General features: G+C 68.5%; 94 protein-coding genes, 1 tRNA gene and 6 pseudogenes (1 of these 101 running past the window's edge). 48 read left to right on the forward strand and 53 right to left on the reverse strand.

What is annotated here, in order from left to right; all coding sequences use genetic code 11:
* Positions 1 to 193 precede the first annotated feature (193 nt).
* Both ACFVAV_RS20150 and ACFVAV_RS20155 read right to left on the reverse strand, forming a co-directional pair.
* A complete protein-coding gene (locus ACFVAV_RS20150) occupies positions 194 to 1,702 on the reverse strand; it encodes a hypothetical protein (protein WP_379036502.1) in 1,509 nt (502 codons plus the stop codon).
* On the reverse strand, positions 1,699 to 2,202 hold the full coding sequence (locus ACFVAV_RS20155) for a VOC family protein (protein WP_379036504.1): 504 nt from the start codon (positions 2,200 to 2,202) through the stop codon (positions 1,699 to 1,701). The genes ACFVAV_RS20150 and ACFVAV_RS20155 overlap by 4 nt, the downstream gene beginning before the upstream one ends.
* A 71-nt stretch (positions 2,203 to 2,273) precedes the next feature.
* Here ACFVAV_RS20155 and ACFVAV_RS20160 point away from each other — a divergent pair, with 71 nt between their 5' ends.
* On the forward strand, positions 2,274 to 2,951 hold the full coding sequence (locus ACFVAV_RS20160) for a TetR/AcrR family transcriptional regulator (RefSeq protein ID WP_379036505.1): 678 nt from the start codon (positions 2,274 to 2,276) through the stop codon (positions 2,949 to 2,951).
* 353 nt (positions 2,952 to 3,304) lie between these two features.
* Here the strand turns inward: ACFVAV_RS20160 and ACFVAV_RS20165 are convergent, their stop codons facing one another.
* Positions 3,305 to 3,454: a hypothetical protein gene (locus ACFVAV_RS20165; RefSeq protein ID WP_379036506.1), complete on the reverse strand. Its 150-nt coding sequence runs from the start codon at positions 3,452 to 3,454 to the stop codon at positions 3,305 to 3,307.
* A 241-nt stretch (positions 3,455 to 3,695) separates the two neighbouring features.
* Here ACFVAV_RS20165 and ACFVAV_RS20170 point away from each other — a divergent pair, with 241 nt between their 5' ends.
* The 4 genes from ACFVAV_RS20170 to ACFVAV_RS20185 all read left to right on the forward strand — a co-directional run bounded on the left by ACFVAV_RS20170 (position 3,696) and on the right by ACFVAV_RS20185 (position 9,515).
* A complete protein-coding gene (locus tag ACFVAV_RS20170; RefSeq protein WP_379036507.1) occupies positions 3,696 to 3,968 on the forward strand; it encodes a hypothetical protein in 273 nt (90 codons plus the stop codon).
* Between the two features lie 1,096 nt (positions 3,969 to 5,064).
* Entirely contained in the window at positions 5,065 to 5,643 is a 579-nt protein-coding gene (locus ACFVAV_RS20175; RefSeq protein WP_379036508.1) for a hypothetical protein, read from the forward strand.
* Positions 5,644 to 5,993: 350 nt separating this feature from the next.
* Entirely contained in the window at positions 5,994 to 6,776 is a 783-nt protein-coding gene (locus ACFVAV_RS20180; RefSeq protein WP_379036509.1) for a thermonuclease family protein, read from the forward strand.
* Between the two features lie 1,065 nt (positions 6,777 to 7,841).
* On the forward strand, positions 7,842 to 9,515 hold the full coding sequence (locus ACFVAV_RS20185) for a recombinase family protein (RefSeq protein WP_379036510.1): 1,674 nt from the start codon (positions 7,842 to 7,844) through the stop codon (positions 9,513 to 9,515).
* Between the two features lie 273 nt (positions 9,516 to 9,788).
* On the opposite strand, the gene ACFVAV_RS20190 is transcribed toward ACFVAV_RS20185, so the two are convergent.
* Positions 9,789 to 13,424 carry a P-loop NTPase fold protein gene (locus tag ACFVAV_RS20190; RefSeq protein ID WP_379036511.1) on the reverse strand — a complete coding sequence of 1,212 codons (3,636 nt, stop codon included), beginning with the start codon at positions 13,422 to 13,424 and terminating at the stop codon, positions 9,789 to 9,791.
* An 884-nt stretch (positions 13,425 to 14,308) separates the two neighbouring features.
* On the opposite strand from ACFVAV_RS20190, the gene ACFVAV_RS20195 reads away from it, so the two are divergent.
* Positions 14,309 to 16,054: a recombinase family protein gene (locus ACFVAV_RS20195; RefSeq protein WP_379036512.1), complete on the forward strand. Its 1,746-nt coding sequence runs from the start codon at positions 14,309 to 14,311 to the stop codon at positions 16,052 to 16,054.
* Between the two features lie 804 nt (positions 16,055 to 16,858).
* On the opposite strand, the gene ACFVAV_RS20200 is transcribed toward ACFVAV_RS20195, so the two are convergent.
* On the reverse strand, positions 16,859 to 17,038 hold the full coding sequence (locus ACFVAV_RS20200) for a hypothetical protein (RefSeq protein ID WP_379036513.1): 180 nt from the start codon (positions 17,036 to 17,038) through the stop codon (positions 16,859 to 16,861).
* Between the two features lie 252 nt (positions 17,039 to 17,290).
* Here ACFVAV_RS20200 and ACFVAV_RS20205 point away from each other — a divergent pair, with 252 nt between their 5' ends.
* Positions 17,291 to 17,668 (forward strand): hypothetical protein, encoded by a 378-nt coding sequence (locus tag ACFVAV_RS20205; protein WP_379036743.1) that lies wholly within the window; start codon positions 17,291 to 17,293, stop codon positions 17,666 to 17,668.
* Between the two features lie 146 nt (positions 17,669 to 17,814).
* On the opposite strand, the pseudogene ACFVAV_RS20210 reads toward ACFVAV_RS20205, so the two are convergent.
* Positions 17,815 to 18,081 (reverse strand): annotated as a pseudogene (locus tag ACFVAV_RS20210) (hypothetical protein); the annotation flags it as partial.
* 348 nt (positions 18,082 to 18,429) lie between these two features.
* Here ACFVAV_RS20210 and ACFVAV_RS20215 point away from each other — a divergent pair.
* Positions 18,430 to 19,521 (forward strand): CSLREA domain-containing protein, encoded by a 1,092-nt coding sequence (locus tag ACFVAV_RS20215; RefSeq protein WP_379036514.1) that lies wholly within the window; start codon positions 18,430 to 18,432, stop codon positions 19,519 to 19,521.
* Positions 19,522 to 19,535: 14 nt separating this feature from the next.
* Here the strand turns inward: ACFVAV_RS20215 and ACFVAV_RS20220 are convergent.
* Positions 19,536 to 19,853: pseudogene (locus ACFVAV_RS20220) on the reverse strand (helix-turn-helix domain-containing protein); the annotation flags it as partial.
* 168 nt (positions 19,854 to 20,021) lie between these two features.
* Here ACFVAV_RS20220 and ACFVAV_RS20225 point away from each other — a divergent pair.
* Positions 20,022 to 20,785: pseudogene (locus ACFVAV_RS20225) on the forward strand (transposase).
* 53 nt (positions 20,786 to 20,838) lie between these two features.
* Here ACFVAV_RS20225 and ACFVAV_RS20230 read toward each other — a convergent pair.
* Entirely contained in the window at positions 20,839 to 21,510 is a 672-nt protein-coding gene (locus tag ACFVAV_RS20230; protein WP_379036515.1) for a TetR/AcrR family transcriptional regulator, read from the reverse strand.
* 487 nt (positions 21,511 to 21,997) lie between these two features.
* On the reverse strand, positions 21,998 to 22,360 hold the full coding sequence (locus ACFVAV_RS20235; protein ID WP_379036516.1) for a DoxX family protein: 363 nt from the start codon (positions 22,358 to 22,360) through the stop codon (positions 21,998 to 22,000).
* Between the two features lie 185 nt (positions 22,361 to 22,545).
* Between ACFVAV_RS20235 and ACFVAV_RS20240 the strand changes: the two are divergent.
* A pseudogene (locus ACFVAV_RS20240) lies at positions 22,546 to 22,668 on the forward strand (hypothetical protein); the annotation flags it as partial.
* A 105-nt stretch (positions 22,669 to 22,773) separates the two neighbouring features.
* On the opposite strand, the pseudogene ACFVAV_RS20245 reads toward ACFVAV_RS20240, so the two are convergent.
* Together ACFVAV_RS20245 and ACFVAV_RS20250 are read right to left on the reverse strand one after the other, a co-directional pair.
* Positions 22,774 to 23,073, reverse strand: a pseudogene (locus ACFVAV_RS20245) (cytochrome P450); the annotation flags it as partial.
* Between the two features lie 80 nt (positions 23,074 to 23,153).
* On the reverse strand, positions 23,154 to 23,588 hold the full coding sequence (locus ACFVAV_RS20250; protein WP_379036517.1) for an IS630 family transposase: 435 nt from the start codon (positions 23,586 to 23,588) through the stop codon (positions 23,154 to 23,156).
* A gap of 13 nt (positions 23,589 to 23,601) precedes the next feature.
* Here ACFVAV_RS20250 and ACFVAV_RS20255 point away from each other — a divergent pair.
* Positions 23,602 to 23,788: pseudogene (locus tag ACFVAV_RS20255) on the forward strand (DUF1269 domain-containing protein); the annotation flags it as partial.
* A gap of 680 nt (positions 23,789 to 24,468) precedes the next feature.
* On the opposite strand, the gene ACFVAV_RS20260 reads toward ACFVAV_RS20255, so the two are convergent.
* Positions 24,469 to 27,546, reverse strand: coding sequence for a toll/interleukin-1 receptor domain-containing protein (locus ACFVAV_RS20260; protein WP_379036519.1), 3,078 nt, complete (start codon positions 27,544 to 27,546; stop codon positions 24,469 to 24,471).
* Between ACFVAV_RS20260 and ACFVAV_RS20265 the strand changes: the two genes are divergently transcribed.
* Positions 27,540 to 27,782, forward strand: coding sequence for a hypothetical protein (locus ACFVAV_RS20265; RefSeq protein WP_379036520.1), 243 nt, complete (start codon positions 27,540 to 27,542; stop codon positions 27,780 to 27,782). The genes ACFVAV_RS20260 and ACFVAV_RS20265 overlap by 7 nt on opposite strands.
* Before the next feature lie 357 nt (positions 27,783 to 28,139).
* Here ACFVAV_RS20265 and ACFVAV_RS20270 read toward each other — a convergent pair whose 3' ends face one another.
* A complete protein-coding gene (locus ACFVAV_RS20270) occupies positions 28,140 to 28,631 on the reverse strand; it encodes a DNA-directed RNA polymerase subunit beta (RefSeq protein ID WP_379036521.1) in 492 nt (163 codons plus the stop codon).
* Positions 28,632 to 29,306: 675 nt separating this feature from the next.
* On the opposite strand from ACFVAV_RS20270, the gene ACFVAV_RS20275 reads away from it, so the two are divergent.
* On the forward strand, positions 29,307 to 30,680 hold the full coding sequence (locus tag ACFVAV_RS20275) for a hypothetical protein (RefSeq protein WP_379036523.1): 1,374 nt from the start codon (positions 29,307 to 29,309) through the stop codon (positions 30,678 to 30,680).
* On the opposite strand, the gene ACFVAV_RS20280 is transcribed toward ACFVAV_RS20275, so the two are convergent.
* The gene (locus ACFVAV_RS20280) at positions 30,674 to 31,399 is read right to left on the reverse strand and encodes an HAD family hydrolase (RefSeq protein WP_379036524.1); all 726 of its coding nucleotides are present in this window, start codon (positions 31,397 to 31,399) and stop codon (positions 30,674 to 30,676) included. The genes ACFVAV_RS20275 and ACFVAV_RS20280 overlap by 7 nt on opposite strands.
* A gap of 253 nt (positions 31,400 to 31,652) precedes the next feature.
* On the opposite strand from ACFVAV_RS20280, the gene ACFVAV_RS20285 reads away from it, so the two are divergent.
* Positions 31,653 to 33,422, forward strand: a complete 1,770-nt coding sequence (locus tag ACFVAV_RS20285) for a recombinase family protein (RefSeq protein WP_379036736.1) — start codon at positions 31,653 to 31,655, stop codon at positions 33,420 to 33,422.
* Here ACFVAV_RS20285 and ACFVAV_RS20290 read toward each other — a convergent pair.
* The 3 genes from ACFVAV_RS20290 to ACFVAV_RS20300 all read right to left on the reverse strand — a co-directional run bounded on the left by ACFVAV_RS20290 (position 33,404) and on the right by ACFVAV_RS20300 (position 35,792).
* Positions 33,404 to 33,488: transfer RNA gene (locus tag ACFVAV_RS20290), tRNA-Leu, on the reverse strand. The two genes, ACFVAV_RS20285 and ACFVAV_RS20290, sit on opposite strands and share 19 nt — an antisense overlap.
* A 453-nt stretch (positions 33,489 to 33,941) precedes the next feature.
* A complete protein-coding gene (locus ACFVAV_RS20295; RefSeq protein ID WP_379036525.1) occupies positions 33,942 to 35,216 on the reverse strand; it encodes a glycosyltransferase 87 family protein in 1,275 nt (424 codons plus the stop codon).
* Between the two features lie 144 nt (positions 35,217 to 35,360).
* Entirely contained in the window at positions 35,361 to 35,792 is a 432-nt protein-coding gene (locus ACFVAV_RS20300) for a MarR family winged helix-turn-helix transcriptional regulator (RefSeq protein ID WP_379036527.1), read from the reverse strand.
* A gap of 57 nt (positions 35,793 to 35,849) precedes the next feature.
* On the opposite strand from ACFVAV_RS20300, the gene ACFVAV_RS20305 reads away from it, so the two are divergent.
* Both ACFVAV_RS20305 and ACFVAV_RS20310 read left to right on the forward strand, forming a co-directional pair.
* Positions 35,850 to 36,869 carry a hypothetical protein gene (locus ACFVAV_RS20305; protein WP_379036528.1) on the forward strand — a complete coding sequence of 340 codons (1,020 nt, stop codon included), beginning with the start codon at positions 35,850 to 35,852 and terminating at the stop codon, positions 36,867 to 36,869.
* A 210-nt stretch (positions 36,870 to 37,079) separates the two neighbouring features.
* A complete protein-coding gene (locus ACFVAV_RS20310) occupies positions 37,080 to 38,360 on the forward strand; it encodes a hypothetical protein (RefSeq protein WP_379036529.1) in 1,281 nt (426 codons plus the stop codon).
* On the opposite strand, the gene thpD is transcribed toward ACFVAV_RS20310, so the two are convergent.
* The 5 genes from thpD to ACFVAV_RS20335 all read right to left on the reverse strand — a co-directional run bounded on the left by thpD (position 38,357) and on the right by ACFVAV_RS20335 (position 42,263).
* A complete protein-coding gene (thpD, locus tag ACFVAV_RS20315; RefSeq protein ID WP_379036530.1) occupies positions 38,357 to 39,268 on the reverse strand; it encodes an ectoine hydroxylase in 912 nt (303 codons plus the stop codon). The genes ACFVAV_RS20310 and thpD overlap by 4 nt on opposite strands.
* Positions 39,261 to 39,665 (reverse strand): ectoine synthase, encoded by a 405-nt coding sequence (locus ACFVAV_RS20320; RefSeq protein ID WP_379036531.1) that lies wholly within the window; start codon positions 39,663 to 39,665, stop codon positions 39,261 to 39,263. Before ACFVAV_RS20320 ends, thpD begins: the two co-directional genes overlap by 8 nt.
* The gene (gene ectB, locus ACFVAV_RS20325) at positions 39,662 to 40,933 is read right to left on the reverse strand and encodes a diaminobutyrate--2-oxoglutarate transaminase (protein WP_379036532.1); all 1,272 of its coding nucleotides are present in this window, start codon (positions 40,931 to 40,933) and stop codon (positions 39,662 to 39,664) included. The genes ACFVAV_RS20320 and ectB overlap by 4 nt, the downstream gene beginning before the upstream one ends.
* Positions 40,930 to 41,481, reverse strand: a complete 552-nt coding sequence (gene ectA / locus ACFVAV_RS20330) for a diaminobutyrate acetyltransferase (RefSeq protein ID WP_379036533.1) — start codon at positions 41,479 to 41,481, stop codon at positions 40,930 to 40,932. Before ectA ends, ectB begins: the two co-directional genes overlap by 4 nt.
* 68 nt (positions 41,482 to 41,549) lie before the next feature.
* Positions 41,550 to 42,263: a response regulator transcription factor gene (locus tag ACFVAV_RS20335; RefSeq protein ID WP_379036534.1), complete on the reverse strand. Its 714-nt coding sequence runs from the start codon at positions 42,261 to 42,263 to the stop codon at positions 41,550 to 41,552.
* Positions 42,264 to 42,549: 286 nt separating this feature from the next.
* Here ACFVAV_RS20335 and ACFVAV_RS20340 point away from each other — a divergent pair, with 286 nt between their 5' ends.
* Positions 42,550 to 43,497, forward strand: coding sequence for a threonine/serine dehydratase (locus tag ACFVAV_RS20340; RefSeq protein ID WP_379036535.1), 948 nt, complete (start codon positions 42,550 to 42,552; stop codon positions 43,495 to 43,497).
* 24 nt (positions 43,498 to 43,521) lie between these two features.
* Here the strand turns inward: ACFVAV_RS20340 and ACFVAV_RS20345 are convergent, their stop codons facing one another.
* The 9 genes from ACFVAV_RS20345 to ACFVAV_RS20385 all read right to left on the reverse strand — a co-directional run bounded on the left by ACFVAV_RS20345 (position 43,522) and on the right by ACFVAV_RS20385 (position 54,892).
* Complete coding sequence (locus tag ACFVAV_RS20345; protein WP_379036536.1) at positions 43,522 to 44,376, reverse strand: SDR family oxidoreductase; 855 nt, start codon at positions 44,374 to 44,376, stop codon at positions 43,522 to 43,524.
* A 34-nt stretch (positions 44,377 to 44,410) separates the two neighbouring features.
* A complete protein-coding gene (locus tag ACFVAV_RS20350; RefSeq protein ID WP_379036537.1) occupies positions 44,411 to 45,109 on the reverse strand; it encodes an FHA domain-containing protein in 699 nt (232 codons plus the stop codon).
* 1 nt (position 45,110) lies between these two features.
* The gene (locus tag ACFVAV_RS20355) at positions 45,111 to 46,400 is read right to left on the reverse strand and encodes a VWA domain-containing protein (protein ID WP_379036538.1); all 1,290 of its coding nucleotides are present in this window, start codon (positions 46,398 to 46,400) and stop codon (positions 45,111 to 45,113) included.
* Complete coding sequence (locus tag ACFVAV_RS20360) at positions 46,397 to 47,413, reverse strand: PP2C family protein-serine/threonine phosphatase (protein WP_379036539.1); 1,017 nt, start codon at positions 47,411 to 47,413, stop codon at positions 46,397 to 46,399. The genes ACFVAV_RS20355 and ACFVAV_RS20360 overlap by 4 nt, the downstream gene beginning before the upstream one ends.
* On the reverse strand, positions 47,410 to 49,803 hold the full coding sequence (locus ACFVAV_RS20365; RefSeq protein WP_379036540.1) for a tetratricopeptide repeat protein: 2,394 nt from the start codon (positions 49,801 to 49,803) through the stop codon (positions 47,410 to 47,412). Before ACFVAV_RS20365 ends, ACFVAV_RS20360 begins: the two co-directional genes overlap by 4 nt.
* Positions 49,800 to 50,972, reverse strand: coding sequence for a hypothetical protein (locus ACFVAV_RS20370; protein WP_379036541.1), 1,173 nt, complete (start codon positions 50,970 to 50,972; stop codon positions 49,800 to 49,802). The genes ACFVAV_RS20365 and ACFVAV_RS20370 overlap by 4 nt, the downstream gene beginning before the upstream one ends.
* Positions 50,969 to 51,943, reverse strand: a complete 975-nt coding sequence (locus tag ACFVAV_RS20375) for a glutamate ABC transporter substrate-binding protein (protein WP_379036543.1) — start codon at positions 51,941 to 51,943, stop codon at positions 50,969 to 50,971. Before ACFVAV_RS20375 ends, ACFVAV_RS20370 begins: the two co-directional genes overlap by 4 nt.
* Complete coding sequence (locus tag ACFVAV_RS20380; protein ID WP_379036544.1) at positions 51,940 to 53,211, reverse strand: hypothetical protein; 1,272 nt, start codon at positions 53,209 to 53,211, stop codon at positions 51,940 to 51,942. Before ACFVAV_RS20380 ends, ACFVAV_RS20375 begins: the two co-directional genes overlap by 4 nt.
* Positions 53,212 to 53,392: 181 nt before the next feature.
* On the reverse strand, positions 53,393 to 54,892 hold the full coding sequence (locus tag ACFVAV_RS20385; protein WP_379036546.1) for a flavin-containing monooxygenase: 1,500 nt from the start codon (positions 54,890 to 54,892) through the stop codon (positions 53,393 to 53,395).
* Positions 54,893 to 55,106: 214 nt separating this feature from the next.
* On the opposite strand from ACFVAV_RS20385, the gene ACFVAV_RS20390 reads away from it, so the two are divergent.
* From ACFVAV_RS20390 to ACFVAV_RS20400, 3 genes are all read left to right on the forward strand, one after another.
* On the forward strand, positions 55,107 to 56,261 hold the full coding sequence (locus tag ACFVAV_RS20390) for an LLM class flavin-dependent oxidoreductase (RefSeq protein ID WP_379036548.1): 1,155 nt from the start codon (positions 55,107 to 55,109) through the stop codon (positions 56,259 to 56,261).
* Between the two features lie 261 nt (positions 56,262 to 56,522).
* A complete protein-coding gene (locus tag ACFVAV_RS20395; RefSeq protein ID WP_379036550.1) occupies positions 56,523 to 57,137 on the forward strand; it encodes an HAD family hydrolase in 615 nt (204 codons plus the stop codon).
* A gap of 72 nt (positions 57,138 to 57,209) precedes the next feature.
* On the forward strand, positions 57,210 to 57,800 hold the full coding sequence (locus tag ACFVAV_RS20400) for a class I SAM-dependent methyltransferase (RefSeq protein WP_379036551.1): 591 nt from the start codon (positions 57,210 to 57,212) through the stop codon (positions 57,798 to 57,800).
* Here the strand turns inward: ACFVAV_RS20400 and ACFVAV_RS20405 are convergent.
* Genes ACFVAV_RS20405 through ACFVAV_RS20415 form a run of 3 tightly spaced genes read right to left on the reverse strand, consistent with a single transcriptional unit; the run spans position 57,788 to position 59,723 of the window.
* Entirely contained in the window at positions 57,788 to 58,531 is a 744-nt protein-coding gene (locus ACFVAV_RS20405; RefSeq protein WP_379036552.1) for an SDR family NAD(P)-dependent oxidoreductase, read from the reverse strand. The genes ACFVAV_RS20400 and ACFVAV_RS20405 overlap by 13 nt on opposite strands.
* Positions 58,528 to 59,496 (reverse strand): alpha/beta hydrolase, encoded by a 969-nt coding sequence (locus tag ACFVAV_RS20410; RefSeq protein WP_379036553.1) that lies wholly within the window; start codon positions 59,494 to 59,496, stop codon positions 58,528 to 58,530. Before ACFVAV_RS20410 ends, ACFVAV_RS20405 begins: the two co-directional genes overlap by 4 nt.
* On the reverse strand, positions 59,493 to 59,723 hold the full coding sequence (locus ACFVAV_RS20415; protein WP_379036554.1) for a hypothetical protein: 231 nt from the start codon (positions 59,721 to 59,723) through the stop codon (positions 59,493 to 59,495). The genes ACFVAV_RS20410 and ACFVAV_RS20415 overlap by 4 nt, the downstream gene beginning before the upstream one ends.
* Positions 59,724 to 59,835: 112 nt before the next feature.
* On the opposite strand from ACFVAV_RS20415, the gene ACFVAV_RS20420 reads away from it, so the two are divergent.
* The 4 genes from ACFVAV_RS20420 (at position 59,836) to ACFVAV_RS20435 (ending at position 63,324) form a co-directional block, all read left to right on the forward strand.
* Positions 59,836 to 60,759, forward strand: coding sequence for a LysR family transcriptional regulator (locus ACFVAV_RS20420; RefSeq protein WP_379036555.1), 924 nt, complete (start codon positions 59,836 to 59,838; stop codon positions 60,757 to 60,759).
* 130 nt (positions 60,760 to 60,889) lie between these two features.
* A complete protein-coding gene (locus ACFVAV_RS20425; RefSeq protein ID WP_379036556.1) occupies positions 60,890 to 61,327 on the forward strand; it encodes a DUF4247 domain-containing protein in 438 nt (145 codons plus the stop codon).
* A 42-nt stretch (positions 61,328 to 61,369) separates the two neighbouring features.
* Positions 61,370 to 61,795, forward strand: coding sequence for a DUF350 domain-containing protein (locus ACFVAV_RS20430; RefSeq protein WP_379036557.1), 426 nt, complete (start codon positions 61,370 to 61,372; stop codon positions 61,793 to 61,795).
* Entirely contained in the window at positions 61,795 to 63,324 is a 1,530-nt protein-coding gene (locus ACFVAV_RS20435; RefSeq protein ID WP_379036558.1) for a polyamine aminopropyltransferase, read from the forward strand. The genes ACFVAV_RS20430 and ACFVAV_RS20435 overlap by 1 nt, the downstream gene beginning before the upstream one ends.
* A gap of 18 nt (positions 63,325 to 63,342) precedes the next feature.
* Here ACFVAV_RS20435 and ACFVAV_RS20440 read toward each other — a convergent pair whose 3' ends face one another.
* Positions 63,343 to 64,407 carry an NAD-dependent epimerase/dehydratase family protein gene (locus tag ACFVAV_RS20440; RefSeq protein WP_379036559.1) on the reverse strand — a complete coding sequence of 355 codons (1,065 nt, stop codon included), beginning with the start codon at positions 64,405 to 64,407 and terminating at the stop codon, positions 63,343 to 63,345.
* 121 nt (positions 64,408 to 64,528) lie between these two features.
* Here ACFVAV_RS20440 and ACFVAV_RS20445 point away from each other — a divergent pair, with 121 nt between their 5' ends.
* The 13 genes from ACFVAV_RS20445 (at position 64,529) to katG (ending at position 77,238) form a co-directional block, all read left to right on the forward strand.
* On the forward strand, positions 64,529 to 65,152 hold the full coding sequence (locus ACFVAV_RS20445) for a TetR/AcrR family transcriptional regulator (RefSeq protein WP_379036561.1): 624 nt from the start codon (positions 64,529 to 64,531) through the stop codon (positions 65,150 to 65,152).
* 95 nt (positions 65,153 to 65,247) lie between these two features.
* Positions 65,248 to 65,565: a nuclear transport factor 2 family protein gene (locus ACFVAV_RS20450; RefSeq protein ID WP_379036562.1), complete on the forward strand. Its 318-nt coding sequence runs from the start codon at positions 65,248 to 65,250 to the stop codon at positions 65,563 to 65,565.
* Positions 65,562 to 66,722, forward strand: coding sequence for an alkaline phosphatase family protein (locus tag ACFVAV_RS20455; protein WP_379036563.1), 1,161 nt, complete (start codon positions 65,562 to 65,564; stop codon positions 66,720 to 66,722). Before ACFVAV_RS20450 ends, ACFVAV_RS20455 begins: the two co-directional genes overlap by 4 nt.
* A 67-nt stretch (positions 66,723 to 66,789) precedes the next feature.
* A complete protein-coding gene (locus ACFVAV_RS20460; RefSeq protein WP_379036565.1) occupies positions 66,790 to 67,110 on the forward strand; it encodes a hypothetical protein in 321 nt (106 codons plus the stop codon).
* A 128-nt stretch (positions 67,111 to 67,238) separates the two neighbouring features.
* Positions 67,239 to 68,486 (forward strand): transcriptional regulator, encoded by a 1,248-nt coding sequence (locus ACFVAV_RS20465; protein WP_379036566.1) that lies wholly within the window; start codon positions 67,239 to 67,241, stop codon positions 68,484 to 68,486.
* 87 nt (positions 68,487 to 68,573) lie between these two features.
* The gene (locus ACFVAV_RS20470) at positions 68,574 to 70,091 is read left to right on the forward strand and encodes an aldehyde dehydrogenase family protein (RefSeq protein WP_379036567.1); all 1,518 of its coding nucleotides are present in this window, start codon (positions 68,574 to 68,576) and stop codon (positions 70,089 to 70,091) included.
* Entirely contained in the window at positions 70,091 to 70,498 is a 408-nt protein-coding gene (locus tag ACFVAV_RS20475) for a DUF779 domain-containing protein (protein ID WP_379036568.1), read from the forward strand. Before ACFVAV_RS20470 ends, ACFVAV_RS20475 begins: the two co-directional genes overlap by 1 nt.
* A 214-nt stretch (positions 70,499 to 70,712) precedes the next feature.
* Positions 70,713 to 73,058, forward strand: a complete 2,346-nt coding sequence (locus ACFVAV_RS20480; protein WP_379036569.1) for a nitrate- and nitrite sensing domain-containing protein — start codon at positions 70,713 to 70,715, stop codon at positions 73,056 to 73,058.
* 1 nt (position 73,059) lies between these two features.
* Complete coding sequence (locus ACFVAV_RS20485; RefSeq protein WP_379036571.1) at positions 73,060 to 73,467, forward strand: roadblock/LC7 domain-containing protein; 408 nt, start codon at positions 73,060 to 73,062, stop codon at positions 73,465 to 73,467.
* A 10-nt stretch (positions 73,468 to 73,477) separates the two neighbouring features.
* Positions 73,478 to 73,852: a DUF742 domain-containing protein gene (locus ACFVAV_RS20490; RefSeq protein WP_379036573.1), complete on the forward strand. Its 375-nt coding sequence runs from the start codon at positions 73,478 to 73,480 to the stop codon at positions 73,850 to 73,852.
* The gene (locus tag ACFVAV_RS20495) at positions 73,833 to 74,438 is read left to right on the forward strand and encodes an ATP/GTP-binding protein (protein WP_379036574.1); all 606 of its coding nucleotides are present in this window, start codon (positions 73,833 to 73,835) and stop codon (positions 74,436 to 74,438) included. The genes ACFVAV_RS20490 and ACFVAV_RS20495 overlap by 20 nt, the downstream gene beginning before the upstream one ends.
* Before the next feature lie 155 nt (positions 74,439 to 74,593).
* Complete coding sequence (locus ACFVAV_RS20500) at positions 74,594 to 74,998, forward strand: Fur family transcriptional regulator (protein ID WP_379036737.1); 405 nt, start codon at positions 74,594 to 74,596, stop codon at positions 74,996 to 74,998.
* An 11-nt stretch (positions 74,999 to 75,009) separates the two neighbouring features.
* A complete protein-coding gene (gene katG / locus ACFVAV_RS20505) occupies positions 75,010 to 77,238 on the forward strand; it encodes a catalase/peroxidase HPI (RefSeq protein WP_379036575.1) in 2,229 nt (742 codons plus the stop codon).
* Between the two features lie 65 nt (positions 77,239 to 77,303).
* Here the strand turns inward: katG and ACFVAV_RS20510 are convergent, their stop codons facing one another.
* Positions 77,304 to 77,771 carry an SRPBCC family protein gene (locus tag ACFVAV_RS20510; RefSeq protein ID WP_379036576.1) on the reverse strand — a complete coding sequence of 156 codons (468 nt, stop codon included), beginning with the start codon at positions 77,769 to 77,771 and terminating at the stop codon, positions 77,304 to 77,306.
* Between the two features lie 57 nt (positions 77,772 to 77,828).
* Positions 77,829 to 78,239: a nitroreductase family deazaflavin-dependent oxidoreductase gene (locus tag ACFVAV_RS20515; protein WP_379036577.1), complete on the reverse strand. Its 411-nt coding sequence runs from the start codon at positions 78,237 to 78,239 to the stop codon at positions 77,829 to 77,831.
* Positions 78,240 to 78,359: 120 nt separating this feature from the next.
* On the opposite strand from ACFVAV_RS20515, the gene ACFVAV_RS20520 reads away from it, so the two are divergent.
* From ACFVAV_RS20520 to ACFVAV_RS20530, 3 genes are all read left to right on the forward strand, one after another.
* A complete protein-coding gene (locus ACFVAV_RS20520; RefSeq protein ID WP_379036578.1) occupies positions 78,360 to 79,076 on the forward strand; it encodes a metal-dependent hydrolase in 717 nt (238 codons plus the stop codon).
* Positions 79,077 to 79,290: 214 nt separating this feature from the next.
* Positions 79,291 to 80,547 (forward strand): lipase family alpha/beta hydrolase, encoded by a 1,257-nt coding sequence (locus tag ACFVAV_RS20525; protein ID WP_379036579.1) that lies wholly within the window; start codon positions 79,291 to 79,293, stop codon positions 80,545 to 80,547.
* Positions 80,544 to 81,344 (forward strand): HugZ family protein, encoded by an 801-nt coding sequence (locus tag ACFVAV_RS20530; RefSeq protein ID WP_379036580.1) that lies wholly within the window; start codon positions 80,544 to 80,546, stop codon positions 81,342 to 81,344. Before ACFVAV_RS20525 ends, ACFVAV_RS20530 begins: the two co-directional genes overlap by 4 nt.
* A 30-nt stretch (positions 81,345 to 81,374) precedes the next feature.
* Here ACFVAV_RS20530 and ACFVAV_RS20535 read toward each other — a convergent pair whose 3' ends face one another.
* Together ACFVAV_RS20535 and ACFVAV_RS20540 are read right to left on the reverse strand one after the other, a co-directional pair.
* Complete coding sequence (locus tag ACFVAV_RS20535; RefSeq protein ID WP_379036581.1) at positions 81,375 to 81,725, reverse strand: hypothetical protein; 351 nt, start codon at positions 81,723 to 81,725, stop codon at positions 81,375 to 81,377.
* Positions 81,726 to 81,803: 78 nt separating this feature from the next.
* A complete protein-coding gene (locus ACFVAV_RS20540) occupies positions 81,804 to 82,388 on the reverse strand; it encodes an HdeD family acid-resistance protein (protein ID WP_379036582.1) in 585 nt (194 codons plus the stop codon).
* Positions 82,389 to 82,532: 144 nt separating this feature from the next.
* Between ACFVAV_RS20540 and ACFVAV_RS20545 the strand changes: the two genes are divergently transcribed.
* On the forward strand, positions 82,533 to 83,513 hold the full coding sequence (locus ACFVAV_RS20545) for a glycosyltransferase family 9 protein (protein ID WP_379036583.1): 981 nt from the start codon (positions 82,533 to 82,535) through the stop codon (positions 83,511 to 83,513).
* On the opposite strand, the gene ACFVAV_RS20550 is transcribed toward ACFVAV_RS20545, so the two are convergent.
* Entirely contained in the window at positions 83,495 to 83,827 is a 333-nt protein-coding gene (locus ACFVAV_RS20550) for an ArsR/SmtB family transcription factor (RefSeq protein WP_379036584.1), read from the reverse strand. The genes ACFVAV_RS20545 and ACFVAV_RS20550 overlap by 19 nt on opposite strands.
* 184 nt (positions 83,828 to 84,011) lie before the next feature.
* Here ACFVAV_RS20550 and ACFVAV_RS20555 point away from each other — a divergent pair, with 184 nt between their 5' ends.
* Entirely contained in the window at positions 84,012 to 84,785 is a 774-nt protein-coding gene (locus ACFVAV_RS20555; protein WP_379036585.1) for a M23 family metallopeptidase, read from the forward strand.
* Between the two features lie 6 nt (positions 84,786 to 84,791).
* On the opposite strand, the gene ACFVAV_RS20560 is transcribed toward ACFVAV_RS20555, so the two are convergent.
* Positions 84,792 to 85,694, reverse strand: coding sequence for a LysR family transcriptional regulator (locus tag ACFVAV_RS20560; protein WP_379036586.1), 903 nt, complete (start codon positions 85,692 to 85,694; stop codon positions 84,792 to 84,794).
* 90 nt (positions 85,695 to 85,784) lie between these two features.
* Here ACFVAV_RS20560 and mqo point away from each other — a divergent pair, with 90 nt between their 5' ends.
* Positions 85,785 to 87,230, forward strand: a complete 1,446-nt coding sequence (gene mqo, locus ACFVAV_RS20565; RefSeq protein WP_379036587.1) for a malate dehydrogenase (quinone) — start codon at positions 85,785 to 85,787, stop codon at positions 87,228 to 87,230.
* On the opposite strand, the gene ACFVAV_RS20570 is transcribed toward mqo, so the two are convergent.
* Complete coding sequence (locus ACFVAV_RS20570; protein ID WP_379036588.1) at positions 87,214 to 87,816, reverse strand: TetR/AcrR family transcriptional regulator; 603 nt, start codon at positions 87,814 to 87,816, stop codon at positions 87,214 to 87,216. The genes mqo and ACFVAV_RS20570 overlap by 17 nt on opposite strands.
* A 108-nt stretch (positions 87,817 to 87,924) precedes the next feature.
* Here ACFVAV_RS20570 and ACFVAV_RS20575 point away from each other — a divergent pair, with 108 nt between their 5' ends.
* Both ACFVAV_RS20575 and ACFVAV_RS20580 read left to right on the forward strand, forming a co-directional pair.
* Positions 87,925 to 88,776 carry an SDR family oxidoreductase gene (locus ACFVAV_RS20575; RefSeq protein WP_379036589.1) on the forward strand — a complete coding sequence of 284 codons (852 nt, stop codon included), beginning with the start codon at positions 87,925 to 87,927 and terminating at the stop codon, positions 88,774 to 88,776.
* A 111-nt stretch (positions 88,777 to 88,887) separates the two neighbouring features.
* Positions 88,888 to 89,952 carry a hypothetical protein gene (locus tag ACFVAV_RS20580; RefSeq protein ID WP_379036590.1) on the forward strand — a complete coding sequence of 355 codons (1,065 nt, stop codon included), beginning with the start codon at positions 88,888 to 88,890 and terminating at the stop codon, positions 89,950 to 89,952.
* 35 nt (positions 89,953 to 89,987) lie between these two features.
* On the opposite strand, the gene ACFVAV_RS20585 is transcribed toward ACFVAV_RS20580, so the two are convergent.
* Positions 89,988 to 90,314: a hypothetical protein gene (locus ACFVAV_RS20585; protein WP_189022754.1), complete on the reverse strand. Its 327-nt coding sequence runs from the start codon at positions 90,312 to 90,314 to the stop codon at positions 89,988 to 89,990.
* Positions 90,315 to 90,567: 253 nt separating this feature from the next.
* Between ACFVAV_RS20585 and ACFVAV_RS20590 the strand changes: the two genes are divergently transcribed.
* A complete protein-coding gene (locus tag ACFVAV_RS20590) occupies positions 90,568 to 90,903 on the forward strand; it encodes an RNA polymerase-binding protein RbpA (RefSeq protein ID WP_188827104.1) in 336 nt (111 codons plus the stop codon).
* 75 nt (positions 90,904 to 90,978) lie between these two features.
* Here ACFVAV_RS20590 and ACFVAV_RS20595 read toward each other — a convergent pair whose 3' ends face one another.
* The 9 genes from ACFVAV_RS20595 to ACFVAV_RS20635 all read right to left on the reverse strand — a co-directional run bounded on the left by ACFVAV_RS20595 (position 90,979) and on the right by ACFVAV_RS20635 (position 112,718).
* Positions 90,979 to 91,779 (reverse strand): ABC transporter permease, encoded by an 801-nt coding sequence (locus ACFVAV_RS20595; RefSeq protein ID WP_379036738.1) that lies wholly within the window; start codon positions 91,777 to 91,779, stop codon positions 90,979 to 90,981.
* An 86-nt stretch (positions 91,780 to 91,865) separates the two neighbouring features.
* A complete protein-coding gene (locus ACFVAV_RS20600) occupies positions 91,866 to 92,858 on the reverse strand; it encodes an ATP-binding cassette domain-containing protein (RefSeq protein WP_379036592.1) in 993 nt (330 codons plus the stop codon).
* On the reverse strand, positions 92,855 to 106,522 hold the full coding sequence (locus ACFVAV_RS20605) for an amino acid adenylation domain-containing protein (protein ID WP_379036593.1): 13,668 nt from the start codon (positions 106,520 to 106,522) through the stop codon (positions 92,855 to 92,857). Before ACFVAV_RS20605 ends, ACFVAV_RS20600 begins: the two co-directional genes overlap by 4 nt.
* Before the next feature lie 204 nt (positions 106,523 to 106,726).
* Positions 106,727 to 108,283 carry an apolipoprotein N-acyltransferase gene (gene lnt / locus ACFVAV_RS20610; RefSeq protein WP_379036739.1) on the reverse strand — a complete coding sequence of 519 codons (1,557 nt, stop codon included), beginning with the start codon at positions 108,281 to 108,283 and terminating at the stop codon, positions 106,727 to 106,729.
* Between the two features lie 155 nt (positions 108,284 to 108,438).
* Entirely contained in the window at positions 108,439 to 110,031 is a 1,593-nt protein-coding gene (locus tag ACFVAV_RS20615) for an amidohydrolase (protein ID WP_379036594.1), read from the reverse strand.
* 30 nt (positions 110,032 to 110,061) lie between these two features.
* Positions 110,062 to 110,265: a hypothetical protein gene (locus ACFVAV_RS20620; protein WP_379036595.1), complete on the reverse strand. Its 204-nt coding sequence runs from the start codon at positions 110,263 to 110,265 to the stop codon at positions 110,062 to 110,064.
* A gap of 18 nt (positions 110,266 to 110,283) precedes the next feature.
* The gene (locus ACFVAV_RS20625) at positions 110,284 to 110,805 is read right to left on the reverse strand and encodes an FxsA family protein (RefSeq protein ID WP_379036596.1); all 522 of its coding nucleotides are present in this window, start codon (positions 110,803 to 110,805) and stop codon (positions 110,284 to 110,286) included.
* A 65-nt stretch (positions 110,806 to 110,870) separates the two neighbouring features.
* Positions 110,871 to 111,530 (reverse strand): response regulator, encoded by a 660-nt coding sequence (locus ACFVAV_RS20630; protein WP_379036597.1) that lies wholly within the window; start codon positions 111,528 to 111,530, stop codon positions 110,871 to 110,873.
* Positions 111,531 to 111,551: 21 nt separating this feature from the next.
* Positions 111,552 to 112,718: a sensor histidine kinase gene (locus tag ACFVAV_RS20635; protein ID WP_379036598.1), complete on the reverse strand. Its 1,167-nt coding sequence runs from the start codon at positions 112,716 to 112,718 to the stop codon at positions 111,552 to 111,554.
* A gap of 90 nt (positions 112,719 to 112,808) precedes the next feature.
* On the opposite strand from ACFVAV_RS20635, the gene ACFVAV_RS20640 reads away from it, so the two are divergent.
* Positions 112,809 to 113,576, forward strand: a complete 768-nt coding sequence (locus tag ACFVAV_RS20640) for a TSUP family transporter (protein ID WP_379036599.1) — start codon at positions 112,809 to 112,811, stop codon at positions 113,574 to 113,576.
* Here the strand turns inward: ACFVAV_RS20640 and ACFVAV_RS20645 are convergent.
* On the reverse strand, positions 113,573 to 114,223 hold the full coding sequence (locus ACFVAV_RS20645; RefSeq protein WP_379036601.1) for a helix-turn-helix domain-containing protein: 651 nt from the start codon (positions 114,221 to 114,223) through the stop codon (positions 113,573 to 113,575). The two genes, ACFVAV_RS20640 and ACFVAV_RS20645, sit on opposite strands and share 4 nt — an antisense overlap.
* 145 nt (positions 114,224 to 114,368) lie before the next feature.
* On the opposite strand from ACFVAV_RS20645, the gene ACFVAV_RS20650 reads away from it, so the two are divergent.
* Positions 114,369 to 115,343, forward strand: partial view of a TldD/PmbA family protein gene (locus ACFVAV_RS20650; protein WP_379036602.1) — the 5' portion only. It continues 555 nt past the right edge of the window; only the first 975 of its 1,530 coding nucleotides appear in the window; it begins with the start codon at positions 114,369 to 114,371; its stop codon lies beyond the right edge, outside the window.

Genomic DNA, 115,343 nt, shown 5'->3' on the forward strand with positions numbered 1-115,343 from the left:
CCACGATTCCGAGGAATCTTGAGGCACCGGCCCTGAAGGCGTGGGTGCCGAAGAAGCGCACCTGTCGCCCACAAACTAGGCGTCGTCGTCTGGCACGTGCGTGCCACCGGCAAACCCCTTCACAGACCTCGGTGCCGACTATCTCGACCGTCGAGGGGTTTGCCGGATTGGCGTTGCTGAGTAGGGGCGGGTGCTACTTCACGACCGGAGGGGGCCCGTCCGGGAACATGGTGTAGGTGACGCGCAGGCTGACGTTGGACACCTGCGAGATACAGGCGGTGTTGTCGTTGCCATCGAGCTGGTCGATGTGGATCGCGCCGGCCATCAGGAACCCGAAGCCGCTTGGGGCGTCCGGCGCCCCGGGGGGCATAAGCGGCCGGTTGCGCGGGTTGAGCTGCCAGCTGAATGGCTCGGTCACGTCCCATGCGCGGGGATCCAGACGTTTCGTTGCCGGTTTCGGATTGGTCGAGTACGGGATCAGGCCAGGCGGCGGGCTATTGACCCAGTCCACCGTCGGGAGCTTGATCTCGACGCAGCCGTTCGGCTTGTGCTCTACCCGGCCGCTGCCACTGCTCCAGCAGGGCGTGACCTGGCCTACCACCAGCGGGCACGACGCGCCCTGCGACTCCTCGTAGGTCAGCGTGGCCATGTCGATCCTGGCGTTACGGATCTGCCGCAGCAAGCCGTCGTCGAAGTCCAGCGCCACCTGGAGGTTGATGGCGCCGCAGCGCGAGCCGTCGGGCAGCTCGGTGTTCGCGAACCCGACATGGCCGCGCATCGGCCCGGGGAATGTCCTGTAGCTGCCGCAGCCACCCCAGAAGTCACTGAATATATTGTGCTGGGCGGCGAAGCGGGACGTGCGCACGCCCACTGTGAGGGTGTGCTGACCCGGTGACTTGAAGTCTGGGCCGGCCGGCTCTAGCGCCGGCCCTGTCCTGGGCACTGTGATCGGGATCGAGAACGGGGCGAGATTCGGGACCGGCCGGGGCCGATCGGCCGGTGCGCCGGGCTTCGACTCGAGCGGGGTCATACCCGCGTTGGTGTTGCCGCCGGCCGGGCAGAGCTCGCGCTCGACGGTGTTGTTGGCCAGGTTCGTCTCTGGCGTTCCGTCGTACGCCTTCGCTGTCTCGAGCGTCGCCCGGACCTTGACCCCGGGCTGGCAGGCGGCTTTCAGGCTGTAGACGACGTCGTCGACCTCGTCGTAATACTGGTCGTTCTTGTTGTAGTCCGGACTCCCGGGCACGTTGAGGTTGTTGACTGGCAGCGTCACCGGCGCGCCGGCCTCCGGTGGGATCGCCTCGACCTTGACCGACGTGTTCTGGGACCACGAGGGGCCGACATTGGTCGCACGGAGGATGACCTTGCTCTTGTCGTTCGGGTCCAGCCCGACAATCTCGATCTTGACGTCTGGCGCGGGCGTCGCTGCCAGCGCCGGCGCTGGCAGGGGCGCCAGCAGCGCCAGCAGCGCAAGCGCGGCGAATCGGGCTCGACGCGCCCGTCGTCCAAGCCTCTCGCTCTCCCTTGTCACTGTTGCGTTTGCAGCCATCGTCATGGCCTCCGAGGTCGAATAGCGGTGGGCTGAGACCCGCGCTCTACAGTCATCGACGGCCTGTGTCTGGCCGGGGACAGCGGCGAACAGCCTCCCGCCGAGAAGCGCCACGCTGATGCGAGCGGCGACTGTCCTGTGGGTCGATGAGATCATGGCTTCATCCGCCGAGTTTCGGCCGCTGAAGTGCGAACGGCCGGTGCAGGATCGCTGTGGGCGGTTTCGCGGGGGTCGGTGATGACCAGGCGCTGGTCTCCGAGTTCGGTGTGGGATTCCATGGTGTAGAAGCGGATTTCGTGGCCGTCGGGGTCGTGTAGCTCGGGCAGGATCCAGCCGATCGTGGCGAAATGCACCCCGGCGTGGGATTCCCCGAGATCTGCCAGGTCCGCCGCGAGCGCTTCCAGCGCCGTCTTGTCCGGCACGCCGATGGAGAAGTAGTCGAATCCCGCTGCCGCCGCGGCCTTTTCCGGGTCGTACCGAAGAGCGAGCATCGGGCCGCCGGCCGGGTGGTGCAGGGCCACGCCCATCAGGGTGTCCTGCTCGTGGAATTCGATGCCGACGCTATAGCCCAACCGGGTGCGGTACCAGTCGATGGACCGCGTCAGATCGGAGACGGGGAGCTTGAGGTGATGTACCCCGGCGAGTGTGGGAACCATCGCTGCTATCCTTTTGCAGAGGCTATGTAATGATGCAGTGCTACTGTAGCGATGCAGTAAGGATGCGGTAGATGAGTGAGGGTGTCAAGGGTCCGGCGGGCAAGAAGACCTCGCCGTTATGGGATGCGCGCAAGGCCGAGACCGAACAGAAGATCATCGACGCGGCCACCCGGCTGTTCATCGCTGATGGCTATGCCACGACCTCCCTAGCGGCGGTCGCCGACGCCGCCAAGGTGGGATCGCGCACGGTCTACCTGCGGTTCGGGTCCAAAGCAGAGCTGCTCAAACGCGCCATCGACGTGGCGATCGTCGGCGATGCCCACCACATCGATCTGGCCCATCGCGACTGGTATCTGCGCGCCGGGACTGCCCCCACCCTGCATGATCGCATCGCTGCCTACGCGCCCGGAACACGGGCTCTGATGGAGCGCGTCGCCCCGCTCATCGCGGTCGCCGTCCAGGCCGAAGCCAGCGAACCACTGATCGCGCAGGCCGCCCACGCCGGACGAACCGCCACCCAGGACAACATCGCCGGAATCTGGCGGCAGATGCACGCCGATGGCCTGCTACATCCCGATGCCGACCTGGATTGGATCATCGCCACCGTCGGCGTGCTCGGGCAAGCCGAAACCTACATCCTGCTCACACGCACCCTCGGCTGGAACCCCGCCACCTACCAGCAGTGGCTGCACGACACCTGGCTGCACTTCGCAACCACCCCATCACACCCAGCCGAGCCGCAGCCATGACCTGCCCACCCCGCTCGTGGATCTCCACGACTTGCTTCATGCCGCACACCGCAGGCAGTGGGTGAAAACGATCATGTTCGACCCAGAACCATTCTGCCGCACTGTCGTTCGTGAAACCATAGGTCGCCCGAACCCTCGATCGGGTCAGAACCCGTGTACAGAAGCTACGGGACCGCTCCGACCAGGCCGTGCCGACCACTTCGGTCATCCGTGCAAACGACTTCGACCATTGACAACCGAAGGCCCAGGACAACATCGCCGATGAGTTGTCGAGAAAACGTGACGTACGGCCCGAGTGTCCAACAACTCGTGTCAGATCTTTCTCATGCACTCTGGGCCATGGTCGCCGAATCTCACGCGCTCGATATCCCGGATCCGCTTGTCCTCGACGGGGATGCGCTCGATCCGATCGGCAGCGGCGCATCCTCGTCGCGGGCCAACGCATCAAACTCGGACCCCGCCACCGCGGCAAACTCGTCACAGTCGTCATCGAAGACACCCACCTACGGATCCTGCACGGTGAAGAAGACATCGCCGTCCGACCGCGCCGAAGCACGAAGCCGATCACCCGTCTCTACGTCACTGGCAAAGGAGCGACCCCGACCAGGGGTCAAGCATCTGATGATGACGTTCGGTCAAGTAACTCCTGAGCCCTCACATTGACAACACGCGGGTCAAATCAATGAGAACAATGCCAGCGAGCTGCTGAAGTCCTGCACAAGCTGCTGATGGAGGAAAAGCACCGTGAGGACAGAACCAGAGTCTTTATCGGCGGCGCAGCTTCGCCGCCGGTTCGAAACCTCATTGGATGCCGCGGTTCGTGGTCTCCGGGTTTCGTCTGAGCCGTTCGATATCGAGGTCAGCCGCGCCCTGAACTTGATAGCTGCCGGAGCCCCTGATCCGCCGGCCGACGTGGTCGAGCAGGCACGATCGGAGTTCGAGGCCCAACTCGACGGTAGTCGCGCGGCCGCGGCGCGTGAGCAGCTTCGTGCACTCGTGGTGAGCCGACAGCCGTAGCTACAGCTTCGTAGGCTGGTCGCGTGGTTGGCAGCATCCCAAATTTCGTTTCGGAGGTTCAGATTCATGGACGACAGCGCACAGCACCGCGACTTGTCCTGGGGCGGCGACCCGAAAGCACACTGGACACCGGAGCAGCATCAGGACTAAGCCGAGGCCGAGCTGTACGCGCAGGACTACCGGCCCGCGCAACCTGTGTACGAGTTGACCGCCACGGTGCACCGTTCGACAGCGCAGCCCGGGCACCATCGGCACGACACAGACAAGAGTTCCCGCCTCCATGCCACTGTGCCCAGTACTCATCGATGCGAATGTCGATGAGATGGCCGTGTCGAACCGCTGTTGTCTGGCGTTTCTGCTTGCAGGGGTCACCGTCGACCGGCACTTCTGGGCCAGGCTGGGTGAGCCGACTGCAGGTCGGTGCGGGAGACGGGCAATCTCAAGCGGCCCGGAGCTTGTGCATCTCCGCTCAACCAAGTGCGAAATCCACCTCGACAACCAGTCGACCAGAGCAGATCTTCAGGTCCTCACGTTCCCATCTTCGACATGCCCCGCCGCGGGCACATCGAAGATAGGACCCAGAAACCTATCCGTACCGGCAGACCGCGATCGTCAGATCGGATAGGAACCCACGATGACCAGGCGTTTTCCAGTTGCCCATGTTGTACGTGTCCTGCCGGGGGCGCCAACCTGCGACCCGGGCTCACCCAAGTCAACAGAACGCTCAGATCGGCGGTGGAGGCGCGGAGACCAGGGTCTTCATCAGGCAAGGGCTTGCAGTTCTCCTCCTGCGAACCTCCGCCTGGCCGGCATCATCACCTCTTCGCCGACACCGGGAGTCGTTGGGATCTTTCTGCATGGCGAGAATCGGCCCCCGCCCTCGCGACACCGGACGATCTGGCCTCCGTACGGGTCGAGGGTCATTCGGCTGCGTCGGCGCATCAGCACGGCTACACCGCGTCCAGGGGCCGGATCCGGGAGGATGTAGTGAAGACGTACCGGTCTCAGACACGTAGCTGACCAAAGGGGTTTCGGTGGCTATGACCGCCACCGAAATTCTGATGCCGATCACCGCCAGCTTCGGCACACTGATGCAGTGGGATATACCGACGATCCGGAGGGATACAAGCGGGCAGTCGAAGCCAAGCTGCAGCCAGAGAACATCCGGTTCGCCTTGATGTTCGCCAGCCTGCTCCAGATGATCCATGAGCGGCTGAAACTGGTTGTGCTTGACGAGGTTCGAGAATTCTACAGCGTGGGCTGCGATGACTCCGGCCGCGGCATCGTCAACGAGGACGCCTACCAGCGCAACGTGCTGGCTCTGGCGCCGAAGAACAAGTTTCGGGCCTCGCTGCTCTGGCTGGTCAAGTCCGAAGCCATCACCATGGCGCAGGCGGATCGGCTGAACGATATCTACGACCATCGGCACGCGGTCACCCACGAACTCATCAAGTACATCGTCGATCCGGACGAGCGGCTCGACACCGATCTGTTCGTCGAGGCAGTGGAGATCCTGAAGGCCATCAAGCGGTTTTGGGCAGGCATCGTGGTGTACACGACGATCGACAACCCGGCGGAAGTCGATCTAGATGAGGTTTTCACGCTCGACATGATGGTGCTGCAGCACTGCGTGGACGCAGTGATCGAGGGGACGCGGGAACGCGTCAGCGAGTAGCGGCGACGGAATTGACTGCGCACGCGTCGAGTCTGGGTTCAAGTCCCAGAGGGGGCAATTCATCTGGGCTGGTAGATGAGCTGCAGTGTCGGGGCCAGCCAGAAGTTTCTCCCGGTGTTCCCCGCAAGGTCGCCGAACAACTGACCTGGTGGTGGCACGCACACCTACGATGTGCTGGCGTGGAAGTTGTTCTGCGCGTGACGCCGAGGAGGCGCGTGAGCATGGTTGATCCGATCGAGGTGTTGTGGTCACCAGTCGGGGTCACCGTGCCCTCGCGCGGAGCCAAACCACTGGTGGAGTCCGACACCAGCGACGGTGATTCCCCGAAGCTGGCGTTGGCGATCCGGATGTTGTCGATCGACACCCCCGAAACCACCGCCCGCACGGTCGAGGGCGCAGAAAAGGTCGATCAACAGTTCGCTCAGCTCGCCGAATGGTTGGGCCAACGCGACGACCTGCCGATCACCGGCCGCTACGCGGAGTACCTGCGATCGAAGATCGGCACCGGTAACGCGGGCACCCTGCACTTTGAGCAGGGCAAGAAGGCCTCGGCCTTCTCCAAAAAGAACATGGCCGACCGCCTGCACCGCCCCGGGAAGGCGGATCGCAGCGTGTTCGTCCGGACCGCGGACGCACCCTTCGACAACTACGGCCGGCTGCTGGCCTACCTCGCCCCCAACTACAGCGCCGAGGAACGCGCGGGAATGACCCGCGCCCAGCGGGCCACGTTCAACCTGGACCTGGTGCGCGAGGGATGGGCGGCACCGTTCATCATCTACCCCTCCATCCCCGGCGAGGCGGACCTGCCGATGTTCCTCGACGCCGCCGCCCGCGCGGTCACCGCAGGCAAGGGTATCTGGGGCGAGTCGTTGACGATGCCGGCCTATGAGTACCGGGCAGTGGAAAAGCTCTACGACATCGCCGCAACGATCGTGGCTGGGAAAACACCCAAGGACCGTTACAGCTGGCGGCAACGCTACTGCGTCGACATGCGCACCCGCCGACTCCACGGCCCCGAGGACTACATCGACATCGACCCGGTCTACCGGCTCTGGATCTGGCCCGGCGATGTCCGCGCCGCCATCGCTGATCTCAACCTGATCCCGGCCCCACGCCTCGTCGACGCCGACTGATCAAACAAGACGCGCAGCGGCCGGAGTCCCGTTCTCCCGGCCTGACGCCAGGATTCCGGCAATGCACAAAGGCCGGACACAAGCGCACCATTGACCTCGTCGAGCAACCATCCAGATCCCACACGACGCGCCCGCTAGGCGCGTGATTCTGCGATTTACATCCGGGAACGCGCGGGAACTCAAGGGAACTCAAGGGAAGTAACAAGCGGCTTCGGGGCCACTAACTAGCCGCCTACCTGTGAAAACAGGGAAATCTTGGGAACTGTCGGGCATCACTGGGAACCTGCGGAAACGCTGTGCCGGATTCATGACCTGCAAGGGCTGCTGTATCCAGGGACGCCCAGACCACAACCGACTCCCTGCTGGCCGCCAGCAAGAAGTACTTACCGGCGGCCAAGGCCTCGATGCCCGAACCTCGACCGGCTCGTAGACGGCCGATGGTCAGGCCACGCCCGATAGGCCAATGCCGAACGCCCCTCGCTCAGATGAGTTCGGGGCGTTCGCGATTGGGTAATCGGCCGCACACAGGCTTGATACAAGCTAAATGACTGGCGATTCAAAGTGTACGCGTAACGGGGCTAGCGCCGCGAACCCACCCGAGCTGCTGCGAGGAAGAACCCGGCAGCGTTCGCACCAGGCCGTCGCCGCAAGGTACACACCTGTCTATGCCCACTCCACGAAGTCACGGGTTCGGCAGTAGACATGAGACAGGACTGATGGCATGCAGCTCCGGCGGGCCCACGACGCGTGGGCCCGAAGTCCGGCGGAACAGTTTGCCGAGGTATACGTCCAGATGTGGCGCAGCAATAGAGGTTCCGGTTTAATAGAGCTGGAAGAGCCACTGATCGGGGACCTGGAGGTCCTCGTCATGTCGTGCACCAACTCATGCATACCGTCAGACTCGCCGAACGAATCCGGCAAGCCCACACCGGGCCAACCTGACGATGTCGTAGTTCAAGCCCCCGCAACCCAGACTGAGCTCAGTTCAGCTGCGGCACCAGCGCTTCTACTTCTCATCCAAAACACAGCCTGCGCTTGGCCGGACTCCGGTCAGGAGCAACAGTGATGTCCCCCAAGAGCTTCGCCTTCGTAGGCCGTGTCTCGACAGAGGACCAACAAGACCCCGAAACCTCCCGGAACTGGCAACTCGCCCGCGCCGGAGCACTCATCGAAGGACACGGCCGGATCGTCGCCGAGTTCTTCGACATCGGCCAATCACGATCCATCCCCTGGAAACGACGCCCCGAAGCCAACAAACTGCTCCAACTACTACGCGACCCCAACCGCGGGTTCAACGCCGTCGTCATCGGCGAACCCCAACGAGCCTTCTACGGCAACCAATTCGGACTCACCTACCCCGTCTTCGTCCACTACGGAGTGGAGCTCTGGGTCCCCGAAGTCGGCGGACCGATCGACCCCGACTCCGAAGCCCACGACCTCATCATGTCCGTCTTCGGCGGCATGTCCAAAGGAGAACGCAACCGCATCAAGATCCGCGTCCGCGCCGCCATGGCAGCCCAAACCAAAATCGAAGGACGCTACCTCGGCGGCCGACCACCCTACGGCTACCAACTCGCCGACGCCGGCCCACACCCACACCCAGGCAAAGCAGCCGACGGCAAACGCTTGCACCGCCTCGAACCCGACCCCGTCGCAGCTCCCGTCGTTCAACGAATCTTTCGCACCTATCTGACCGGCGCCGGTGTCTTTGCCATCGCTCAGAGACTCACCGCCGACAGTATCCCCAGCCCATCAGCACACGACCGAGCGCGAAACCCGCACCGCTCGGGAACCGCGTGGTCCAAGAGCGCGGTGCGAGCGATCCTGACCAACCCGCGCTACACCGGCTACGAGGTCTGGAACAAACAACGAAAGCAGGAAACACTCATCGACGTCGACGACGTCGCACTCGGACACCAAACCCGCCTCGCCTGGAACGCCAAGGAACAGTGGGTGTTCTCCGACCACCTTGCCCACGAACCACTCATCACCCGTGAATTGTTCGACGCTGTGCAACGCGAGCTGGGAGGGCGTAGCCCGAAGACATCTGGACGTGTCACCCCGCGACGTAAACACACCTACATCTACAAAGGCATGATCATCCACGAAGCCTGTGGGCGACGGATGCAAGGCAACTGGAACCACGACAAACCGCACTACCGCTGCCGCTACCCCTCCGAGTACGCGACGGCCAACAAGATCGACCACTCCCCCACCGTGTACCTGCGTGAGGAACAGATCGACGGCCCACTGGACGTTTGGCTGGCCCAGGTCTTCGCACCGGAGCAGATCGAGCGTTCACTAGCACTACTCGAGAGCACTCAAACACAGCGCAATCCCGAAGCCGAAGCCGCACGCAGACTACTCACCGAGCACAACCGCAAACTGGCAACCTATCGTGAGGCGCTCGAAGCAGGTACCGACCCGCAACTCGTAGCAGGCTGGACAAGCCAGGTACTCGCCGAGAAGCAAGCGACCGAGAACCGCCTCGCCGACATGGAACGCCAACCGGTCGAACATTCGCCGATGACCAGACAGCAGATCCGCAGCCTCGTCGATTCCCTTGGCGGACTGCTAAACATCCTGCGCCGGGCCGACCCCACCGACAAACATCACGTGTATCGAGAGCTCGGGCTGAAACTGTACTTCAACGAGAACACACGGACGGTGATCGCCGAAGCACCTGCATCCATGGAAAGAAAGGACTTGCCCGGAGCGTCCCGCGCTCCCCACCGGTGAACCTACCTGGTGAACCAGGTCTCAAAGCGCGATCAACGGTGCCCCGATCCTTGGCCGTGCCTGTAGGCCAGGTCAGGGAATACCTTGTTGGTCGCGCACCGACTCCAGTCATATCTGATGCGCGAAGCCCCCAGCCGGCCAATCAGGTGGCGAACCAACTATGCTGAGAAGCTGTGCCTCACCGCGAGCACAGCGCCGACAGTCCAGCGTGGGCTCCCGCTCCCCGCACGTCGAGATCTGCGGCGACACCGCGGTGGCCAGACTGCTGGTTGTTCAGAGCAGTCGGGCAGCCAACGTCCCGATCCGGGGGCCTGCCGCCAGGAAATTCCGGAGATCCGTGCACCACATCGGCAGATCGGTTTCGGCAGGAAGAGCTATCAGCCCCGCGACGGCGAGTACCTGGCCCCATGACCGTGTGTCGTCACGACTCGCCTGCTCGAGCACCTCCAGCGGATGTTCCACGTCGTTCGACGATGGCCCGAGCAGCGAAACCAGGTGCGGCCAACGGATAGCCAGCGCAGCAAGTTTCGCTATCTGCTCAGCCGACGGTGCCATACGCCCGTCAAGACGCTGGCGTTGCGCGACGAATGTGTAGAAGCGGAACAGATTGATGTACCGCTTGATCTCGCGCGGGGTCGTCGCGGCAAGACTCGGCAGCGCTGCCGCGATGGCGTCCGCCGCATCGGCGTCGCGATAAAGGTCCTTGAGAACAGCCTCCACAGCGGCAATGGTTTCCGGACGCAGAGGATCAGTTGGAGCGTTCGGAATCAGCAGCTGTTGAGTGGCGCGAGCCGCTTCCGGCAGAGTTGTGGGTGAAGGCGTGCGGCGCCGGATCTCGGCAGTCATCCGTCGCACAAGATCCAGGTCGAGCATGCCAGGGCGGTCTCGCTCTGCGGCATCGGCCGACGGCTCCCGCGACTGCTGCGCATGGATCCGCGCGTTCGCTCCGACGTCAGCATCCTCACGGCGCCGTGGCTCTGGCTGATGGTCCGAAGCGAACGCCGCAGCGGCAGTCGGTGGGCTGGGCCTGTTGGCTTGCAGCAGGCCTCGGGCGTAGTTTCCGATGCCGCCCGAACCTTGGGGAGCAGGCAGGCTCAGAGGCAGTTGGATGATCTTTTCCAGGAAGCGCCAGCCGAGGGAGGCCCAGTCGCCCCGTGCGTGGCCGACTTGGAGGGCCGTGTTGAGATCGCTGTATGCCACCTCGATGTGAGCCGCCACGACTCGTGGTTCCATCGCGATGACGAAGACGCAGTTCGGAAACTCACCGGCGAGAAAGAGATTGACCGCTTCGATGACCTGGACGACGGTGCCGGGTGTGCATCTGTCGAGGTCGTCGACGAAAACGACTAGTGGACGATCCCCTGTCGCGACCAGGTCGAGGACTCGTTTCATGTCCATATGAACGAGGTAGAGCAGCCCCGACTTCGGTCCGTAGCCGGGTTCTGGAAACAGGTCTAGTGTCCCCTTCAGTTCCTCCCCAGCGATGCGGCCGACCCCTCCGGCTGCGGGGCCCTGGACAAGCCCGCCCAGTGGCCCAGCTGCAGCTTGGCCGAAGAAGCCATAGGTGCGAATGACCGAGCCGACGACCCCGACTGAGGTTGCAATCGCGACGATCCCGCTCGTCGTGGGGCCCAGTGGAATGCTCGATCCGGATATCTTGGCCAGTAGCACGGCGACGCAGGCGACAACGATTCCTGCGGCCACGCCCAACGCGACCGGCAGCAGCCGTTCTAGGATCGTCCGGTATACGCGGCGCCGGACGGCGCCGCGGTCCATCCGGGCGAGGTTGAGTTTCAACCAGAATCGTTCGCGGTCTCCGACCGGCAGGCGCGCGGTGATCTGAGTGATGATTTCGTGGGCGAGTCCAGACCAGATCTGTTCGCCGCTCTGATACATCCAGGGGTTGAACCAGACTGTCGCACGCCAATCCTTGGGATCGAGGCCGCTGGTTTGGCCACGTTGTTCGGCGCGCAGCAGGGGAATCCGCTCTGCGGCGCCGAGGGGTTCCTCAGCCTGCAACAGCGCCTCACGAACGCTCACCGGTTCAGTCTGCGCCGCCGTTTCTCTTCTCCAGGGGCGAAACCAGGACCGCTGTCGATCAGGGAACGGCCTTTCCATCAGAACCGCTCGTGACGTTGGGTCGAGTTGTATGGGGCGCGGAGTGCGGGCGCCCGGTGGCGACGTACCGAAGGGGTCCTCCCCCACGCCTGGATCGAGCCGTTTCTGCACCATCCGCATGAGCGAGGTCTTGCCAGCGCCCCACGGGGCCTTGACCCCGATGGTCAGGGGCGGCTGAGTCGATTCGTGCTGGATGAACGATGCGATCGCGTTGGCATAGGGTGCGTGCTCGAGCTCGTCCTCGGTAGTCCAGAAATCACGCGCCAACCTCGGCTCCGGAAGATGATCGCGCCCGGATAACCAACGATGTACTTCCTGCTGGAGCGCAAGCCGCGCTTCCTCCTCCTCTCTGTTCGCCAACTCTGTTGCCGCGAACCGCTGTACGGGCTCGTCCGTGAAGTACACGCGGCCGTCAGGTCGCTCGACCATCAAGCCCTGACCGGCCAGTAGATCGAGCATGCGCGACGCTTCGGTGCGGTCGGAGTCGGTCAACCGCGCAGCGATCCCCGCATCCAGTCCCTCTGTGTCGATCAGCGCTGCCCGGCGAAACAGCTGCGCGGTTTGCGGATCCAGTTCGCTGTACCGATTCGCGACCAGGTCGATCATGCGGTTCTGCACGCTGTCAGCGTCACGGAAGTCTTCGGGACGGTGTTGCGCCTCTTCGATGAGCTGACCGACCAATGGATTGCTGTCGGCGAGCGCGGCAAACCAATCGCCGGCCGCGTGCGGGGACGGTGCCGGTGCTGTCACGCCACCGGAATCGGTCGCACTGCTCAACTCCGACAGCAGCACCCGAGCGGACTCGGGTAGTGACGGTGTGATCGTGTCGAGCCAGGACACGATGGCGTCGGCTCGGATCCCTTCGCAGGCAACCCAGTCGATCTGGTCGTCATCATCGCCCTCCCGCCACGGTGTGCCATCGCGCCGCAGAACATGGCCGGCCTCGTCACGTCTCGGCACACCGGCGTGATGCAGCGCCACCATTTCCCACTGGTCGTTGAATATCGGGGAACCGGAGTTGGCCACGCCTTGATCGGTGTAGTACTGCACAAACTGATCGAGTACGAATACCAAACGGTTTCCCCGGGTCCACAGCTCTTTGAGGCGACCGTACGGGTGCCCGATCAGGTTCAGATTCTCCCCGACCAGGACCGAACCGCGGATCGGGACCAGCAGCTGGCGCCCGAACCTGTCACCGGGAAATTCTCCTTCATTGTCCGGATGCAAGAGGACCAAGGAGGTGTCCAAGTGCCGATCACTCACCATGAACGAGTCAGGATTCAACAGGAATCGCCTCGTCGGTTTCGGCACGCTGTCGGGGCCTTCCTCGGCATCGAACTCGACGACCACGTCGCGAGCTGTGTCCTTGTCGGGAAGGACATGCCAGTTTGTCAGCAGAAGCTGACGGGTGACCAGGATCCCCGTCCCTATGGGCACTTCCCTGCCCATGCGGCGAAGTGAAAGACGGGCGACGCATTGCGCGGCCCGTGCGGCGCGCGACACCCACGCAGCGGAGGTGTTATCCGAGGCTGCGATTACTCGCTCGAGTGACGGCAACGTCGAGGCAACATCCGACGCGGCGAGTTGGATGACCACACTGGCAGGGACAGCACCACTGGACAGGAGCCGGTCTGCCCGGGCTTCGATGTCATCCCGGTCGCCCACGATGCCCGTCTCGCTGTCGGATCGCGACCGTTCGATCTCGTCACGGAACGGCCCGCTCTCTTCGAACCGGCGCGCCGCGTCGTCCGCACCGTCCCAGCGAGCAGCCTCGGAACCGCTGGATGCCATGATCTCGCCTCCTCCTGGTACCGCAATTATCTGCTCCGCAGGAGATCGGTCGACAACTCTTGGTACGTGTCCGCGATACAAACGGTACGTCGACGAGAGCTAATAGAATCATCCCATCAATACTAAGATGACTGGATTCAACCCACCGATCTCAAGTCAACATGCTGAAAGTAGGGTGACAGCGTTAACCGCACCGCCGGAACACTGGCATAGCCATCACCCGAGCTCTCCTGGGCGGGCAGGATTCAGCCCGACGAATACCCACGAGCATCCCCTCACATGGGTCCGTTCCCGACACACAGCGATTGCCGCAGTCGGACACTCGACGGTCCACCATGAGGACACGTCGACGACGGGGTCACGTCCCGTCACCGGGCCGACCGCCAACCGATCCAGGACCCCGCCCGCGCCTGAACCAACCATCGACGACATCACTTGAGGGTCGGCCCGACGGACTGCCCATAGGCGGCCGCCGCGACATTCGGCCGCAGCCACCGACAGCTGCGAAACGCGGTGGCTGCTGGCGTCGGATCCTCCGAGCACGGAGGGTAACCGACCAGATCATTGGCATCAGCCGACCCGCCTCTAGCTAGACCGCTCGCGGAGTCCCGATCGGTCCCTGAGCACGCCGAGTACGGGCCGCTGCCAGATATGGCGCGCCAGAAACACTTCCGGTTTCATCGACGTAGGAAGAGCCAAAAACCGCATCCAGCTGATCGGACTCGCTGTTCAGGTCGGACGAGCCTTCTCCGGGCGAACGCAACCCTGTAGGTTCGAGCTCCCACCAAGCTGCCTGTCCTGAATTTTGGTGCCGCAAGAACACTTCTGTGTCTTCTACGACACGCTGCATGCCACCACTAAGATCCCGGAAACTTGGAGCGCTGATGACTCTCGCAAGCTTTCCCTTCTTAGGCCGTGTCTCCACCGAGGACCAACAAGACCCAGAGACTTCGCGGAGCTGGCAGCTTGCTCGTGCTGAAGCGTTGATCGAGGGGCACGGAAGGATCGTCGCCGAGTTCTTCGACATCGGCCAGTCGCGATCGATCCCGTGGAAGCGCCGCCCGGAAGCCAACAAACTGCTGCAACTGCTGCGCGACCCCCACCGCGGGTTCGACGCCATCGTGATAGGTGAGCCACAACGCGCGTTCTACGGCAACCAGTTCGGACTCACCTTCCCCGTCTTCGTCCACTACGGAGTGCAGCTGTGGGTGCCCGAAGTCGGCGGACCGATCGACCCCGACTCCGAAGCCCACGACCTGATCATGTCCGTCTTTGGCGGCATGTCGAAGGGCGAACGCAGCCGTATCAAGATCCGCGTCCGCGCCGCCATGGCAGCACAAGCCCGGATCGAAGGACGCTATCTTGGCGGCCGGCCACCCTACGGGTACCAGCTGGCCGATGCCGGCCCACACCCGCACCCTGGCAAGGCAGCGGAGGGTAAGCGACTCCATCGGCTCGAACCCGATCCTGTTGCCGCGCCCGTGGTTCAACGAATCTTCCGAAGCTACCTGTCCGGTGTGGGCGCCTTCGCCATCGCCCAGCAGCTCACGTCCGACGATATCGCCAGCCCCTCCGCCCACGACCCCGCCCGCAACCGGCACCGATCGGGTATCGCGTGGTCCAAGAGCGCGGTACGAGCGATCCTGACCAACCCGCGCTACACCGGCTACGAGGCCTGGAACAAACAGCGAAAGCAGGAATCACTCATCGACGTCGACGACGTCGCACTCGGACACCAAACCCGGCTGGCCTGGAATGCCAAAGACCGGTGGATCTTCTCCGACCAGCCTGCACACGAAGCACTCGTCGACTGGCCGACATTCGAACAAGCCCAGCTCCTGCTGACATCACGCGGACAGACCTCTACCCGGGTGACCTCACAAAGCAGGCACAGCTACGTGTTCAAGGGACTCATCTTCCACGAAACCTGCGGCCGCCGGATGCAAGGCAACTGGAACCACGACAAACCCCATTACCGTTGCCGCTACCCCTCCGAATACGCGATCGCCAACAAGATCGACCACTCCCCTACCGTCTACCTCCGCGAAGACCAGATCGTCGGACCCCTCGACCACTGGCTAGCGCAAACCTTCGCACCAGAACACATCGAACACTCACTGGCAAGCCTTGCTGATGCGCAACCACCGAACCATCCCGAGGTCGAGGCGACCCGACGCCTCCTCACCGAGCAGAACCGAAAACTTGCGACCTACCGACAGGCACTCGAGGCCGGGACCGATCCGCAGCTCGTAGCATCCTGGACCGGACAGGTCCTCAGTGAGAAGCAAGCTACCGAGAGCCGCCTCGCCGCATTGGAGAAGCAGGTGATCGGGCACTCGCCGATGAACCGGGAGGAGATCCGAAGCCTCGTCGACTCCCTGCGCGGACTACTCAACGCCCTCCGCCGAGCCGATCCTGCCGACAAATATCAGTTGTATCGGGAACTCGGCCTGAAACCGACCTACAACGAAAACACACGGATGGTGATCGCCGAAGCGATACCATCCGTGTGCGTAAAGAACGTGTCCGGAGGGGGACACTCTCGCTATCCACAGACGTCGAGCTACGAAGACGACGGTGACTCAAGTAGCCGGTGCCTCGCCTTGGATAGACGATCGCGGCACCTCTAAGCTGAGCCCGCAAATTGATTCTGCGAGATCGGCAACTCCATCGGTACCGGCAGGCAGCACTACTCACCCAGAAGAGCACGCCACACGCATGCCGAGGCGCAGTCGTGTTGATGGTGTCCCCGGGTTGACCTGACCGTCAGAAACCCCCGCGCGTTTCCCCCCGGTAGAGAAGCCGGGAGTCCCCTCCTGCACACAGATCCGTGCCCAACATGCCAATTCCAGGAACTATGCGTGTTCGAGCGCACTCAAGCACGTGGCGCACACAGCCAAGCTTGAAGTCTCCCACCTCATCTCCGTGCCAACCCGCGCGCCAGCCACGATGATCGCCTGTCTCCCGACGTGGTGGGTGTGCCGCAAGCTGGAATCGGATGCGACTCGCCTATGGGCTATTCGGCAGAACCCCCAAACACATCGTTTCACCCGCTGGCACACGTCAGCCATGCGAACCCGCTGAGATCCGGGATAGAGCAATGGACTCGACGTTCGTGGACGACGTGCTCGTCTCGACCGGTCGACCGGTCGAGCGAGCCTTCCCCGTTCGCCCACGCGCCACCGCCACGTCGCGGGGCGATGCCCACCCTATGTCGATCAACGCCTGAACGCGCCCCCACAGAAACCCCACAGTTTTGACCGGAACTGTGAGAACTGGTGAGCGCAGCAGCATCCCGAAAGATATTGGTGCTAGGTAGTACTGAGAAATCTTGAGCATGCTCCAGGACACTGGAATTGTCGCCAGGTGGTCGCAGGTTCAAATCCTGTCAGCCCGACAGTGAAAACCCTCTCTGACCTGGGTCGGAGGGGGTTTCACTTTTCGGAGAATTGACGTTTTTCGGCCAATTCCCACACAAACCCCACGTTTTTGACCTCCGCGGCCTGCCGAGAATGCGGCGTGGCCAGCCTCACGGCGCCCATCGGCGAGTTCAGCTGAACCCGTTTCACCTGCACGGAAGGTTCGTTGGTCTCGACGCGAAGCTGCTTGCGCAACGTCGGCTCATGCGCCGCAGCCGGGTGATCAGCCGAGCGAACGTGCGTGGCCGCAGCCCGGAGAACAACTCCACCATCACCGGGTCAGCTGCTGGGAACAGCGCTTCCTGGTGACTCGGCGTCGGTCGCGGACAGGGTCCGCTGGCGGCGAACTCCCGCTTCGGGTACGACTGGAGGCGAGCAGAGGGGGAAGCTGTGCGGGAATCGAAGAGCGCGACATCAGCGATCGGTGAACGGGTGGGTGAGCGAAGGGTGCGTTCCACCGAGGAATGGCTCGCCTACTTTCAGCAGAATGCGCTCCGGCAGCGCGAGATTCCGTGGCAATCGAACGGGGTCGGGGCATCTCCCGCCGAGATGGCACCCCTTCGCCGGTCGCTCCAGGCCTGGCAGCTCGGCGAAACATCGGATGGACGGCATCTGGCGGCGTCCGCTGACCGATTCGCCGCCGCCACCGACGATCCCGCGTATCGCGATGTCATCGACCTGTTCATCCGTGAGGAGCAACGCCACGGCGCGCTGTTGGGTCGAATCCTCGACGATGCGGGAATCCCACGGCGACAAGCCGATTGGGGCGACACGCCTGCGTCGGTGAACCCGAGGTGCGCCGCACCAGGGACAGTGAGCCGGTAGCTGGGTTCGGCAGCGGTGGCCAGCACCCGCCCGAGCGCATCCGCATAGCGCTCATCCCCATCAGTGCTGCCGGTTCCCTGCCCCGACACGAGGGCAAGGACGGGGGACCGCCCTTGGAAAGCTACGCGAGGAAGGCCGTCCACGTTGATCGCGGCGTCGAATCGGTTGTCCTGCGCGGCGGCGAGTAGCGCGGCGGCACCACCCAGCGAGTGACCGGCCACCGCCGCGCGATCCACATCGAGCCGACCGGCAAGTAACCCTGCAGCGCCGACGTCGGATAGCTGACCACAGTCGATGTTCTCCAGTGCGTCGAGCACGAACCGGAGGTCCGCTGCGCGTACCTCCGTCCACACCGCTGCCCTCCGCTCGTCTTCGGAATCGTCGCCCGTCGCGGTCACGGTGCTGCGTACCACTGAGTGACTTCCTGCCGGTTACGACCGCTGCGAGCGCCGTACTGCTGGCCGTGGCCGCGTGGACACCCCGCCCGGTCCGTGCCGCGTGGACTACGGCTTGGTGTGCAAGTCCATTCATCAGCTCCTGAGCGGTGTACGGCCTCGGTGGTCTGCACGATCCTTCCAGCGCATCGCACGGTCGATCTTGGATCAGCGCCGGGCCGAGCGAGGCGAATCCGTAACTCCGAAACGGATTTCCGGAAACACGCCCGAGGAGCACCACTCTGCGACATAGTGGTAGACGCTCGCGTACCCCACTCATACGCGGGCGTACCTCACTCGATGTTCGTGAATTGGATCAGTAACTTTATGAGGACGAGCACATCCCCCGCGGCGGCCCGCGCCGTCGCCATCACAGCCCTGATCGTTGGTTCCGCAGGCGGATTTCCCGGGGCGGCCTACGCCGACAACACACCCGGTTCTCCCACGGTGATCACGGTCGACACCACAGCAGACGGCGTCGCGGCCGATCCACAAAGCGGGTTATGCCGTACTGCCTCCGGCACCTGCACACTGCGAGCGGCGGTTCAGACGGCCAATGCCCGGCCGGGGAGCACAGTCGTGGTGCCTGAGGGGCGCTACATCTTGACGATCCCGCCCGACCCACAGAAAGTGCAGGGCCGCAACCCGGATCCGACCACGGGAGACCTGAACCTCACCGCGCCGACGACACTGCGTGGCGCGGGCCGCGACCGGACAGTGTTGGATGCCAATGGGATCGACAGGGTGCTCAGTATCTCCGCGCCCGTGACGTTGACGGGATCGACCGTGACCGGCGGAGTCACCGCGCAGCATGAGATCCCGTACTACGACACCGGCGGCGGCGGAATTTCCAATTCGTCGAATCTCGTACTCGACGATGTCGTGGTCCGGGGTAACAGCGCCGGGTACGGCGGCGGGATCTTCAACGTGCCGGGGTCGGACCTGCAGACGAGAAACACGACCATCACCGGCAACACATCCGGCGAGGCGGGCGGCGTGCGATGCGATAACACCTGCACCTTCACCGACTCGACGATCTCCGACAACCGCGTGGTCAATCCCGAAGTGTGGTACCGCCCGGGTGGATTCGCCGGACGCGGCGGCGGCGTAGACGTCCGGGGCCGGGGCGTGGTGACTTTCGATCGTGCGACCGTCACCGGAAACAGCGCCTCGGACGCGGGTGGTGGCATCAACGTGGCGCCCGCCTACCTCGACACCCTTCCACAGCAGGTGACGGACGTGGTGAATTTTCCAGTGGGCACCGTGATATTGCGGAACTCCACCATCCGGGGAAACACCTCCGACACCGTTCGGGCCAACTGCGCGAAGGTGTTCGCGAGGATTGTTTCCGAAGGCGGCAACACCAGCGACGACAATTCCTGCGACCTCACCGGGCCGGGCGACAAAGTCGTGCCCTAGCTGTATGAGGCCATGACGGTCCTGACCGCGATATCGGCACTGTCGCAACGTAGTTCGTGCGTGATTCGTCTGGCCGACCATTTCTTGTTCCGGCGCATCTTCTCGATCCGGTTGGTCACCTCGGCTGATGTGGCCCTGGGTTGGTGATGAGGCGTGCTGGAGCGGTCGGCCAGGCCCAACTCGCCGAATCGGCGGTGCCGGTTGACCCATTTCGAGGCGCATTGACGTGAAATGCCCATCTCGGCGGCGACGTGAGCGATCGGGCGGGTCTGGCAGCGCTGCACCAGGCGGCGACGGCCTTCGATGGACAGCGGGGCATTACGGTGGGTCACGGACGGGTCTTTCCGGTCGAGCGGACGGAGGATGTGGTGTTTTCCATCCTGCCGCCGGGAGACCCGTCCCCTCAGCTCACCCCTGCCCGGGCGTCAACAACCTCATGACCCACAACACCTAAGGGATGTCCCGTAAGTCGTTGAGCGGCAACGGGTATCGTGTCGCCGGTGGTGATCTCGGCGTCTGACCCGGGTGATGGTGGAGTTGTTCTCCGGGCTGCGGCCACGCACGTTCACTCGCCTGATCACCCGGTTGCGGCGCGAAGGCGCCGACCGGCCGTTACGGGGCCGGCCCTGGAGGTTGTGTTTCGAAGAACGGGTGTTGCTGGTGGCCACCTACTGGCGAACCAACCTCACGATGCGCCAACTCGCGGCGGTGTTCGGTGTCTCGAAGTCGGCCGCGGCCCGGGTGATCGAGGACCTTGGACCGGCGTTGGCGCTACGGCCCCGGGCCCGGTTCCCGCGTGGTGCGGTGCTGATAGTGGACGGAACCCTGGTCCCGACCCGTGACCACAAGGTCGCCGCCCAGAGTAAGAACTACCGGTACTCGACCAACCATCAGGTCGTGATCGGACGCCGACACCGAACTCGTCGTCGCGCTCGGGCGACCGTTGCCGGGCAACCGCAACGACTGCCGAGCCTGGACCGAGTCCGGTGCGGCCGATGCCTGCCGCAACGCAGTGGTGATCGCTGATGGCGGCTACCAGGGGACCGGCTTGATCATCCCGCACCGCCGGTCACCTGGTGTCGAGCTGCCGGAATGGAAACAGGCACACAACAAGTCCCATCGCAGGGTCCGTGCTCGCGTCGAGCATGCTTTCGCTCGGATGAAGACCTGGAAGATCTTGCGCGACTGCCGGTTGCGCGGTGACGGGGTGGGTGTCGCGATGGCCGGGGTGGCGACTCTGGCCAACCTCGCCCACGCCTGCTGACTCGTGGCCGGTGGCCCCGTCACCGTCTCCGAGTCAGACTTACGGGACATCGCTTAGCCGGCAGGGATTTCCAGCCCGAGCAGCGTGCGGTGGATGTACAACACCATGTCCTCGAGCTCGAGCAAGTCGCCTCCGGCGCGCAGGGTCCTGCGGACGGCCTCGTTGGTCGCATCGGTCACCGCCAGATACGCGTCGTCCGGCACCGATGGATCAACGGGGCCTGCCGCTGCACGCCATGATCGGATGAACCCGGCAAACCAGTGCTGGCATCGCTCGAACGACTCGATCGCGCGCGGCCCGGCCGGGGCGGTCTCCAGATAGAACGAGCGGGCGAACGACGGTTCGTCACGCAACAGGGTGAGGTATTCGCGAATTCCCAGCCGCAGTGCCTCGAACGGCTCCACCGGTCCGGCGAATACCTCCCTCATCACGTGCTCGAGATGCTCGATCATCAGATCCCGGCCCGTCTCGGCCGCGGCGAGGAAGCACGCTTCCTTGTCCGGGAAGTGCTGGTAGAACGTCCGGCGCGAAACCTTCGCCGCCGCAGCGATATCCGCGATCGTCACAGTGAGATAGCCGCGATCCGCGACGACGACCGTCACCCCGTACAAAAGCCGCTGCCGCTGCGACCCGGTAACCAGCTCACGAGCAAGGCCATGCGGCCCGTGCGGCAACTCCGCCAGGGTCGGCTCCAGCAACTTCTTACGTCCCACCTGCACCTTCATATCAGGCGCGCGCCTGGCGTGAAGAGCCGGTTCGGCAGACCAAAGGAGACTCCGGTCCGCACGGATCGGGGTCTGCCGCCTCAGCGCCACGATCACCGTGGACCAGGTGCGCACCGTGATCGGCAACCTGATCGAGCCCGGCTGGGCAGCGGCCTCGGTATCTGACGCCGAGGGCCTGCGCCGAGTCCAGGATCAGCGGCACACCCGCGCGGCGGGCCAGCTGTCGAGCCCCGCTACCGCGCAGGCTCTGACATGGATAGGACTGATACCGCGGCGGTCGCGATGTGGGTCGGCGCGGTCCACGTCGGCGGCGTCGGCGGCCTCCACTACCGCGGCCACCGCGCGGCGCCGTCGAAGCCCTCGTCGCCGGGCAGCAACACCCGGCCACGGACCGCGTTGCGCAGAGCATCGAAAGACGTTGTTTCTTCCTAACTTTCAGTCGTACACAAATGTAGGGCGCGGTCGCCTTCGTCCGCGCCCACCGGAACTACGCGCGACGGAACTTCAGCGCGCGGGGCAACGGCTTCGGGTCGCGCTGGGCCGGGGCGCGCAGCGCCCAGGAGGCCAGCGTCAGCCCCGCGAAGACCAGCGGGGACACCGTGTTGGCGGTCGGATCGTCGACCGCGAGATGGGAGGCGGCCGCGCCGGCGTAGACGAAGAACAGTCCGGCGTAAGCCCATTCCTTCAGTCGCGGGAATCCCGGCACCACCAGGGCGGCGACCGCGGCCACCTTGGCCACGCCGAGGATCGTCGCGAAGTACATCGGGTAGCGCAGCCCGGCGAAGGTCTCCTCGACGTACGGGATGCGGGCCAGATCCCAGTACGCGCCCACCACCGACTCGGTCAGCACAATGCCGGTGGTCGCGGCGAAGACGGCGAACTTGGTTCGACGAGGTGTTGCGGCAATTGGCCGCCCGGCACGTCGAGGAGGTCCGCACACTGTTCGATCGGCTACCCGATGTTGCTGTTCCGCAACGGATTACGCGGCTAGCCGAGTAGGTCACCGGCACTCTGGCCAGCGACCGCGAGTCCAGCATCGCTCGCTGTGAATCCTTCCTCGAAGTCGCGCGCCGCCCCCACCTGCGGGCCCGCCTCGACGAATGGGGAGCCATGCAGCGAGCGGCCTTCGCCGTCGAGCTCCGCGGCGCCGGATCCCCGATGCCCGAAGCCGACGCCGCGGACCTGCTCACCCTCGTCAACGGCCTGATCCTCGAGCACTCGCGCGGGTGGGAGGTCGGCGAGAACCTCGACATAGATGCCTGCCTGCAGCCTGGTGAACGCGGCACCGAGGCAGGCGTGCGGACCGGCGCCGAAACTCAGATGCGGGGCGGACGCGGGGCGGTCCAGCCGGAACTCGCTGGGGTCGGGCCAGCGTGCCCGATTTCCGTTGAGACGCCGCGCCAGGGCCCACTGCTGGTCGGCGTCAGGGAACACCGCCCGCTCGGTGGCGCTGATTCGAATCCGGACGGCGAGGTCGTGGGCGCGCGCGTCTGACCGACCATCGAACGAAGATGCGTATGTCGTAGCGTCTGCAGGCTCCGTCCGCGAGCCAGCTGTCGACATCGCTTTGCCTGCATGTGGCGAGCGTTGTTCCGTGGCTGCGCAACCACTTCAACCATTTGATGATGGTTTGGACTTCGCTTCTAGTGTCCTGCGCCGGGAATTCGTTGTAAGTATGAAGCGAGGCGTTCCAGGATGTCGTCGGCGGTCTTGGTCCAGACGAACGGCTTGGGGTTGTCGTTCCATGCGTCGACCCAGTCGCGGATCGATTTCTCCAGTGCGGCAACGCTTTTGTGGCCGCCGCGGCGGAGTTGCCGGTCGGTGAGCAGGCCGAACCAGCGTTCTACCTCGTTGAGCCAGGAGGAGTAGGTCGGGGTAAAGTGCATGTGGAAGCGGGGATGTGCCGCAAGCCATTTCATGATGATCGGCGCTTTGTGGGTGCCGTAGTTGTCGCAGATCAAGTGCACGTCCAACTCGGCGGGCACTTGCTTGTCGAGCCTGGTCAGGAACTTCTTGAACTCGATGGCGCGATGGCGGCGGTGGATCTGGCCGATCACCTCACCGGTGGCGACGTTCAAGGCGGCGAACAGGGTGGTGATCCCGTGCGACTATCTCGTGATCGAATCCCCCCCCCCCCGCCCGGCCGCCGGACGGTTCCGCGCTGCCTCTCTTGCGCGACCTCGTCGAGCGCGGCATCGTCCGGGTGCTCGATCTGGCGTTCATCCGGAAAGACCTCGACGGATCGCTGACCGGAATCGATATCGCCGACCTCCATCTGGTGAGACGACGGCACCGTGTTCAAGCATTCGATCGCGTCGAGGATCTCCGATCCTGCGGGCAGGTGCAGCGGGCCGGGCCTCGGCCGCGATGCCCAGCGGGAGCCGAAGCCGGAGTCCGACATGGGGAGCAGTATCCGTCGCCCAGCTCTGCGGGGGACGACTCCGAGGTCGGCGAATCGCGGAGCGCTCGACGGCATCACCGGCTCGATCAGAAAGGTCCACTGTGTATCTCGCTGATCGCCGATAACGGGCGGACAGGTATCGGCGAGTAGCGCAAGGACTCGACGTCCGAGTGCGGATGGGAGGTCGAGCGCGCCGATTCGCGGTCCGCACACCACGGTCGCGCGGTCGGCGGTGAGCTCGACCGGCAGACCGTATCTGTGCCGTAGCAGGTGTGCGATATCGACTGGCGTGTAACAAGATTCGAACATCAGATGGTGTTCTTCTGCACGACGTGATCTCCCCATCGGTGGCGCGGATCGCCCGGATCGGGCGACGGTGCAACCTCATCACCGCCGTGTTGCTGCGCAATGGCCGTTCTGTTCCTGTGGCGTTGCCAGCAGCGCGCGGCGAGAAACGGCCCGGATTTGGTTGTGAGGGAATAGGATTCAACCGAGAGACGCCGCGTCGACCTGATGGTGACGGACGAAGGGCGAGCCTACGTTCGTGGCGTCTCCAGTCAGTTGGTTGTCTCGTCGGCGGCAATCGGAAGGCCGGGACAGACTGCTACGTAGTCGATGTCCGGGGAAACCTTTGCGTCCCACTGGCTTCGGCTCATGTTTTCGGGGATCTTGGCACACAGTTCGTCCTTCCACGCCGCAGGGGCGGGCCACAGACGCACGGTACCCTCGCCCCCATCGGAGACGATGTGGCGACCGTCGGGGCTGAATGCCAGGCTGTCTACGGTGCCGCGGTGCCCCGCCATGGGCTGGCCGATCGCCATACCGGTAGTCGCGTCCCACAGACGCACGGTGGTGTCGATGGTGTACGACGAACCCGAGCCGGACACGATGTAGCGACCGTCGGGGCTGAACGCTAAGCCCCACACTGCGTCCTGATGTCCGGAGATGGGCTCGCCGATCGGCTGGCCGGTGTCCGCGTCCCACAGCCGGATGGTTTTGTCGTGACTACCGGAGACGATCCACTTGCCGTCGGGGCTGAATACCATGCGATGCACGATGTCCCAGGATCCGGTCGGTACGGAATGGCTGATCTGTCGAGTCGTGATGCCGTCCCACAAGCGCACGTCAGCACCGCCGGTGGCGATCCGCTTGCCGTCCGGGCTGATTGTGATGGCTTGAGCCGGACCGGTCGTCATCGGTTGGCCGATCTGTTCGCTGGTGGTCGTGGCCCATAGCCGCATGTCATGGCCGTCGTGGGTGATGATTCTCTGCCCATCGGGGCTGAACGACACAGTTTTCACCATCTCTTGATGGCCGGTGAGGGGCTGGCCGATCGGCTGGCCGGTGGTCGCGTCCCACAGCAGCGTTGTGCCATCGTCGCCCCCGGTGGCGATCCGCAGCCCGTTCGGGCTGAAGGCTACGGTCCGCACCGGGCCCTTGTGCCCGGTGATGGGCTCGCCGATCGGTTGGCCGGTGCCAGCACGCCATCGACGCATGCCGCTTTCCTCGCCGGTGACGATCTGCTGCCCGTCCGGACTCAACGCGACCGCATTCACGGCTTCCCGAGACGCGATGAGGTGCTGCCCGATCGGTTGGCCGGTGTTCGTATCCCACACCTGCATCGTGCTGCCGGACCGGGTGACGATGTACCGGCCATCCGCGCTGAACGCAGCGACATCCGCTCGCTCAGAGGGGTTGACCAGGGGTCGGCCGATCGATCTGTCGGGGTCCGCGTGCCACACCCGTACGGTGCCGTCATAGCCGCCGGAGACGATGCGTCGCCCGTCCGGGCTGAACGCCACGCTCCAGACCTCGTCGTCATAGTCGGTCGTTTTGCCAGGACCGGTCATCGGCTGGCCGATCGGTTGGTGGGTGTCCAAGTCCCACACTCGTACGGTGCCTTCAGTGCGTCCGCTGCCGACGACGATGCGGTGTCCGTCGGGGCTGAACGCGACGCATTCCACCGGACCCTCGAAGCCGGTGATCGGCTCGCCGATCTGTTCGCCGGTGTTCGCATTCCACACATGCACGATGTCATTGGAAGCGGAAGCGATCCACTGTCCGTCCGGGCTGACCGCCACATTCAGCCAACCGCCGGTGAGCGGAGGGCCGATCGGTTGGCCGGTGGCCGCGTCCCACTGCCGCACGGTGGGGTCCCCACCAACGGAAACGACTCGCTGTCCGTCTGGGCTGAATGTCAGCTCGTACACCGGACCCTCGTGCCCGATCAGAGGTTGAGCTGTTGATCGGCCGGTGGCTGCGTCCCACAGGCGCACAGTACCGTCGTCGCCGCTGGAGGCGACGCGTTGCAAGTCGGGACTGAACGCCACATCGTGGACATCGCCCTCATGTCCGATCACCGTGTGGCTGACCGGCTTTCCTGTGTTCGCGTTCCATACCTGCGCAGTGTGACCGTCGCTTGCGGCGATCCGCTGACCGTCCGCGCTGAACGCCGCGTTGCGCACCGGACCGGTGGCCTCGATGACTGTGAATACGTCGCGCCGCGCGATCAGGGCGTCGAGTAGGGCGCCCTCATCCGGTTTCGACGCGATCTCGTGCGCGGCCAGAACCTGCTGTAGCGCGCGCACGTCGCCGCCGGGCCGGGTGCCAGCGAGCATCGACTGGGCCTCGACGACCAGTCGTCGAGCTACCGACTCGTTTCGTTGGTGGACAGCCTCTTGCCGTTGAACGAGCGCGAGGACCGCCGCGGCGACCGCGAAGGTCGTCAGCAGGATCAGGCCTGCGAAGGCGGCACGCCGCAACCTCCGGAAGCGGCGCTGCTCGCGCACATCCTCACTGGCCAGTTCGTACTTGGGTTTGCCGTGGATCGGGGCAGCGAGGTCGGTGACCTTCTCTCGGAACATCGGTGCGGCGGGATCCCACGGCGCATCGTCGCTGACATCGACGTAGAACGGCTCCGTGGCGAGGACACCCGGCTCTGTCAGCACGGGCAGCGCCACATCGGATCGGTCCGGATCGAATCGCCCGGCAGCCTCGTCCCAGACCAGATGTCCACCAGCGACGACGAACAGCAGCCGGTCCGGGCCACGCTTCCGCAGCCAGTCGGCGACCTCCTTGTTCACCCAGCCGGAGGTCACCGCGTCGGGGGACAGCACCACGACCAGGTATCGGGCCCGGTCCATCGCATCGGTGACCCTGGCCCACAGGTCCGGGCTGGCAGTCAGGTCGGTGGCGTCGCGGAACACCCGCAGTGCGTGCAAGCGGCCCACCCGCCTGCCGATCCGGTGCATGGCCTTCTGGATGCCCGCCGCGACCGGTCGATCACGGTGGGTATAGGAGATGAAGGCGTCGTAGTCGAACGACTGCCTGTGTTCCCGAGACGGCGACTTCGGAGCTTCCGCAGCGCGAGCACACATGGTCTTCTCCCGGTTCGTGAGGTGGCATCGAACCGCATGAGCGGTATGATCCCAGCCTTCAGCACGAGAGTGCGTAGATCGTGAGTAGTGCACTACCCGGCTTTCGCAAAAATGCATCCTCACGAGTGCGAACTGCAACTCGGACTCGGTGTTGTTCTGATGATGGATGTGGCACTTTCGAGGGATGGTCGGGGCGCCGCGGAGTTCGTCGATTCCGGAAATTCGGTGCGCGCCGGTGCGAGGATCAGGCGATGACACGGTGGTCTTTTCTCCATTTCGAGGACTGGGCGCTGTATCTCGACGAGCACCCCGACATCACCACGCGGGTGTGCGCGCACCTCGGTACCGACGAGCCGGTGCAGGTGGTCACACCCAGCTCCGGGGTCGACTTCAACGTCAACACGATCATCGACTGGATCAGCGAGCGCGTACATCACCCTCGATGCCACGCCCGCCCGGATCGTGATCCTGCCCGAACGCAGACAACTAGCTAGCGCACCATAGTTCGGGATAGCGCTGAAGTCTGAAGACCCGTACGTTCTCCCCTACCGCAGGACTTGGCCGCTGTATAGGTGGCGCCGATCCCACCGGGAATCACTGCGGCAGGCCAAGGACGCCGCTCGCCGATGCCACCCGATTACCGTAGCGACGGGTCGACGGAACTGATGAATGGCCCAGTCTCCGAGATCGTGACTGCGGGTATCCCCCGGAGTTCGCAGCGGGGACTGAGGCCTCCGGGGGAACCTCCCCACCCTCGAGGCCGGTCGGCCTCAGCGCTGGGATCGCTGACAGCCTCGAGGTATTCGGGTGGTTTCGGTGGCGGGGGTGTTGTCGGAATGAGACGGGAGGAGTCAGTGGGCGCTGCGGTCTCGGGGCTTGTCTGCGTCCAACAGTTCGCGCACGCAGGCCAGGACGGTCGTACCGGAGGGACGGAACGGGGTGGTGGCGGCCACGACCCAGGTTCGGGCAACCTGGTGGCCTGGCCCCGGCGACGGCAACGCGATGTCGCCGTCGCGGACCACGACCACGCGGGCACGCCACAGTTGAGCCACCACTGCGGGGTCGCCGATCGGGTGCATGTCGGCCCGGATGAGGTAGGACCATGTTCCGGCGCGGGGGTGGCCGATGATCGGGCACGGTCCTACGTTGCGTCGGTGCAATTCGACCTTGACCCGCTGGGCGAGGTCGGCGGGCATCATGACCGCGCCAGTTGATCCGGCCGACATCATGATCCGCCCCGTTGCCGGGTCGACGAAGGTCGGCAGGCCACAGATCCTGCGGTAGAACAGGCTTCGCGACTGCGGCGAGTCCTGCGTGGCGGCTACCGTGTGCGCGTGCGTCACGACCTCACTCCTGCGATGAGGTGTGGCCGGGGATCGAGGATACCGAGGTCGCTGACCTGTTGTTCGATGCTGAACACGGTCATGACAACTCCTGACTGAGTTCGACGAATCGGTACAAGAGGCTTGCTCGGGTCGGGTCGTCCGGCCGGCACGCGGGGTCCGCACCAGCCGGTACAGGCGGTTGGGCACCGAATGTTGTGGTGGTACAACGGACGGAGGCCACACCGCGGGGCATTGGTTCGTCGAACCTGCCGTGGTGGTCACCGGTGCCGGGAGGTGATTCATCCCGGCACCGGGACGGATGTGTGGCCCATTCGCGGACGGCAGCGGCAACACGGGACAACTCCTTCGCCGAGGCACCGATGTATCCGGATGGGACGGGGCCGAAACCCGCGAGGTGGCGACCGGGGTCGCGCTGCGGCAGCAGGTCTGAGTGGATCAGTCCGAGGCTCTCGAGGTTCGCGAGCGCCGAAGCAAGCTCGCATACGGCCTTGGATCCGGCTGATTTGTCGGAACTTCTCATCTGCGTTGGCCTCCTGGTGACGCACGTTCCAGCGGTGGGGGCACCGATCGACGGAGTGCGACGGATTCCCCCGTGACGGGCTCTGATTCACATCGTCGCCGTCCACCGGCCCCGCTAAGAACCGCACAGCGGTGGGGTACCGTGGGCGTATCGTGTGCATTTCCCAGGTCAGAGGTGCTGAGAAGCAGGAAGCGGCGATGATACGAGGGCGGGGCTGGACCGGATTCGAAGCGGCTGCGCTTCAAGAGGCGATGCGCCTGTCGATACGGGATTTCGCCGGATTGCTGGGTGTCGAGACAACCACTGTTACCAATTGGCGCGCGGGCCTCAGCAGCGTGAGACCCAGGTCCGCGGCACAGTCGATCTTGGATACGGCCTACCTGCACAAGGCAACCCCGGAAGACAGGGCCCGATTCGATCAGATCGTGGCTGAAGGAGAAGCCGCTTGGAGAAACCGGCATCTCCTGGCACCGCGTCCGACTCCGGAACCACCGCTGGACTCACACGCCGGCCGCACCGATGGTCGGATTCTGTCCGGGATCGGGAACGACGCGGACCGATTGCCGGAGCTCGATTCCGGGCCGGCCACATCGCTGATGCGCTCGCGAGCGTCGTCGAAAAGGTCCATTGCCGGTTTCGCGGCTGTCACGGACCTGTTGGCCGGCCAGCGTCAAAGCATCGCTCCCGATGCGCTGATCGGACCGATCGAAGCTCATCGAGATGCAGTAGCGGCCCTGTTCCGTGCAGCATCGGATGAGCGCAGCAAGCAACATGCGGGAGCACTCCTAGGCGAAACATCCGTCGTGGCGAGCCGGGTTTGGAGCGCGATCGGTGACAGGTCGATGGCACTCACCCACTGTGCATTCGCCCGAAAGCTTGCAGATCAGTTGCAGGACAAGACGATGGGTGGAATCGCGCGCATATTCGAAAGCAACTTGCGATCCGATGCCGCAACGTTGATCAGTTCGGATGGCGATGTCGTAATCGGGCTCCGCATACTCAAGGAAGCTGCCGACGTCGCCAGCTTCCTGCCACCCGCCGCGCGAGCGCGCATCGGAGCTGAGCAAGCGCAAGCCTACGCGGTGCTGGAACTGCGGGAGGAATGCGAGGAAGCGCTGGTTCGTGCGCAGCGCGCTGCCGAGGAGATCGATGACAATGCTCGCTCGGGATTGTTCAGCGACTGGAACACTTCCCGCATTCAGGTCTATGTCGGCACGTGCCAACTCCTTCTCGGCCAGCCCAAGCGCGCGATCGCGACACTCACACAGGCACTGAAGGCCTCGGACAGTGACAGTCCCAACGTCGCCCTCGCCGCGCGAGTCGATCTCGCCAGCGCCTACGCGCTGTCCGGCGAGTTGGAAGAGGGATGTCGAATCCTCGGTGACACCTACGATGCGCTGGCAGCTATGGGGAATCATCGCGGAATCGAACGCGCACAACGAGCCATCGAAAGGATGGCTCCCTGGCAGCATGAACGTCCCGTCCTCGCGATGCGGGAACGGGTCGGCAGCATCGAGGGCTATTGATCGGCTCTAGACCTCATGGTTGTGTGGATCGCCTTCAATACAGTGTCCGGGTCGAGTCGATCGACAATCGCATCGGGTGAATGCTCCGCCAGCTCTTCGGATGTCAGTCGGTGTGCTACAGCGATTACCCCGAAGTCCGCATGGCGAGCGGTTGCGATGTCGTTCGGTGCATCGCCGATGATGACGGTTCGTGCCGGGTCGAGCGGGTACCCGAATCTCGCTTCGTATCGGTCTGCCACGAACGCGGGCAGATCGAACCTGTCTCGCGCGTCCGAGCCGAAAGCGCCGATCTCCAGGTCGAGCTGTGCATCGAGACCTGTGACAGCAAGTTTGAACGCAGCCGAAACCTTCAGATTGCCGGTGAGCGCGGTCTGAACGTACCCGTGTTCCGCCATCGCCGCGATAGTACGAGCGGCACCTGGGTAGGCGGCTTGGTCGCGGGCAAGCTCTGCCTCACCGCGTGACATGACGTCCATCAGCACGTCCGGGTAGCGGTTGAGTCCTTCTTCTGCTGCCTCTTCGGTGACGCCGGAGGCGATGGCGGTGTCAATCACGATGGATTCGTCGGTGTAGCCGTGTACGCGCGAGGTGGGGAAGACGACGGCGGACTCGTCGAGCTGGTATGTCCCGGCCACCGCCCTCCGTAACCAGCGCAAGTCCGCGGGGATCAGTGTGCCGTCGACATCCCAGACAACGAGGCCTGCATGCGTCTCACCCATGCTGTCGGATTCTTGCAGACGGTGTTGCCGTCCGCACTGCGCGTGCCGACGTCGACAGCCTTCTCGAAGGACATGGCATCGAGGCCCACCGCGCAGTCATCGGAGGTCGGTCGAGAGACTGCGGCCGTCGCCGAGTACCCCCTTCACCCAATTCGATCCCCATTTGCGAGTGATCCTTCGCGGCGCCCTTCCGGGACATTCAAAACCCTTTGGAGACAACGTGACTCAACTCAAGTTCGCATTCGCCGGCCGCGTGTCGACCGAAGACCACCAAGATCCCGAGGCCTCGCGCAACTGGCAACTCGCACGTGCCAGAACCCTGATCGAACGCGAAGGTGAGATCGTCACCGAATTCTTCGATATCGGCCAGTCACGGTCGATCCCCTGGAAACGACGCCCCGAAGCGAGCCGATTGCTCGCCCAGCTCGCCGACCCCGACCGCGGATTCGACGCCGTCGTCATCGGCGAACCCCAACGCGCCTTCTACGGCAATCAGTTCGGACTCACCTTCCCGGTCTTCGTCCACTACGGCGTCCAGCTGTGGGTTCCCGAAGTCGGCGGACCGGTCGACCCCGACTCCGAAGCTCACGACCTCATCATGTCGGTGTTCGGCGGGATGTCCAAAGGCGAACGCAATCGCATCAAGATCCGCGTCCGCGCATCGATGGCAGCCCAAGCCCAGGTCGAAGGCCGCTACCTCGGAGGCCGTCCGCCCTACGGCTACCGGCTCGCCGACGCCGGACCGCACCCGCACCCCGGCAAAGCCGCCGACGGAAAACGACTCCGCCGCCTCGAACCCGACCCCGTCGCGGCACCGGTCGTGCAGCGCATTTTCGACGGATATCTCTCCGGCGTAGGCATCTTCGCCCTCGCCCAGCAACTCACCGCCGACGGAATCGCCTGCCCGTCCGCGCACGATCGCGCGCGGAACAGCCACCGGGAAGGACTCGCTTGGTCGAAGAGCGCCATCCGGACGATCCTCACCAATCCTCGGTACACCGGATACGCCGTCTGGAACAGGCAACGCAAGCAGGAATCACTGATCGACGTTGAGGACGTCGCCCTCGGACACCAGACGCGCCTGACGTGGAACCCCAAATCCGAGTGGGTGTTCTCCGATCAACCCGCCCATGAACCGCTCATCGACCGCTCCGACTTCGACCGAGTTCAACTTCGTTTGGCATCTCGCGGACCCGGATCCAGCGGCCGCGCAGTCCGCAAGCGCAAACACCCCTACGCCTATTCGGGCCTGATCACCCACGAAGGATGCGGCCGACTTATGCAAGGAACCTGGAACCACGACAGAGCCCACTATCGCTGCCGCTATCCGTCCGAGTACGCCATCACAAACCAGATCGACCATCCACCCTCGGTCTACTTGCGCGAAGATCATCTCGCCGAACCGATCGACCAATGGTTATCCGAGGCCTTCAGGCCGGACCAGATCGAGGAGGCGATCACCGCGCCCGCGGCGACGCGCACCGATTGGTCGGCTGAACTCGTTGCCGCCGAGGAGTCGATCGGCGAACTCGATCGACAACTGGCACGCTACCGCGAAGCCCTCGACGCTGGTGCGGATCCGTCGACGGTCGCCGGCTGGACTCAGCAGACGCGGAAGGAGCGCGATCTGGCCGTGAGTCACCTGCAAGATCTGGAGGAACGAGCGGAAGGGCTGGACTCCCCGCCGACTCGCGACGAGATAGATGAAATCGTCGAGGCGGCCGGAGAAATTCTAGCGGCTCTGCGTGGAGCCGGCCCGGAAGAGAAGAACCGGCTATACCGGCAGCTCGGCCTCACAGTGATCTACAGAGATCGGACCCGGGAGATCGCCGCCGAAGCCACCATCGCTCGCGCGCGTACTGTTCGGGTCCGGACCACTCGTCGCCTCCCGGTGGCCGACCGACCGGTGATTTCGTGCCGCGAACCCCCGGCACCGGACCGAGCTATTAGAAGAAAACGGGTGGTGATCGCTATTGCGATCACCACCCGTGGACCTACTGTTTGTGTCCGGAGGGGGACTTGAACCCCCACGCCCTAATACGGGCACTAGCACCTCAAGCTAGCGCGTCTGCCATTCCGCCACCCGGACTTGCTGGTGTGCCAAAAGATTATCCGACGCGGTGACGGAAACCAAATCGCCTAGGTGACCTGCTGTTTTGTCGGAGGGATCGCGAGGGGTCGATGCGGGTCGCATGTCCACGGAGGGGCCGTTTCAGTCTGCTCGATAGGTGACTTGGGACCCGAGGAGCCGGCGAGTGGCCTCGGGATCGGCGATTGGTCGTCAAATTTGGTCGCGAGAGCGGGCGGAGCTGAATGTGATCTTGGTCGCGAATGCCAGGTCGGCGAGCTCGGTTGTCCCGCAAGGCTTCTCCTGAAACGCGCGGTAGGTTGCCGGTGCGACGGTGTTCGCGCCTCGCTGCGGACAGCCGAGAGTTCGGCGGGCGAGGCACAGAGGCGGGCTACACGCGGGTGCCAGGGCTTCTCGGTCGTGCCCGCCGCGGGCGTGCCGCCCCGGCTACACCGCTCCGTACGCCCCCCCCCGCTAGGCAGCGCGGGCGGGCTCCTCGATCTTGGCCGGCTCCTTCGTCGTGCTTACCGCCGGCCGCCGGCCGGTGAGGAGGAAGAGGGCGACGAGGGCTACGGCGAGCCAGACGTAGGTGTCACCGACGAGGTGTTGCCACCACGACCAGGAGGTCTCGCGGTGCTCGCCGTCGGGGAGGAAGCTGTGCGGCGCGATCACGAATACCGCGGCCACCACGACCGCCGTGGCGTACCAGCCGCGGGCGCTGCTCGCGGGGAGGGTGCGGGCGTGGCAGACGATGGCGAGCAGGGCGGGGGCGATCCAGACCCAGTGGTGTGACCACGAGATGGGCGACAGCAGGAGGGTGAAGACCGCGTTGAGGGCCAGGGCGATCGCGGGGGCGTCGGAGGCCTTGCGCATGGCGGCGACGACGAGGATCAGCAGCAGGGCGCCGAAGACGAGCCAGAGGGCGTCGAACGGGAGTCCGGTGACGTGCAGACGGGCCAGGACGGCCTGGATGGACTGGTTGGTGTGGAAGGCCGAGCCGCTCAGGCCCGAGACGTTGCCGAGGCCGCCGAACCAGTAGCGAGTGGATTCGCCAGGGAGCAACGCGAACGAGGCGATCGTGGCGATCGCGCCGGTGGCGGCGGCGGTGGCGGCGGCCTTGTAGTCCTTGCGGACCAGGAAGAACAGGACGAACGCGGCGGGGGTCAGTTTGATCGCGGCGGCGAGGCCGATGAGCATGCCGCGCGGGTAGCGGGTCTTGAGGAGCAGGCAGTCGGTCGCGACGAGCACCATCAGCAGCAGGTTGACCTGGCCGAAGTCGATGGTCGATCGCACCGGTTCCAGCAGCATCGCCGCGGGCAGCGCGCACGCGGTCACCAGCAGCGCGGCCTGGCGGCTGTCGCGGTGGTAGCGCCGGGCGACAAGGAACAGCGTCCAGCCGAGCGCGGCGATGGAGGCCACTACATAGAGGACTTTCGCCGCACCCCAGGACAGCAGCGCGAACGGCGCGAGCGCGAGCGCGGCGAACGGCGGATAGATGAACGGCAGGCCGATCCCGGCGGAGGTCTTGGGCAGCTGGCCGTACATGTCGGCGCCGTCGCGCATGGCCTCGATGCCGAGGCGATACACCTGCAGGTCGATGAAACCGCCGGAATACTGCTCGAACGGCCAGAGCGGGATGCGCACGCACGCGATCGATACAACGGTGAGCAACACCGGCACCAGCCACCATGCTCGATTGATCGGGCGTGGGGAATGCTGCTGCACAGGGTGGGTGGTGTCACTACTCATCCGCGGCGACTATACCGACTCGCATGCTTCGCCGCGCCATCGCCCGGCGGCGGCGTCGATGGCGTGCGCAATAGCCGGCCGGATGCCCGATCGGGCGTGGTCGCGGCGTTGCCGGGGCCGAGGGTGAGGTCTGCGGGATGCCGGTCAGTCGCCGCGGTTGTAGCGGATGAGATAGGACGCCATCGCCTCGACATCGGCGTCGGTCCAGTCGGCGAATCGGGCGGTGAACGCCTCCCGGCGGCGGCGTTCGGCCTCCTTGGCGACCATGCGACCCGCTTCGGTGGCGTGCAGGATGTGGTTGCGCCGGTTGCCGGGATCGACCTCGCGATGGAGGTAGCCGAGCTTCTCCAGGGCGCCGACCTGTCTGCTGACCGTCGATTTGTCGAGCAGGAACTGTTCGGCCAGGTCGGTGGCCTGACACCCGCCGCGCTCCAGGATCAGGTCGAGGATGCTGTACGCGACCAGGCTCAGCTCGGGGTGCAGTTCGGCGGCGCGGCCGCGGGCGCGCCGGGCGAAGGCGGTGAGTTCCCGCTGGATGGCGTCGACGGCGTCGGCTCTTGTGTCTCGCGCGATCATAGTTGTATGCTACAACAATTATAGTTGCATTTACCAACCGTTTGGAGATCCTCGTCGATGACTCGCTCCCAGCTCCGGCACGTCGCCGGACATCTGCTGACTCCGTTGCTGATGTGTCTCGGCATGGCCTTCGCGTATCTCGGCGCGTTCCACCAGCCGACGCCGAATCATCTCGAACTGGCTGTCGTCGGCGACTCCCCGCAGTCGATGGTGCTGGCGCAGACGATGAAGGACAGGGCTGGTGCCGGCGTCGACATCAGTACGGTGCCCACCCGCGAGGCGGCGATCGACGCGCTGGACAACCGCGATCTCGTTGCCGCGTACGTGCCTGACGCGCAGCGTCCCGAGCTACTGGTCGCCACGGCGGGGTCCGACACCAGCGCCATGGCCGCGGAGGTGGTCTTCCGGCAGGTGTCCGATCATCAGGGTGTGCCGCTGGTCGTCACCGATGTGACCACGAAGGCGGGTGGTGATCCGACCGGCCAGGGGCTGTTCTTCCTGTTGGTCGCGTTGAGCGTCGGCGCCTACGGCAGTGTCGCGGTGATCGGCGCCGCGGGCGCGACACTGCGGATGCGGGTGCGCGCGGCGGTCGGCGTGGTCACCGCGCTGGTGGTGAGCCTCATCGGTGTCCTCGTCGCCGGACCGGTGTTCGACGTCATCGACCACGACTACGCCGCCGTGTTCGGTATCGCCTGGCTCTACAGTGCGGGCATCATCCTGATCGGCATCGGGTTGCACACCTTCCTCGCGCGCTGGACCACACTCGCGCTCATCACGCTGTTCGTGATGCTGAACTTCACCACCTCGGGCGGTGTCTACGGACCGCAGTTGCAGAACGGGTTCTTCGGTGCGCTGCACTCCTTCTGGAACGGCGCCGACTTCGTCGAGGGGCTGCGCAGTCTGCTGTACTTCGACTCCGCTGCCGGTTTCGGCGTGCGCCTGCTGGGTCTGTTCGCCTGGCTCGCCGTCGGTGTGGTGCTGGTCGTGGTCGCCGGCCGGTACGAAGCCCGCAACGTGCCCTCGCCGGTCGCGCCAGCCGCGGTCGAGGAGGAGATCGGCGAATCGGTCGCTGTGTGAGCTGCCGTCCTATTTGTCCGGCCGCGCCCCGGCGAATCCCGTTGCCGACCACCCGGATACGATGTCCGGGGCTCGGTCAGCGGGTTCGCCGGGGCGTTGCGTCGAAACAGTCGCGGTATCGCGTAGACGCGAGTACGGTGTAGCGCGCAACCGCGGCCAGCGCCAGGCGCCGCATGGGGGGTCGAATCGCGGAAAGGGTGAGCTGCACCGATGAATGATCCCGGCGCGCAACCTTCTGGCGACCCGGTCCCGCTCGAGCAGCGCTATACCAGCGCCGACCCGATCGACTGGTGTGGCGCCGCCGTCTATCCGATGTACGCCGAGGCACTACCCGAGGGCACCACCGTGGTGCGATTGCGGGCGGTGTCGGTGCTGCCGCCCGCCGAGGTGTCCGGGCTCGGTCTCGGGCTCACCGTGCAGGAGGCACATGTCCATCTGAACGGGAAATCGTTGCGGGGCGTCGATATCTGGTACGACGCGCTCGCAGACGGGGTCGACATCCCGGTGACCGCGGACGGCCCCGAGGCGCTGTTCACCCTTACCCCGGTCTGGGTGGCCGGGTCCGGGACACAGCAGTCCTGGACCGGCAACTACGGAATGATCGTCGACCTGCTGCCCGACCGTACGGCGACGCTGTGGTGCAGTACCGGGCCGGGCACACCGGATTTCAACGAGCTCGTCGTGGAACTGACCACGGTTCCGGCGCCGGATACCGCGCCGTTCGTGCCGCCACCCGTGTCTTCCGCGACGCCGTCGATCCAGGCCGCCACGCCACACACCCCTTTCGCGCCGGTCACGATGCCGCCCACACCGGCGATCACGGCCGCCATGCTCGCCAGTCCCCCGGATTCGGCCGCCACGCTTGCCAGTCCCCCGGATTCGGCCGCCACGCCACCGGCGGCCCCGGCACCAGTGGCCGTGCCGCCCGCTGCTCCGCTTCAGACCCCGGTGCCGCCTGCTCCCCCGGCACCGGCCGCCATGCAGCCGGTTCCGCCGGCACCCGGCGCACCGCCCCCGATCTCGGCACCGGACATCACGCAGGGCCGTCCCTCGGCGCCGGCAGTCATGCCACCTGAGCCCAGCGCACCGACCGGCCTGCCGTCCGATCTCCAGGCACCCGCCCCGCTCGATCTCCGGGCAGCGAGCCACGCACCGCTTGCTCACCCGCCCCCGGTCATCCCGCCCGATCCTCCTGTCGAGACCACCCCCGGCACCACACCGCCGACCCTGCGCGCGCCGCAGACGTCCGGCGGGCAGGGATTCGGGCGTGCGCTCTACGACCTGGGGACCGCGATGAACGAACGCGGTGAACACGATTCGGCGCGCACCTTGCTGACCCAGGCCGCCGAGGCAGGACATAGCGGCGCCGCCTACGACCTCGGCGTGCTGCTGTTGCGTGCGGGTGACCGCGCGGGCGCCGAACATTGGTGGAAGGCCGCAGCCCACGATGATCCGCGGGCTGCGGCCTCCCTCACCGAACTTGCGCGCTAGCGCGCCTGATCCGCCAGCGCCGCCACCGGCTGCGGCTCGCGCACCGGGGCGACCTCGCGGGCCGCGATGTGCGCAGGCCTGCGCCGGGGTGCCGCGTACGGCTCGACCAGCGCGTTCTCGACGCTGTTGAACACCAGGAAGATGTTCGACCGCGGGAACGGCGTGATGTTGTTCGAGGAACCGTGCATCAGGTTCGAGTCGAACAGCAGCGCCGAACCGGCCCGGCCGGTGAACTGGGTGATGCCGAAGCGAGCGGCCAGGAACGTGATGTCGTCGTTGGTCGGCACCCCGAACCGCTGCTCCTGCAACGACTCCCGGTAGTGCGCCTCGGGCGTCTCACCCAGGCACGGCACGAAGGTGTGGTGCGAGCCGGGCATCAGCATCAGACTGCCGTTGAACGGGAAGTTGTCGGTCAGCGCGATCGACAGACTCACCGCCCGTGGCGCCGGCATTCCGTCCTCGGCGTGCCAGGTCTCGAAATCCGAGTGCCAGGCGAATCCGCTCCCGCCGAAACCGGGCATGTAGTTCACCCGGCTCTGGTGCAGGTACACCGCGGAACCGAGGATCTGCTCGGCGAGGCCGACGATCCGCGATTCGGTCAGCAGCTCCGCGATCGGCTTGCTGAGCTGGTGCACCTGGAACACCGAACGCACCTGCCCGGCAACCGGTTCCACCACGACCCGCTCGTCGCCGTAGAGCACGGGATCGGCGGCGAGATGACCGATCTCCGCACCGAACGCCGCCACCTCGTCGGGGCTGAGCAGGTCGGGGATCATCGCGTAGCCGTTGGTGTCGAACCCGGACAGCTCGGGCGAGGTGATCCGGCCCCACACGGTGGGGTCGGTGCGCTCGAGATGCGGCGCAGGCTCGGTCAGCCGGGTCGGGTAGCGGTCGGACCGATCAGACACTTGCTGCCTCCTCCTCGACGACGAGCGGATACACCCCGTTCTCATCGTGTATTTCGCGGCCGGTGACCGGCGGATTGAACACACACAGCATCCGCAACCGGGTGCGCGCGTTCACCTGATGACGTTCGTGGCCGTCGAGCAGGTACATCGACCCGGGGCCGAGCTGGTGGACGGTCTGATTGTCGAGATCCAGCAGACTGCCCTCGCCCTCGATCAGCCAGACCGCTTCGACGTGGTTCTGGTAGTGGAACTCGTGGATGGTGCCCGCTTCGATCGTGGTCTCGTGGAAGGAGAACCCGACGCGGTCGCCGGCGAGCACGATGCGCTTGCTGCGCCAGCCGGGGCCTGCCACATCACGTTCGGTGCCGGTGATCTCGGCAGTGGTGCGCACGATCATGCGGCACCGCCACAGACGGCATCGATCGACGCGGACAGCACGGACAGGCCGCGGTCGAGCTCGTCGCTGCCGAGTGTCAACGGCGGCAACAGCTTCACCACCTCGTCCATCGACCCGGAGGTTTCCACCAGCAGGCCCTGTTCGAACGCGGTGCGGCACACCTTGCCCGCCTGTGACGGGTCGTCGAAGACGATGCCGTGCACCATGCCGCGGCCGCGAGTGGTGACGCCCTCGTAGCGATCGGCGACCGCGGACAGCGTCCGGCCGACGTATTCGCCGTTGGCGGCGGTGTGCTGAGCGAGGCGGTCGTCGGACCAGTACTCGCGCAGGGCGGCCGTCGCGGTCACGAAGGCGGGGTTGTTGCCGCGGAAGGTGCCGTTGTGCTCGCCCGGCGCCCACTGGTCGTGCTCGGGCTTGAGCAGCACCAGCGCCATCGGCAGGCCGTAGCCGCCGATCGACTTGGACAGCGTGACGATGTCGGGGGTGATGCCGGCGATCTCGAAGGAGAAGAACGGGCCGGTGCGGCCGCAGCCCATTTGCACGTCGTCGACGATGAGCAGAATGTCGCGCGCGGCACACAGTCCGGCCAGGTGCCGCAGCCATTCGGCGCGGGCCAGGTTGACGCCGCCCTCGCCCTGCACGGTCTCCACGATGACCGCGGCGGGCCGGTCGAAGCCGGAGGAGCTGTCGTCGAGGACGCGCTGCATCCAGCCGAAGTCCTCGATGGTGTTGTCGAAGTAGCCGTCGAACGGCATCGGGGTGGCGTGCTCGAGCGGCACACCCGCACCCGCCCGCTTGGCGGCGTTGCCGGTGACCGACAGCGCGCCCAGGGTCATGCCGTGGAAGGCGTTGGTGAAACTCAGCACCGTCTTGCGGCCGGTGACCTTGCGGGCCAGCTTGAGCGCGGCTTCGACGGCATTGGCGCCGGTGGGGCCGGGGAACTGCACCTTGTAGTCGAGGCCACGCGGCGAGAGGATCGTGTCGCGAATGGTCTCCAGCAGTTCACGTTTGGCGACGGTCGACATGTCCAGGCCGTGGGTGATGCCGTTGCTCGCCACGTAGTCGAGCAGTGCCCGCTTGAGGACCGGGTTGTTGTGACCGTAGTTCAGCGCGCCCGCGCCGGCGAAGAAGTCGAGGTACTCGCGTCCCTCCTCGTCGCGTAGCCAGGCACCCTCGGCAGTGGTGAAGACGGCAGGCCAGTCGCGGCAGTATCCACGCACATTCGATTCCATCGCCTCGAAAATGCTGGTGTCGGTGGTCGTGATCATCGTCGTTCCTCCTGGCGCTGAGCGGGTGCGATGACATACAGCAGCTCGGCCTCGTGTGAATCGGGGAAATCGTGCGTTTCGAACAAAGAGACGGTGCGCAAACCCGCGCCGCGCTCTCGGGCCACCGCGGCGAACAGCGCCTGGGAGGCGGTGTTGCCGGGTGAGATCGTGGTTTCCAGCGTGGTGATGCCCGCGGGCGCCACGGAATCCAGCAGCGCGTGCAGGATCGTGGCGGCCAGGCCGCGGCCGCGGAACTCGGCGTCGACGGCGATCTGCCAGACGAACACGGTGTCCGGCGCTTCCGGGCGGACATAGCCGATGACGAATCCCACGGCGCGGCCGTCGCATTCGGCGACGATCGACGTGGCGGCGAAATCGCGACACCACAGCAGGTAGGCGTAGCTGGAATTGACGTCGAGCACCTGCGAGTCGCGGGCGATCCGCCACAGCTGGGCTCCGTCACCCAGACGTGGTGGACGCAGTGTCGGTTCCGCACCGAGAACCGCAGGGGCGGTGACGGATTCGCTGAACATGGTGGACGAAGGCATACATCCACAGTGTCGAACCGACTTTGCGGTCTGTGTGTCGAGCTCTTTGCAGTTGTATGACGAGTCTTTTACTGCGTGGGCAGATCGAGCCGATAGCCGAGACCACGCACGGTGACCACGATGCGCGGGTCGGACGGGTCGCGCTCGATCTTGGTGCGCAGCCGGCGCACGTGCACGTCGACGATCCGCTCGTCACCGAAAAAGCCCTGGTCCCATACTCTTTCGAGCAGCACGGCGCGACTGAGCACCCGGCCGGGGGTCTCGGCGAGTTCACACAGCAACCGGAACTCGGTGACCGTGAGGTGGATCTCCTCGGCGCCGCGGCGCACCGCGCCCGCGTCGGCGGCCAAGATCAGGGGAGCGTCCGGATCCGCGTCGAGCACCGCTTCCGGGGTGGTGTCGCGATCGGCGGTGATCCGGGCCCGACGGCGCAACGCGCGCATCCGTGCGGTGATCTCCTTGATCTCGAACGGCTTGCTGACGAAGTCGTCGGCGCCCGCTTCGAGGGCGGCGACGACATCGTGGGTGTCGTACCGGGTGCTGATCACGATGATCGGCACGTCGTGGTCGCGGCGGATCTCTCTGATGCAGTCGAAGCCGTCGGTCTCGCCCCGCATCAGGTCCACGATCATCAGATCGGGTGGGCCGTCGATCCGCAGCCGATCCAGGGCGTCCTCGGGGACACCCGCTTCGGCGACGGCATACCCTTCGTCTTCCATCGCTCGCCGCAGATCGCCGCGCATCTGGACGTCGTCGTCCACGATCATCAGGTTCGCACTCATGCCCGCACCTCGCTGTAGCTCGGCTCGGGTATGACCGCGGTGGCTGTGTTGTTCCACCGCTCGTTGCGCTCGCTCATGTGCACATCCTTTGTTGACACGCCGGGGCGTGCGCCGGATCACCTGGGGTTCGCGTCCCCAGACCGACACGACATCCCGTCTTCGAGCTTGTTACCGATCCGTTATGTACCCAGGCGCAGGGCCGCGTAAACCCGCCGTAACACTTCGCCCGGTCAGCGCCCGATCCGAAGCGCGGGCCGGGGGCCGGTGGCGGTGGCATAGTCGAGTGGTGGCACCCACCTATGACGACATCGAAGCGGCCGCCGCGCGAATCGACGGACTGGTCCGTCCGGTCACCGTCGCACCGGCCGGTCCCGGCACCGATCCGCTGTGGTTCGCGCTGGAATTCCTGCAGTTCACGGGCACGTTCAAGGCGCGCGGCGCGCAGAATTTCATCCGCGCGCACGCGGCGGCGGGCACCCTGCCCGCGGCCGGTGTGACGATCGCCTCAGGTGGCAACGCGGGGCTGGCGTGCGCATGGGCCGCGCGCGAGGCCGGGGTGCCTGCGACGGTGTTCCTGCCCGACACCGCTCCCCCGGTGAAGATCCGTCGATTGCGTGACTACGGCGCCGAGGTACGACTGATCGGACCGGAGTACAAGCAGGCGCTGGCGGCATGCCAGGAGTTCGCCGCCACCAGTGGCGCGCTCTCCTCGCACGCCTTCGACCATCCGCTGATCGCCGCGGGCGCGGGCACACTGATGCGCGAGATCCACGCGCGGGTGCCCGATCTCGACACGGTGCTGGTCGCGGTCGGCGGTGGCGGCCTGTTCACCGGAACGGCGATCGCGGCGCAGCACGCGGGAATTCGCACGGTGGCGGTCGAGCCCGAGAACTGCCGCTCGCTCCATGCGGCACTCGAGGCGGGCAAACCCGTGGACGTCACGGTCGACTCGATCGCGGCCGATTCCCTCGGCGCGCCGCATGTCTCGGCGATGGCGCTGGCCGCCGCACAGCACGAGAGCGTGCGCTCGGTGCTGGTCGATGACGACACGATCCGCCGCGCCCGCCGACAGCTCTGGGACGAGCACCGCATCGCGGTCGAATACGGTGCGGCCACCGCGATGGCGGCCCTGCTCGACACCGGCTCGGGCGCGGCGTATCGGCCCGAACCCGGCGAGCGGGTCTGCGTCATCCTGTGCGGAGCCAATACCGACCCGTCCGACCTGGTCCGGTAGGCCGCTCAGCGCGGTCTCGGCCCGTCAGCGGACCATTTCGTTCTTGGTGGCGTAGTTGGTCATCGCCGAGTTGAGGCCGCGCATGGCCAGGGTGTAGCCGAAGGGGAAATAGCGCTGGCCCCAGTGGGCGAGGTGGATGTCGCGGGAGGTGTAGACCCAGTAGCGGTTGCCCTCGACGCCCTTGACGACAGCGGCGGCGGCCTGCTCGGGGGTGACGGCGTGGCGCAGGAACAGGCCCATCGCCTTCTGCAGGGCGGCGCTGTCGCGGTCGACGCCGGCGATGTCGAGGCTGTCGACCATCGGGGTCGCCATCGCGCCGGGGCAGACCAGGCTGACGCCGATCTTGTGGCGGCGCAGGTCGAAGCGCAGGACCTCCGAGACGCCACGCAGGCCGAATTTGGTGGCGCTGTAGGGGGCGTGCCACGGGAGACCGAACAGGCCCGCCGCGGAGGACACGTTCACCAGATGGCCGCCGCGCTTGGCCGCGATCATCGGCGGGACGAACTCCTCGATGACGTGGATCGGGCCCATCAGGTTGATGTCGATGGTGCGGCGCCACTGCTGGTGGGTGAGCTTGTCGACGGTGCCCCAGGTGGCGATGCCGGCGACGTTCATGACGATGTCGACGTGGCGCACCGCTTCGAAGGTGTGCGCGGCCAGGCCGACGACGGCGGAATGGTCGCTGACGTCGGCGGCGTGGGCGAGATGCACCGTCGCGCCGGTGGCGCGCAGTTCGGCGGCAGTCTCGTCGAGCGCGTCCGCGGTGATGTCGGTGAGCACGAGGGCTGCGCCCTTGGCGGCAGCCGCGAACGCGGTGGCGCGACCGAGGCCGCTGGCGGCGCCCGTGATCAGGCAGGTCTTCCCGTCGAACTTCGTCATGGTCCCGACCCTACGGTTTCGTGAACAGATTCGTCTATGGCCCGGTGCCGATCGCGATGGTGGTCCAGCCGCCGACATGGATCCGGCTGCCGTCGCGCAGCGCGACCGCGACCTGGGGTGCGATCGACGCGTCGGCGCCGTCCAGGCTGGTCCCGTTGGTGGAACCGAGGTCGGTGATGGTGAGCCCGCCGCCCGGATCCACCTGGATCATCGCATGCGCGCGCGACACCCCGATGTCGACCGGCGCGATCCCGAGGTCGATCTCGGGCACGATGCCCTGCGACGCCGACCGCTTCCCGATCAGGAACTGGTTGCCGTGCAACATGATCCGGCGCTCCGGATAGAAGTCGGGGAAACCGACCCGCTCGGCATCGGGACCCTTGCGCGCCTGGACCCGGACGTAGAAGTCGCGGTCGGCGAAGACGCGCGCGACCCAGACCGGTGCCGCGCCGTCGGTCGACGGGACTTCGTCCGGGCCGGGGGTTCGGAGAACGGTCGGGTCCACCCTGCGGTGCTCGACGGGCGCAGGACCGGATCGCGCTGCCGACGGGGCCGCGGGCAGGGCCGAGTCGTGGCCGCAGACCTCGCAGAACCGTCCGCTGGTCGGTGTGGCACAGGACGGGCACAGCCGCAGTCCGGCCGGATCCGGCACGGGGGCACCGTCCAGGGCCGACCCGCACACATCGCAGTAGTCGATCGACTGCGACAGATGTCCGTCCGCGCAGACCGGCATGTCAGGCACCCTCCGGGCGAACCCGCGCCGTCTTGGTCGAGCGGATGTCGAGTGCGAGTTCGTCGGCGGCGGCGACCTCGCCGCGCAGCTTGACCGTGCCGTCGCGGTCGTCGACCTCCACCACGCCGCGCAGCAGCTTGGCGGTGGATTCGTGGCCGGACGCGGCAGCCAGTTCCACCGCGCGCCGCAGCTTGGCGGTGGCGGTGGTCAGATCGCCGCTGCGGCGGGCCGCCAGACCCTCCTGCACGGCCTGGGCCAGTTCGACCTGCCCGGTGTAGTGGGCGACGCGGGTGCTGATCCGGGTGGACAGTGTGGTGTCGGTGGTCCACACCGCGCGCACGAGACCCTGGCCGAGCACGTCGTCGCCGGCCAGCACGCTGAGCCGGGCGGCCAGCTTCTCGCGGCCGGGCGCGGCCGGTTCCAGTTCGATCTGCACGTGGTATTCGCGTTCCTCGGCCGCCCAGGACGAGAGCGGGTACTCCCCCACCTGCGGGCCGGTGTCGGCGCGGCGGGCGGTGAGGTCTTCCAGTACCGGCGCGACCTGCTTGACCATCCGGACCCGCGCGCCAGCCGGGGTCCACACCTTCAAGGTCAGCTCGGGGATGACGCGGGCGACCGAGGAGCGCATCATCTCGGCGAAGTCGGCGGCCAGATCCTGGGGATCGGCCACCATGTCGGCGTCGCCGGACAGCTTCGAGGAGATCTTGTGCAGGTCGGCGGCCATCCAGTCGTCGCCGACACCGCGGCAGTCGCAGACGAAAAGGCCTTCGGCACGGTCGAGTTCGGTGGTCAGCTGCTCCGGTGACTCGTGCTCGTTCTTGCCGTCGGTGAGCAGGATGGCGTGGGCCTGCGCGCCGGGGTGCGCGGCGGCGACCTGGCGGGCCAGCGCGAGCCAGGAACCCATGGCGGTGCCGCCGTCGGGACGCAGCCGGTCCAGTGCCCGGCGCGCCGCGCTGCGGTTGCCGCGGTCGGCGGGGGCCGACATGCCCTTGGTGGGGTAGATCATCCGGGCCTGCTCGGTGCCCTCGATGATCGCGAACGCGGTGCCGTCGGGGATCTCGTCGAGCGCGGTGCGGGTGGCGTTGCGCGCGTTCTCGAACTTGCGCTTGTTGCCCATCGAGCCCGAGCAGTCGATGATCAGGATCTCCAGCCGCGGTGGCGGGGTCGCGACGACGGCGAGCTCGGGGCCGGTGGTCACCGTGAGTACCGCGTCCACCACGCTCGCCCCTTCGGCGAGGAACTCGTTCTGGTCGACGGCGATCGAAATACCTGCGGTCCCTGCAGAACTCATGACACTCCTGGATCGTGCGATACGGCGCCGGGCGCGGGCACCGGGGCCAGCGCGACCGTGATGTTGTCGCTGCCGCCGCTGTTCAAGGCGAAGTCGGCGAGCGCGCGGGCCGCGGCCTGCGGTGAGGTCTCGACGGTGAAGCCGGCGAGGGCGACGGCGTCGGGCAGGTAGTTCCAGAGTCCGTCGCTGCACAGCAGCAGGGTTCCCGGTTCGGTGGCGACCATGCGCTGCAAGCAGTGTGCCGACCACGGCGCTTCCCCGCCGTCGGCGCCGAGCCAGCGCAGCAGGGTGTGCGCGCGGGGGTCGTGCATGGCGGCTTCCTCGTCGAGGGCGCCCGCGTCGACGAGCGCCTGGGCCCACGAGTCGTCGACGCTGAGCCTGCGCGAGGCGGTGGGGACGCCGGCCGCGAGCCAGAAGGCGCGGCTGTCACCGACATTGGCGACGGTGATCTCGGTGCCCTCGGGGGTCTCGCGCACGATCGCCGACACATAGGTGCACGAGGGTGCGTATTCGCTCGAGCGTGACATCCCGCGCACGGCCGCGGTCGCGGTCGCCAGGCCGGCCATCGCGCTGTCCTGCGTGGACCGGCCGTCGGCGAGCGCGGCCAGTGCCGCGTCGACTCCGGCCCGAGCCGCGGTGCCGGAGGCGGCCTGCGGGTCCTGGGAGGTGGAGACGCCGTCGCTGACCACGATGACGCGCGTGCCGTCGCCGTCCCGGACGGCCGCGGCGACGGCGTCCTCGTTGCGGGAGTGACTGATTCCGCGGTCGGTGAGGATGTACACCGTGCCGAGATCGTCCTCGAATCGGTCGGGAACCGGTTTCGGGCTGCCGCACTGCACGCAGCGGCCGCCCTCGTAGCGTCGTTCCCCACAGGTCGAGCACTGCGGCATCGTGGCCGGATCATGGATCGGCAGCGCGACTTTGCGCACGCCGAGTTCACGACCGCACCCCTCGCAGAAGCGGTGACCCGCCCTGGCCGAGCCCGCGCAGTCCGGGCACCCGGGCGCGCTCACAGCGTGGTCCTCGGCCGCACCGCGTTCGCCTGATCCACCAGCACGAATCGGGTCCACATGTCGTCGGCTTCCCGCGCCAATGTCCGCAAGCATCGTTCCAACCCCGTCCGCACTCCCTGCTCGGTGAATTCCACGTCCAACAGCTTGCCTGCCGCGCTCGGTCGCTGCCCCGACCGGATCCAGTTCAGCGCCGCCTCCAGCACATGCATGCGCACCTGGGCGGTCCGGGCGCGCGAGTCCAGGCTCAGCCGTTCGACCCGCTCACCCGCCGCGCGCAGCAGTCTCTCGTCCAGGTCGGCCGGGTCTCGGCGCGCCAGCAGGGTTTCGACGGCGGAGACCCTGGCCTCGGTGAACATCGACGAGGTGCGGTCCACCTGGTCGAGCACCGTCACCGCGCCGGTCCGGTCGTCCGCGGCACGGCGCAGACGGGCGGCGCCGAAAGCGGCGGAGAGATAGGTGTGGTCGGTGCGCCACACGAGTTCGTAGAGCGCGAGCGCGCGGTGCAGATCGGCCTCGTCGCCCTCGGCGCCGAGTTCCAGCGCGGCCGCCAACGCGAGTTTGGGGGCGGGCTCGCCGGGCAGTGCGGCATAGACGGCCTCGAAATCGGCTGCGGCGGTGGCGTGGTCGCCGGTCAGCAAGGCCGCTTGGGCGCGGTACCAGACCCGGCGCCAGTCGTACTCCAACTCCTCGGCCAGTGTGTCCAGGCGGGCAAGGGCTGCCTCCGGTTCGCCTGCCTCCAGCTCGGCGCGGACCAGGCGCAGCGGAATCTCCACCGATTCACCGGATCCGGTGACCACCGCGCGCAGACCGGCGGTCAGCGCCGCCTCCAGTTCCGCGGGGGTCGCCGCGTCGGTCGTGGCCAGCAATGCGGCGCCGCTGTCGCCCGGATCGACCAGCGGGGCGGGCAGGCCGGTGATGAGCGCGACGGGTTCCGGGGTGGTGCTGTCGATGCCGAAGACCGCGCGGGCCGGGCCGAACGAGCTCGACATGCCGGGACGCGGGATGCCGTCGCCGGTGGCCAGCACCTCCCGCAGCACGCCGGTGAGCTGGTCGGCCATCTCCGACATCGAGCCGAAGCGGGCCAGCGGCTCGTCGTCGGTGGCCCGCAGCAGGAACCGGTGCAGCGAATCATGCTGGGCCAGCAGCGGTTCGGTGTCGGGGGTCGGCAGCGGGCCGAGCTTGCCGTCGGCCGAGGCCACTCGCATCATCAGCACGGCCAGGGTGCGGCCCGCGGTGTAGACCTCGGTGGCCACGGTGGGGCCGGTCTCGGCGATCTCGGGCGCCTGATAGCCCAGGGTGCCGTAGATCGGGCTGGTGCGATCGTCCATCGAGATGACGGCGCCGAGGTCGATCAGCTCGAGCCGTTCCTCGGTCTGCATCACGTTGTCCGGCTTGAAATCGCAGTACGCCCAGCCGCGGGTGTGCAGATAGCCCAGCGCGGGCAGCATTTCGAGCACGTAGGCGATGGCCTGGGCGGGCGGCAGGTAGCTGTCGGTCTCGGCGCGGTGCTTGCGCAGGATCTGCTTGAGCGAGGTGCCACCGACGTAGGCCATGACGATGTAGCCGACCGGCTCGCCGTCGGTGTCGGCGTGTTCGGTGAAGTTGTGGATCTTGACGATGTTCGGGTGGTCGACCTCGGCCAGGAACCGCCGCTCGGCCAGTGCCGCCACCAGCGCGTCGCTGTCGCCGGTGTCGATGAGGCCCTTGAGCACCACCCAGCGCTTGTTGACCCGGTGATCGACGGCCAGGTAGATCCAGCCGAGACCGCCGTGCGCGAGCGCGCCTGCCACCTCGTACTGCCCGCCCACCAGATCGCCTGCGCGCAGCCGGGGCACGAACGAGTAGCGGGTGCCGCAGTGCGGGCAGAACCCGGAGGTGCGGCCGGGCACGCCGTCGTGGCTGCGGCCGACCGGCTTGTCGCACTTGCCGCAGAAGCGATCGGATTCGGGAACCTGGGGGTCGGTCAGCACTGCCGTAGCGGGGTCAACGCGCGGCACCGGCGGCACCTCGACCAGGCCCGCGCCGAGCCTGCCGCGCGCGGCCGAGCGGGCCGAACCGGAGCGGTGGGTGCGCACCGAGCGGCTCGACGTGCGGCCGGTGGCGCTCACTGTCGGCGCGGACGGGCTGTACACGGCGGTGGCGGTCGGGGCGGTGCCGCAGGTTTCGCAGTAGCCGTCGGCGATCGTTCCGCCGCAACCGGGTTCGGCGCACACGCCGGGTGCCGGTGCAGGGGTGCCGTTGCGCGGCTGTGCGGTGGTGCGCGAGGACCGGCCGCCGTTGGCCGCGGGCGCCGGGCTCGGCGGTGGCGCGCTCGCCACGGGGGCGGTGCCGCAGACGGCGCAGTAGCCGTCCTCGACGGCGCCGCCGCACCCCGGTTCACTACATGTCATGCTGTCCGCCCCGCTTTCTCCCCGATGATCGAACGATAGTCCGCGACCGCCCGGGTGACAGCGGCCAGATCGCATGGTGTCCGGCTGAGCAGTCCCGCGGCGATGCGGTCGGCGGCGAGCACGTCACGGTCCTCGCTGACGCCCAGACGTGCCGCCTTGGCGCGGTAGGCGGTGAGCCTGCCGCGGAGTTCGGCCCGCCGGTCCAGCAGGCCGCGCGCCAATTCCTCACGTCGCATCGCGGTTTCGCTCGCCTGGGTGGTGCGTGCGCGCAAGGCCAGCAGGTACTCCACCGTCGGGCGGGTGGGTTGCGGGCCGAGCGTGTCGAGCTCGGCGCGCAGTCGCGCCGCGGGTTCGCCGCCGCCGGGCAGTTCGCCCGTGGCGACTGTGTGCTCGGCCTGCGCGACGGTGTCGTCGGCACGGCGCTGCAGCTCGTCGAGTCCGGTCAGTTGACGGCGCAGCGTCTCGACCGCGCCGGGCAGATCGGCCGCGACCGCGAGATGTTCGGCATGCCGGGCCGATTCGGTCTCGATCAGTGCGGTGAGCGCGGTGAGCGCGGCGGTGACCTCGCCTGGCGCGAAACCGAGCGGGTCTGTTCCCGCCCGGCGCAGCAGCGTCGCCAGCGGTTCGGCGGCCGCGGCCAGCGCGCCGTGGGCCTGCTCGACGCGATGCTGGAGCGGGGCGAGCGCGCCGATGACCCGCCGGTCGACCGCCTCGACCTCCTCGGCGAACGGCGCGACGAAGGCGAACGCGGCGCGCATCCGCTCCAGCAAGTCCGCGATGCCGACGGTCACGATCGTTTCGGCGGGACCGGTGAGTCCACGCTGCGCCAACGGAATCGGGATGCGGGCGATCTCGTGCGTGCGGCCGCGCAGCAGTTCGGTGAGGCGCGCGCGGGCGCGATCGTCGACCCGGCCGCGCCCGCCGCGGACCTTCTCGGCCTCGGACACGATGGCGCGCACCCGGCCCAGGTCATCCCAGAGTTCGCCGAGCGCCTTCTCCACCGACGCCCAGCGGCGCGCGGTCTCCCCCGCAGGCGGATACCGGCGGACCAGGGCCAGACCCGGGTGGCGGTCCAGTTCCAGCAGCGTCGTCGTCACTGTCGCCAATTCCGCGGTGCGCGCTGTCAGTTCACGATCGATCTCGACGATGCCGAGCAGCGGCCAGGTCATCCCACGTACCGGGGCACCGGCGGGCCCGGCGACGGGCCGAGTACCGCCAGATGCTGCTGGTAGATCCGCTGCCAGGTGCCGTCGGTGCGGGCGCGATCGAGCACGCCGTTGACGAACCGGACCAGGTCGTCGCTGCCCTTCGGCACGCCGACCGCGTAGGCGCCGGTGCCGATCTGGTCGCCGACCAGCTCCAGATTGCGATCCTGGGCGACCAGTCCCGCGAGGATCGGCTCGTCACCGCTGATCGCGTCGACCGTGCCCTGCTGCAGGGCGACCAGGCAGTCGGTCCAGTTGGTCACGCCCAGCACACTGGGCGGCGTCGGCAGCGAGAACAGCGGCGCGGCCGCCGTGGTGCCCTTGGTGACACACACTCGCTTGCCCGCCAGGCCGGCGGCGTTCGTGATCCCCGCACCCTTCGGGGCCGCGATGCGTTGCGCCGCACGGTAATAGACGCTGGAGAAGTCGACGTCGCGTCGTCGTTCGCAGGTTGCCGAGAAGGTGCGCACGATCATGTCGACCTTCTTCTCCTGCAGCAGCGGGATCCGGTCGGCGGCGGCGACGGAGCGCAGTTCGATCTTGTCGGGATCACCGAAGAGATCGCGCGCGATCTCCCGCGCCAGGTCGATGTCGAAGCCCTCGAGCCGTCCGGTGGACGGATTGCGGAAGCCGAACATGTAGGTGTTCTGATCGACGCCGACCCGCAGCCTGCCGTTCGCGACGATCGCGGCCATCGACGACCCGGCAGGCATCGCGCCGGGCAGCGGCCTGCCCGCGGGCGCCAAGGTGGCCTCGGTATCGCAGCCACCGGTGCCTTCCGCGGCCGGCGCCGAGGTGATGGCCTCCGCACCGGGCAGCGGCGGCGCGACGGCGGTGGCCGGAATCGTCGACGGCTCCGGTGCGCCACCGCAACCGGCGACCGACACGACCGCCGCGGCCAGCGCCGCCGCCAGCAGAGGACGCCGGGTGCTCATAGGAACTCCTTGATCCGTGGCCACAGGCCGGTGATCACGGCACCCGCGGCGGCCAGCAGGAGGATCAGGGTGCCGAAGGGGCTGAGAGTGAAGGTGGTTCCGGCGGCGTCGACGCCGTCGCGCAGGTCCGTGCGTGCCTGGGCGAGGGCGGCGCGCAGTTCGTGGTCGAGGCGGGCGAAGCTGGTGGCCGAGCTGTCGGGGCCGGTGCCGATCGCCTGGGTGACGGCGCCGGTGTAGTCGGCCTTCTCGTAGGCGGTGCGCTGGGCGTTGTGGCCAGCGGTCCAATTCGTCAGTGCGCGGCCCGCTTCGGAATCCGCCGCGCCCGCAGCGGTGAGACGCTGTTCCAGGCCGGTGGTGTGGGTGTGGAAGGCCGCTTCGGGCGCGGTGATGTCGCCGCGCGTGATCAGAGCCAGCGTTTCGTCGGTGCGGGCCTGCTGGGCCAGGATGCGGGCGCCGGCCAGGTTCTCCACGCGCGCACCGGCACCCGAGTCGCCGGTGTCCAGCAGGTGCGCGGCCGTCAGCGTGGCGCCCACCGACCACAGCACCGCCAGCAGCGCGGCCGCCGCGGCGAGGGCGACACCGGCATTCACCAGCCGGTTGGTGCGGCGCAGCAGCACCACCGAACCGACGGCACAGGCGGCCAGGACGAGCAGCAGGAGCACGATCGTGGTCCACGGAAGTGCGCCGATGCGGTGCTGGTCTTCCCGCACCGCGGCGAAGCGGGCCTTGTTGAGCTGTTCGGCGTTGGGCAGCAACGAGGTCTGCATCAGGTCCGAGGCCTGCCGCAGATAGGCGGAGCCGACAGGGAAGCCCTGCCGGTTGTTGGCGCGCGCGGTCTCCACCAGACCGGTGTAGGTCGGCAGGTCGGCGGCGATCCGGGCGACGATCGCCCTGGTCTGCGCGTCGGTCGCGCCCGCGGTCGCTTCCGCCAGTGCCGCAGCGGCTTCGGCGAGCGACTGCTCGTAGGTATCCCGTACCTGCGGTGATTCGATGCCACCGGACAGGAACGCCGTCGCCGCACCGGCATCGGCCGCCGACAGCGAGACGTACAGACTTTGCGCGGCGAACGCCAGCGGCTCGGTTCGGTCCAGCACCTGTTCGGTCCGCCCGGCCTTCGCGTCGAGCTGTTGCCCCGCAGTCAGTCCGGCGAGCACGCAGGCCACCGTGATCACCACGAGCACCACACCGAGCACACCCGGTGTCGTCGCGGCGAAACGCCGCAGCCACATCCCCGCGTCACGGATGGTCGCCGGTAGGCGAGATCCCACACCGTCCTCCTTCATCTCCCCGGGCGGTGTCTTCGATCGCGATAGTACGGGAGGCGCCGACAATGCGCCCGGGCGACCGAAATCGGCTCCGCACAAGCGGATCGGGCCACCGGAGAGACGAAACGGGGTCCGTCACACCGTGGTGTGACGGACCCCGTCAGGTTCGACGTAGCGGACCAGATCAGGCGCCGGCGACCTTCTCGCCCGGCTTGACGGCCGTGCCGACCTTGCTGAACCGCAGGACGCCGTCCTCGATCGGCGCCTTGTGCATCAGCGTGCGGTCGCGGTAGTAGTTGTTGACCAGCTTCCAGGCGCCACGGGCACCCTGACGCGGCATCGCGTCGTTGCCGCGCTGGATGTAGCCCGAGGTGAGCGCGCCGCCCATCAGCGACTCGTCGGCGATGTCCTCAGGGTTGGCGTGCACCTCGAAGGTGGTGTAGCCACGGTCGCGCATGATGTTCAGGACGCGGCACAGGTAGGCGGCGGCGAGGTCGGCCTTCAGCGTCCAGGACGCGTTGGTGTAGCCGATGATCATCAGGAAGTTCGGGATGTCGGAGTACAGGACGCTCTTGTAGGCGACGGTCTCGTTGAACTTCAGCGGCTTGTCGTCGATGCTCATGGTGATGCCGCCGAGCATCTGCACGTTCAGGCCGGTGGCGGTGACGATGATGTCGGCCTCGAGCTCCCGGCCCGACTCGGTCAGGATGCCCCGCTCCGTGAACTTCGCGATGCGGTCGGTGACGATGTCGGCCTTGCCGCTCTTGAGCACCTTGAACAGATCGCCGTTGGGCACCACGCACAGGCGCTGGTCCCACGGGTTGTAGCTCGGGGTGAAGTGACTCAGGTCCACGTTCTTGCCGACCTGCAGGCGCACCTGGGCCAGCATCAGCTTCTTGGCCAGCTCCGGGTTGGTGCGCGAGAGCTGGAAACTGGCGCGCTGCAGGGCGATGTTGCGGGCACGGCCGATCTTGTAGGCGATCTGGTCGGGTACGCGGGACTTCTTGAAACCGACCGCGACCGGGTCCTCGGAGGGCAGCGCCTGGATCCAGGTGGGCGAGCGCTGCAGCATGGTGACGTGCGCGGCGTCGTCGGCCATCGACGGGATCAGCGTGATCGCGGTGGCGCCGGAGCCGATGACGACGACCTTCTTGCCCTGGTAGTCCAGATCCTCGGGCCAGTGCTGCGGGTGCACGATCCGGCCCTGGAAGTCGTCCTGACCGGGGAAGGTGGGCTGGTAGCCCTCGTCGTAGTTGTAGTAGCCGCTGGCGCCGACCAGGAAGTTCGCGGTCCAGGTCTCGGTCTCGCCGGTCGCCTCGATCACGGCGGTCACGGTCCACAGGGCCGAGGCGCGGTCGAAGTCGGCGGTGACGACCTTGCGGCCGAAGGTGATGTGGTCGGTGACGCCGTATTCCTTGGCGGTGTCCTCCACGTACTGACGGATGCTGGCGCCGTCGGCGAGCACCTTGGTGCCGATCCAGGGACGGAACCCGAAGCCGAAGGTGAGCATGTCCGAGTCGGACCGGATGCCGGGGTACTTGAACAGGTCCCAGGTGCCACCGATGTTCTCGCGGCGCTCCAGGATCGCGTAGCTGCGTCCGGTCTGCTCGCGGGTGAGGTGACAAGCCGTGCCGATTCCGGACAGGCCAGCGCCGATGATCAGTACGTCGACATGCCGCGTCATTGAGGAAACTCGTTTCGTAGGGTCCGTCGCCGCTCGAGCATCGTCGCCCGAGCCTGCGGCAAGATTACGTGTTTCGCATAGTTACGTCTAGTTCGATCGGGGCGCGCCGCGGCGTGTCGGCGGTTGCACGCACGGTGATCCGAATCCGTGACGTCGCCGCATTCGCCGGTCAGAGTCGATGACTGACTCCCCTCACTGCGACGAAAAGGCGGACATGACCGAGCGCGGACTGTCGTTCCACTGGTTCCTGCCCACATATGGCGATTCGCGCGGGCTGGTCGCCGGCGGGCACGGCAGCTTCATGTCCGGCGATCGCCCGGCCACGCTGCGCTATCTGAACCAGCTCACCGCCGCGGCCGAGGACAACGGCTTCGAGGGCGTGCTGACCCCGACCGGCGCGTGGTGCGAGGACGCCTGGCTGACCACCGCCATGCTGGTACAGACCAGTGAGACGCTGAAGTTCCTGGTGGCGTTACGTCCCGGCCTGGTCAGCCCCACCCTGGCTGCCCAGATGGCGGCGACCTTCCAGCGGCATTCCGGCGGCAGGCTGCTGCTCAACGTCGTCACCGGCGGCGAGCCGCGCGAGCAGCAGGCCTACGGCGACTTCCTGGACAAGGCGCAGCGCTACGCCCGCACCGGGGAGTTCCTGCACATCGTGCGCGAGCTGTGGGCGTCGACCGAGCCGATCAGTTTCACCGGCGCGCACCTGCGGGTGCGGGACGCTCTGCTCAGCGCCCGGCCCGACCCGGTTCCGCCGGTCTTCTTCGGCGGCTCCTCCGGACCGGCGGGACCGGTGGCCGCCCGCTACGCCGACACGTATCTGACCTGGGGCGAGCCGCTCGACGCGGTGGCGAAGAAGCTCGACTGGATCCGGGGACTGGCCGCGATCGAGGGCCGCACCGTCGACTTCGGCCTGCGCATCCACGTGATCAGCCGCGACACCGCCGCCGAGGCGTGGGCCGAGGCCGACCGGCTGCTGGCAGGCATCGCGCCGGGCGCGATCGCGCGGGTGCAGGCCAGCCTCGCCGACAGCGAGTCCGAGGGACAGCGCCGGATGGCCCAGCTGCACAACGGGCGCACCGACGGACTCGAAATCGCCCCCAATCTGTGGGCCGGCGTCGGTCTGGTCCGCGGCGGCGCGGGCACGGCGCTGGTCGGCTCGCACGCGGAGGTGGCCGAGCGGCTGCTCGAGTACGCCGCGCTCGGGATCGACCACTTCATCCTGTCCGGATACCCGCATCTGGAGGAGGCGTACTGGTTCGGGGAGGGTGTGCTGCCGATACTGGAACGCAAGGGCGTGTGGCGGCATCCGTCCCGGCCCGCCGCGGTGCCGGTGGTCGCACCGTTCACCGCGGCGGCCGGTAGCTGAGCAGGATGGCAGTCGATGCACAGTGGCAGTCACTGCTGGTGACCGTGAATTCCTCCCTGTCGAACCGGCGAACGGGCCGGTGACCTGGCCTCGCCGCGCTCGCCCCGAAATCGCCATACTTCCGGCCGGCTGTGCCGTGATGCACGCCGTGCATCACACAACCGCACTCCCCCAAGCGTTTTCGGCATCGAGTGCATCCTGCGTTCCACGTGAATCAGCCCGTAACCAGGGTCGGGCGGCGTCGCCGATACGCTCGGCCTCGTGACCCTCACCGTCGGCTTCGACCTCGACATGACCCTCATCGACTCGCGTCCCGGCGTCGCCGTCGCGATCGATACCCTGGCGCGGGAGTTCGATCTGCCGATGGTGGGCAGCCACTTCGCCGACCACCTCGGGCCGCCGCTGGCCACCCTGCTCGGTGACGCGGGCGCCCCCGACGACCTGATCCCCCACCTGGTCACCCGGTTCCGCGAGCTCTATCCCGAGGTCGTCCCCCGTATCCCCGCCCTGCCCGGCGCGACCGCCGCGCTCGACGCGGTGCGCGCGCGTGGCGGACGCACGCTGGTGATCACCGGCAAGTTCGAGCCGAACGCGCGACTGCACATCGAGCATCTCGGCTGGGCGATCGACCGGCTGGCCGGTGACCTGTGGTCCACCGGCAAGGCCGACGTCCTGCGGGCCGAATCCGCCGATGTCTTCGTCGGCGACCACGCCGGGGACATGCGCGGCGCCAAGGCCGCCGAGGTGCTGGCGGTCGGTGTGACGACCGGCCCCTACGACGCCGACGGATTGCGGGCCGCGGGCGCCGATGTCGTCCTCGACGACCTCACCCAGTTCCCCGACTGGCTGACCGGCTACGCGGCCGGACGCGGGTAGGACACCGGAACCGCCTGTGCGCGGAGGGGTTTACGCCCGGAACCGCACCGTGGTCCCGGGCGTTGTCGTGACATGCCGACGGACCCCTACTGGAATCACAACACGCACTACCACCCGTGGATCCTCGAGCAGGTTCCGGCCGACGCCCGCACCGCTCTCGACATCGGTTGCGGCGACGGCCTGCTCGCCCGCAAGCTCGCCACCCGCTGTGACGCCGTCCTCGGCGTCGACATCGACGACAAGGTCATCGCCGCCGCACCGGCCGCCCCCAACGTGCACCTCGAACAGGCCGACTTCCGCGACCTCGACGACACCTTCGACATGGTCACTGCCGTCGCGACCCTGCACCACGTCCCCGTCCGCGACGGCATCGCGGCCCTGCGCCACCTGGTCGCGCCCGGCGGCACCCTCGCGGTGGTCGGCCTCTGGAAGATGCACCCCCGCGCCGACTTCCACTACCTACCGTTGCTACCCGCGATCCGCGGCCTGGACTGGTGGCGCCGCCGCGAACTGGGCGGGCCCGGCGCCGCCGTGCGCGACCCGCAGGAAACCCTGTCCGAGATCCGTTCGGTGACCGGTGAATTGCTCCCCGGCGCGCAGATCCGCCGCCGGCTCATGTGGCGGTACACGCTGGTGTGGCACCGCCCGCGTCAGCTCGGGTAGGCCGCCACCAGCCCGCCGTCGACGACGATGTCCTGGCCGTTGACATAGGACGCGTCGGCGGAACCGAGGAAGGCGACGAGGGCGGCGACCTCCTCGGCCGTACCGAAGCGGCCCGTCACCACCCGGCCCGCCGCCGTCGCCGCGAACTCCTCGCTCATCGCGCCCGCCGACATGGGGGTGTCGATGTAGCCGGGGCTGATCGAGTTCACCCTGATTCCGCGCGGGCCGAGTTCGGTGGCCAGGGTGCGGGCCAGGTTGTGCACGGCGGCCTTGGTGGCGGCGTAGAGGGTGAGTGCGCTGTCGGCGCGGTGCAGGGTCCACGACGCGTTGAGTACGACGGACGCGCCCGCCGTGAGCAGCGGCAGGGTCTTCTGGACGGTGAAGAACACACCTTTGAAGTTGACGTCGACGGCGTGGTCGAAGACGTCCTCGGTGATGTCGGGGAACGGCGCGAAGGTGCCGGTCCCCGCATTGGCGAAGACCAGATCGAGGCGGCCGAAGCGGGTCGCGATGCTGTCGGCCAGCGCGTCGAGTGCGGTGAGATCGGCGGTGTCGGCGGCGATTCCGGTCGCCTGCGGACCCAGATCTGTCGCGGCGGCGCGCACCCGGTCGTGGGTGCGGCCGGTGACGACGACCCGGGCGCCTTCCTCGATCAGGCGGCGGGCGGTGGCCAGGCCCATGCCGCTGGTGCCGCCGGTGACGAGGGCGATCCTGCCGGTGTAGCGGTTCATGCGAATCCTTGGGTGAGATGGTCGGCGAGGGCGGGGAGCCAGGCCTGCTGGTTGTTGCCGACGAGGTGATCGCCGCCGGGGACGCGGAGATAGCGGCCGTTCGGCGCGTACTGGGCCAGTGCCGCGGCGTCGGTGACGCCGGGAATGAGGTCGTCGCCGCCGTCGACGACCAGGAGCGGGCACGCCAGTCGCGGCGCACGCTCGGTGAGGTCGACGGTGGCGGCGAAAGCTGCGGCGGCCGCGGGTGATCCGGCGCGACGGGTCATCACGTCGCGGACGGGGTCGGGCAGGGCCGCCCAGTCCAGTCGGTACGGCCCGCTCACAATGGCGGCCACGGTGATACGCGGATCCCGCGCCGCGGCTGCCGCGGCGTAGTACCCGCCGAGACTCAGCCCGACGACGCCGACGTGCACGACACCGAGCGCGTCGATCGCGGCGCTGACGACCGCCGGATAGTCGCTGGTGAGCGTCGAGGTCGCGACCCGCGCGCCTTGTCCGGGGCCGTCCATGGCGAAGACCGATGCTCCCCGAGCGAGGAGTGCATCGGCTAGGACGTGGAATTCGTCTTTGCTGGAGTCGAGGCCGGGCACCACGATCACCGTGCCCGCCGGGTCGGCGGGGCCGCGCAGGATGCCGGTGAAATCGGGACCGGTGATCCGTCGCGCTGTCGGTTCCAGCAGGGAAAGGCCTTGTTCGGCAGCGAAGTCCGCCGCTTGTGCATGGGCCACGTGGTTCTCGTCGGGGACCAGCGTCGCCAGGTGCGACCAGCGGGCCGCCATCAGCAGATGGTGACCGCGGGTGATCGCCGAACCCGGCGCTGTCCGGTACCTGGCCGCGGCCGCCGCACACACGGGTGCCCAGTCGGCGGGCGTGGCGATCTCGGCGCAGGTCCGCCGGTAGTCGTGTGGATCGATACCCGCGCCGGTGGCCCGGCTGAACAGGGCCTCGACCAGTTCGGCGCTCATCGCGCGGCACCAGTGGTCAGCACGGCTTCGCCGCGCACCCGGCGTTCCCGCAGGTCGACGAGCACCCGCGCGGTCTCGGACCAGTCGGCGACCAGCCCGACCTCCGGATGCAACCGGCCGTCGGCCACCCACCGCACCAGCGCCTCGTCGGAGCGCGGCACCGGTTCGGCCGCCTCGGTGAACGCGACCGGTCGCTCCGGATCGCCGGTCGGAATCGAACGCTGCATGCCTCGAGGTAACCGCCGCGCGGGCCCGGCCGGCCAACAACCTGGCGACCATACCGACAACGATCGGTTGTCGCCGCTGGCTACGACCACCGCCCGGCTAGGGTGGGCGACCGTGGATCTGGATCTGGCGACCGTGCGCGCATTCGTGTTCGTCGCCGAAGAACGGCATTTCGGCCATGCCGCCGATGCCCTCGGACTCAGCCAGCAAGCGCTGTCCAAACGGGTGGCGCGGCTGGAATCGACCCTCGGAGTCCGGCTCCTCGACCGCGACCATCACGGGGTGCGGCTCACCGACGACGGTGCCCGCTTCCTGCCGGGCGCACAGGAAACGCTCGAAGCGAACGACCGTGCCGTCGCCGCGCTGCGGGCGGAGCAGCGTCCCCTGCGCGTCGACGTCTGGGGACATCTCTACGCGCCCCTGCGCACCCTCGCCGGGATCGCGGCCGCACCGGACGCGCCGCCACTGGAACCCGGCCACGGCCGTGACCTGCCCGCCGTCGCCGCCGCCCTCACCCACGGCGACATCGACGCCGGGTTCGGCCGGGTCCACCCGCCCCTGCCCGCGGGCCTCACCCATCGCCTGATCCGCCTCGAACCCGTCGACGTGCTCGTCAGCGCCGGCCATCCGCTGGCCGCGGCCACCGAACTACGCCCCGACCAGCTGCGCGGCAGCGTCCTGCACACCCCGGCAGCCCTGGACCGGCTCGATTTCCTGGCCCGTTTCGCCGACAGATTCGGCATCGACGACCATCGCGCCACCCCGAATCTCGGCCTGGCGCCGATGCTTTCCGCGCTGGCGGACGATCCGCGCGGCTTCGTGCTGCTGCCTGCCGACGTGCCGGCACCGGAGATCCCCGGCGTCCGCGCGATCCCCCTTGTCGATCCGACGCCGCTCTACGCGTGGTCGCTGATCTGGCGCTCCCGCCCCGAACCGCCGCAGCTCGAAGCCCTGGTCACCGCCCTGGTCCGGACGGCGGGCGAACGGCGGTGGCTCGACTACGATCCGGCCCGCGACTGGCTGCCCGCCGAGGCGTAGCAACCCCCACAGTTTTCGATGCGCGCACACCGGGTGATACAGTCCGGCCAGTTTTTCACGGGGAGGGTTTTCTCATCAGCGCATCGCCGACAGTCGTGCGGCGCACCGGTTCCGGGGCGCCGTCGTGACGATGAATCGCACCCGATGGATCGTGGCGGGCATCGTCGCCGTGGTCGTTGCCATCGTCGCCGTGATCGTGGTGGTCGTGGTGACCCGCGACGAGGATCCGCGGGAGTTCGTGGCCGAGCGCTATCAGCGCGCTCGCCAGCTCGACCAGGTCAACGACGGGCTCGCGTTCACCGCGGCCGCCGCACCGGCCGCCGTCGCCGCCGCCATCGCCAAGGCCACCGACCCGCGCGACCGCCGCAACACCGGCGACAACCACTACCTGCGCTTCGACAAGGACCTGATCGCGGTGTCGCCGCATGCGGGCGGATCGCTGGTCCTGGTCGACAGTCTCGCCAACGGCACCCGCCGCCACCACTCGCACACCAGCACCTACGGCTGGAACAGCGGCTCCGCGGCGGGCGATTTCCGCGGCGGCGGCAGCGACACCGGCGGCAAGTAGTTCATCGAGGCAGCTCGCCTCACACAGCACAGGAGGACACTCATGCTCGCCGACCTGGCGGCGGACGCGGGCGCCGCGCTCGCCTATTCCGCGGTGGGAATCGTGTTGATGGCTGTCGGATTCGGCCTCGTCGACCTGCTCACGCCCGGCGATCTGCGCGCCCAGATCTGGCTGGAACGCAACCGCAACGCCGCGATCCTGCTCGCCTCGAACCTGTTCGGCGTCGGCATCATCGTGGCCACCGCCATCTGGACCTCCGAGGGCAAGATCGCGCAGGCACTGCTGGCCAGCGCGATCTACGGCGTGATCGGGCTCGCCGCGATGGCGCTGGCGTTCGTGCTGCTCGACGCGCTCACCCCCGGTGATTTCCGGGCCGTCGTCGCCGACCCGGAACCGCATCCCGCGGTGTGGGTCACGGCGTCGGCGCACGTCGCGGTCGCGCTGGTGGTGGCCGCGGGCCTCACCTGATGCCCGTGCCCCGCCTGGCCAGGGCGGCGCTGCTGGCGACCGTGTTCGTCTGCGCCGCCTGCGGTCTGGTGTACGAACTGTCGCTGGTCACCCTCGGCAGCTACCTGATCGGTGACACCGCGGCACAGGCCTCGATCACGCTGAGCGTGATGGTGTGCGCGATGGGTGTCGGCGCGCTCGCCGCGAAACCGTTGCGCCGCCACGCGGCCGCCGCGTTCGTCGCGGTCGAGCTGGCGCTGGCCGTGATCGGCGGGCTGTCGGTGGCGGCGCTGTACGCCAGCTACGCCTGGCTCAACGTCTACACCGGCACACTGGTGCTGGCCGCGGCCGTGATCGGGATGCTGATCGGGGCCGAGATCCCGCTGCTGATGGAGTTGCTCCAGCAGGTCCGTAGGCAGGAGGCCAGCGGCGCGGTCGCCGATCTGTTCGCCGCCGACTACGTCGGTGCGCTGCTGGGCGGACTGGCGTTCCCGTTCCTGCTGCTGCCGGTGTTCGGGCAGATCCGCGGCAGTCTCGTGGTCGGCGTGGTCAACGCCGTCGCCGGACTGGCGTTGGCGTTCTTCTTCTTTCGCGCCCAGATGACACGTGCCGCCCGGCACGTGCTGGTCGCCGCGACCGTGGTGGTGGCCTGCGGGCTCACCGGCACCTACCTCTACGCCGACCGGTTCGAGGCGACCGCCCAGCAGGCGCTGTTCGCGCATCCGATCGTGTGGCAGACCCGCACGCCGTACCAGCAGATCGTGCTCACCGAATCGTTCTCCCCCTTCGGCACCACCGACACCCGCCTGTATCTGAACGGCGGGCTGCAATTCTCCTCGGTCGACGAGTACCGGTATCACGAGGCGCTCGTGCATCCGGTACTCGCCGGCACGCGTCGCTCGGTGCTGGTCCTCGGCGGCGGCGACGGCCTGGCTCTGCGCGAGATCCTGCGCTACCCGGACGTCGGCGAAGTGACGCTGGTCGAGCTCGATCCGGCGATGATCGAGCTCGCCCGCACCGACGAACGCCTCATCGCGCTCAACCAGCGCGCCTTCGACGACCCGCGCGTGCGGGTGGTCACCGCCGATGCCTTCACCTGGTTACGCGGCGCCCCAGGACTCTTCGACGCGGTGATCCTCGACCTGCCCGACCCGGACCAGACCTCCATCGCCAAGCTGTACTCGCAGGAGTTCTACGCGATGACCGCCAACGTGCTGGCGCCCGGCGCCCGCCTGGTGGTGCAGTCCGGTTCGCCGTTCTTCGCACCGCGCTCCTTCTGGACCATCGACGCCACCCTGCGCGCGGCCGGACTGCACACGACCCCCTACCACGTGGACGTCCCGAGCTTCGGCGACTGGGGGTTCATCCTCGCCGCGACCGGGGAGAGCCCGGCACCGGCGCTGCGCTCCCCCGGCCCACTGCGTTCCCTCGACGATCGCACTCTCACCGCGGCCACCGTGTTCCCGCCGGATCGCCGCGCGGTCGAGCCCGAGGTGTCGACCCTCATGCGCCCGGTGATCCAGGACCTGCAACGCCAGGAATGGCGTTGACGCTCAGGCTGATCCCGCTCACCGGGCTCCGGCCTGCGCCGCGGCGGGTGCCGCCCGCCGCGCACCGGGCGCGGTGACGAGGCCGAAGGCGATCAGGCTGTCGGCGGTGTCGCGGATCGTGTCCTCGACCGGGCGCATCGTCCAGCCCAGTTCCCGCCGCGCCTTCTCGGCGCTGACGTATTCGGTGCGGCCGAGCACCGGCACCGTCAGCCGGACACTCTTGTCGAAGACCGCCACCAGGCGGACCAGCCAGTTCGGCAGCACCCGGGTCGGTACCCGGAAGCCCTGCGGGTCGAAGTCACGTGCCAGCAGCCGGGCGAGCTCACCCATCCACAGCGGTTCGGCCGCGCAGATGTACCGATTGCCCGCCGCCGCGGGCACTTCCATCGCCAGCCGGTGCGCGACGGCCAGGTCCCGGACGTCGACCGGCGTCCATCCGGTGTGCACCGACCCCGGCACATCGCGGTTGAGCAGACGGCGGATCGGCTCGTGCGAGGTACTGATCGTCGCGTCGAGCAGCGGCCCGAGCACGATTCCCGGATTCACCGCGACGAGTTCGAGTCCGCCGTCGAGTGATTCGACATACTCCCAGGCGGCGCGCTCGGCCAGGGTCTTGCTCTTCTGATACGCGGGGATACGGTCGACGACCGACCAGTCGGCTTCGGTCCGCGCCTTGTCGACATCGTGGCCGTAGGCGACCGCGGCCACCGACGAGGTGAGCACGACGCGCCGCACCCCGGCCGCTGCGGCGGCGCGCAGCACCCGCAGAGTGCCGTCGACGGCGGGGCCGATCAGGGCCTGTTCGTCGTCCGGCGGCGCGGACGGGAACGGCGAGGCGACGTGCAGCACGGTGTCGCAGCCCGCCACCGCCTCGGCCCAGCCCGCGTCGTCGTCGAGCGTGGCGGCGACGAAGTCGAGGTCGCCGCCGAGGCGGCGGGCGAGATCGATCAGGTGCGCGCGCTTGGCGTGCGCGTCGAGGTCACGCACGGTGCCACGGACGGCGTAGCCGTGCTCGAGCAGTTCGGCGATGCAGTGGCCGGCCACGAAACCTGTCGCGCCGGTGACGAGTACCCGTGTGGTCATGGTTCAACCCTTCGTCCTACGGTGGAGACCGCACATCTGAGCGGTGCTCAGTTAATCTAAACACTGCATAGATTTTCTGTCCAGTGCGGATTCTCGCCGGGTGCTCGCATACGCTCGGAGGGTGAAGCGCACCAGATACCACCACGGCGACCTGCGGGCGACGTTGATGGACGCCTGCCTGCGCCTGATCGAGAGCGAAGGCCTCGCGGCCGTGAGCCTGCGCCGCGTCGCCCGCGAGGCCGGGGTCAGCAGCGGCGCGCCCTATCACCACTTCGCCGACCGCGGCGCGCTGTTGTCGGCGCTGTCGGTCGACGGTTTCCAGCAGCTCGCCGCCGACCTCGCCGCGGCCACGGCCGCGGCCACCACACCGCTGGGCGCGCTGACCGATCTCGCCGACGCCTACGTGCGGTTCTCCCGCGAGCATCCGGCGCAGTTCCGGCTGATGTTCCGGCCCGAGCTGTCCGAGCCCGACAAGCACCCCGACGCGCACACCGCCGCCGACGCCGCGTTCCAGATACTCGACGACACCGTCACCCAGGCGGTCGCGGCCGGCGTGCTCCCCGCCGACCGCGCCGAAACCCTCGCGGTCGCCTGGTGGGGGCTGGCGCACGGCCTGGCCTCACTGTGGCTGGACGGGCAACTCGAAAAGCGCTGCGAACAGATGGGAACGCAGGCGCCCGAGCTGGTCGACGCGATCATGCGCGCGTTCACCGACCTCATCGCCCCGCCCCGCCCCGGCGCCTGACGCGCCGTCACCTATTCGCCCAGCCGGGCCCGCGCGCTCACCTACAGTGGGTAGCATCACATTTCCCTCGTGTGCCCACCCGAGCAGGAGACCCGATGTCTGCCACCGCGAAACTCGATCCCGTGGTCGAAGTGTTCGTCGACGCGCTCAACGCCCAGGACACCGACCGCTTCTACGGTGTACTGACCGAGGACGCGACCATGTCCGACGACGGGGTCGAACGCAATCTCGCCCAGTGGACCGAGGCCGAGATCTTCAGCAGCAACGGGCATCTGGAGGTCGAGTCGGTCGATGCGGACGGCCTGGAGCTGACCGCCGGCTACACCAACACCCGTTGGGGCTCGATGCGTACCACCTGGCGGTTCGTCGTGCGTGACGGGCTGATCAGCCGATTCGAAACCGGACAGGCGTGAACGACAATCACTTGCTGACCCCGCGGTACGGCGAGGGCTCCCTCGCCGATCTGCTCCCCTCCGTCCTCGCCTGTCTCGGCGTCGACGGCGAAACCGACCGGCTCGGCCTCGGTCTCGATGTCGATGTCGACCGGGTGTGCGTCCTGCTGATCGACGGACTGGGCGCGCAGGCACTGGCCGCCAACGCCGATGCCGCGCCGTTCCTGTCGAGCCTGCCACCGGCGACCATGACCGCGGGCTTCCCGAGCACCACCGCCACCAGTCTCACCACCCTCGGCACCGGGCTGCCGCCGGGCGAGCACGGCGTCGTCGGCTACCTGCTGCGCCTGCCGGGCGAGGACCGCCTGTTCAACACGCTGCGCTGGTCCCTCACCGGCGACGGCCCGAAGGTCGACGCGCTGGCGGAGTTCCCGCCCGAGCGAATCCAGCCGCAGCCCACCGTCTTCCAGCGCGCCACCGCGGCCGGGGTCGCCGCGATCCAGGTCGCGCCCGGCTACCAGGACGGCTCCGGTTTGACGAGGGCGGGCTGGCGCGGCGGCGGTTTCCGGCCGTCCTTCTCGGTCGGCGATCTCGTCGACGGCGTGCTCCAGGCGATCACCTCGGCACCGAAAACCCTGGTCTACACCTATCATGCGGATCTCGACACCACCGGTCACGCCCGCGGCCCTGCCTCGCGGGCCTGGCGGTTCGAGCTCGCCAACGCCGACCGGATCGCCGCCGAACTCGCCGCGCGACTGCCCGCGCGCACCGCGCTGATCGTCACCGCCGATCACGGCATGGTCGAGCTCGTCGACCGGATCGATTTCGACACCCACCCGTACCTGTCCGAGGGTGTGGTGACGCTCGGCGGCGAACCGCGTGCCCGCCACGTCTATACCGCCGAGGGCGCGAGCGCCACCGTCGAAGACACCTGGATCGGGTCGCTCGGGAGTGACTTCCTGGTCAAGACTCGCGCCGAGGCCGTCGAAGCGGGCTGGTTCGGGCCGCGGGTCACCGACGACGCCGCGGCCCGCATCGGCGATCTCGTCGTCATCGCACGCGGTGACGGTGGCGTGGTGCGCACGGGAGCCGAACCGTTGCAGTCGATGATGGTCGGCCACCACGGCTCGCTGACCGCCGCCGAACAGCTCGTTCCGCTGCGGATCCACCGCGCCTGACCCGTACCGCCTAGTCTGTAGGCCATTCGACGCGCAACCGCGCTCAGCGAACACTCCAGGAGGAATCATGCACGCCACCACCCGAACCGGCGCGCTCGCCGTCGGCGTCGCGGTCCTGGCGGTCCTGGCGAGTGGCTGCGCCGAGATCGAGCGGGTGCTCAACCAGGGTGGCGACACGCCCTGCCGCGAGTACGTCAACCAGGATCCCGACACCAAGCGGATCACCATCACCAAGGCGATCAAGGAGCGCAACGGCACCGACAACGAACCGGCGGGTACCCTGGTCGACTCGATGATCGTGCAGGTCGACCTGCTGTGCGCGGGCCAGCGCAATATCGACACCCCGATCAAGAACGCCGACATCGCCGGCCTGTTCCTGAACAAGTAGCCGACCGCGGCGTCAAGCCGCCACGACAGGGCATGCGCCGGTGACCTGGCCATCCTCCGGCAATCGGTGCACAGACCGGTGGCGCAGCTGATAGACAGGAAAGCGCCACCGACGAGCAGGGAGGGAACGTGGGCGCACACGACGATCCGATCGCCGGATCGCCCAGGCCGGATCGGCTCGCGGACTATCGTGGCGCGCTCGAGCAGCAGTGGAATCGGCTCGCGGCACCGTCGCGTCCCCTGCAGTTGCCGCGCGACACCGGTCCGGTGCGCGAGGATGTGGCCAAGTCGTGGCAGCGGTCCCTGCAGACGGTCGACCCGGCCCAGACCGTGGCCCCCGGTTTCGACGACATCAGCGACCGCTGGTCGGAGTCGCCACTGCGCAGGCCCGTCACCGAACTCGCGGGTCAGCTGCGCGGAATCGCCGAGGATTCCGGCTATCTCGCTGTCGTCAGTGACGAATCGGGCACCATCTTGTGGACCGCGGGCGATCGCACCCTGCGCCGCCAAGGTGAGCAGGTGAACTTCGCGCCGGGCGGAGTGTGGGACGAAAGCCATATGGGCACCAATGGTTTGTCGCTCGCGCTGCACGACGACAAGGCCGTCACCGTGTTCTCCGCCGAACATCTGGTCGCCGCCCTGCACGGCTGGGTCTGCTATTCCGCTCCCATCCACGGCCCCGACGGCAGGCAGGTGGGCGTGCTCGACCTGTCCTCGAGCTGGGAACGGTCGCACCCGATGGTGATGACGTCGGTCCGCGCGCTGGTGACCGCGGTGGAGACGATGCTGCGCGCCGAAGCGCCTACCCCCGCGCCGGGTGTGCGGCTCGAATGCCTCGGCGCCGCACGGCTGTTGCGCGACGGCAGGCCGGTCCCGCTGCCACCGCGGCAGCTCGAGATCCTGGCCCTGCTGGCGCTGGAACCCGAGGGCTATACCCCCGAACAGCTCCATGCCGCGGTCTACGGTGACCGGGCGGTGTCGCTGAACACGCTCAAAGCCGATGTCTCGCACCTGCGCCGGGCAACCCGCGGCGAGATCGCCAACCGGCGCTACATGCTCACCGGACCCATCTCCTGCGACGCGGTGGACCTGCTCGCCGCCATCGAGGGCGGCGACCTCACCTCGGCACTGTGGCTGTATCGCGGTCCATTGCTCCCCGGTTCGGCCCTGCCCGGCGTCGAACAGTGGCGGGCCCACCTCGATGTCGGCATCCGCAACGCGGTGCTGGGCAGCGACCGCGCCGAACACGCGGTCGCGTTCGGCCAGCGCTGCCCCGGCGATGTCGCCGTGCACGAGCACGCCCTGCGCCTGCTCCCCCGCGACGACGTCCGCCGTGCCGTCGTCACCGCCCGTCTCTACACCGCACGCCAGGGCTGACCTGCGCAAACGCGCTAACCAACCTCGTACCAACCTTCTCCGACCATAGTGTGTCCCACCACGCAAGGGTCGCGAGGAGCGAGGCGCATGATCTACGGCAAACCCGGATCGGACACCGGCATCGTCAGCTATGCCGCCCGGTACGACAACTTCATCGGAGGTGACTGGGCCGCCCCTATCGAAGGCCGCTATTTCGACAACACCTCGCCCGTCGACGGCGAGACCTTCTGCTCGGTGGCCAGATCCACCGCCGCCGATATCGACATGGCACTCGAGGCCGCGCACCGGGCCACCGACCGCTGGGCCGCTACCCCGGTCGCCGAGCGGGCCGACATCCTGAACAAGATCGCCGACCGGATCGAGAACAGCATCGAGCCGCTGGCGGTCGCGGAGACCTGGGACAACGGCAAGCCGGTCCGCGAGACCCTGGCCGCCGACCTGCCGCTGGCCGTCGACCACTTCCGCTACTTCGCCGGTGTCCTGCGGGCCCAGGAGGGCGGGATCTCGCAGATCGATCCCGACACCGTCGCGTATCACTTCCACGAACCGCTCGGTGTCGTCGGGCAGATCATCCCGTGGAATTTCCCGATCCTGATGGCGGCCTGGAAGCTGGCCCCCGCGCTGGCCGCCGGCAACTGCGTGGTGATCAAACCCGCCGAACAGACGCCCGCTTCGCTGCTGCTGGTGGTCGAGCTGATCGCGGATCTACTACCGCCCGGGGTTCTCAACGTGGTCAACGGTTTCGGCGTCGAGGCGGGCAAACCGCTGGCACAGAGCCCGCGGGTGGCCAAGATCGCCTTCACCGGCGAGACCACCACCGGCAGGCTGGTCATGCAGTACGCCGGGGAGAACATCATCCCGGTGACGCTGGAGCTGGGCGGCAAGAGCCCCAACATCTTCCTGCCCGATGTGCTGGCCGCCGACGACGACTACCTCGACAAGGCGATCGAGGGTTTCGTGATGTTCGCCCTGAACCAGGGTGAGGTGTGCACGTGCCCGTCGCGGGCGCTGATCCACTCATCGATCTACGACGAGTTCCTCGCCCGCTGCATCGCCCGCACCGAGGCCATCGTGTCCGGTCATCCGCTCGACACCGAGACGATGATCGGCGCGCAGGCCGGCAACGACCAGTACGAGAAGATCCTGTCCTACCTGGACATCGGCAGAGCCGAAGGCGCCCGCGTGCTGACTGGAGGGGAAGCACGTAAGGTCGACGGCCTGCCCGGTGGGTATTACATCGAACCCACCGTCTTCGAGGGTGAGAACACGATGCGGATCTTCCAGGAGGAGATCTTCGGCCCGGTCGTCGCGGTGACGCGTTTCGACACCACCGACGAGGCGATCCGCATCGCCAACGACACTCTCTACGGCCTCGGTGCGGGCGTGTGGACCCGCGATATCACCACCGCCCATCGACTAGGCCGCGGCATCAAGGCCGGCCGGGTGTGGACCAACTGCTACCACTCCTACCCCGCGCACGCCGCGTTCGGCGGCTACAAGAAGTCGGGATTCGGCAGGGAGACCCACGCCATGGCGCTCGGGCACTACCAGCAGACCAAGAACGTGCTGGTCAGTTATTCGACGACGAAACTCGGGATGTTCTGATGCAGAACCGGATCCACCGTGTGGAGATCACCGAACGGGCACAGACGCTGTTGCGCAGGCTGATCGAGGACAACGGCCCGGTGCTGTTCCGCCAGGCGGGCGACTGTGGCGACTCCGATGTCGCGCCGGTCTGCCTGTCGGCCAAGCAGTTCCCGATCGAGAAGGCCGACGTCCTGCTCGGCAGGCTCAGCTGGCACACCGAGTTCTGGATCAGCCCCGAGCAGTTCGAATGCTGGAAGGACACCCACCTCACCGTCGACGCGGTGCGCGGGCAGGCCAGCGCGGAATCGCTGGAAGCGGGCCAGGGCATGCGATTCGTGTTGCGCGCCAGGCAGTTGACCGCCGCGGAGAACGCCGCGCTGGCGGCCGCACCGCCCCCACGAACGGGCGCCGACCGCACGCTGTAGCGGCGCCACCGACCTGACCTGGCTGGACCTTCCCGGCGCTGCCAGGCCACGGCGAGCCCCCGCCGACTGGGCCATCGCGGCTCAGCCGGCGGGGTGAGCTCGCCGCTTCCGTGCTGGACGGCACATAGCAAATGCGTTCGGGCACAAACCAAATCACGTCTCGCTCAGCGAGACATGCACGCCAAGACTGCAACGATTCCGTTACGTTATAGCGATGTTCTTAGCGAGGCTCGGTGTTCGTACCCGGATTCTGGCGATCGCTCTCATTCCCAGTCTCGCCCTGGTGGTCGTCGGCGTGGGCACGGCGGGCTATCTGGTCGAGGAGAGCAACCAGGCCAAGACCTGGGCATCGGAGATGCAGGCGGCGCTGCCCTGCACCCGCGAGGTGATCGAGGCGGTCCAATCCGAACGCCAGCTCACCCTGGCGCACCTCGCCGGTGACGAGAGCGCCCAGCCCGCACTCGGTCCCGCCCGTGCCCGGCTCGACGCCGCCTTCCGTGCCCTGATCGAGGTCTCGACGGCCATCCGCGAGGTCGACGACTCCAACATCGGTGACGACAAGGGCGGATTCGCCACCCTCGGAACTCATCTGGCCAGTGTCCGCGGTGGCGCCGACGCGGGGATGCTGCCCGCCATCGACGCCTACACGTTCTACAACCGCTTGCTCGATGTGTTCCCTCAGGGCACGAAGGTCGCCGAGCGCGCCGCCCCCGACGCTGTCGTCGCCTCCGGTGTCAGCGAGGGCCTGCGCCTGCTCAACGCCGCCGAGGCGATGTCGCGCAGCAATGCCCTCGCCCTGTCGGTGGTGGCCGCGGACGGCGCGACCAGCATTCCACTCGACGAGTTCCTGCGGCAGAGCGGCTTCTACCACAACGAAGTCGCCAATGTGGCCGCGGAACTCGACGAGGCCCAGCGCCCTGTGATCACCGCGCTGCTGGCTTCGCCGAACTGGCAGCAACTCTCGGCCATGGAGTCGGCCATCGTGCAACGGTTCGCGGCACCGGCTACGCAGACCTCCACCACGTCGGCCAAACAGACGTCCGCGCCGGCGCTGCCGCTGTCGTTGCCCGAATGGCAGAGCGCGGCAGCCGAAGTCAACCGGGCCCTGCTCGACGCGTACGACGCGCACAACAAGCACATCCAGAAGCTCGCCGAGGACACCGCGCACCGGGCCGAGGTCAACGCCGCCCTGGCAGGCGGCGGCGTGCTCGCGCTCAGTGTGCTGGTGTTCCTGATCGCGGTGATCCTGGCCAACCGGATCATCCGGCGCCTGCGCAGGCTGCGCACCGAAACCCTCGCCCTCGCCGACGAACAGCTGCCCGCCACCATGCGCGCGCTGCGTGCGGGCGGCGACATCGACGCCGTGCAGACCTCCCCCACCCTGGACTTCGGCAAGGACGAGATCGGTCAGGTCGCCCAGGCCTTCGAGCACGCCGCCTCGGCCGCGCTGCGCGCCGCCGTCGACGAAGCCCGCACCCGGGAGGGTGTGCGCGCGGTGTTCCTCAATATCGCCCACCGCAGCCAGATCGTGGTCCACCGTCAGCTGGAGATCCTCGACGAGGCCGAGCGCAGCCAGGAAGATCCGGCGCTGCTCGAGACCCTGTTCAAGCTCGACCACCTCGCCACCCGCGAACGCCGTAATGCCGAGAATCTGATCATTCTGGGCGGCGGGCGGCCCGGTCGCCAGTGGCGCAAGCCGGTTCCGGTGATGGACGTCGTGCGCAGCGCCATCGGCGAAACGCTCGACTACGCCCGGGTGCGCGTCACCAAGCTGCCCGAGGTGGAGGTCGTCGGCACCGTCGTGGCCGACCTCGTGCACCTGCTCGCCGAGCTCGTCGACAACGCCACCGCGTTCTCCCCGCCGCAGTCGCGGGTGGAGGCGAGCGGCAACATCGTCGGCAAGGGCGTGGTCGTCGAGATCACCGATCAGGGCATGGGCATGAGCCCCGAGGACATGGCCAAGTACAACGCCATGCTGGCCGATCCGCCGGACTTCGGTGTCGGCACGCTGTCCTCGGACTCGCGGCTCGGCCTGTTCGTCGTCGCCCGGCTGTCGACCTCGCACGGTGTGTCGGTGCGGCTCAGCGAATCCGACTACGGCGGCATCCGCGCCATCGTGCTCATCCCGCTGGCCCTGCTCGCCGGCGAGTCCGATACCGCGATGATGGCGCCGGTGACGACCGGTCCGCTGCGGCGTGGCCTGCCTGCCCCGGCGCCCGAGCCCGCTCCGGTCGCGGCTCTCGAATCGGCACCGGCGCCCACCTCGGTGGCCACGCTCGTCGCCGAGCCGCCCGCCCCGCCGCGCCCGGTGGCACCCGCCCCCGAACTGCCCGCCGTGCAGACCGACGGCCCCGAAGAGCGACCCGCCCTGCCGCGCCGCCAGCGGCAGACGAACCTGGCGCCCGAGCTCACCGAAGAACCTGCCGCCGAAGCGCCCCGGGCGCCGGAGCGGCCACGGACAGCCGAACAGGCGCGCGATCTCATGTCCGCGATCGAGAACGGCACCAGGCAGGGGCGCAAGCCCCTGACCACATCGAACCAGGACGAACAGGAAGGCTGAGGTGAACTCTCCCCACCCCGGTGATCTCAACTGGCTGCTCGACGATCTCGTCGACCGGCTGGCGGGGGTCCGCTACGCGGTCGTGCTGTCCACCGACGGGCTGCTGCTCGGACGTTCCTCGCAGATGAAGCGTGAGGACGCCGAGCACTTCGCCGCCATGTCGTCGACTCTCTACGGTCTCGCGCGCAGCGCGGGCAGCCGCTTCGACGGCGGTGGCGTGCGGCAAGCGGTGATCGAGCTCGATCGCGCCGTTCTGTTCGTCACCTCGGCGGGCGACAACGCGTGCCTGGCTCTGCAGGCCAACGAGTCGGCGAACCTCGGCATGGTCGCCTACGAAATGAATCTCACCGTGCAGCGGGTCGGCAATTATCTGTCGACCGAGCCGCGGCACGGACTGGCGGAGCTATAGGAAGCCTCACATGACTCGACTCGGCGATCCGTGGTTCGACGACGCGGCCGGACCTCTCGTCCGGCCGTACGCGGTGACCCGCGGCCGCACCATGGGTGCGGCGCACGACCTGGACATGCTCACGGTGGTGGTGGCAGTACATCCCGCCCCCACCTTGCGACGACCGGAACCCGAGTACGCGACGATCGCACGGTTGTGCAAGCGTCCGCAGTCGGTGGCCGAGGTCTCGGCCGTGCTGAAACTTCCTCTGGCGGTGACCAAGATCCTCGTCGGTGATCTCATCGCCGAGGGCCACCTCATCTTCCGGTCTCCGGTAGCGGCCGAGGCCGGCACCGGGGACCTCAACGTATTGCGAGCGGTTCTGGATGGCATCCGAAAACTTTGACCCCACAGCACTGGGCGGGCAGCACCTGGCCGCCTCGGTGAAGATCCTTATCGCCGGCGGCTTCGGCGTCGGCAAGACCACCATGGTCTCCTCGATCAGCGAGATCGCGCCGCTGCGCACCGAAGAGCTGATCACCGAGGTCAGCACCGGCGTCGACGACCTGTCGGGGGTGGAGCAGAAGTCGACGACCACGGTCGCGCTGGACTTCGGCCGCATCACCATCGACCGCGATCTCGTGCTGTACCTGTTCGGTACGCCCGGCCAGGACCGGTTCTGGTTCCTCTGGGACGAGCTGTGCCGCGGCGCGCTCGGCGCGATCGTGCTCGCCGACACCCGTCGCCTGAGCAATTCCTTTGCGGCCGTGGACTTCTTCGAACGGCGCGGTTTGCCGTTCCTGATCGCGGTGAACTGCTTCGAAGGCGCGCCGCGCTACACGATCGACGAGGTCCGCGACGCGCTCGACCTCGATCCGAACACCCCGGTCATGCTGTGCGACGCCCGCGACCGGCCCTCGGCGAAGGCGGTGCTGACCCACCTCGTCGAGTACCTGATCGAACGCGCCACCCGCACCCCGGTGACCACCTAGCCGGTGGTCGACCGGGGGGCGGTCCCGGTCAGTTCTCCTGTGCTTCCAGATACCCGCGCCGATCCGGCTGTTGCCGACTTGCCCGGAAATGCTTCCGCTGCCATCTGGAACGAGTAATAATTTGTAATGTGTCCACCACGTCGGACTTCGAGCGGATGCTCCGCGCAGCCTCGCTGCGCGTCACCTCGCCGCGCCTGGCGGTGCTCACCGCCGTGCACCAGCAACCGCACGCCGACACCGACACCATCCTGAGCCGGGTCAGAGACACCCTCGGCGCGGTGAGTCATCAAGCCGTGTACGACGTGCTGCGTGTACTCACCACCGCCGGACTGCTCCGGCGGATCCAGCCGATGGGCACGGTCGCCCGGTACGAGACCCGGGTCGGGGACAACCATCATCACCTGGTGTGCCGATCCTGCGGCGTGATTGTCGATGTCGACTGCGCAGTCGGCGATGCGCCCTGTCTGACCGCTCTCGATGACACCGGTTTCGTCGTCGACGAAGCCGAGGTCATCTACTGGGGCCGCTGCCCCGACTGCCTGACATCATCACTCTCCTGAAAGGAATCACCGTGCCCGAGGAACATCCACCTATCGCGGAAGCCAACACGGAACCCGGTGAAAATGGTTGCCCCGTTACCAATCATCGCCCATTCGCGTCCGCCGACGCCCGTGGCAGCAACCGTGACTGGTGGCCGCACCAGCTCAACCTGACAATCCTGCAGAAGAACCCGCCGGTGGCGAACCCGATGGGCGAGGACTTCGACTACGCGGCCGAATTCGCGACCCTGGACCTGGCCGCCGTGAAGCAGGACATCGAGCAGGTCATGACGACCTCGCAGCCCTGGTGGCCTGCCGACTTCGGCCACTACGGCCCGTTGTTCATCCGGATGGCCTGGCACTCGGCGGGCACCTACCGCGTCGGTGACGGCCGCGGCGGCGCGGGCGCCGGCCTGCAGCGGTTCGCGCCGCTGAACAGCTGGCCCGACAATGCCAGCCTGGACAAGGCCCGCCGCCTGCTGTGGCCGGTCAAGCAGAAGTACGGCAAGAAGCTGTCCTGGGCCGACCTCATCGTGTACTCGGGCAATGTCGCGCTCGAGTCGATGGGCTTCCCGACGTTCGGTTTCGGTGGCGGCCGCGTCGACGCGTGGGAGCCGGAGGAAGACGTCTACTGGGGCCCGGAGCGCACCTGGCTCGGCGACGAGCGCTACTCCGGTGAGCGCAACCTCGAGCGCCCGCTCGCCGCGGTCCAGATGGGCCTGATCTACGTGAATCCCGAAGGCCCCAACGGCAATCCGGATCCCATCAAGGCCGCGATCGACATCCGGGAGACCTTCGCGCGGATGGCGATGAACGACGAGGAGACCGCCGCGCTCATCGTCGGCGGGCACACCTTCGGCAAGACCCACGGCGCCGGTCCGGCCGACCTCGTCGGTCCCGAACCCGAGGCCGCCCCGCTGGAACAGCAGGGCCTCGGCTGGAAGAGCGGCTTCGGCACCGGTGTCGGCGCCGACTCGATCACCAGTGGGCTGGAAGGCATCTGGAACAGCACCCCGATCACCTGGGACAACAACTTCCTCGAAACCCTGTACGGCTACGAGTGGGAGCTCAGCGCGAGCCCGGCCGGGGCGCATCAGTACATTCCGAAGGGTGGCGCGGGCGCCGACACCGTGCCCGACCCGTTCGATCCGGCGAAGAAGCGCACCCCGGTCATGCTGACCACCGACCTGTCGCTGCGGATGGACCCGATCTACGAGCGGATCACCCGGCGCTGGCTGGAGCACCCGGACGAGCTCACCGACGCGTTCGCGCGCGCCTGGTACAAGCTCACCCACCGCGACATGGGTCCGGTCGCGCGCTACCTCGGCCCGCTGGTCCCGTCCGAGGAACTGCTGTGGCAGGACCCGGTGCCCGCGCACACCGGCCCGCTGATCGGTGACACCGAGATCGCGACGCTGAAGAGCCAGATCCAGGCCTCGGGTCTGACTGTCGTGCAGCTGGTGTCGACGGCGTGGGCGGCGGCCGCGTCGTTCCGCGGCAGCGACAAGCGCGGCGGCGCCAACGGCGGCCGGATCCGGCTGCAGCCGCAGGCGGGCTGGGAGGTCAACCAGCCCGACGAGCTCGCGCAGGTCGTCCGCACGCTCGAGGGCATCCAGTCGACGTTCAACGCCGCGGGCGGCGCCCAGGTGTCGTTCGCGGATCTGGTCGTCCTCGGTGGCGCCGTCGGCGTCGAGCAGGCCGCCAGGACGGCCGGTTACGACGTGAGCGTGCCGTTCGCGCCGGGCCGCACCGATGCCACCCAGGAACAGACCGACGTGGAGTCGTTCTCGGCGCTCGAACCGAAGGCCGACGGGTTCCGTAACTACCTCGCCAAGGACGCCGGGATCCCCGCCGAGTACCTGCTCGTCGACAAGGCGAACCTGCTGACGCTCAGCGCGCCGGAGATGACCGTCCTGCTCGGTGGTCTGCGCGTGCTCGGCGCGAACTACCAGCAGTCGCCGCTCGGCGTGCTCACCGCACGGCCGGGCGCGTTGACGAACGACTACTTCGTCAACCTGCTCGACATGGGCATCGAGTGGGTGCCGTCGGCCGCCGACGACGACACCTACGAGGGCAAGGATCGCGCGACCGGTGCGGTGACCTGGACCGGCAGTCGCGCCGATCTGGTGTTCGGCTCGAACTCGCAGCTGCGCGCCGTGGCCGAGGCCTACGCGGCCGACGACGCGAAGGAGAAGTTCGTGCACGACTTCGTCGCCGCGTGGACCAAGGTGAGCAACCTGGATCGGTTCGATCTGGCCTGACCTGTCAGCGCGAAACACCCCGTGGCTCGGACCGAGCCACGGGGTGTTTCGTGTGCAGGCCCGGATCACGCGGTGGCGTCGGCCTCGGCGAGTTCGGCCAGCCGATCGACCGACGCCCGCAGCTTGTCCGAGGTGGTCGCCCTGGCCCGCACCTGTCGCAGTTCGTCGTGCAGCTGGGTCCAGTCGTAGGTGTGGGTCACCCGGGTATGGGTGTCGTCGATCGGCTCCAGCTCCCAGCGCCACAGGTGGCCGGGCGGGGTCTTGCCGGGCTCGGACGGATTCCAGGCGATGCGCCGCCCCTCCTCGAACTCGACGATGTGATTGTCGCGATCGACGCCATTGGTGAGGGTGGTGGTGAAGACATCGCCGGTGGCGCGGACCCGTTGGCCCGCGCTCGCCTCAGCGAGATTGTCGTTACCGTCCCAGCGCGGCTGCTGGGCAGGGTCGGCGATCAGTTCGAAGATCGCGGCGGCATTCGCCGCGACGTCGCGGGAGGCGTGGACGATGCGGGGCGCGTCGATGGTTTCGGTCACCGGCCGATCGAACCAGCAGCTCACCTGACCCGGCAACCATTCCGCTCGAGCCCGCGGCTAACTCGCCCGGTACACCGCGAAGACGGGGATCTCCCTGCTCGTCTTGTCCCGGTACTCCGCGAACCCCGGCATCAGCTCGACCATCCGGTCGAACAGCGCCGTGCGCTCCGGGTTCGCGACGAGTTCGGCTTTGCCCGTGAAGGTTTCGGTCGGCAGCTCGACGGTCAGCTCCGGGTTCGCGACCAGGTTGTGGTACCACGCGGGGTGCTTGTCGGCGCCGCCGTTGGAGGCGATCAGCACGATGCGCTCGCCGTCGGGCAGGAACACCAGCGGGTTGGTGATCGCGCGACCGGACTTCGCACCGGTGGTGGTGATGATCACCATGTTGTCGCGGCCCTCGAACATGCCGCCGACCCGGCCATCGTTGGCCCGGAACTCGGCGATCACCTGGTCGTTGAATGCACTCATCCTCGTCCTTTCGCGGTGCGGTCCTCTGCGCCAACCATCCGGGCACGCCGTGCATTCCCGCCGCGAACCGGGCTGCCTCGGCATATGCGTCGAAGTAGTGAGGTCCTCTAACGTTGCGGGGTGCTAGGACATTCACATGCGACCAGTGGCGCGCTGGCCTGGGCGGGTACCGCCGCGGCGCTCCCGCTCACGGTCGCCGCGTTCCCCCTGTTCGACAGCGACACAACACGATTCGGGATCGCCGAATTGATCATGGGCACCCTGCTCACCGCGGGTGCCGCCTTGTTGCCGGACGCGGATCATCCGAATGGAACCATCTCGCACGTGCTGGGCCCGGTGTCACATCAGTTGTGCCGGTTGATCTCCTGGGTCTCGGGCGGCCATCGCCACGGCACCCATTCGCTGCTGTTCGTGGTGGCCGCGGTCGCCGCCACCTGGGCCGGGGAGCATTACCTCGGCAGGCCGTTCACGCTGGCCCTGGTGTTCTTCCTGCTCGCGCTGGCGGTCCGGTCGCTGCATCTGTGCCCGCCGGGCAAGAGCGTGCGGACCTACGGGACGGTCATCGTGCTGGCCACGGCGGGCACCTTCGCCGTCGACTACTGGATCGTCGACCGGCCCGCGTGGCTGCCGATCTGCGTCGGACTGGGGTGCCTGGCGCACCTGCTGGGCGACTGTCTCACCGATCGGGGTTGCCGGCTGCTGTGGCCGTTCCCGCTGCGCACCCGGGTGCCGTTGATCGAGCGGACCGGGAACCGGGTCGAAACCTGGGTCATCTCTCCGCTTTTCGTGCTCGGCACGCTCGGTGCGCTCTGGTACGCGATCATGCACCGGCCGTGATCGGCGATCGTTCGTGAGGACGGCGGGCCCTCCCCCGCCGTCCTTGTTTCTTTTCCGCAATTCAAGGCAGCGCATCACATGTTTTAATGCGCATATCGCAGTATCACCATGTTGATTGTGATCTGTAACGAATAGAGAGCGGGAGACTCCATCCATTTTCCCGAAGCTGCCCCACGCTCAGCATCTTTCAGTGCACAGTTGTACTCTCAAAGCCGTGACCGAGCAGCTCCCCCAATCCCACGCCGAAGTACAAGCACTCACGCGGCTGGCAGGCGACGAGTTCGTCGGCGCCGTCGACGGGATCGCGGCCATCCACCGCGCCATCTCCGATCGTGTCTTCGCGGCCGTGCGGGTGGGCGTCGGCCCGGCCGCCGATCCGGTGAAGATCGTGCACGACGCGATCACCGATGGCGTGTACGCGGTGGTCGGCGGGACCGGGTTCGTGGTGGGCGAGGTCGCGAGCGCGGTCCAGGTTCCCGGTGTCACCACACCGTCGCGCACCGTGTGGGGCGCGGGCATCCTGGCCGCCGTGCAGGGGCTGATCGGCGACGCACTCGCGGACGAGACACCGATCCTGGCCTCCCCCATGACCTTTCGCGTCGATGGCGCGCCGGTACCGCCCGAGCAGCTGGCGGCCCATTTCGCCGTGCCGACGACCCGGCTGGTCGTGCACCTGCACGGACTGGTGGAGACCGAACACGCGTGGCGCCTCGGTGGGCGACCTACCTACGGCGAACGGCTCGAGGACGACCTCGGCTACACCCCGGTGTTCGTGCGGTACAACTCGGGCCTGCACATCTCCGAGAACGCCGCACAGCTCGACGCCCTGCTGACGCGCCTCGTGGCGACCTGGCCGCTGCCGGTGCACGAGATCTGCCTGATCGGCCATTCCATGGGCGGGCTGGTCGCGCGCAGTGCGTGCCATCAGGCCGACGCGGCAGGCCAGGAATGGGTGCGCGCCGTCCGGCAGGTGGTGTGCCTCGGCTCCCCACACCTGGGCGCACCGCTGGAGCAGCTCGCCCACTACGCCGCGGCCGCGTTCGACCTGCTGCCCGAGACCCGTCCGCTGGGCACGCTGTTGCGCAGGCGCAGCGCGGGCATCCGGGATCTGCGCCACGGTTCCCTGGTCGACGAGGACTGGCGCGATCTCGATGTCGACGCCCTGCGCGCGCGAGCGGTCCGCGAGGTGCCGTTGATCGCGGGCGCCGAGCACTACTTCGTCACCGCGACGTTCACCCGCAGCCCGAAGCATCCCCTCGGCCTGATCGTGGGCGACGGCATGGTGCTGACCGGCAGCGGGTCGGGTCGCGGCCGGGCAGGCCGGATCAGCTTCGACGGCGTCCACAGCCTGCATGTGCCCGCGGCGAACCATTTCAGCCTGCTCAATCACGACGCGGTCTACGCGGCACTGCACAGCTGGCTGTCGAGCACACCACGCAAGGCAGTCCGGGTGGATACGCTGTGGCCATGACTCTCGACCACGGCGACCCCGGCGACGCACCCTCCATCCCGCTGCCGACCGCTCCCCTGACCAACGAGGCCCGCCCCTCGGCGGCCGAGGAGGCCAGAACGATTGCGGCGGCCACGAATACGGGCACCCTGGCCAGCCTCACGGCCGACGGGGCCCCGTGGGCGTCGTTCATCACCTACGGACTGCTCGACGGCGCGCCCGTGCTGAGCGTCTCGCGGCTGGCCGAGCACGGCCGCAATCTGGCCGCCGATCCGCGCGCCAGCATCGCCATCGTGACACCGGACATCCCGGCCGATCCGCTGGCGGGCACCCGGATCACCCTGGCGGGCGTGGTGGAGCAGCCGGTGGGCGCCGAGGCCGAGGCCGCGCGCGCCGCGCACCTGGCCGCGATCCCCGCCGCGAAGTACTACATCGACTACAGCGATTTCACGCTGTGGATCCTGCGGGTACAGCGGGTGCGCTGGGTCGGCGGATACGGGCGGATGGATTCGGCCTCGGCGCAGGAGTACCTGAACGCGCAGCCGGACCCGATCGTGCCGCAGGCCGCGCCGGGCATCGCGCACCTCAACGCCGACCACGCCGACGCGCTGCTGGCGATGGCCCAGCAGCTCGGCGGATTCCCCGACGCGACCGCGGCCACCTGCGTGCGCGCCGACCGCTACGGGCTGGAACTGCGGGTCGAGACGCCGCGCGGAGTGGCCCGCACCCGGGTCGGCTACGCCGAACCGCTCTCGGAGATCGCCGAATTGCGGTCGGCGACGGTCGAACTGGCACGCCGGGCCCGCGCGGCGGGCTGAGCCGCGCGGGCGGCCTGCCGGTCTGCGGAATCAGGTCCAGAGCGCGGCGACGAGCACGTTGACGATCGCGAGTCCACCCGCGACGTCGGTCATCCAGTCGATCTGCTTGCCGCGCTTGGCATCAGCCCTGCCCATCTCGGCGAGCGCGACCACGATCACCGAGATCGCCAGCTTCACCGCCAGCTTGGTGGTGTCCGGGTCCTTGCCGAGCGAATCGACACCCGAGGCCAGGCCGGCCAGGATCACACCGGTGACGAGCTGCGCACGCGCGCCCCAGACCATCAGCTCCGACACGACAGGACGCGAAGCGGCGAAGCCACCGACCACGGCGGCCATACCGAGCAGGTGCGTGACAACCACCAGGTTGTAGACGAATTCCATGAACGCCGAGCGTAGTTCAGACGAAAGCGGCCGGCGCCCGAAGGCGCCGGCCGCTTTCCGACGAACTGTCCCGTGTGACTATCCCGCCTGCTGCTCCAGCAGTCGCGCATCCTTGCGGACACCGAAGGCCGTGATGATCTCCATGATGCCGATGACGATCAGGAAGATGCCGACCACCAGGGTGAGGGTCGTCAGCGAGCTGATCGGCCACACGATCAGGACGACACCGGCGATGGCGCTGATGATGCCGTAGAAGATCTGCCAGCCGCGGCCGGGGACGCCCTTCTCCGACATGGCGGCGAACAGGATCGCGACGCCACGGAACAGCCAGCTGATGCCGATCCACAGACCGAGCAGCACGATCGAGGCGAGATCGTCGCGGAAGCAGAAGACACCGATGATCAGCGACAGCACACCGCTGATGAAGGACAGCACCCGGAAGCTGGTGCTCGGCAGGTGGGTGAAGGCGGCGATCAACTGGAAGATGCCGCTGACAACCATGTAGATACCGAACAGGATGCCCGCCACGAGCAGCGTCTTGTCGGGCCACACGAGCACGATGATGCCGAGGACCACCGCGAGGAGGCCGGTGACCAAGATTGTTTGCCAGGTTTTCTTGGCAAGAGCCGCAAAGGGGCTCTCCAGCTCGGTGTTTGTCGTCATGACGAGATGTTATGCCCGTACACTCTCGTTTTCCGGAAATTAGCTGGGGCCGTGATCGTGTCGCGACCGGGGGCATCGCACCGAGCGGGGGTTCCGCATCCTTGCCCACGCGAACGTTTGGCTTCCCCGGCTGCCGGGTAGGTCATGGAGGTGTCGGTTGTACTCGTGCTGCAAGCTCGGGGCCTCGGTGATCTCCTCGCCGCGGTCCCGGCTCTGCGTGCTCTGCGCCGGGCCGAACCACGCAGCAAGATCGTGCTGGCGGCGCCGCATCGATTGGAGCAGATCGTCGATCTGATCTCCTCGGTCGATGAACTGGTGCCCACCGCCGATCCGGCCGCACTGATCTGGGACGGGCCCGCGCCGGAGCTGGCGGTGAACCTGCACGGCGCGGACGGCGCCAGCGCGCGAGCACTGGCCGACACCGGTGCCGACCGGATCATCGGCCACCGCTCCCCCGCACTCGCCAAGCTCGCGGGTCCCCGCTGGGATCCGGAGGCGCACGTGGTGGATCGGTGGTGTCAGCTGCTGGAGTCGGCGGGAATAGCGGCCGATCGCCGCAATCTGGGGTTGGTGCCACCGGTGGCGTCGCTGAGCCGCCGGGACTGCGTCGTCGTGCACATCGGCGCGGGCGCCCCCGCCCGGCGGTGGCCGCCGGAGCGGTTCGCGGCCGTCGTGCGGCATCTGCTGGTGCTCGGCCGGGACGTGGTGCTCACCGGCGACCCGTTCGAACGCGATATCGCCGTGCAGGTGGCCGCGCAGGCAGGCCTGCCCGACGACCGGGTACTGGCGGGCAGGCAGAACCTCACCGATCTGGCCGCCACGGTCGCCGAAGCCTCCCTGGTGATCAGCGGTGACACCGGCGTCGCACATCTGGCGACCGCCTTCGGCACCCGCACCGTGCTGCTGTTCGGGCCGACGCCGCCGCGCCGGGGCGGCCCGCCCGCCCACCTGCTCGGCAGGCACGCGGTGCTGTGGGCGGGACAGGTCGGCGACCCCGAGGGCCGCTCGCCGGACCCGGGGCTGCTGCGGATCGGCGTGCCCGAGGTGGTGTCCGCGGTGGACGCGCAGCTGAACAAGCAGGACTGGGCGGACTCGACCCGGTCGCGTTATCGCCGGGTGGGCTGAGCCGGGGCGACGGCATCGCGCAGTGCGGCGGCGTGCGCGGCCAGCGCGCTGGGCCAGAACTGCTCGAGATAGTCGCGGGCGTCGCTGAGGCCACGGGGGTCGAGGGAGTAGAGGTGGCGGTTACCGTCGCGGCGCATGGTCACCAGGTGCGCTTCGCGGAGCACACGCAGGTGCTGCGAGGCCGCCGAGCTGGTGATGCCGGTGGTCGCGGCGAGGTCGGCCACCGAGCGTGGGCCCTGCGGCAGCGACTCGAAGATCGCGCGCCGGGTGGGGTCGGACAGGGCCGTAATGGCCCGAACTCCGTTAGTGTCCACTGAATCAGTGTCCCCCGGACGGGGATATTGGGCAATGATCTTTCGACCTGGGCATTTCTCCCGGTCGATCCCCGGACTTCCCACTTTCGTTATGCTGTTGTTATAGATCAACTGGGGTTATAGCCAGTCGTGATGGCCGCCACAACACTGGCCGCCGACATCACGGTTTCGCTACGTTCGAAACATGTTCGTGACCAACCCGTTATTCGCTCGAGTCTCCGATGCCCTCGCCGGCCGTGGGCGCGGCGTTGTCGCGGGTGCGGTGGCTTTGTCCGCACTCGTGGGAACCTCCGCCGCCGCCTTCGGTGAGCCCGAAACCCCGACTTCCGACACCAGCATCACCGCGGGGGCCACCCAGGCCATCACCGCGGGCCAGTCACCGTACCGTTTCGTCGCCTACACTCCCGCCGAGGCCCAGGGTCCGCAGGGCGAGACCCCCGTGTCGGCCCCGATCGCGTGGGAAGACCACCGCGAAGCGGTCGCCCTCGCACTGCCCGAGCTGCCGCCGCTGCCGGTCATCGCACCGCCCCCGCCGCCGCCGCGCCCGCAGACCGTTCGCCCGGTCAACGGCAGGCTGACCTCCTACTACGGCGCCCGCTGGGGTGAGTCGCACAACGGCATCGACTTCGGTGATCCGATCGGTGCGCCCGTCTTCGCCGTCACCGACGGTACCGTGATCGAGACCGGTCCGGCCTCCGGCTTCGGCCTGTGGGTCCGGATCCAGCAGGACGACGGCACCATCGGCGTCTTCGGCCACGTCAACGAGATCCTGGTGGAGACCGGTCAGCACGTGAACGCCGGTGACGTCATCGCCACCGTCGGCAACCGCGGCCAGTCCACCGGTCCCCACCTGCACTACGAGGTGCACGTGCAGGACGGCTCCCTCTACGGCGCCCCGATCGACCCGCACCCGTGGCTCGCCGCCCGTGGCGTCGACGCCGGTGTCGCCCAGGACTGATCCGCACTACAGACTGATCCGCGCCGTGTGCGCGATCAGGAAATCCCGAAGCCGCGCGACCGCGAGCGTCGGCCCATGGTCTCCCGAGACCAGGCCGATCTCGCGGTCGCGTTCGCCATCGATGCGCACGACCGCCAGATCGGGATGCGGTATCTCCGCGGCAGGCAGCAGCGCGACGCCGAGACCGAGCGCGACCAGTTCGCGCAGGGTCTCGAATTCGGTGATCTCGAACAGCACCCGGGGCGTGAAACCCGCAGCGGCGCACCAGGTGTCGAGCAAGGATCGCAGCTGATAGCTGGGCGGGTTGGCGATGAAGGCCGCATCGGCCAGCTCGGCGAGGTCGACGTGGGTGCGGCCGGCCAGTGGGTGCGTGCGCGCTACGTGCAGGTCGATGCGCTGCCTGCCGAGCGGCACCGTCGGCAGATCGGCGGGCGGCGGGATCATCACCGCCAGATCGAGCCTGCCGTCACGGACCTGCTCGGCCAGTGCCTCGCCGTGCGCCTGCACCAGGTGCAGCCGGATCCTCGGCGCCCGGGTGTGGAACTGCGCCAGCAGCGTCGGAATGCTCACCGGGCCCAACGTGAGCGGGAAGCCGAAGCGGACCAGGCCGCTGTCGGGATCGGCGTCGGCGCGCACCCGGCGCACGGCGTCGTCGAGGACGCGCACCAGGCCACGGGTGTGTTCGTAGAGCTCGCGCCCCTGCGGGGTGAGCGTCACGCCGCGCCCGACCGGCTGGAACAGTGCCACGCCCAGCGCCTGCTCCATCGTCTTGATCCGGCGGCTCAGCGAGGACTGCGGCACCCCGAGCCGCTGCGCCGCCCTGGTGAAGTGCCCTTCGTCGGCCGCCGCGTCGAAGGCGGCCAGCAGCGGTGCCAGGGCTTGCGCTCCCCCGTCGCCTGATTCATCCATATTCGGATCATATCTTCGGCGATTCCGTATTGGACGGATCACTCCTGCCGGCGTGACGATGGCGGTACACAGCTCACGGGAGGTTCGACGATGACCGAGACGACACCCATCCACCCCGAATCCGCCGATGGCGACGACGTTCTCGACGCCGTGCTGATCGGCGGCGGCATCATGTCCGCCACGCTCGGCGCGCTGCTCAGCACGCTCGCACCGGACTGGTCGATCGCCCTGTTCGAACGGCTCGGCGAGCCGGCCGCCGAGAGCAGTCATCCCTGGAACAACGCGGGGACCGGGCATTCCGGCCTGTGCGAGCTGAACTACATGCCCGATCCGCACGACGCAGGCAAGGCGGCCGGGATCGCCGAGCAGTTCCAGCTCTCGCGGCGGTTCTGGTCGGCACTGGCCCGCCGCGGCGAGCTCGACCCCACGACCTTCGTCACGCCGACCCCGCACGTGACGGTGGTGTTCGGTGACCACGACATCGCCTATCTGCGACAGCGGTACGCGACAGTGCGCGACCACCCCGCGTTCGCCGGAATGGAGTACAGCGAGGATCGCGCCGTCATCGCCGAGTGGGCGCCGCTGCTCGTGCGCGGCCGCGCGGACGGCGAGGCGATGGCGGCCACCCGGCACACCGCGGGAACCGACGTCGACTTCGGTGCGCTGACCAGGTCGCTGCTGTCGACGATGACCGCGGCGGGCAATGCGGTCCGGCTGCATCGCGAGATCACCGGACTCACCCGCGGCAAGGACGGGCTGTGGACGGTGCGCGGACGAGACCTGGACAGCGGCAGGCGTTTTCGGGTGCGCACGCGGTTCGTCTTCGTCGGGGCGGGCGGCTACGCGTTGCGGCTGCTGCAGCGCGCCGGGCTGCCGGAGGTGCGTGGCTACGGCGTGTTCCCGCTCGGCGCGCAGTTCCTGCGCACCGACAATCCCGACGTGGTCGCCGAGCACCACGCGAAGGTCTACAGTCAGGCCGCGCTCGGCGCTCCGCCCATGTCGGTGCCGCATCTGGACCGTCGCGCGGTCGACGGCTCCGCGTCGTTGCTGTTCGGCCCCTACGCCACCTTCAGCACGAGGCTGCTGCGGCACGGCAGACTGACCGACCTGTTCACCACGCTCCGTCCGCACAACATCGTCCCGCTGGTGGCCGCCGGGCTGCAGAATCTCGATCTGGTGCGCTTCCTGATCACCGAACTGCTGGCATCGAAGCGCCGGAAGTTCGCGCAGCTCCAGCGCTTCTATCCCACCGCGGATCCCGGCGACTGGGAGCTGATCCAGGCTGGGCAGCGCGCCCAGCTGGTCAAGCCCGATCGCAGGCGTGGCGGTGTGCTCGCATTCGGCACCGAGCTGGTGACCGGCGCCGACGGGACCGTCGCCGGGCTGCTCGGCGCCTCGCCGGGCGCCTCGATCGCGCCGTCGATCATGCGGGACCTGCTGGAGCGCTGCTTCCCCGAACGGCGCTACGAGTGGTCGCCGCTACTGGCGGAACTGCTGCCGGAGACAGCGACTGCGACGGTCAGCGCGGCGCGGTGACGAGAGCCCCGATCAGGCGGTGGCTGCGGGCGCTCATCTCGCCCGCCGTCTGCTCGGGGTGCCGCAGCCACCACAGCACCAGCGAGGTCACCGACCCCATCCAGACGTCGGTGAAGGCGGACAGGTCGTCGGGATCGGTGAGGGCGAGCGTGCTGAGCGCGTCGGCGACGCCACGGGCCGCCTGCGCGGCGATGCGGCGGCGGGCCGCGCGCACGGCGTCGGCGGCGGGGCCCTCGTCGGGATGGGAGCGGTCGAAGACGACGGTCCAGTCGTGCGGTCGCGGGGCGAGCGCGACGAAGAGCGCGTCGAGGGTCCGTTCGGCCTTGCTCAGGCCGCTCGCGCCGGTGATGGCCGTTTCGATCGCGTCGTAGAGGACGGTGGCGGCGCGTTCGACACAGGCGATGTAGAGCCCGTCCTTGGACTGGAAATAGGCGTAGACCAGCGGCTTGGACACCCCGGCCCGCTGCGCGACATCGGCGGGCGACAGGCCCGCGTAGCCGACTCGCCCGATCTCGGCGACCGCGGCGTCGAGGATCTGCTGCTCACGCTCGGGGCGCGGGACACCTTTGGTTCCAGCTGTGCTCACCCGACCCATCCAACCATCAGGGCAGCACCGGTTGACACTCAATTGACTGGTTTGTAATTTACTAGATAGTTAATTGAATCGGTAGCCCCTCGACGCCCAGGAGTCCCCGTGCTCGACCGCCTCGCGCAGTCACTGCTGCTCAATCCGCCCGCGTTGCCGCGTACCCTGGCGCGGCTCGTGCTCGGCGAGCGGCACGAGATCGCGGGCAAGACCATCCTGCTGACCGGCGCGTCGTCCGGGGTGGGCCGTGCCGCCGCGCACGCGCTCGGCCGCCACGGCGCCCGGCTGATCCTGGTCGCCCGGACCGCCGAACCACTGCTCGAGGTCCGTGACGCGGTCCGCGCGGCGGGCGGGGTGGCCGAGAGCATCACCTGCGACCTGGCCGATCCCGGCGACACCGACGACCTGGTCAAAACCGTGCTCGAGCAGTACGGCACGGTCGACGTGCTGGTGAACAACGCGGGCCGGTCGATCCGCCGTCGCGCGGCCGATGCCACCGACCGGTTCCACGACTACGAACGGACCATGGCGCTGAACTACTTCGGCGCGGCGCGCCTGACCATGGGACTGCTCCCCTCGATGCTCGAGGCGGGCAACGGGCATGTCGTCAATGTCGCCACCTGGGGAGTCGCGGCGGGCACGATGCCGATGTTCACCGCCTACCACGCGTCCAAAGCCGCGCTCGGCGCGTTCGGGCGCAGCCTGGGCGCCGAAACCCGCTCGCGCGGTGTGCATGTCACCACCGTCGGGTTCCCGCTGGTGCGCACCGAGATGATCGCCCCCACCGGCGCCTACGACGAGTCCGCCGCGCTGACCGCCGAGCAGGCCGCCGACTGGATCTGCACCGCGATCCGGACCCGGCCGATCGAGCTCTACCCCCGCTACACCCGGATCCTGCAGGCCGTCGCGACCGTGTCGCCGCGTGCGGTCGACGCGGTCATCTGGCGCCTGGGGATCTGACGAGCCGGCCGTGACCGCACCCGGGTAGGGCACGCCCCCTACCCGAGTACCGGTCCCGAACCGTTCCGCAGCGGGAGGTGTTGCAGCACACCGGATTTCTACCGTCGAATCATGGCGACGATCGATCTCTCCCGCACCCTGTCCCGCGTCCGGTTCCCCGCCGCACCGGCGCGCGGCGGCACCGGCCGCGCGCCCTGGCACGGTCCGCTGCTGGTGAACTCCGCCCTGATGAGCGTGCTCGTGGTCGTGTCGGTCGCCGGCATGGTCGTCGACGGCCGACAGCTGCTCGGCGAATCGGTGTGGCTCAAGCCCGCCAAGTTCGGGCTCGCCTTCGCGCTCTACGGCGTGACGCTGGCGTGGATCCTGCGGCTGCCGCATCGCGGGCGGCGGGCCACCTGGTGGCTGGGCACCGTGTTCGCCGTCACCGGGATCGCCGACGTCGGCTTCATCGCGCTGCAGGCCGCGCGCGGCACCTTCAGTCATTTCAACACCGCCGAGGACACGGTCAACCAGATCGGCCAGCAGGTGTTCGCCTCCGGCGTCCCCGGCCTGTTCCTCGCCAATCTCGTCCTGGCGGTGATCATCTCGTGGCAGAAGCTGGCCGACCGGCCGACCAGGATCGCCTTGAAGGCCGGGCTGTGGCTCGCGGTGGCGGGCATGATGCTGGGCTATCTGATGGGCTTCACCGGACCGCAGCTGGTCCGCCAGTCCGACGGCACCGTGGTCGGCCTGATGGCCGGGCACACCGTCCGGGCGGGCGGCGCGCACGGTGACGCGGTGCGCGACGGCGTCGGCGCCATGCCGATCACGCATTGGAGCACCACCGGCGGCGACCTGCGCATCCCGCATTTCGTCGGCCTGCACGGCATCCAGGTGTTGCTGCTGCTGGCCGTCGTCCTGGTCGCCCTCGCACCCCGGTATCGCTGGCTGCGCACCGAAACCGTCCGTGCCGCCCTGCTCGGCGTCGCCGTGCTCGGCTACTTCGGGCTGCTCACCCTGGTGTTCTGGCAGGCGCTGCGCGGCCAGCCGCTGACCAGCCCCGATCTCGCCACCGCCGCAGCCGCGACAGCACTCGCGCTCCTGGTCGCCGGTGGTGTGACGGCCGTGTACCTGCGGGCCCGCGAAATCTCGGCCGGCAGCGGGCTCCCCGTCGAGAACCGCCACGCCGAGGCGTGACCGTGGTCGCCCACGCACAGTGGGCGCCACGGGATTCAGCGCAACCGCTCGGCTTCCCGAGCCAACTTCACCAGCGTGGCGCTGAGCTCGGCCAGTTCGACGTGCTCGGCGCCTTCGGCCACCGCCGTGGCGACATCCTCCGCGGCGCACCGGGCGGCGAACCAGCGATCGGCCAGATCCGCGGCTTCCTGCGCGGACAGCACCACCGCGTCCTCCGGAATCCCGGTTCCCTTGAGGCTGGTGCGATGCTCGTAGGCACGTTGCCGGCACGACTGGCGGCAATAGCGGCGACGGCGACCCGACTCGGAATCCACGATCTCCCGCCCGCACCACAGGCAGGACAGCAGGCGACTGCGCGACATGGTGCGAAACCCTATCGGTCCGATGCCCGATCCAGCGGCTCAGGTCTCGCTCAGCGGGCACGGGCGCGGGCCTCGTCACCCCGCCGAGCCCGCCCGGCGGCTCAGGGCCCGCTCGGCGAGATCACCATTGCGACTACAATGGAACAGTTCAGACGTCCCGCGCGTTAACGGTAGGACCACGACCAGTTCGCAGGCCCGAGAACCGCCGAAGCCGCGAACCCGCGGCGCCAGCCGCCAAAGACAGGGAGCACACATGGCAGATCGCGTACTCCGAGGCAGTCGGCTCGGAGCGGTGAGCTACGAGACCGATCGCGACCACGACCTGGCCCCGCGCCGGATCGCCCGCTACCGCACCGACAACGGTGAGGAATTCGACGTCCCGTTCGCCGACGACGCGGAGATCCCGCCCACCTGGCTGTGCCGCAACGGCCAGGAGGGGCAGCTCATGGAGGGCACCACGGTGGAGACCAAGAAGGTCAAGCCGCCGCGCACCCACTGGGACATGCTGCTGGAACGACGCAGCAAGGAGGAGCTCGAGGAGCTGCTCAAGGAGCGCCTCGACCTCCTGAAGACGCGCCGCCGCGGCTGAGAGTTCAGCACCACAACGGCGAAGGCCGCCTCCCGATCCGGGAGGCGGCCTTCGCCGTTGTCGGTCACGGAGCACTCAGTGGCTGGCGACCTTTCGGTACTGCAGCAACGCGGCGGGCATGGCGATCGCCAGGATGACCACCGAGCAGATGATGGCGTAGAGGACGCAGTTGTCGGCTGCCCAGCCGGTGGCGGGGGCGAACGACGGTGGGGCGTCGTTGTCGAACAGCTTGCGGCCCGCCGCGGAGACCGCGGTGATCGGGTTCCATTCGGCGATGGTGCGCAGCGGACCCGGCAGGGTCTCGGCGGAGATGAACGCCGAGGAGATGAACGACAGCGGGAACATCCAGATCAGGCCCGCGCTCTGCGCGACCTCGACGGTCGGTGAGATCAGGCCGGTCAGCGCGCCGACCCAGGACATCGCGAACGCGAACAGCAGGATGATGGCGAAGGCCAGCGCGGCGTCGGCGGCACTGCCGTGGATGCGCCAGCCGACGATGTAACCGCAGATCACCATGACGCCCAGGCTGAGCACGTTGACGACCAGGTCGGACAGCGTGCGGCCCATCAGCACCGCCAGCCGCGACATCGGCAGCGTCCGCATCCGGTCGATGATGCCCTTCTGCAGGTCGCCGGCGAGACCGACGGTGGTGAAGGCGGCATTGAACGCGACCGTCTGGGTGAAGATGCCCGCCAGCAGGAACTCGCGGTACTGGTCGCCACCGAGGGACGCGCCGAAGATGTAGGCGAACAGGAACACGAACATCAGCGGCTGGATCGTGGCGGTGACCAGCAGCGTCGGCACCCGCAGAATCGTCAGCAGGTTGCGGTGCGCCACGATCGCGCTGTCCCGGATGAACCGGGCCCGCGGCCGCATCTCGCCGGGAGCGGCGGAACGCGGTGAACTCGTCTGGATCGGCATTTCGCGGGTCTCGTGCTCGTCGGAGACCTCCGGTGCCACACTCACGACAAAATCTCCTCTTGCACATCGTCGGTTTCGGTTTCTTCGACGGCCGGTTCGGCCGGAGCCCCGGTGAGGGAAAGGAACACGTCGTCGAGGGTGGGGCGGACGACGACGGCGTCGACGACGCACACACCCGCGTCGTCGAGGCGGCGCAGCGCTTCGACCATGGTGCGGGAGCCGTCACCGACCACCACCGACACCTCAGCGCTGCCGGGTTCGTGGATCGGTTCCCCGACGCCGACCTGCTGCAGGACCGTCACCGCGGGCCACGGGCTCTGCCCGGCGGCGAGAGTGACGGTGAGGCGGTCACCGCCGATGGAGGTCTTGAGTTCGTCGGCCGAGCCCCGCGCGATCACGCTGCCCTTGTCGATGACCGTGATCCGGTCGGCGAGCAAGTCGGCTTCCTCCAGGTACTGGGTGGTGAGCAGGACGGTGGTCCCGTCGTCGACGAGCTCACCGATCACCTGCCACATATCGAGCCGGCCGCGCGGGTCGAGGCCGGTGGTCGGCTCGTCGAGCACCACCACCGGCGGCCGCGCGACCAGCGCGCCCGCCAGGTCGAGCCGACGGGCCATACCGCCGGAGTAGGTGCCCGCGCGCCGACCGGCCGCGTGCTCGAGGCCGAGGGCGCTGAGCAGCTGCTCGGCCCGCGACACGGCCTGCTTGCGGGACATGCCGTACAGGCGCGCCACCATGCGCAGGTTCTCGTAGCCGGTCAGGTTCGCGTCGACGGCCGCGTACTGGCCGGACAACCCGATCCTGGTCCGCGCGGTGGCCGGGTCGGCCAGCACGTCCACCCCGGCGACCCGGATCGAGCCCGCGTCGGGACGTAGCAGCGTGGTGACGACCCGCACGGTGGTCGTCTTGCCCGCGCCGTTGGGACCCAGCAGGCCGAGGACCGTGCCCGCCGGGATCTCCAGGTCGATCTCCTTCAGCACGCGCACCTTGCCGTAGCTCTTGGCCAGGCCACGTACTTCTACCGCCAAACTCACGGACGTATCTCCTTCTGGCCGCCGCCGCACACGGTGATCTCCGGGACCGCGTCGAGGTGGCGATGCAGCACGGGGCCGATCACCGCCAGCGATTCCGGCGTTGTCATCGCCGCATGCCTGCAGGGCAGGTCGTGGTTGTGGATGTTGCCGGTGACGAACGGCTGCCAGGCTTCGGCGCGCCTGCCGGGATCGGCGGCGTTGATCTCGTCCGCCGCGGCGGTGAAGAACACCAGGTCGCCGTCGAAGGTGCGTGGCCGGAACCGGTTGGCCATCACCGTGCCGTCGGCGTACCCGGTGTAGAGCCTTTCGAGGTTCTCGACCGAGAGCGCGGCGAACGGGCCCGGCTGTGCCCGCAGCAGTTCCGCCGCTTCGTGCAGGTCGAGGTCGGCGGGCAGCGGTGCCCCGCCCACGAGGTCGGCACCGAACTCGCCGAGGATGTCGGCGACGCTGGGCATCGCGGTGTCGAGCCAGCGGTCGCCGAGCTGGTAGCTGTCCATCATCGCCAGCAGCGCGACGTCCTCCCCCGCGTCCTGTAGCTGGACCGCCACCTCCTGCGCGATCAGGCCGCCGAGCGACCAGCCGAGCAGATGGTAGGGACCGTGCGGCTGGATCGACTTGATAGCGGCCACATAGTGTCCGGCGGCTTCGGGGATCGTGGTGAACCCGTCCTCCCCGGACACGTGCGGCGCCTGCAGGCCGTACACCGGGCGCTGCGGCGCGAGGTGTGCGAGCAGACCCGCGTAGCACCAGGCCAGGCCGATCGCGGGATGCACGCAGAACAGCGGGGTGTCGTGCGGACTGGTGGACGGGCGGATCGCAAGCACCGGTCCCGTCGCCGCCGCCATGGCCGCGCCGGCGTCGGCGCCGTCGAGCCTGGCGGCGATGCCTGCCGGGGTGGCGTCGCCGAACATCAGCTGCACCGGCATGTCGTAGCCCTCCTCACGCAGTGCGGCAACGACTTTGGTGGCCAGCAGCGAGTTGCCGCCGAGTTCGAAGAACCCGTCGTCGGCGCCGACCCGTTCGATGCCCAGCACCTCGGCGAACACCGTGCACAGCGCCACCTCGGCGGGGGTCACCGGCGCGCGGTAGCCCTCGGTCGCGACGAACACCGGCTCGGGCAGCCGGGCCCGGTCGAGCTTGCCGACGGGGGTGAGCGGCACGTCGTCGAGCAGCATGACCGACTGCGGGACCATGTAGTTCGGCACGTGCGCACCGACGTGGTCGAGCAGTTCGCGCACCGTCGGCACGACGCCTGCGCGTGCCTTCACGTACGAGACCAGCGCGGTGGCGCCCGCCTGGGTGGTGTGCCCGATGGTGAGGGCGAACTCGACGTCGGTATGCCTGCCGAACGCGACGTCGATCTCGCCGAGTTCGATGCGGAAACCGCGCACCTTCACCTGGTGGTCGGTGCGGCCGACGTACTCCACGTCCAGCCTCGACTTCGCGCCAGCGCGCCAGCGCACCAGGTCGCCCGTGCGGTACATCCGTTCGCCCGGTGCGCCATAGGGATTGGCGACGAAACGCTGGGCGGTCAGGCCGGGCCGGTTGTGGTAACCGCGGGCCAGTGCCGAACCGGCCAGCTGCAACTCGCCGGTGACACCGATCGGGGTCGGGTGCAGCCGCCGATCCAGGACAGTGGCACTGACGCCCCGGATCGGGCCGCCGATCGTGATCGGGCCCTGCGGGCTCATCGGCTGCGGCATCAGCGTGACGATCGTCGTCTCGGTGGGGCCGTAGACGTTGTAGAAGTTGCGCCCCTGCGCCCAGCGGGCCAGCAGGTCCGGCGGCAGCGCCTCGCCACCGACGAGGACGTGCGCGAGCGAGTGCACGCCCGCCGGGTCGACGGTGCCGATCGCGGCGGTGGTGATGAAGGCGTGCGTGATCCGCTCGCGGATGAACAACTGCCGCAGGTCCTCGCCGCCGACGATGCCGGGCGGCGCGATCACCAGGGTCGCCGCCCCGCCGAGCGCGAACAGGATGTCGAGCATGGAACCGTCGAAGCTCGGGGTCGCGAAGTGCAGTACCCGGCTGCCCGGGCGCACGTCGTAGCGGTCGGCGGTCTCGGCGGCGAAGTTCGAGATGCCGCCGTGGGTGACCACCACGCCCTTCGGGGTGCCGGTGGAACCGGAGGTGTAGACCACGTACGCCGGGTTGGCCAGGCGCAGCGGCCGGATCCGGTCCATGTCGGTGACCGGCGAATCGTCGGTGCCGAGCACGGTGGCGCGGGTCTGCGGGTCGTCGAGGACCAGCCAGCGGCAGTCGCCGGGCAGCCGATCACGATGTGCGAGCAGGGTCAGGCCGACGGCGGCACCGGAGTCGGTGAGCATGTGGCTGATCCGCTGGGCCGGGTAGTTCGGGTCGACCGGGACGAACGCCGCACCGGCCTTGGCGACGGCGAGCATCGTCGCCACCGATTCGACCGATCGCGGAACGCCCAGCGCCACCAGGCTTTCCGGACCGATGCCCTGGCCGATGAGGACCCGGGCGAGCCGGTTGGTCCAGCGGTCGAGGGCGTCGTAGGTGACCACGGTGTCGCCGGCGCACAGCGCCACCCCGTCCCTGGACCGTGCCACCGCCGCGCCGAACACCGCCGGGAAGGTGACCGGGCGATCGGCGCGGGTGCCGTGCACCGGCGCGAGCGCGGTCCACTCGACCGCGTCGAGCAGGGCGAGATCGCCCACGGCCGTGTTCGGGTCGGCGGCGACCGCGGTGAGCAGCCGGACCAGCCGTTCGCCCAGCCTGCGTGCGGTGCCCTCCTCGAACAGGTCGGCCGCGTAGTTCACCGCGAGTGTGATGCCGTCGCCGACGCGCTCGGCGGTCTGGGTCTCGGTGAAGGTGAACTGCAGGTCGAACTTGGCGATGCCCGCGTCGGCGTCGACCGCCTCGATCCGCAGCCCGGGCAGTTCCAGCATCCGCACCGGGGTGTTGCGCACCGACAGCATCACCTGGAACAGCGGGTGATGGGCCTGGGAGCGCGCCGGATTGAGCACCTCGACGAGCCGTTCGAAGGGCATGTCGGCATTGGCGAACGCGTCGAGGTCGCAGTCGCGGACGGTGCGCAGCAGGTCGACGAAGGCACGCTCGTCGGCGACCTCGGTGCGCAGCACCAGGGTGTTGACGAACATGCCGATCATCGAGTCCAGCGCCGGATGTCCACGGCCCGCGGTGGCGGTGCCGACGGCGATGTCGCCGTCGCCGGTGACGCGGTGCAGCAGCACGGCCAGTGCCGCGTGCAGCACCATGAACATGCTGACGTTGTTGGCGGTGGCGATGCTGCGCAGCGCGCGGTGGGTGGCCGCGTCGACCTGGCAGTCGACGGTGCCGCCCCGGTAGGAGGGCACCGGCGGGCGCGACCGGTCGGCCGGGACGGTGAGCAGTTCCGGCAGGCCGTCGAGCACGCCGCGCCAGTGGGCGAGCTGCTTGCTGATCAGCGAGTTCGGGTCGTCCTCGGTGCCGAGGAGTTCCTGCTGCCACAGGGTGTAGTCGGTGTACTGGATCTCCGGGATCAGTTCGCCGAACTGTTCCCCTGCCCGGATACCGCGGTAGGCGGCGGCGACTTCGCCGGCGAGCGGTTCCAGTGACCAGCCGTCCATCGCGATGTGGTGCACGACGAGGACCAGCACGTGCTCCTTCGACCCCGCGACGGCCAGCTTGGCCTGGGCGGGCACCGGCAGACCGGTGTGGTCGACGGTGATCAGCGCCGCCCGCATGGGCACCGAGGCCGCCAGGTCGAACCCGGGGGCGACGAAGCTGCTCACCGCGGCCTCGACCTCGTCCGGCCTCGCCGACGCGTGGAACAGGGTGACGGCGGCGATCGCCGGGTCGAGCACGAGCTGTTCGGGCTCGCCCGAGCTCTCTGGGAACACCGTGCGCAGCGTCTCGTGCCGACGTTGCACCATGTGCAAGGCGGCGATGAGTGCATCCAGGTCGATCGGGCCGTGCAGGCGCAGCACCACCGGGATGTTGTAGGCGCCCGCCGACTGGCTCTCGCCCTCGGTACCCGCGTTGAAGCGGTTGAGGAACCACAGCCTGCGCTGCGCCGCGGACAGCGGGATCCGTTCCGGGCGTTGCTGTTTCACCAGGTCGGGGCGGCCTTCGTCACCGGACGGCCCGGACTCGATGAGCGCGGCGAGTTCTTCGACGGTCGGCGCGGTGAACACGGTCCGCACCTCCAGCCGCACATTGCTGGCCGCGGCCAGACGTGCCACCAGCTGGGTCGCGAGCAGCGAGTTGCCGCCGATGTCGAAGAAGCTGTCGGTAGCGGAGATCGACGTGGTGCCGACCAGGTCGGCGAAGACCTGGGCGACCAGCCGTTCGGAGGCGGTCTGCGGCGCCCGGCCCGCGGTGACGGTGAACTCCGGTTCCGGCAGTGCGCCGCGGTCGAGCTTGCCGATCGGCGTGAGCGGCACGACGTCGAGCAGGTTCAGCGACGCCGGCACCATGTGCCCGGCCAGCCGGGCCGCCGCGAAGTTGCGGACGGCGGCCAGTTGCGTCGGCTCGGTCCCGTCGGCGAGCTGCACCCAGGCGACGATCCGGTTGTCGCCGGAGATCCGCCGGACCTCGGTGTGCGCGAACCGGACATCCGGGTGGCTGCCGAGCACCGCGCTGATCTCGCCGAGTTCGATCCGGAAACCGCGCACCTTGACCTGGTGGTCGCTGCGGCCGAGGTATTCCAGTTCGCCGTCGGCGGTCCACCGCACGACGTCACCGGTGCGGTACATCCGGGTGCCGGCAGGCCCACACGGGTCGGCGACGAAACGGCCCGCGGTGAGGCCGAAGCGCTCGTGGTAGCCCTGGGCGATGCCGGGCCCGCCGAGGTAGAGCTCACCCGGCACCCCGGTGACGACCGGCCGCAGCCGCTCGTCCAGGACCAGGGCCCGCGCGCCACGCACCGGCGTGCCGATGGCCACCGGCACACCCACCTGCATCTCCGACATCGCGGCGATGACGGTGGCTTCGGTGGGACCGTAGGCGTTGACGAAACGCCTGCCCGGCGCCCAGCTCGCCACCAGATCGGGCGGCACCGCCTCGCCACCGGCCATGAGCGCGCGCAAACGCGGCAGCGGCCAGCGGGTGGCATCGATCGAGGCCAGCACGGCAGGCGTCAGGAAGGTGTGGGTGATGTCCTCGCGGTCGAGCAGCGCGCCGAGCTCGTCGCCGCCGTAGATGTCGATCGGTCCGATCACCATCTCGGCGCCCGACCAGACCGCCAGCAGCATGTCCAGGACGGAGACGTCGAAGCTGGGAGTCGAGAAGAAGAACGTGCGAGCGAAGCGGTCGAGGCCCGTCCGCTCCTGCAGGTCGACCGCGAGGCTGACCAGACCACTGTGGGTGACCGCCACGCCCTTCGGTAGACCGGTCGAGCCGGAGGTGTAGATCTGGTAGGCCGTGTCGGCGGGGCGCACCGGGCGGATCCGCTCGGCATCGGTGATCGGAACGCTGTCGTAGCTCGCGAGTTCGGCCTGCAGGTCGGCGTCGTCGACCAGCAGCCACTGGGTGTCGAGCGGACCGGCCGCCTCTTGCAGTGCCGCGACATCCGCGGTGGTGGTGAGGACCGCGCGGGCACCCGAGTCGGTGAGCATGTGCCGCACCCGGTCGGCGGGGTACCGCGGGTCGACCGGCACGAAGACCGCGCCGCTGGCGGAGACGCCGAAAATGGCCAGCGCGCAGTCCAATCCACGGGTCAAGCCGACGACGACCCGGTCACCGGTGCCGATGCCACGCGCGATCAGCGCCCGGCCGAGCCGGTGTGCCCGGAAGCCGACCTCGTCGTAGTCGAGCTCCCCCACCGCACCGTCGACGCTGCCGCCGGCGAACCAGCGCAGGGCAGGCCGATGCGCGAACTTGGTGGCCGCGCGTTCGACGATGTCGGCCAGCACGACCGGCGTCACCGGGGCCGGCCCCTGCGCGGGCACCAGAGCACGGTGTTCGGCGACGGTGAGCGCCTCGATCTCGCACACCAGCTGCTCCGGGTCGGCGGTCGCCTGGGTGAGGATCAGCACGAAGCGTTCCGCGAGGGTCTCGATGGTGGCGGCGTCGAACATCTCGGCGGCGTACACGAAGTCGAACCGGTGACCGCTGCCCTCGGCGGGCGTCACCCGCAGTTCGAGATCGAATTTCGCGCGGGCGATGTCGAGTTCGTCTGCGGCGAGCCGCAGACCTGGCAGTTCCAGCTCCGGCGCCGGGGCGTCCTGCATGCTCAGCGCGACCTGGAACAGCGGATGCCGGTTGCTCGCCCTGCTGTCGCGGCCGAGCGCGTCGACGACCCGTTCGAACGGCAGGTCGGCATTGGCGATCGCGGCCAGTTCGTCGTCGCGGTCGGCGTGCAGCAGGTCGACGAAGCTGCGGCCGGGGTCCACGTCCGAGCGCAGGACGAGGGTGTTGACGAACATGCCGACCAGGTCGTCGAGCTGGATGTCGGTGCGTCCGGCCACCGGAGTCCCGAGGGGGATGTCGCGGCCGCCGGTGACGCTGCGCAGCAGCACCGCCAGCGCCGAGCGCACCACCATGAACAGACTCACGCCGGTGTGTCCCGCCAGTTCGTGCATGGCGGCCTGCAGCGGTGCCGAGACCTCGCACTGGACGCTGCCTGCCACACCGGCGGGGTCGAGCGGGCGCGGCCGGTCGAACGGCAACGGCAGCTCGTCGGGCAGATCCGCCAGGGCTTCGCGCCAATGCGCGAGCTGGTTCGCTGCGATGCTGTCCGGATCGTCCTCCGCGCCGAGCACGGCGCGCTGCCACAGGCTGAAGTCGGCGTACTGCACCGGCAGCGGCGCGCGCAGCGGCGCGGAGCCACCGCACCTGGCCACGTAGGACAGCGCCAGGTCCCTGGTCAGCGGGCCGAGCGACCAGCCGTCGGCGGCGATGTGATGAATGACGACACCGAGGCGGTACTCGCCGGGCGCGACCCGCAGCAGCTGGACCCGCAGCGGCGTCTCCCTGGTCAGGTCGAAGCCCCGGCGCGCCAGCTCGGTGAGCGTGGCGTCCGCCTGCCCGGGATCGCTGTCGACGACCTCGATCGCCGGAATCGTCTGGGTGACCGGCAGAATCACCTGCTGGGCGCCGGAGAGGTCCTCGGGGAAGACCGTGCGCAGCACCTCGTGCCGCTCCACCAGGTCGGCGAGGGCGGTGCGCAGGGCGCCGAGGTGCAGATCTCCGCTGATTCGCAAGACGAATGCGATGTTGTAGGAGCTCGATTCGGGGGACAATCTGTTGAGGAACCACAGCCGCTGCTGCGGCAGCGACAGTGGTATGCGTCCCGGGCGTGGGGTGTGTACCGCCAGCGCCACCCGCTGCGTCCGGGGCGCTTCCGTGATCAGCTGGGCGATGCCCGCCACGGTCGGCGCCTCGAAGATCTGCCGCACCGGCAGGTCGACACTGAAGTCCGCGTGCAGCGCGGCCGCCAGCCGGGTGGCCAGCAGCGAATTGCCACCGATCTCGAAGAAGCTGTCCTCCGCACCGGGCACCGGGCGGCCGAGGATCTGGGTGAACACCGCGGCGACCCGCATCTCCAGATGGGTACGCGGCGCGCGGGTGCCCGCGGTGACGGCGAATTCCGGTGTGGGCAAAGCCTTTCGGTCCAGCTTGCCCGCCGGGGTCACCGGCATCTGGTCGAGCACGACGACGGCCGCGGGCACCATGTACCCGGGCAGCCTGCCGCGCGCGGTGGCGAGGACGGCGGCCGGATCGACCGGGCGGTGGGCGGTCACGTAGGACGCGAGCCGCTGCTGCCCTTGCTCGTCGACGTGCACGACGGTCAGCGCCGATCCCACCCCCGGGTGTTCGCGCAGGATGTGGTCGATCTCGCGCAGCTCGATGCGGAAGCCGCGGATCTTGATCTGGTCGTCGGCGCGGCCGAGGAACCGCAACCGGCCCGTGGCATCGGCGACGACGAGATCGCCGGTGCGGTACATGCGTTCGCCGACCCGGCCGTGCGGGTTGGCCACGAACCGCTGTGCGGTGAGCTCGAGCCTGCCGAGGTAGCCGCGGGCCACACCGGGTCCCGAGACATACAGTTCGCCCGGTGTGCCCGGCGGCACCGGGTGCAGGCGGCGGTCGAGCACGAACAGCCGCATGCCGCGCACCGGCGCACCCAGCGGAACCGGCTCCCCCGGCACCATGGCCGCACTCGCGGTCACGGCGACGGTCGCCTCCGACGGGCCGTACATGTTGTGCATCCGGTACTTCGCCGCCCACGCGGCGACGAGCTCGTCGGAGCAGGCCTCGCCACCGACGATGACCGTGCCCAGATCGGGGAAGTCACCGGCAGGCACCGTGGCCAGCGCGGCAGGCGTGATGAACGCGTGGGTGATCCGCTCCGAACGCAGGAAACCGGCCAGTTCCGTGCCGCCGTACAGGTCGGCGGGGGCGACCACGATGGTCGCACCCGCGGCGAAACCGAGCAGCAGTTCCAGTACCGAGGCGTCGAAGCTCGGCGACGAGAAGTGCATCGTCCTGGCCGCATCGGTCACCCTGTACAGCTGCGTCTGCTCGCTGGCGAGCGAGGCGATGCCCGTGTGGGTGACGACGACGGCCTTCGGCGTACCGGTGGAACCCGAGGTGTAGATCAGGTACGCGGGCTGCCCGGCCCGCATCGGGTGCCTGCGGTCGGTGTCGGTCAGCGGGGTGGCCGAGCGCCCTGCACAGTCGGTCTCGAACTCGGCGGTGCCGAAGACCAGCCATTCCGGCGCCTTGCGGTGCTTGCCGGTCGTGGTGGGCAGCGCGGCGAGATGTTCGGGCAGCGTGAGCCCCAGTACCGCACCGGAATCGCCGATCATGTGCGCGATCCGCTCGGCCGGATAGGCCGGGTCGACGGGCACGTACGCCGCGCCGGACTTGGCCACCGCCCAGATGGCGACGATCGATTCCAGGCTCCGCGGCAGCGCGACCGCGACCACCGATTCCGGACCGGCGCCGTGCGCGATCAGGCTGCGCGCCAACCGGTTCGAGCGCTCGTCGAGCTCGCGATAGGTGGTGTCGAAGCCGAGGTAGCGCACGGCGACGGCGTCGGGCAGCCGCTGCGCGGTCTCGCCGAGCAGGCGGGCCAGCGTCCCCGCGGGTTCGGCCGGTGCGCCCGCGACGGGCACCAGCCGTGCGGTCTCGCGGCGGTCGAGCAGCGCGAGGTCACCGGTGGGCGCCGCCGGGTCGGCCACCATGGCGGCCAGCAGCATGGTGAACCGGCGGGCGATCGCTTCCACCGTGGCGCGATCGAAAACATCGGTGGCGAAACCGAATTCGGCGTGCAGCGGCCCGTCGACGTGGTTGTCACGGACCTCGAGCTGCAGGTCGAACTTGGCGACGCGGGTCTCGACCGGCACCAGTTCGGCGGCGACACCGGGCAATTCGACGCGCAGTTCCGGCGTGCGGTCGTAGGACAGCATCACCTGGAACAGCGGATGCCGCGTGGTCGAGCGATCCGGGTTCACCAGTTCGACGAGCCGCTCGAACGGCACATCGGGGTTGGCGAAGGCGTCGAGGTCGGTCTCCCGGACCAGGTCGAGCATCCGGTCGAAACCGGCACCGAGGTCGACCTCGGTGCGCAACACCAGCGTGTTGACGAACATGCCGACGAGGTCGTCGAGGCCCGGGTCGGAGCGACCGGCGATGGGCGTGCCGATGGCGATGTCGGCGCTCCCGCACAGGCGGGCCAGCAGGGTCGCGAGCGCGGCGTGCAGCACCATGAACATGCTGACTCCGCGACGCTGGGCGAGTTCGCTTGCGGCACGGCGGGTGTCGGCGTCGACGGTGAAGGCCACCGTGTCGCCGCGGGTGCCGCGCTGCAGTGGCCGTGGCCGGTCCAGCGGCAGGTCGAGCTGATCGGGCAGGCCGGCCAGTGTGTCGCCCCAATGGCCGAGCTGCTTGCCCAGCGGCGACTCCGGGTCGTCCTCGTCACCGAGCAGTTCCCGCTGCCACAGCGCGAAATCGGCGTACTGCACCGGCAGCGGTGTCCACCGCGGCGCGCGGCCCTCGGCGCGGGCCGCGACCGCGACCATCAGGTCCCTGGCCAGCGGGGCGACCGACCAGCCGTCACCGCAGATGTGGTGCAGCACCACCAGCAGCACGTGGTCGTCGGCGCCGACCCGGTACAGCGCGACCCGCAGCGGGGTTTCGGTGCGCAGATCGAAGCCGCGCCCGGTGACCTCGGCGACCAGCGCCGCGAGATCGGCGGCGATCACGTCGACCGGCTCCAGTGCCGGTTCCACCGCGGCGGCGGGGTGGATCAGCTGGTAAGCACCGTCCGGACCCGCCGGGAAGCTGGTGCGCAGGCTCTCGTGGCGATCGAGCACGTCCCGCAGGCCCGCCCGCAGCGCGTCGAGGTCGAGCCGCCCGGTGAGCCGCAGGGCGAGCGGCATGTTGTAGGCCGCGGCGTGCTCGGCGAACCGGTTGAGGATCCACAGCCGCTGCTGGGCCAGCGACAGCGGCACCCGTTCGGGCCGCACCGCCACAACCAGCTTCGGCGTCGAGACCTCGGACCGGTGCGTGCTGAGGTAGCCGGCCAGCGCCGCGATCGTCGAGGTCTCGAACAGCTCCCGGATGGTCAGGTTCGCGTCCAGGGTGGCGTTGATCCGGGCGACCGCGCGGGCGGCGACCAGCGAGTTGCCGCCGAGGTCGAAGAAGCTGTCCTCGACGCCGATCGCGGTGCCGTCGAGCGCGAGCACCTCGGTGAAGATCTCGGCGAGCGAGCATTCCAGCCGGGTCTGCGGCGCGGCGGCGCCGGTGGTGAGCCGCACCCCGAGTGCGGGCTCGGGCAGCGCATTGCGGTCGACCTTGCCGTTGGCGCTCAACGGCAGCTCGTCGAGCACGACCAGCGCCGAGGGCACCATGTAGGACGGCAGGCTGCGCCGCAGCCCCGACAGCAACACGGCGGGCTCGGGCGCCGAGCTACCGGGCCCGGCGACCACGTAGGCGACGAGTTCGCCGTCACCGGTGCGCCCGGCCCGCGCCACGCAGACCGCGCGGGCGACGTTGTGCTGAGCCAGCAGCGCGGACTCGACCTCGCCGAGCTCGATCCGCAGGCCGCGGACCTTCACCTGGAAGTCGGTGCGCCCCAGGTATTCCAGGACGGCGCCGTCGAGCTGCCAGCGAGCCAGGTCGCCGGTGCGGTACATGCGCTCACCCGGGGTGAACGGATTGGCGACGAACCGGTCGGCGGTCAGGTCGGGCCGGCTGAGGTAGCCGCGCGCCAGCTGCACGCCCGCCAGGTACAGCTCACCGACGACACCCGGCGGGACCGGCCGCAAATGTGCGTCCAGGACGTAGGCCTGGGTGTTCCACACCGGAGAGCCGATCGGCACCGTGGTCGCGTCGGCCGGGCACGGCCAATAGGTGACGTCGACCGCGGCCTCGGTGGGGCCGTAGAGGTTGTGCAGCTCGGGGCCGCCCGACGGACCGTGCAGCGCGGCATGGAAATCGGCGACGGTGGCGCCGGGCAGCGCCTCACCACTGCAGAACACGCGCCGCAGCCCGGCACCACCCGCAACCCGCGGGTCGGTGACGAACAGCGACAGCATCGACGGCACGAAATGCGCTGTGGTGATGGACTTCTCGGTGATGATCCGCGCCAGGTAGGCGGGATCACGGTGCCCGTCGGGCGCGGCGATCACCAGGCGGGCGCCCACCTGCAACGGCCAGAAGAACTCCCACACCGACACGTCGAAGGTGGCGGGGGTCTTCTGCAGGACCGCATCGGTGTGATCGAGCGGGTATTCGGCCTGCATCCAGCGCAATCGGTTGACGATCGCGGCGTGCGTGACGCCCACGCCCTTCGGCTTGCCGGTCGAGCCGGAGGTGAAGATGACATAGGCGAGCTGCTCGGGCCGCAGCGGCGCGAGCCGGTCGGCGTCGGTGATCGGGGCGACGTCGCGCCCGGTCACATCGAGGGTGTCCAGGTCGACCCGCAGAACGCTGTCCGGCAGCCGCACCATGTCGCGCGCGGCGGTGAGTACACAGACCGGACGGGCTTGCGCCACCACGGCTTCGATCCGGTCGGCCGGGTGTTCGGGATCCAGCGGCAGGTACGCGGCGCCGGTGGCGAGCACCGCGTACATGCCGACGACCATCTCGATGCTGCGCTGCAGGCACAACCCGACCGTGGTCTCCGGACCGACGCCGCGGGCGATGAGCTCGCGCGCCAGCTGGTTCACCCGATCGTCGAGTTCGGTGTATCCGACGGTGCGGTCGCCGAATTCGAGTGCGACGGCGTGCGGGCTGCGGTGCACCTGGTCGGTGAACAGCGACACCAGCGTGCCGGTCGGCACCGGCATCTCGGTGGCGTTCCATTCCCGCAGCACCCGGTCCTGCTCGGCGGTGGTGATCGCCGTCAGCTCGCGGGTGGGTGTGGTCGGCTCGGCGGCCAGGAAGCGGGCGAGGAAGTCGAGGTAGCGGCCGTGGTGGGCGGCGACTTCGGCTTCGCCGTAGAGCTTGGGGTTGGCTTCGAAGTCGAGGTGGATGCGGCCGCTGTCACCGTTGTAGATGTTGATCGAGAGGTCCTCGACGGGGCCCGTCGCGAGCACGTTCAGCCGGCCCGCGATGTCACCGAACTTCAGCTCGTCGTGGAACAGCATGATGTTGACCATCGGACCGAAGAAGCCGCGGGCGTCACGGGAGTAGCCGCAGTCGCGCCGGATGTCGTCGGAGCGGTAGCGCTGGTGGCGCAGTGCCCCGGTGATCTGCAGTTCGGTCTGGCGCACGACGTCGGCGACGGTGGTGTGCTCGTCGAACCGCACGCGCAGCGGCACCACATTCGACACCACACCCGCCGAGCGGCGTAGCGCCACCGTGGTGCGGGCCGAAACAGGGAGGCTCAGCACGACATCCGAGTCGCCGGTGACCGTGCTGACATAGGCCGCCAGCGCCGCGACGATGAGCGCGGAGTTGACCGAACCGTGCGCGGCGATCGCCTCGGTGAGCAGGTCGTCGATGTCGGTGTCGAGGACCGCGGTGGCGCGGTGCCTGCCCGGGTCGTGGGTATCGCCGGTGGCGGTGACCGACGACAGCGTCATCGGCTCGCCGACGCCCGCGAGCTGTTCCATCCAGTACTCGCGGTCGGCGCGGAACCGGCTGGACTCGCGGTAGCGGGCTTCGTCGGCGTAGAGGTCGACCAGCGCGGCGGCGCGGGAGACCGACGGTTCGCGCTCTTCGCCGATGGCGGTGTAGATCTCGGCCGCGCGCGAGAGCGCGTTCATCGCACCGTAACCGTCGATAACGATATGGTGTCCGCGTTCGTACCAGAACCAGTCCTCGTCACCGATCCGCAATATGACATTGATGGTGAGCGGTTCGCGCTCCATGTCGATCGGCGTGCTGGCGTGCTCGTTCATCCAGCGCAGCGCGGCCGCCCGCGGGTCGGGCTCACCACGCAGGTCCATCCGGGCCCAGCCCGGCCGCCATGCCATATCCACCCGTTGGTGCGGCACCCCGTCGATCTCGAGTAGGCGCACATGTCCCACCTGGGATTCGGCGCCGAAGCGCTCGATCGCGTGCAGCAGCCTGCCCGCGTCGAGATCACCGTGCAGTTCGACGTAATGGGCGATGGTGAGCGGAATATCGGGCCTGATCCGTTGCGCGTACCACAAGGCCGTCTGACCGGGCGAGAGAGCGAACGGCTGGCCCGGATCGTCGTCTGTGACGCGTGAGCTGACGCGGTCGGTGGCCAATGAACTCATCAAACACTCCGTTCTGCCTTTGTGTCACAAACTCCCCGAGCATCGCCCGGGCACACTTCGGCCCTGGGCGTGGCTATCCACGCCCATTGATTCGGAGTAATGCGGCGGCCGGATGGCTACCGATCTTGATTTGTTTTCAAGCTGAACGGATCGGACCCCTGGGCAGCCACATTCGGCCGCCTCCCCCGGGTTGAAACAAACCGCTTATCCAGAATTCTGCGAGTTCCGCATAACCTGAGCCTGATTCGCTCGGCGGCGCCGGAAAAACATCAGCGCCACGCCGATCGCGGTCAGAATAACGGACACCAGTTCGGGCGCCGCGCCGATTCGCGTCGCGATCGTCGTCGTGTCGCGCAATGGTAGCTGCGCAACGAGCGCGGCGGGGGCAAGTTGCGCGCTCTCCTGCGCGATCGCGCCGTCTGCGGTGATGATCGCGCTGACCCCGGTGGTTGCCGCCACCACCAGCGCCCGGCCGTGTTCCACTGCTCGCACCCGCGACATGGCGAGTTGCTGGTAGGTCATTTCGCTCTCGCCGAAGGTGGCGTTGTTCGTCGGCACGGTCAGCAGTTCCGCGCCTGCGGCCATCGATTGCCGGAATGCGCGGTCGAAGGCCACCTCGTAACAGGTCGCCACTCCGATCGGCACGCCGGCCGCCGTGACCGAACCGTCACCATTGCCCGGCACGAAATGTCCGGCTTGGTCGGCGTACGACGAGAACAATCGGAAGAAACTGCGCATCGGCAGGTACTCGCCGAAGGGCTGGATGATTTTCTTGTCGTGCCGATCTCCCGGCCCGGCCGCGCCGTTCCACACGATAACGGAGTTGGTGGTCGTGCGGTCACCGTTCACCAGAACTGCGCCGACCAGGATCGGCGCGCCGATCCGCTGCGAGGCCTCGGTGATCTCGGTGGCGGCGTCGGCGTTGCGCAGTGGATCGATATCCGAGGAGTTCTCCGGCCAGATGACGATGTCGGGCCGGGTCGCCTCCCCCCGGTCGACGGCGGCGGCGAGCTCCTCGGTGCGCCGGACGTGGTTGTCCAGCACGGCGCGGCGCTGGGCGTTGAACTCGAGCCCCAGCCGCGGCACGCTGCCCTGGATGGCGGCGACCGTGATCGACCGGTGGCCTTCGTCCGGGGCGGGCAGCGTCGGCCGGAGGATCACTCCGGCGAGGGGCATGATAGCCACAGAGACTGCCGCCGTGGCAAATCCGATCCGCGTGGCCCGGCTGGTCACGCGCGGCGCCGGCGTGCGCGCCCACGCGAGAACGCGCAGGACGAGCGCGGCGAGGCCGGTGCCGGTCAGGGCGACGGCGAAGCCGATCAGCGGGGCGCCGCCATAGGCGGCCAGCGGCAGATACCAGCCGTCGGCTTGGCCGAAAGCGATACGGCCCCACGGGAATCCGCCGAAGGGGAAGCTCGACCTCACCCACTCGGTCGCCGTCCAGGCGAGGGCGAGCCAGACCGGCCAGCCGGGCAGTGCGCTCAGCCACCGGGCGAGGACGCCCCAGAGGCCGATGAATACGGCGCAGGTCGTCGAGAGCGCCAGCCAGGGCAGCGGTCCGACGTAGATGCCGGTCCACGGCAGCAGCGGCACGAAGAATCCCAGTCCGCCGAGGAAGCCGTACCCGAATCCGGCGCGCAGCGTGCCGGGTCCACGCACCGCGACGGTGAGCAGGGCGATGGCGACCGGGGCCAGGAACCACCACGGGCGGGGCGGGAAGCTGCCGAACAGCAGCAGGCCGCCCGCGGTGGCCGCGAGCATCCGCAGCAGCACGCCGTACCCGCCACCGACCGAGGTCTCGGGCGTGGCCGCCGGGTCGGGCGTGGCCGCATCGGCGGTCACGGCGTCGGGCCCTGGTTCGGTGGCGGGGTGGATCATCCTGTCCTGTTCCATGGTTCGTTGCCAGTGCGTCGTGGTCAGGCGGTGTAGATCGTGGCGCCGTTGCGCACGGTGCGCAGACAGGTCGGCAGGCCGGCGCCGGGATCGAGGCGCGGCAGGCCGGGCACCCGCGAGCGCGGGTCGGTGGACCAGCGCTGCACCGTGTCGGCGGCCGCGGCGACGACGAGGTCACCGGCGTCCCACACGGCATACGAGGCAGGTGCGCCCGGCACCAATGTGCCTGCGACACCGTCGCGCACGCCGCCCGCACGCCAGGCGCCGCGGGTGGCCGCCGCGAAGGCGGCGCGCGGCGACAGACCGTGGCCCGGGGTCCGGTGGTGGACCGCGGCTCGCACCTGCTCCCACGGGTTCAGCGTGGTGACCGGCGCGTCCGAGCCGATGGCGAGCGAGATCCCCGCGGCGGCCATGGCCGAGAACGGATTGAGGCCCGCGGCGCGCTCGGCGCCGAGGCGGGTCGCGTACATGCCGTCGGGTCCGCCCCAGGCAGCGTCGAATCCGGGCTGCACGGACAGGATCACGCCGAGGGCGGCGAGCTGCTCGATCGCGGCGGCGTCGGTCATCTCGGCGTGCTCGACCCGGTGCCCGCGCGCGGCGATCGCCGGTCCGCCGAGTTCGGCGGCGACCGCGGCGAATCCGGCGACCACGACGTCCATGGCCGCGTCACCGATCGCATGGAAACCCGCCTGCACACCGGCTTCGGTGCAGGCACGGATGTGCGCGGTGACGGTCTCGGCGTCGAGGAAGTTCTTGCCGCACCCGCTCGCGTCGGCATACGGCTCGCGCAGCAGCGCGGTGTGCGAGCCGAGCGAACCGTCGACGAACAGGTCACCGCCGAGGGCGGCGACGCCGAGTTCGGCGATCAGCGCGCGGGCTTCGTCGGCGGTGCGCACGGCTTCGCCCCAGTAGGCGCGCACCTCGACGCCGTGCTCGAAGGCAAGGAGTTCGCGGACGTCGTCGCGGCCGGAGATGTCGGGACCCGCGCATTCGTGGACGGCGACGATACCGTGCGCGGCCGCTGCGTCGAGGGCGGCGGTGCGAGCCCGATCACGAGGTGCGCGACCGAGTTCCGCGAGCGCGACGGACCGCACCCGGTGGTGGGCGTCGGCGCGCAGCGGTTCGCCGCGGCGGTAGCCGTCGCCGAGTTCCCCGGCCGCGTCGAGCAGCGCCGAGGAGGCGACGGCGGAGTGCGCGTCGACGCGCGCGAGGTAGACGAGCCTGCCGGGACCGGCCGCCTCGTCGAGTTCGGCGACCGTCGGCGGCCGCTGTTCGGGCCACGCGGTGTCGTCCCAGCCCTCGCCGACGATCACGCCGTCGGGCTGCGCGGTGGCGTGCGCACGCAGCGCGGCGAGCAGGTCGGCCAGCGACGCGGTGCCGCTGACGTCGAGTCCGGTCAGTTGCAGTCCCAGCGCGGTGACGTGCACGTGCGGGTCGACGAACGCGGGCGCGACGAAGGCGCCGTCGAGGTCGACGATCTCCGCGCCGGGGTGCATCGCCCGGCCCGGCGCTTCGGCGCCGAGCCACACCACGGTGCCGTCGGTGACCGCCATCGCGGTCGCGTCCGGGGAGCTGGAACTGTAGAAACGACCGCCGATCAGCAACTGGGTACTCACGGTGTCCCAGTCTGCCGTATCGGCCGATCGTCAGGTCGGCAGGGACAGGACGGCGCGGACGTCGGCGTCGCGTAGCCCGGCGGGAGTGTGTCCGCCCGCCTCGACGGCGATCAGCTCGAGTCGCCACGCGGCGACCGTGAAATCCGACATGGACTGTCCGGCAGCGGTACTCGCCCTACGCACCGCGTCGGCCAGTTCCGCGCTCACCGTGACGGTGATCTGCTCGGTGGCCATCGGCACACTGTAGACCGTTCACCGCCACGGGGTGGTGTCATCGGCACGCACGGGCCCGAGCGCACGCGGCCCGGTGGTGTGTCCGTCGTCGTACCACTGTCCTACGACGACGCCGTCGACCACGTCACCGCTGTCGGCGTCGACCACCATCCCGCGATACGGCGACGGCGCGAACGAGGGCAGCAGGCCGAAGCGCCGGGTGCCGAGCTTCTCGAGTGCCGGGCGCAGCAGCGCCCTGGTCGGCGGGAACAGCGCCAGCAGCCCGATCACACCGGTGACCAGGCCGGGCACGAACAGCAGCACCGAGCCGGTGGCGACGAGCAACCCGTCCGCGACCGCGCTCTCGGCGGTGACCTCACCGCGCGCGGCCCGGCGGAACCGGTCGAACACCCGCTTGCCCTGCGCGCCGAGGAGCAGCAAGCCGACACCGGACACGGCGATCAACGCGAGCAGCGCCCAGCCCGCACCGATCAGCTGGGCCAGGCCGACGAAGGCGGCGATCTCGACGACGAGGTAGAGCACGAACAGCAGGGCGGTCATGGCGATCCTTTCGGACGATCTCTCTGTCCAACGCGCGAGCGCCCGATTTTTCTCCCGGGCCCGCCTCAGCCGCCCGGCCGTACCAGTCCGGTCTCGTAGGCCAGCACCACCGCCTGCACCCGGTCACGCAGACCGAGCTTGGTGAGCACCCGGCCGACATGCGTCTTCACCGTCGCCTCGGACAGGAACAGGGCAGCGGCGATCTCGGCGTTGGAGCGGCCGGCGGCGATCTGTTCGAGTACCTCGCGTTCGCGGGCGGTCAGCACCTCGAGCACGCCGGGGTCGCGCAGACCGGCCGGATCCTCGGCGACGAGCCGGTCGAGCAGGCGCTTGGTGACCTTCGGGGAGACCACCGCGTCACCCGCGGCGACACTGCGGATGGCCGAGATGAGGTCCTCGGGCGGGGTGTCCTTGAGCAGGAACCCGCTCGCCCCGGCGCGCAGTGCGCCGAGGGCGTGTTCGTCGAGGTCGAAGGTGGTCATCACGAGCACGCGGATGCCGCCGCCCGCGGCCACGATCCGGCCGGTGGCGGTGACGCCGTCGACGACCGGCATGCGCACGTCCATCAGGACTACGTCAGGCCGCAGCTCGGTCGCGCGGCGCACCGCTTCGTCCCCGTTACCCGCCTCACCGACGACCTCGATGTCGGGGTGCGCGCCGAGCACCATCTTCAGGCCCATCCGCATGAGTTCCTGATCGTCCACCACGAGCACGCTGATCGGCATTTCCCAACCTTAGCGGGCGAATCAATCGGTTTCGGCGCGCAGCGGGAGGGTGGCCCGCACCCGCCAGCGACCGTCCTCGGTCCGGCCCGCGGACAGGGTTCCGCCGAGCACGGCGACCCGTTCGCGCATGCCGACCAGGCCCATGCCGGTGCCGGGGATGTCGGCTTCCTGCACCGGGACCCCGCCGCTGTCGACGACCTCGACCAGGATGTCGTCCTCGCGCCGGTGCACCCGCACGGTCGCCTTCGGGCTCGTCCCCGCGTGCCGCAGCGTGTTGGTCAGCGATTCCTGCACGATGCGGTGCACGCCCAGGCTCACCTCGGGCGTGATGTCGTCGAGTTCCCCGGTCAGCTCGAGTTCGACGGCCAGGCCGGCATCGCGCATCATCTCGGCCAGCCGCGCGATCCCGGCGCTGCCGTGCTGCGGGAGCAGTTCCGGCGCGTGCTCGGTGCGCAGCAGCGCGACGGTGCGGCGCAGTTCGCGCAGCGCTTCGCGGCCGGTGCTCGCGATGGTCGCGAGCGCGCGTTCGGCGGTGTCCGGATCGTGGCGCAGGGCGTATTTCGCGCCGTCGGCCTGCACGATGATGACGCTCACCGCGTGCGCGACCACGTCGTGCAGTTCCCGGGCGATGCGGGTGCGTTCGGCGGCGACGGCCTCGTGGGCGCGGCGTTCCTTGTCGTAGTCGGCGACGGCCAGCCGCGCGGCGACCTCGGCGTCGTAGGCGTGGCGGGCGCCGTTGAACTCGGCCAGCGTCCAGCACAGCGCGTAGATCACGCCGACGAGCGCGATGTCACCGCCGACCGGTTCGCTCAGGATGAGCAGCGAGAGCCCCAGATCGATGCCGAGACAGACGAGATAGATCAGCCCGTCCCGCCTGCCGACGTAGGCGACGAGGGTGTAGAGCATCACCCCGAGCCCGATCAGCGCGACATGCCCCGAGGTGTCGTCGCCGACCAGATACCCCACCAGCGTGCACAGCACCGAGAGCACGAACATCACCGCGGCCATCGCCCGCGGATAGATCCGGCGCAGGATCAGCGGCAATGGCAGCAACACCGAAAACAGCAGGTAGGAGGCTTTGTGATGTTCGTTGCCCACGCCGAGCGCGTCCAGCACCATCAGGAAGGCCGCGAGGAGGGAATCGGCGACGATGGGTCGGCCGCGGAGCCACAAGCTGAACCGGCGCACCGGGCAAGCCTAATCGGCGCAGGTGATGAAACCCCGTCCGCGGACGTGCGCCGGTTGGCTTTTCGCGCGTGATCTTGATTGCCTGGACGCGTGCAACTAGGAGACTGGGCGGTCTTGTTGGTGGCCGCGGCCGCGGCGGGCTGGGTCGACGCGGTGGTCGGCGGCGGCGGATTGATCATCCTGCCGACGCTGTTCCTGGTCGCGCCCGGCATCGCCCCGCAGACGGCGCTCGGCACGAACAAGCTGGCCGCGCTGTCGGGCACCGCGACCGCGGTGGTGACCTTCGCGCGCCGGGTGCCGATGCAGTGGACGGTGCTGATCCCGGGTGCGGTGATCGCCGCGGTCACCTCGGCGTGCGGTGCCGCGGCGGTGTCGCTGATCGACCGTGACCTGTTCATCCCGCTGGTGATGGTGGTGCTGGTCGGGGTGGCGCTGTTCGTGACGCTGCGCCCGTCGGTGGGCATGACGATGGCCACCCATCCGCCGACGCGCCGCAAAGTGATCTTGGTGGTGGCGCTGGCCGCCGGCCTGCTCGGCCTCTACGACGGGCTGCTCGGCCCCGGCACCGGCACGTTCCTGATCATCACGTTCGCGACGCTGCTCGGCACGGAGTTCGTGCGCGCCGCGGCCATGGCGAAGGTGATCAATTGCGGGTCGAATGTAGGCGCGCTGCTGTTCCTAGGCTCGACCGGGCACGTCCTGTGGGGCCTCGGCGCGGGCATGGCGGTCGCGAATGTGGCGGGCGCCCTGGTCGGCTCGCGGATGGCGCTGGCCAAGGGCGCCGGGTTCGTACGGATCGTGTTGCTCGTCGTCGTGGTGGTGATGGTGATCCGGTTGGGCTGGCAGCAGTTCGGTTAGCGCGCCGGTTCGGCCGGAGCCGAGGCGGAGAGCCAGGGCTGCAGTACCCGCGAGGTGGTCTCGTGAATCTTGCGATGCAGGCGTTCGCCGTCGTCGATGCTGTGCTGCGGCTGCTGGAACAGCACCGTCAGCGCGCCCGACACCGCGCCGACGACCGCGCCGACCAGTGCCGCGGCGCCGACCTCGTCGAGTTCGTGCGGAAACGCGATGTGCAGTTGCCTGGCGATCTCGCGCTGGGCGAGCAGCTGGGCGTGCGCGGCGCGACCGCTCACCGCGGGCACCGTGCGGGAGACCCGCGCGCGCAACGCGGCGACGCGGGAGTTCAGGTCGTCCACCAGATGCTCGCCCGGGTTGTCGCCCGCGGCGCGCAGCGCCCGCAGCAGCACCTCCACCGGGCGCTCCCCCGGCCGCCGGGTGGCGATGGCGGCGACGGCCGCGCGCACCCGTTCGTCGGGTTCGGGGAAGAGCAGTTCTTCCTTGCTGGCGAAGTAGTTGAAGAAGGTCCGGGTACCGACCTCGGCCTCGGCCGCGATATCGGCCACTGTCGTTTCCTCATAGCCTCTGGCCTCGAACAATCCGACGGCGGATACGAGGATCGCACGACGGGTTCGTTCCCTTTTTCGATCGCGGAGGGCGGATGGCGGCACGGCGGGCACCCTACGGCATCCGGGCTGCGCGCCGCGGGAAGACGGGATCAGCGCGTCACGGTTGCCGCTGCCGGAACCGGGATTTCGCGCGGGCAATCACCGACACGGGTCCCGCGTGTCGGTGGCACCGGCTAGCGTAGGCCGGGTGACTACCGCGACTTCCAGAGAAGTGGACGAGGAGTTCCTGGCGCTCGGGTTGCGCGCGCTGGCCGAGGCCGCGCTGTCGGCGGCCCGCGCGGCGGGCGCCGACCATGCCGATCTGCGGGTGCAGCGGTTGGTGACGCAGTCGATCCGCCTGCGCGACGGGCGCGTGGAGGCCGTCACCGACTCGACCGAACTGGGTCTGGCCGTGCGCGTGATCGTCGACGGCACCTGGGGTTTCGCCTCCCACGCCGCGCTCACCCCCGATACCGCCGCTGAGGTGGCGCGGCGCGCGGTCACCGTCGCGACAGCCTTGCGCTCGCTCAACCGGGAACGGGTGGAGCTCGCCGACGAGCCGCGCTACGAAGATGTGTCGTGGGTATCGGCCTACGACCTCGACCCGTTCACGGTGCCGACCACCGACAAAGTGGCGCTGCTGCAGGACTATTCGGAACGGCTCTCGGCGGCCGACGGTGTCGACCACGTCACCGCGTCGGTCCTGCAGGTCAAGGAGCAGGTCTTCTACGCCGACACGGCGGGGTCGTCGATCACCCAGCAGCGGGTGCGATTGCATCCGCAATTCGAGGCGATCACCGTCGACTCCGCGCTGGGCGTGTTCGAGACCATGCGCACCCTCGCCGCACCCGCCGGCCGTGGCTGGGAATACGTCACCGGCGCCGACGGAACCTGGGATTGGGCAGGCGAACTCGCGCAGATCCCCACCTGGCTGGCCGAGAAGGTGAAGGCGCCCAGCGTCGTCGCCGGTCCGGCCGATCTGGTGATCGACCCGACCAACCTGTGGCTGACCATTCACGAATCCATCGGTCACGCCACCGAATACGACCGTGCGATCGGCTACGAATCGGCCTACGCCGGCACCTCGTTCGCCACCCCCGACAAGCTGGGCACGCTGCGCTACGGCACGCCGATCATGCATGTCACCGGTGACCGCACCCAGGTCAACGGCCTGGCCACCGTC

Source organism: Nocardia sp. NPDC057663 (assembly GCF_042799895.1).
Classification (GTDB): Bacteria; Actinomycetota; Actinomycetes; order Mycobacteriales; family Mycobacteriaceae; genus Nocardia.

Bases quoted from the DNA above. Each gene is read 5' to 3' on its own strand.
- ACFVAV_RS20345 (WP_379036536.1), bottom strand. From the start codon at position 44,376: ATGACGAAGTTCGACGGGAAGACCTGCCTGATCACGGGCGCCGCCAGC.
- ACFVAV_RS20450 (WP_379036562.1), top strand. From the start codon at position 65,248: ATGTCTGCCACCGCGAAACTCGATCCCGTGGTCGAAGTGTTCGTCGAC.
- ACFVAV_RS20310 (WP_379036529.1), top strand. From the start codon at position 37,080: ATGAATGATCCCGGCGCGCAACCTTCTGGCGACCCGGTCCCGCTCGAG.
- ACFVAV_RS20580 (WP_379036590.1), top strand. From the start codon at position 88,888: ATGGCGACGATCGATCTCTCCCGCACCCTGTCCCGCGTCCGGTTCCCC.
- ACFVAV_RS20540 (WP_379036582.1), bottom strand. From the start codon at position 82,388: ATGACGACAAACACCGAGCTGGAGAGCCCCTTTGCGGCTCTTGCCAAG.
- ACFVAV_RS20630 (WP_379036597.1), bottom strand. From the start codon at position 111,530: ATGCCGATCAGCGTGCTCGTGGTGGACGATCAGGAACTCATGCGGATG.
- ACFVAV_RS20155 (WP_379036504.1), bottom strand. From the start codon at position 2,202: ATGGTTCCCACACTCGCCGGGGTACATCACCTCAAGCTCCCCGTCTCC.
- ACFVAV_RS20425 (WP_379036556.1), top strand. From the start codon at position 60,890: ATGAATCGCACCCGATGGATCGTGGCGGGCATCGTCGCCGTGGTCGTT.
- ACFVAV_RS20365 (WP_379036540.1), bottom strand. From the start codon at position 49,803: ATGACATGTAGTGAACCGGGGTGCGGCGGCGCCGTCGAGGACGGCTAC.
- ACFVAV_RS20490 (WP_379036573.1), top strand. From the start codon at position 73,478: ATGACTCGACTCGGCGATCCGTGGTTCGACGACGCGGCCGGACCTCTC.
- ACFVAV_RS20435 (WP_379036558.1), top strand. From the start codon at position 61,795: ATGCCCGTGCCCCGCCTGGCCAGGGCGGCGCTGCTGGCGACCGTGTTC.
- ACFVAV_RS20415 (WP_379036554.1), bottom strand. From the start codon at position 59,723: ATGCAGCGTTCGATTCCGACCGGCGATCCGGAGCGACCGGTCGCGTTC.
- ACFVAV_RS20405 (WP_379036552.1), bottom strand. From the start codon at position 58,531: ATGAACCGCTACACCGGCAGGATCGCCCTCGTCACCGGCGGCACCAGC.
- ACFVAV_RS20190 (WP_379036511.1), bottom strand. From the start codon at position 13,424: ATGGCATCCAGCGGTTCCGAGGCTGCTCGCTGGGACGGTGCGGACGAC.
- ACFVAV_RS20265 (WP_379036520.1), top strand. From the start codon at position 27,540: ATGACACGGTGGTCTTTTCTCCATTTCGAGGACTGGGCGCTGTATCTC.
- ACFVAV_RS20470 (WP_379036567.1), top strand. From the start codon at position 68,574: ATGATCTACGGCAAACCCGGATCGGACACCGGCATCGTCAGCTATGCC.
- ACFVAV_RS20620 (WP_379036595.1), bottom strand. From the start codon at position 110,265: ATGGCCACCGAGCAGATCACCGTCACGGTGAGCGCGGAACTGGCCGAC.
- ACFVAV_RS20595 (WP_379036738.1), bottom strand. From the start codon at position 91,779: ATGCGGCCGCGGGCCCGGTTCATCCGGGACAGCGCGATCGTGGCGCAC.
- ACFVAV_RS20530 (WP_379036580.1), top strand. From the start codon at position 80,544: ATGACTCTCGACCACGGCGACCCCGGCGACGCACCCTCCATCCCGCTG.
- ACFVAV_RS20375 (WP_379036543.1), bottom strand. From the start codon at position 51,943: ATGAGCACCCGGCGTCCTCTGCTGGCGGCGGCGCTGGCCGCGGCGGTC.
- ACFVAV_RS20555 (WP_379036585.1), top strand. From the start codon at position 84,012: ATGTTCGTGACCAACCCGTTATTCGCTCGAGTCTCCGATGCCCTCGCC.
- ectA (WP_379036533.1), bottom strand. From the start codon at position 41,481: ATGCCTTCGTCCACCATGTTCAGCGAATCCGTCACCGCCCCTGCGGTT.
- ACFVAV_RS20480 (WP_379036569.1), top strand. From the start codon at position 70,713: ATGTTCTTAGCGAGGCTCGGTGTTCGTACCCGGATTCTGGCGATCGCT.
- ACFVAV_RS20300 (WP_379036527.1), bottom strand. From the start codon at position 35,792: ATGATCGCGCGAGACACAAGAGCCGACGCCGTCGACGCCATCCAGCGG.
- ACFVAV_RS20370 (WP_379036541.1), bottom strand. From the start codon at position 50,972: ATGACCTGGCCGCTGCTCGGCATCGTCGAGATCGATCGTGAACTGACA.
- ACFVAV_RS20295 (WP_379036525.1), bottom strand. From the start codon at position 35,216: ATGAGTAGTGACACCACCCACCCTGTGCAGCAGCATTCCCCACGCCCG.
- ACFVAV_RS20590 (WP_188827104.1), top strand. From the start codon at position 90,568: ATGGCAGATCGCGTACTCCGAGGCAGTCGGCTCGGAGCGGTGAGCTAC.
- ACFVAV_RS20495 (WP_379036574.1), top strand. From the start codon at position 73,833: ATGGCATCCGAAAACTTTGACCCCACAGCACTGGGCGGGCAGCACCTG.
- ACFVAV_RS20430 (WP_379036557.1), top strand. From the start codon at position 61,370: ATGCTCGCCGACCTGGCGGCGGACGCGGGCGCCGCGCTCGCCTATTCC.
- lnt (WP_379036739.1), bottom strand. From the start codon at position 108,283: ATGCTCGCGGCCACCGCGGGCGGCCTGCTGCTGTTCGGCAGCTTCCCG.
- ACFVAV_RS20560 (WP_379036586.1), bottom strand. From the start codon at position 85,694: ATGGATGAATCAGGCGACGGGGGAGCGCAAGCCCTGGCACCGCTGCTG.
- ACFVAV_RS20215 (WP_379036514.1), top strand. From the start codon at position 18,430: ATGAGGACGAGCACATCCCCCGCGGCGGCCCGCGCCGTCGCCATCACA.
- ACFVAV_RS20355 (WP_379036538.1), bottom strand. From the start codon at position 46,400: ATGAGTTCTGCAGGGACCGCAGGTATTTCGATCGCCGTCGACCAGAAC.
- ACFVAV_RS20320 (WP_379036531.1), bottom strand. From the start codon at position 39,665: ATGATCGTGCGCACCACTGCCGAGATCACCGGCACCGAACGTGATGTG.
- ACFVAV_RS20350 (WP_379036537.1), bottom strand. From the start codon at position 45,109: ATGCCGGTCTGCGCGGACGGACATCTGTCGCAGTCGATCGACTACTGC.
- ACFVAV_RS20390 (WP_379036548.1), top strand. From the start codon at position 55,107: ATGACCGAGCGCGGACTGTCGTTCCACTGGTTCCTGCCCACATATGGC.
- ACFVAV_RS20280 (WP_379036524.1), bottom strand. From the start codon at position 31,399: ATGGGTGAGACGCATGCAGGCCTCGTTGTCTGGGATGTCGACGGCACA.
- ACFVAV_RS20460 (WP_379036565.1), top strand. From the start codon at position 66,790: ATGCACGCCACCACCCGAACCGGCGCGCTCGCCGTCGGCGTCGCGGTC.
- ACFVAV_RS20185 (WP_379036510.1), top strand. From the start codon at position 7,842: ATGTCCCCCAAGAGCTTCGCCTTCGTAGGCCGTGTCTCGACAGAGGAC.
- ACFVAV_RS20410 (WP_379036553.1), bottom strand. From the start codon at position 59,496: ATGAGCGCCGAACTGGTCGAGGCCCTGTTCAGCCGGGCCACCGGCGCG.
- ACFVAV_RS20195 (WP_379036512.1), top strand. From the start codon at position 14,309: ATGACTCTCGCAAGCTTTCCCTTCTTAGGCCGTGTCTCCACCGAGGAC.
- mqo (WP_379036587.1), top strand. From the start codon at position 85,785: ATGACCGAGACGACACCCATCCACCCCGAATCCGCCGATGGCGACGAC.
- ACFVAV_RS20160 (WP_379036505.1), top strand. From the start codon at position 2,274: ATGAGTGAGGGTGTCAAGGGTCCGGCGGGCAAGAAGACCTCGCCGTTA.
- ACFVAV_RS20625 (WP_379036596.1), bottom strand. From the start codon at position 110,805: ATGACCGCCCTGCTGTTCGTGCTCTACCTCGTCGTCGAGATCGCCGCC.
- ACFVAV_RS20500 (WP_379036737.1), top strand. From the start codon at position 74,594: ATGCTCCGCGCAGCCTCGCTGCGCGTCACCTCGCCGCGCCTGGCGGTG.
- ACFVAV_RS20400 (WP_379036551.1), top strand. From the start codon at position 57,210: ATGCCGACGGACCCCTACTGGAATCACAACACGCACTACCACCCGTGG.
- ACFVAV_RS20440 (WP_379036559.1), bottom strand. From the start codon at position 64,407: ATGACCACACGGGTACTCGTCACCGGCGCGACAGGTTTCGTGGCCGGC.
- ACFVAV_RS20305 (WP_379036528.1), top strand. From the start codon at position 35,850: ATGACTCGCTCCCAGCTCCGGCACGTCGCCGGACATCTGCTGACTCCG.
- ACFVAV_RS20605 (WP_379036593.1), bottom strand. From the start codon at position 106,522: ATGAGTTCATTGGCCACCGACCGCGTCAGCTCACGCGTCACAGACGAC.
- ACFVAV_RS20335 (WP_379036534.1), bottom strand. From the start codon at position 42,263: ATGAGTGCGAACCTGATGATCGTGGACGACGACGTCCAGATGCGCGGC.
- ACFVAV_RS20515 (WP_379036577.1), bottom strand. From the start codon at position 78,239: ATGAGTGCATTCAACGACCAGGTGATCGCCGAGTTCCGGGCCAACGAT.
- ACFVAV_RS20230 (WP_379036515.1), bottom strand. From the start codon at position 21,510: ATGAAGGTGCAGGTGGGACGTAAGAAGTTGCTGGAGCCGACCCTGGCG.
- ACFVAV_RS20385 (WP_379036546.1), bottom strand. From the start codon at position 54,892: ATGACGCGGCATGTCGACGTACTGATCATCGGCGCTGGCCTGTCCGGA.
- ACFVAV_RS20475 (WP_379036568.1), top strand. From the start codon at position 70,091: ATGCAGAACCGGATCCACCGTGTGGAGATCACCGAACGGGCACAGACG.
- ectB (WP_379036532.1), bottom strand. From the start codon at position 40,933: ATGATCACGACCACCGACACCAGCATTTTCGAGGCGATGGAATCGAAT.
- ACFVAV_RS20150 (WP_379036502.1), bottom strand. From the start codon at position 1,702: ATGATCTCATCGACCCACAGGACAGTCGCCGCTCGCATCAGCGTGGCG.
- ACFVAV_RS20585 (WP_189022754.1), bottom strand. From the start codon at position 90,314: ATGTCGCGCAGTCGCCTGCTGTCCTGCCTGTGGTGCGGGCGGGAGATC.
- ACFVAV_RS20545 (WP_379036583.1), top strand. From the start codon at position 82,533: ATGGAGGTGTCGGTTGTACTCGTGCTGCAAGCTCGGGGCCTCGGTGAT.
- ACFVAV_RS20535 (WP_379036581.1), bottom strand. From the start codon at position 81,725: ATGGAATTCGTCTACAACCTGGTGGTTGTCACGCACCTGCTCGGTATG.